The 111,304-nt window shown below is 63.9% G+C and carries 111 protein-coding genes and 1 tRNA gene (2 of these 112 only partly in view); 71 read left to right on the top strand and 41 right to left on the bottom strand.

The genetic code is table 11. The annotated features are described in order from the left end of the window. The 3 genes from C8C98_RS05815 to C8C98_RS05805 form a co-directional block, all read right to left on the bottom strand. Window positions 1-1,409 carry the 5' portion of an ABC transporter ATP-binding protein/permease gene (locus C8C98_RS05815; RefSeq protein WP_121453496.1) on the bottom strand. The gene continues 340 nt to the left of window position 1, outside the view, so only the first 1,409 of its 1,749 coding nucleotides appear in the window; it begins with the start codon at window positions 1,407-1,409; its stop codon lies off the left edge, out of view. A 411-nt stretch (window positions 1,410-1,820) separates the two neighbouring features. Continuing rightward, entirely contained in the window at window positions 1,821-2,660 is an 840-nt protein-coding gene (locus tag C8C98_RS05810; RefSeq protein WP_121453495.1) for a hypothetical protein, read from the bottom strand. A gap of 165 nt (window positions 2,661-2,825) precedes the next feature. Next, entirely contained in the window at window positions 2,826-4,490 is a 1,665-nt protein-coding gene (locus C8C98_RS05805; RefSeq protein ID WP_121453494.1) for an FMN-binding glutamate synthase family protein, read from the bottom strand. Window positions 4,491-4,757: 267 nt separating this feature from the next. Between C8C98_RS05805 and C8C98_RS05800 the strand changes: the two genes are divergently transcribed. Both C8C98_RS05800 and C8C98_RS05795 read left to right on the top strand, forming a co-directional pair. Beyond that, a complete protein-coding gene (locus tag C8C98_RS05800) occupies window positions 4,758-5,612 on the top strand; it encodes a UPF0149 family protein (protein ID WP_121453493.1) in 855 nt (284 codons plus the stop codon). 803 nt (window positions 5,613-6,415) lie between these two features. Further along, complete coding sequence (locus C8C98_RS05795; protein ID WP_121453492.1) at window positions 6,416-6,754, top strand: DUF3658 domain-containing protein; 339 nt, start codon at window positions 6,416-6,418, stop codon at window positions 6,752-6,754. Between the two features lie 697 nt (window positions 6,755-7,451). Here the strand turns inward: C8C98_RS05795 and C8C98_RS05785 are convergent. The 8 genes from C8C98_RS05785 to C8C98_RS05740 form a co-directional block, all read right to left on the bottom strand. After that, the gene (locus C8C98_RS05785; RefSeq protein WP_147436331.1) at window positions 7,452-9,044 is read right to left on the bottom strand and encodes a hypothetical protein; all 1,593 of its coding nucleotides are present in this window, start codon (window positions 9,042-9,044) and stop codon (window positions 7,452-7,454) included. 406 nt (window positions 9,045-9,450) lie between these two features. Further along, on the bottom strand, window positions 9,451-10,179 hold the full coding sequence (locus tag C8C98_RS05780; RefSeq protein WP_147436330.1) for a DUF6882 domain-containing protein: 729 nt from the start codon (window positions 10,177-10,179) through the stop codon (window positions 9,451-9,453). A gap of 966 nt (window positions 10,180-11,145) precedes the next feature. After that, window positions 11,146-11,568, bottom strand: coding sequence for a hypothetical protein (locus tag C8C98_RS05765; protein ID WP_233574466.1), 423 nt, complete (start codon window positions 11,566-11,568; stop codon window positions 11,146-11,148). Window positions 11,569-11,873: 305 nt separating this feature from the next. Next, window positions 11,874-12,362 (bottom strand): nuclear transport factor 2 family protein, encoded by a 489-nt coding sequence (locus tag C8C98_RS05760; RefSeq protein ID WP_121453487.1) that lies wholly within the window; start codon window positions 12,360-12,362, stop codon window positions 11,874-11,876. Window positions 12,363-12,485: 123 nt separating this feature from the next. Further along, on the bottom strand, window positions 12,486-14,750 hold the full coding sequence (locus C8C98_RS05755; protein WP_121453486.1) for an IPTL-CTERM sorting domain-containing protein: 2,265 nt from the start codon (window positions 14,748-14,750) through the stop codon (window positions 12,486-12,488). 120 nt (window positions 14,751-14,870) lie between these two features. After that, on the bottom strand, window positions 14,871-15,437 hold the full coding sequence (locus C8C98_RS05750) for a CinA family protein (RefSeq protein ID WP_121453485.1): 567 nt from the start codon (window positions 15,435-15,437) through the stop codon (window positions 14,871-14,873). Beyond that, window positions 15,434-15,991, bottom strand: a complete 558-nt coding sequence (locus tag C8C98_RS05745) for a phosphatidylglycerophosphatase A (protein ID WP_121453484.1) — start codon at window positions 15,989-15,991, stop codon at window positions 15,434-15,436. The genes C8C98_RS05750 and C8C98_RS05745 overlap by 4 nt, the downstream gene beginning before the upstream one ends. Beyond that, entirely contained in the window at window positions 15,988-17,601 is a 1,614-nt protein-coding gene (locus tag C8C98_RS05740; RefSeq protein ID WP_121456055.1) for a DUF4139 domain-containing protein, read from the bottom strand. Before C8C98_RS05740 ends, C8C98_RS05745 begins: the two co-directional genes overlap by 4 nt. A gap of 243 nt (window positions 17,602-17,844) precedes the next feature. Here C8C98_RS05740 and C8C98_RS05735 point away from each other — a divergent pair, with 243 nt between their 5' ends. Continuing rightward, the gene (locus C8C98_RS05735) at window positions 17,845-19,158 is read left to right on the top strand and encodes a ferric reductase-like transmembrane domain-containing protein (RefSeq protein WP_199726556.1); all 1,314 of its coding nucleotides are present in this window, start codon (window positions 17,845-17,847) and stop codon (window positions 19,156-19,158) included. Window positions 19,159-19,203: 45 nt separating this feature from the next. Here C8C98_RS05735 and C8C98_RS22000 read toward each other — a convergent pair whose 3' ends face one another. Then, window positions 19,204-19,347, bottom strand: coding sequence for a hypothetical protein (locus C8C98_RS22000; RefSeq protein ID WP_233574465.1), 144 nt, complete (start codon window positions 19,345-19,347; stop codon window positions 19,204-19,206). A 319-nt stretch (window positions 19,348-19,666) separates the two neighbouring features. Beyond that, a complete protein-coding gene (locus C8C98_RS21995) occupies window positions 19,667-19,837 on the bottom strand; it encodes a hypothetical protein (protein WP_233574464.1) in 171 nt (56 codons plus the stop codon). A gap of 243 nt (window positions 19,838-20,080) precedes the next feature. Here C8C98_RS21995 and C8C98_RS05725 point away from each other — a divergent pair, with 243 nt between their 5' ends. After that, the gene (locus C8C98_RS05725; RefSeq protein ID WP_370450340.1) at window positions 20,081-21,073 is read left to right on the top strand and encodes a TRAP transporter substrate-binding protein; all 993 of its coding nucleotides are present in this window, start codon (window positions 20,081-20,083) and stop codon (window positions 21,071-21,073) included. Between the two features lie 193 nt (window positions 21,074-21,266). Here C8C98_RS05725 and thiL read toward each other — a convergent pair whose 3' ends face one another. Next, window positions 21,267-22,241 (bottom strand): thiamine-phosphate kinase, encoded by a 975-nt coding sequence (thiL, locus tag C8C98_RS05720; RefSeq protein ID WP_121453483.1) that lies wholly within the window; start codon window positions 22,239-22,241, stop codon window positions 21,267-21,269. 23 nt (window positions 22,242-22,264) lie between these two features. Next, complete coding sequence (locus C8C98_RS05715) at window positions 22,265-23,185, bottom strand: LysR family transcriptional regulator (RefSeq protein ID WP_121453482.1); 921 nt, start codon at window positions 23,183-23,185, stop codon at window positions 22,265-22,267. A gap of 166 nt (window positions 23,186-23,351) precedes the next feature. Between C8C98_RS05715 and C8C98_RS05710 the strand changes: the two genes are divergently transcribed. After that, the gene (locus C8C98_RS05710; protein ID WP_121453481.1) at window positions 23,352-23,570 is read left to right on the top strand and encodes a hypothetical protein; all 219 of its coding nucleotides are present in this window, start codon (window positions 23,352-23,354) and stop codon (window positions 23,568-23,570) included. A 28-nt stretch (window positions 23,571-23,598) separates the two neighbouring features. Next, the gene (locus C8C98_RS05705) at window positions 23,599-24,000 is read left to right on the top strand and encodes a tautomerase family protein (RefSeq protein ID WP_121453480.1); all 402 of its coding nucleotides are present in this window, start codon (window positions 23,599-23,601) and stop codon (window positions 23,998-24,000) included. Between the two features lie 20 nt (window positions 24,001-24,020). On the opposite strand, the gene C8C98_RS05700 is transcribed toward C8C98_RS05705, so the two are convergent. Together C8C98_RS05700 and C8C98_RS05695 are read right to left on the bottom strand one after the other, a co-directional pair. Next, window positions 24,021-25,145 carry a YbdK family carboxylate-amine ligase gene (locus C8C98_RS05700; RefSeq protein WP_121453479.1) on the bottom strand — a complete coding sequence of 375 codons (1,125 nt, stop codon included), beginning with the start codon at window positions 25,143-25,145 and terminating at the stop codon, window positions 24,021-24,023. Further along, window positions 25,135-26,394, bottom strand: a complete 1,260-nt coding sequence (locus C8C98_RS05695; RefSeq protein WP_121453478.1) for a cation:proton antiporter — start codon at window positions 26,392-26,394, stop codon at window positions 25,135-25,137. Before C8C98_RS05695 ends, C8C98_RS05700 begins: the two co-directional genes overlap by 11 nt. 426 nt (window positions 26,395-26,820) lie before the next feature. Between C8C98_RS05695 and C8C98_RS05690 the strand changes: the two genes are divergently transcribed. From C8C98_RS05690 to C8C98_RS05680, 3 genes are read left to right on the top strand one after another with little or no spacing between them, the layout of a single operon-like run. After that, window positions 26,821-27,762 carry an IPTL-CTERM sorting domain-containing protein gene (locus C8C98_RS05690; protein ID WP_158600138.1) on the top strand — a complete coding sequence of 314 codons (942 nt, stop codon included), beginning with the start codon at window positions 26,821-26,823 and terminating at the stop codon, window positions 27,760-27,762. A gap of 36 nt (window positions 27,763-27,798) precedes the next feature. After that, complete coding sequence (locus C8C98_RS21990; protein WP_233574463.1) at window positions 27,799-28,656, top strand: hypothetical protein; 858 nt, start codon at window positions 27,799-27,801, stop codon at window positions 28,654-28,656. Window positions 28,657-28,697: 41 nt separating this feature from the next. Then, window positions 28,698-29,306 carry a tail fiber protein gene (locus tag C8C98_RS05680; protein ID WP_121453476.1) on the top strand — a complete coding sequence of 203 codons (609 nt, stop codon included), beginning with the start codon at window positions 28,698-28,700 and terminating at the stop codon, window positions 29,304-29,306. On the opposite strand, the gene C8C98_RS05675 is transcribed toward C8C98_RS05680, so the two are convergent. After that, window positions 29,295-31,298 (bottom strand): site-specific recombinase, encoded by a 2,004-nt coding sequence (locus tag C8C98_RS05675; protein WP_121453475.1) that lies wholly within the window; start codon window positions 31,296-31,298, stop codon window positions 29,295-29,297. The two genes, C8C98_RS05680 and C8C98_RS05675, sit on opposite strands and share 12 nt — an antisense overlap. Then, entirely contained in the window at window positions 31,295-31,702 is a 408-nt protein-coding gene (gene apaG, locus C8C98_RS05670) for a Co2+/Mg2+ efflux protein ApaG (protein ID WP_099656923.1), read from the bottom strand. Before apaG ends, C8C98_RS05675 begins: the two co-directional genes overlap by 4 nt. Window positions 31,703-31,788: 86 nt before the next feature. Here apaG and rpe point away from each other — a divergent pair, with 86 nt between their 5' ends. Beyond that, the gene (gene rpe, locus C8C98_RS05665) at window positions 31,789-32,472 is read left to right on the top strand and encodes a ribulose-phosphate 3-epimerase (RefSeq protein WP_121453474.1); all 684 of its coding nucleotides are present in this window, start codon (window positions 31,789-31,791) and stop codon (window positions 32,470-32,472) included. 46 nt (window positions 32,473-32,518) lie between these two features. Here rpe and C8C98_RS05660 read toward each other — a convergent pair whose 3' ends face one another. Continuing rightward, on the bottom strand, window positions 32,519-34,708 hold the full coding sequence (locus tag C8C98_RS05660; protein ID WP_121453473.1) for a HAMP domain-containing sensor histidine kinase: 2,190 nt from the start codon (window positions 34,706-34,708) through the stop codon (window positions 32,519-32,521). A gap of 166 nt (window positions 34,709-34,874) precedes the next feature. Continuing rightward, on the bottom strand, window positions 34,875-35,573 hold the full coding sequence (locus tag C8C98_RS05655; RefSeq protein WP_121453472.1) for a response regulator transcription factor: 699 nt from the start codon (window positions 35,571-35,573) through the stop codon (window positions 34,875-34,877). Window positions 35,574-35,800: 227 nt separating this feature from the next. On the opposite strand from C8C98_RS05655, the gene C8C98_RS05650 reads away from it, so the two are divergent. The 3 genes from C8C98_RS05650 to C8C98_RS05640 all read left to right on the top strand — a co-directional run bounded on the left by C8C98_RS05650 (window position 35,801) and on the right by C8C98_RS05640 (window position 39,479). Then, the gene (locus tag C8C98_RS05650) at window positions 35,801-37,150 is read left to right on the top strand and encodes an SPFH domain-containing protein (RefSeq protein ID WP_121456051.1); all 1,350 of its coding nucleotides are present in this window, start codon (window positions 35,801-35,803) and stop codon (window positions 37,148-37,150) included. A gap of 2 nt (window positions 37,151-37,152) precedes the next feature. After that, window positions 37,153-38,688 carry a hypothetical protein gene (locus C8C98_RS05645; RefSeq protein WP_233574462.1) on the top strand — a complete coding sequence of 512 codons (1,536 nt, stop codon included), beginning with the start codon at window positions 37,153-37,155 and terminating at the stop codon, window positions 38,686-38,688. Window positions 38,689-38,765: 77 nt separating this feature from the next. Then, window positions 38,766-39,479: a phosphoglycolate phosphatase gene (locus C8C98_RS05640; RefSeq protein WP_121453471.1), complete on the top strand. Its 714-nt coding sequence runs from the start codon at window positions 38,766-38,768 to the stop codon at window positions 39,477-39,479. Between the two features lie 37 nt (window positions 39,480-39,516). Here the strand turns inward: C8C98_RS05640 and C8C98_RS05635 are convergent, their stop codons facing one another. Beyond that, a complete protein-coding gene (locus C8C98_RS05635; RefSeq protein ID WP_121453470.1) occupies window positions 39,517-40,104 on the bottom strand; it encodes a chalcone isomerase family protein in 588 nt (195 codons plus the stop codon). A 385-nt stretch (window positions 40,105-40,489) separates the two neighbouring features. On the opposite strand from C8C98_RS05635, the gene trpE reads away from it, so the two are divergent. The 9 genes from trpE (at window position 40,490) to C8C98_RS05595 (ending at window position 47,066) form a co-directional block, all read left to right on the top strand. After that, window positions 40,490-41,989, top strand: coding sequence for an anthranilate synthase component I (trpE, locus tag C8C98_RS05630; RefSeq protein ID WP_121456049.1), 1,500 nt, complete (start codon window positions 40,490-40,492; stop codon window positions 41,987-41,989). Next, window positions 41,986-42,321 (top strand): chorismate mutase, encoded by a 336-nt coding sequence (locus tag C8C98_RS05625; RefSeq protein WP_121453469.1) that lies wholly within the window; start codon window positions 41,986-41,988, stop codon window positions 42,319-42,321. The genes trpE and C8C98_RS05625 overlap by 4 nt, the downstream gene beginning before the upstream one ends. After that, the gene (locus tag C8C98_RS05620) at window positions 42,318-42,902 is read left to right on the top strand and encodes an aminodeoxychorismate/anthranilate synthase component II (RefSeq protein WP_121453468.1); all 585 of its coding nucleotides are present in this window, start codon (window positions 42,318-42,320) and stop codon (window positions 42,900-42,902) included. The genes C8C98_RS05625 and C8C98_RS05620 overlap by 4 nt, the downstream gene beginning before the upstream one ends. After that, window positions 42,902-43,567: a LysE family translocator gene (locus C8C98_RS05615; protein ID WP_121453467.1), complete on the top strand. Its 666-nt coding sequence runs from the start codon at window positions 42,902-42,904 to the stop codon at window positions 43,565-43,567. Before C8C98_RS05620 ends, C8C98_RS05615 begins: the two co-directional genes overlap by 1 nt. 18 nt (window positions 43,568-43,585) lie before the next feature. Continuing rightward, window positions 43,586-44,617, top strand: coding sequence for an anthranilate phosphoribosyltransferase (gene trpD / locus C8C98_RS05610; protein ID WP_121453466.1), 1,032 nt, complete (start codon window positions 43,586-43,588; stop codon window positions 44,615-44,617). A gap of 6 nt (window positions 44,618-44,623) precedes the next feature. Next, window positions 44,624-44,776 carry a hypothetical protein gene (locus C8C98_RS21855; protein ID WP_199726555.1) on the top strand — a complete coding sequence of 51 codons (153 nt, stop codon included), beginning with the start codon at window positions 44,624-44,626 and terminating at the stop codon, window positions 44,774-44,776. After that, a complete protein-coding gene (locus C8C98_RS21495) occupies window positions 44,773-45,384 on the top strand; it encodes a hypothetical protein (RefSeq protein WP_147436329.1) in 612 nt (203 codons plus the stop codon). Before C8C98_RS21855 ends, C8C98_RS21495 begins: the two co-directional genes overlap by 4 nt. Window positions 45,385-45,452: 68 nt before the next feature. Then, window positions 45,453-46,253, top strand: a complete 801-nt coding sequence (trpC, locus tag C8C98_RS05600) for an indole-3-glycerol phosphate synthase TrpC (RefSeq protein WP_121453464.1) — start codon at window positions 45,453-45,455, stop codon at window positions 46,251-46,253. Window positions 46,254-46,343: 90 nt separating this feature from the next. Next, window positions 46,344-47,066 carry a uracil-DNA glycosylase gene (locus tag C8C98_RS05595; RefSeq protein ID WP_121453463.1) on the top strand — a complete coding sequence of 241 codons (723 nt, stop codon included), beginning with the start codon at window positions 46,344-46,346 and terminating at the stop codon, window positions 47,064-47,066. A gap of 197 nt (window positions 47,067-47,263) precedes the next feature. Here C8C98_RS05595 and C8C98_RS05590 read toward each other — a convergent pair whose 3' ends face one another. The 5 genes from C8C98_RS05590 to C8C98_RS05570 all read right to left on the bottom strand — a co-directional run bounded on the left by C8C98_RS05590 (window position 47,264) and on the right by C8C98_RS05570 (window position 54,437). Beyond that, window positions 47,264-49,603 carry an Ig-like domain-containing protein gene (locus C8C98_RS05590; RefSeq protein ID WP_121453462.1) on the bottom strand — a complete coding sequence of 780 codons (2,340 nt, stop codon included), beginning with the start codon at window positions 49,601-49,603 and terminating at the stop codon, window positions 47,264-47,266. Window positions 49,604-49,945: 342 nt separating this feature from the next. Further along, window positions 49,946-50,593, bottom strand: a complete 648-nt coding sequence (locus C8C98_RS05585; RefSeq protein WP_233574461.1) for a hypothetical protein — start codon at window positions 50,591-50,593, stop codon at window positions 49,946-49,948. Window positions 50,594-50,821: 228 nt separating this feature from the next. Then, window positions 50,822-51,991: a tRNA preQ1(34) S-adenosylmethionine ribosyltransferase-isomerase QueA gene (gene queA / locus C8C98_RS05580; protein ID WP_121453461.1), complete on the bottom strand. Its 1,170-nt coding sequence runs from the start codon at window positions 51,989-51,991 to the stop codon at window positions 50,822-50,824. Between the two features lie 117 nt (window positions 51,992-52,108). Continuing rightward, window positions 52,109-53,080, bottom strand: a complete 972-nt coding sequence (locus C8C98_RS05575; RefSeq protein WP_121453460.1) for a 1-phosphofructokinase family hexose kinase — start codon at window positions 53,078-53,080, stop codon at window positions 52,109-52,111. Window positions 53,081-53,150: 70 nt separating this feature from the next. Next, window positions 53,151-54,437, bottom strand: a complete 1,287-nt coding sequence (locus tag C8C98_RS05570; RefSeq protein WP_121453459.1) for an HD-GYP domain-containing protein — start codon at window positions 54,435-54,437, stop codon at window positions 53,151-53,153. Between the two features lie 108 nt (window positions 54,438-54,545). Here C8C98_RS05570 and recG point away from each other — a divergent pair, with 108 nt between their 5' ends. The 10 genes from recG to C8C98_RS05520 all read left to right on the top strand — a co-directional run bounded on the left by recG (window position 54,546) and on the right by C8C98_RS05520 (window position 66,424). Next, a complete protein-coding gene (gene recG / locus C8C98_RS05565; RefSeq protein WP_121453458.1) occupies window positions 54,546-56,666 on the top strand; it encodes an ATP-dependent DNA helicase RecG in 2,121 nt (706 codons plus the stop codon). 41 nt (window positions 56,667-56,707) lie between these two features. Further along, window positions 56,708-57,673 carry a LysR substrate-binding domain-containing protein gene (locus tag C8C98_RS05560; protein ID WP_121453457.1) on the top strand — a complete coding sequence of 322 codons (966 nt, stop codon included), beginning with the start codon at window positions 56,708-56,710 and terminating at the stop codon, window positions 57,671-57,673. Between the two features lie 216 nt (window positions 57,674-57,889). After that, complete coding sequence (locus C8C98_RS05555; protein ID WP_121453456.1) at window positions 57,890-59,629, top strand: dipeptidase; 1,740 nt, start codon at window positions 57,890-57,892, stop codon at window positions 59,627-59,629. A gap of 154 nt (window positions 59,630-59,783) precedes the next feature. Further along, window positions 59,784-60,302, top strand: a complete 519-nt coding sequence (locus C8C98_RS05550; RefSeq protein ID WP_121453455.1) for a Dps family protein — start codon at window positions 59,784-59,786, stop codon at window positions 60,300-60,302. A gap of 109 nt (window positions 60,303-60,411) precedes the next feature. After that, the gene (gene ubiA / locus C8C98_RS05545) at window positions 60,412-61,317 is read left to right on the top strand and encodes a 4-hydroxybenzoate octaprenyltransferase (RefSeq protein ID WP_121453454.1); all 906 of its coding nucleotides are present in this window, start codon (window positions 60,412-60,414) and stop codon (window positions 61,315-61,317) included. A gap of 265 nt (window positions 61,318-61,582) precedes the next feature. Further along, complete coding sequence (locus tag C8C98_RS05540; RefSeq protein WP_121453453.1) at window positions 61,583-62,527, top strand: hypothetical protein; 945 nt, start codon at window positions 61,583-61,585, stop codon at window positions 62,525-62,527. An 88-nt stretch (window positions 62,528-62,615) separates the two neighbouring features. Next, complete coding sequence (locus C8C98_RS05535) at window positions 62,616-63,851, top strand: hypothetical protein (protein WP_121453452.1); 1,236 nt, start codon at window positions 62,616-62,618, stop codon at window positions 63,849-63,851. 85 nt (window positions 63,852-63,936) lie between these two features. Continuing rightward, entirely contained in the window at window positions 63,937-64,548 is a 612-nt protein-coding gene (locus C8C98_RS05530) for a TerD family protein (protein WP_121453451.1), read from the top strand. 70 nt (window positions 64,549-64,618) lie between these two features. Then, the gene (locus tag C8C98_RS05525) at window positions 64,619-65,659 is read left to right on the top strand and encodes a hypothetical protein (RefSeq protein ID WP_121453450.1); all 1,041 of its coding nucleotides are present in this window, start codon (window positions 64,619-64,621) and stop codon (window positions 65,657-65,659) included. Between the two features lie 18 nt (window positions 65,660-65,677). After that, window positions 65,678-66,424, top strand: coding sequence for a VWA domain-containing protein (locus C8C98_RS05520; protein WP_121453449.1), 747 nt, complete (start codon window positions 65,678-65,680; stop codon window positions 66,422-66,424). A gap of 107 nt (window positions 66,425-66,531) precedes the next feature. Here the strand turns inward: C8C98_RS05520 and proC are convergent, their stop codons facing one another. The 3 genes from proC to C8C98_RS05505 form a co-directional block, all read right to left on the bottom strand. Then, window positions 66,532-67,377 carry a pyrroline-5-carboxylate reductase gene (proC, locus tag C8C98_RS05515; protein WP_121453448.1) on the bottom strand — a complete coding sequence of 282 codons (846 nt, stop codon included), beginning with the start codon at window positions 67,375-67,377 and terminating at the stop codon, window positions 66,532-66,534. A gap of 202 nt (window positions 67,378-67,579) precedes the next feature. Then, window positions 67,580-69,073 carry a glycerol kinase GlpK gene (glpK, locus tag C8C98_RS05510; RefSeq protein ID WP_121453447.1) on the bottom strand — a complete coding sequence of 498 codons (1,494 nt, stop codon included), beginning with the start codon at window positions 69,071-69,073 and terminating at the stop codon, window positions 67,580-67,582. Between the two features lie 220 nt (window positions 69,074-69,293). Then, on the bottom strand, window positions 69,294-70,058 hold the full coding sequence (locus tag C8C98_RS05505) for a DeoR/GlpR family DNA-binding transcription regulator (protein WP_121453446.1): 765 nt from the start codon (window positions 70,056-70,058) through the stop codon (window positions 69,294-69,296). Between the two features lie 273 nt (window positions 70,059-70,331). Between C8C98_RS05505 and C8C98_RS05500 the strand changes: the two genes are divergently transcribed. From C8C98_RS05500 to C8C98_RS05380, 25 genes are all read left to right on the top strand, one after another. After that, window positions 70,332-71,420, top strand: coding sequence for an ABC transporter ATP-binding protein (locus tag C8C98_RS05500; RefSeq protein WP_121453445.1), 1,089 nt, complete (start codon window positions 70,332-70,334; stop codon window positions 71,418-71,420). Between the two features lies 1 nt (window position 71,421). Continuing rightward, entirely contained in the window at window positions 71,422-72,498 is a 1,077-nt protein-coding gene (locus tag C8C98_RS05495) for an ABC transporter ATP-binding protein (RefSeq protein ID WP_121453444.1), read from the top strand. Then, window positions 72,495-73,391 carry a carbohydrate ABC transporter permease gene (locus C8C98_RS05490; RefSeq protein ID WP_121453443.1) on the top strand — a complete coding sequence of 299 codons (897 nt, stop codon included), beginning with the start codon at window positions 72,495-72,497 and terminating at the stop codon, window positions 73,389-73,391. The genes C8C98_RS05495 and C8C98_RS05490 overlap by 4 nt, the downstream gene beginning before the upstream one ends. Next, window positions 73,384-74,196: a carbohydrate ABC transporter permease gene (locus C8C98_RS05485; RefSeq protein WP_121453442.1), complete on the top strand. Its 813-nt coding sequence runs from the start codon at window positions 73,384-73,386 to the stop codon at window positions 74,194-74,196. Before C8C98_RS05490 ends, C8C98_RS05485 begins: the two co-directional genes overlap by 8 nt. A 156-nt stretch (window positions 74,197-74,352) precedes the next feature. Next, entirely contained in the window at window positions 74,353-74,661 is a 309-nt protein-coding gene (locus C8C98_RS05480) for a DUF2160 domain-containing protein (RefSeq protein WP_121453441.1), read from the top strand. A 182-nt stretch (window positions 74,662-74,843) separates the two neighbouring features. Next, window positions 74,844-76,577 carry an ABC transporter substrate-binding protein gene (locus tag C8C98_RS05475; RefSeq protein WP_121453440.1) on the top strand — a complete coding sequence of 578 codons (1,734 nt, stop codon included), beginning with the start codon at window positions 74,844-74,846 and terminating at the stop codon, window positions 76,575-76,577. A 233-nt stretch (window positions 76,578-76,810) separates the two neighbouring features. After that, the gene (locus tag C8C98_RS05470) at window positions 76,811-78,403 is read left to right on the top strand and encodes a glycerol-3-phosphate dehydrogenase/oxidase (protein ID WP_121453439.1); all 1,593 of its coding nucleotides are present in this window, start codon (window positions 76,811-76,813) and stop codon (window positions 78,401-78,403) included. A 194-nt stretch (window positions 78,404-78,597) separates the two neighbouring features. Continuing rightward, entirely contained in the window at window positions 78,598-78,966 is a 369-nt protein-coding gene (rplN, locus tag C8C98_RS05465; protein ID WP_007861702.1) for a 50S ribosomal protein L14, read from the top strand. A 9-nt stretch (window positions 78,967-78,975) separates the two neighbouring features. Beyond that, a complete protein-coding gene (gene rplX / locus C8C98_RS05460; RefSeq protein ID WP_099656886.1) occupies window positions 78,976-79,296 on the top strand; it encodes a 50S ribosomal protein L24 in 321 nt (106 codons plus the stop codon). 9 nt (window positions 79,297-79,305) lie between these two features. Then, on the top strand, window positions 79,306-79,845 hold the full coding sequence (gene rplE / locus C8C98_RS05455; protein WP_099656885.1) for a 50S ribosomal protein L5: 540 nt from the start codon (window positions 79,306-79,308) through the stop codon (window positions 79,843-79,845). An 8-nt stretch (window positions 79,846-79,853) separates the two neighbouring features. Then, window positions 79,854-80,159, top strand: coding sequence for a 30S ribosomal protein S14 (gene rpsN / locus C8C98_RS05450; RefSeq protein ID WP_099656884.1), 306 nt, complete (start codon window positions 79,854-79,856; stop codon window positions 80,157-80,159). Between the two features lie 20 nt (window positions 80,160-80,179). Continuing rightward, entirely contained in the window at window positions 80,180-80,575 is a 396-nt protein-coding gene (gene rpsH / locus C8C98_RS05445) for a 30S ribosomal protein S8 (protein WP_005793636.1), read from the top strand. 24 nt (window positions 80,576-80,599) lie between these two features. Then, window positions 80,600-81,133, top strand: a complete 534-nt coding sequence (rplF, locus tag C8C98_RS05440) for a 50S ribosomal protein L6 (protein ID WP_099656883.1) — start codon at window positions 80,600-80,602, stop codon at window positions 81,131-81,133. An 11-nt stretch (window positions 81,134-81,144) separates the two neighbouring features. After that, a complete protein-coding gene (gene rplR / locus C8C98_RS05435; RefSeq protein WP_099656882.1) occupies window positions 81,145-81,510 on the top strand; it encodes a 50S ribosomal protein L18 in 366 nt (121 codons plus the stop codon). A 17-nt stretch (window positions 81,511-81,527) separates the two neighbouring features. After that, window positions 81,528-82,046 (top strand): 30S ribosomal protein S5, encoded by a 519-nt coding sequence (gene rpsE / locus C8C98_RS05430; RefSeq protein ID WP_069103887.1) that lies wholly within the window; start codon window positions 81,528-81,530, stop codon window positions 82,044-82,046. Window positions 82,047-82,060: 14 nt separating this feature from the next. After that, the gene (rpmD, locus tag C8C98_RS05425; protein ID WP_044399276.1) at window positions 82,061-82,243 is read left to right on the top strand and encodes a 50S ribosomal protein L30; all 183 of its coding nucleotides are present in this window, start codon (window positions 82,061-82,063) and stop codon (window positions 82,241-82,243) included. Between the two features lie 10 nt (window positions 82,244-82,253). Beyond that, entirely contained in the window at window positions 82,254-82,685 is a 432-nt protein-coding gene (gene rplO / locus C8C98_RS05420) for a 50S ribosomal protein L15 (RefSeq protein ID WP_099656881.1), read from the top strand. Window positions 82,686-82,709: 24 nt separating this feature from the next. Next, window positions 82,710-84,029 carry a preprotein translocase subunit SecY gene (gene secY / locus C8C98_RS05415; protein WP_099656880.1) on the top strand — a complete coding sequence of 440 codons (1,320 nt, stop codon included), beginning with the start codon at window positions 82,710-82,712 and terminating at the stop codon, window positions 84,027-84,029. Between the two features lie 137 nt (window positions 84,030-84,166). After that, window positions 84,167-84,280 (top strand): 50S ribosomal protein L36, encoded by a 114-nt coding sequence (gene rpmJ / locus C8C98_RS05410; protein ID WP_005793651.1) that lies wholly within the window; start codon window positions 84,167-84,169, stop codon window positions 84,278-84,280. 23 nt (window positions 84,281-84,303) lie between these two features. Continuing rightward, window positions 84,304-84,669 (top strand): 30S ribosomal protein S13, encoded by a 366-nt coding sequence (gene rpsM / locus C8C98_RS05405; protein ID WP_099656879.1) that lies wholly within the window; start codon window positions 84,304-84,306, stop codon window positions 84,667-84,669. An 18-nt stretch (window positions 84,670-84,687) separates the two neighbouring features. After that, window positions 84,688-85,092, top strand: coding sequence for a 30S ribosomal protein S11 (rpsK, locus tag C8C98_RS05400; RefSeq protein ID WP_005793662.1), 405 nt, complete (start codon window positions 84,688-84,690; stop codon window positions 85,090-85,092). Between the two features lie 91 nt (window positions 85,093-85,183). Beyond that, window positions 85,184-85,807, top strand: coding sequence for a 30S ribosomal protein S4 (gene rpsD, locus C8C98_RS05395; protein WP_099656878.1), 624 nt, complete (start codon window positions 85,184-85,186; stop codon window positions 85,805-85,807). Window positions 85,808-85,920: 113 nt separating this feature from the next. Further along, on the top strand, window positions 85,921-86,913 hold the full coding sequence (gene rpoA, locus C8C98_RS05390; RefSeq protein WP_099656877.1) for a DNA-directed RNA polymerase subunit alpha: 993 nt from the start codon (window positions 85,921-85,923) through the stop codon (window positions 86,911-86,913). A gap of 93 nt (window positions 86,914-87,006) precedes the next feature. After that, window positions 87,007-87,405, top strand: a complete 399-nt coding sequence (gene rplQ / locus C8C98_RS05385) for a 50S ribosomal protein L17 (RefSeq protein WP_121453438.1) — start codon at window positions 87,007-87,009, stop codon at window positions 87,403-87,405. Window positions 87,406-87,426: 21 nt separating this feature from the next. Then, a tRNA-Met gene (locus C8C98_RS05380) sits at window positions 87,427-87,503 on the top strand. Between the two features lie 256 nt (window positions 87,504-87,759). On the opposite strand, the gene nhaR is transcribed toward C8C98_RS05380, so the two are convergent. Beyond that, on the bottom strand, window positions 87,760-88,656 hold the full coding sequence (gene nhaR / locus C8C98_RS05375) for a transcriptional activator NhaR (RefSeq protein ID WP_099656875.1): 897 nt from the start codon (window positions 88,654-88,656) through the stop codon (window positions 87,760-87,762). A 148-nt stretch (window positions 88,657-88,804) separates the two neighbouring features. Here nhaR and C8C98_RS05370 point away from each other — a divergent pair, with 148 nt between their 5' ends. Further along, window positions 88,805-89,359, top strand: coding sequence for an Rrf2 family transcriptional regulator (locus C8C98_RS05370; protein ID WP_121453437.1), 555 nt, complete (start codon window positions 88,805-88,807; stop codon window positions 89,357-89,359). 118 nt (window positions 89,360-89,477) lie between these two features. Here the strand turns inward: C8C98_RS05370 and C8C98_RS05365 are convergent, their stop codons facing one another. Both C8C98_RS05365 and C8C98_RS05360 read right to left on the bottom strand, forming a co-directional pair. Continuing rightward, a complete protein-coding gene (locus C8C98_RS05365) occupies window positions 89,478-89,852 on the bottom strand; it encodes a hypothetical protein (RefSeq protein WP_121453436.1) in 375 nt (124 codons plus the stop codon). Between the two features lie 76 nt (window positions 89,853-89,928). Continuing rightward, window positions 89,929-90,303 (bottom strand): TraR/DksA family transcriptional regulator, encoded by a 375-nt coding sequence (locus C8C98_RS05360; RefSeq protein WP_121453435.1) that lies wholly within the window; start codon window positions 90,301-90,303, stop codon window positions 89,929-89,931. 176 nt (window positions 90,304-90,479) lie between these two features. Here C8C98_RS05360 and C8C98_RS05355 point away from each other — a divergent pair, with 176 nt between their 5' ends. The 7 genes from C8C98_RS05355 to C8C98_RS05325 all read left to right on the top strand — a co-directional run bounded on the left by C8C98_RS05355 (window position 90,480) and on the right by C8C98_RS05325 (window position 97,800). Next, complete coding sequence (locus tag C8C98_RS05355; RefSeq protein WP_199726554.1) at window positions 90,480-90,836, top strand: DUF2946 family protein; 357 nt, start codon at window positions 90,480-90,482, stop codon at window positions 90,834-90,836. Window positions 90,837-90,916: 80 nt separating this feature from the next. Beyond that, complete coding sequence (locus C8C98_RS05350; RefSeq protein WP_121453433.1) at window positions 90,917-93,247, top strand: TonB-dependent receptor; 2,331 nt, start codon at window positions 90,917-90,919, stop codon at window positions 93,245-93,247. A 136-nt stretch (window positions 93,248-93,383) separates the two neighbouring features. Continuing rightward, on the top strand, window positions 93,384-93,944 hold the full coding sequence (locus tag C8C98_RS05345) for a YcnI family protein (RefSeq protein ID WP_121453432.1): 561 nt from the start codon (window positions 93,384-93,386) through the stop codon (window positions 93,942-93,944). 62 nt (window positions 93,945-94,006) lie between these two features. Continuing rightward, window positions 94,007-94,501 (top strand): copper chaperone PCu(A)C, encoded by a 495-nt coding sequence (locus C8C98_RS05340; RefSeq protein ID WP_121453431.1) that lies wholly within the window; start codon window positions 94,007-94,009, stop codon window positions 94,499-94,501. Window positions 94,502-94,605: 104 nt separating this feature from the next. Next, window positions 94,606-95,487 carry a PhaM family polyhydroxyalkanoate granule multifunctional regulatory protein gene (locus tag C8C98_RS05335; protein WP_121453430.1) on the top strand — a complete coding sequence of 294 codons (882 nt, stop codon included), beginning with the start codon at window positions 94,606-94,608 and terminating at the stop codon, window positions 95,485-95,487. 72 nt (window positions 95,488-95,559) lie between these two features. Further along, on the top strand, window positions 95,560-96,891 hold the full coding sequence (locus C8C98_RS05330; protein WP_121453429.1) for an FIST N-terminal domain-containing protein: 1,332 nt from the start codon (window positions 95,560-95,562) through the stop codon (window positions 96,889-96,891). A 99-nt stretch (window positions 96,892-96,990) separates the two neighbouring features. Next, window positions 96,991-97,800, top strand: coding sequence for a 2-keto-4-pentenoate hydratase (locus C8C98_RS05325; protein WP_121453428.1), 810 nt, complete (start codon window positions 96,991-96,993; stop codon window positions 97,798-97,800). Between the two features lie 105 nt (window positions 97,801-97,905). Here the strand turns inward: C8C98_RS05325 and C8C98_RS05320 are convergent, their stop codons facing one another. The 3 genes from C8C98_RS05320 to C8C98_RS05310 form a co-directional block, all read right to left on the bottom strand. Further along, complete coding sequence (locus C8C98_RS05320; RefSeq protein ID WP_121453427.1) at window positions 97,906-98,400, bottom strand: YXWGXW repeat-containing protein; 495 nt, start codon at window positions 98,398-98,400, stop codon at window positions 97,906-97,908. A 110-nt stretch (window positions 98,401-98,510) separates the two neighbouring features. Continuing rightward, the gene (locus C8C98_RS05315) at window positions 98,511-99,059 is read right to left on the bottom strand and encodes a DUF2867 domain-containing protein (protein WP_121453426.1); all 549 of its coding nucleotides are present in this window, start codon (window positions 99,057-99,059) and stop codon (window positions 98,511-98,513) included. Between the two features lie 86 nt (window positions 99,060-99,145). After that, a complete protein-coding gene (locus C8C98_RS05310) occupies window positions 99,146-99,886 on the bottom strand; it encodes a helix-turn-helix transcriptional regulator (protein WP_121453425.1) in 741 nt (246 codons plus the stop codon). A 151-nt stretch (window positions 99,887-100,037) separates the two neighbouring features. On the opposite strand from C8C98_RS05310, the gene C8C98_RS05305 reads away from it, so the two are divergent. Beyond that, the gene (locus C8C98_RS05305) at window positions 100,038-100,886 is read left to right on the top strand and encodes a hypothetical protein (RefSeq protein ID WP_199726553.1); all 849 of its coding nucleotides are present in this window, start codon (window positions 100,038-100,040) and stop codon (window positions 100,884-100,886) included. Window positions 100,887-100,935: 49 nt separating this feature from the next. Next, on the top strand, window positions 100,936-102,879 hold the full coding sequence (locus C8C98_RS05300; RefSeq protein ID WP_121456047.1) for an MFS transporter: 1,944 nt from the start codon (window positions 100,936-100,938) through the stop codon (window positions 102,877-102,879). Between the two features lie 67 nt (window positions 102,880-102,946). On the opposite strand, the gene C8C98_RS05295 is transcribed toward C8C98_RS05300, so the two are convergent. Then, the gene (locus C8C98_RS05295) at window positions 102,947-103,939 is read right to left on the bottom strand and encodes a tripartite tricarboxylate transporter substrate binding protein (RefSeq protein ID WP_121453424.1); all 993 of its coding nucleotides are present in this window, start codon (window positions 103,937-103,939) and stop codon (window positions 102,947-102,949) included. A gap of 113 nt (window positions 103,940-104,052) precedes the next feature. Next, complete coding sequence (locus C8C98_RS05290) at window positions 104,053-105,069, bottom strand: 1-aminocyclopropane-1-carboxylate deaminase (RefSeq protein WP_121453423.1); 1,017 nt, start codon at window positions 105,067-105,069, stop codon at window positions 104,053-104,055. A gap of 160 nt (window positions 105,070-105,229) precedes the next feature. On the opposite strand from C8C98_RS05290, the gene C8C98_RS05285 reads away from it, so the two are divergent. After that, window positions 105,230-105,745, top strand: a complete 516-nt coding sequence (locus tag C8C98_RS05285; RefSeq protein WP_099656856.1) for an Lrp/AsnC family transcriptional regulator — start codon at window positions 105,230-105,232, stop codon at window positions 105,743-105,745. A gap of 33 nt (window positions 105,746-105,778) precedes the next feature. Here the strand turns inward: C8C98_RS05285 and C8C98_RS05280 are convergent, their stop codons facing one another. From C8C98_RS05280 to C8C98_RS05270, 3 genes are all read right to left on the bottom strand, one after another. After that, window positions 105,779-106,681, bottom strand: coding sequence for an EamA family transporter (locus C8C98_RS05280; RefSeq protein WP_199726640.1), 903 nt, complete (start codon window positions 106,679-106,681; stop codon window positions 105,779-105,781). A gap of 404 nt (window positions 106,682-107,085) precedes the next feature. After that, window positions 107,086-107,706 carry a hypothetical protein gene (locus C8C98_RS05275; protein ID WP_121453421.1) on the bottom strand — a complete coding sequence of 207 codons (621 nt, stop codon included), beginning with the start codon at window positions 107,704-107,706 and terminating at the stop codon, window positions 107,086-107,088. Between the two features lie 442 nt (window positions 107,707-108,148). Next, a complete protein-coding gene (locus C8C98_RS05270; protein WP_121453420.1) occupies window positions 108,149-109,345 on the bottom strand; it encodes a trans-acting enoyl reductase family protein in 1,197 nt (398 codons plus the stop codon). Between the two features lie 435 nt (window positions 109,346-109,780). Here C8C98_RS05270 and C8C98_RS05265 point away from each other — a divergent pair, with 435 nt between their 5' ends. The 3 genes from C8C98_RS05265 to C8C98_RS05255 form a co-directional block, all read left to right on the top strand. Next, window positions 109,781-110,197, top strand: coding sequence for a hypothetical protein (locus tag C8C98_RS05265; RefSeq protein ID WP_121456046.1), 417 nt, complete (start codon window positions 109,781-109,783; stop codon window positions 110,195-110,197). Window positions 110,198-110,240: 43 nt separating this feature from the next. Beyond that, on the top strand, window positions 110,241-111,089 hold the full coding sequence (locus C8C98_RS05260) for a DUF2145 domain-containing protein (RefSeq protein ID WP_233574460.1): 849 nt from the start codon (window positions 110,241-110,243) through the stop codon (window positions 111,087-111,089). A gap of 90 nt (window positions 111,090-111,179) precedes the next feature. After that, window positions 111,180-111,304, top strand: the 5' end (the start) of a protein-coding gene (locus C8C98_RS05255) for a serine endopeptidase (protein WP_233574459.1). Its footprint extends 1,000 nt past the window's final position; only the first 125 of its 1,125 coding nucleotides appear in the window; its start codon is at window positions 111,180-111,182; its stop codon lies beyond the right edge, outside the window.

Raw genomic sequence — 111,304 nt, 5'->3', positions numbered from 1 at the left:
AGTTGCAGCAGCTGGTCGTCAGACAGTCCCGTGGTCTGGCTCGGGTAGATGATCTGGCTGCGCAGGGTGTCGGGCTGCAGATAGGGGCGCTGCGGCAAAAAGAACATGTCTTGCAGGGGCGGGTGCTGCACCGTGCCCTGGCCCGTGCGCCACAGCCCGGCCATCGCGCGCAGCAGCGAGCTTTTGCCGCAGCCGCTGGGGCCAGTGATGAGCAGGGCGTCTGCGGCTGCCAGGGTGAGCGAGAGGTCTTGCACCAGCAGGCGCCCAAACTGCGGCGTGTGCAGCGTCAGCCCCTCAATGGCCAGGGTGTCTCCCTCTCGGATGGTGATCTGGGCCGCGTCACGCGGTGCCTGAGCGGCGGGGGCCGTGGGTGCGGTTGTGGTGGCGGGCCCCGCCGTGGCGGTTGCGGGTGGTTCAGCCCAGGGCGTCGGGGCTGCGGGCGTCTTGAGCACAACCTGCGACAGGGCGTGCAGGCGGTCTATCCCGGCAACGAAGCGGCTGAGGCTCTCGAAGTTGTCCACGATCAGTGACACCGCCGCCAGCACGGCCGCGAAGGCGCCTGCCGCCTGGATGGCGCGCCCCACCTCCAGATCGCCGCTGAGCACGCTGTTGGCCAAAATGATCGCGGGCAGCACCAAGGTGAGCTGGCTGAATGCGCGCTGGTACAGGTTCAGGGAGCGCTGCTTTTTGATCAGCTTGGCAAAGTTGCTGAACACGGCCTCAAACCGGTGGTTGAGCTGGGCCCGCTCTTGGGGCTCGCCCCGGTAAAAAGCGATGGACTCGGCATTTTCGCGCAGACGGATCAGGCCAAAGCGAAAGTCAGCCTCGCGCCGGATTTGCCAGAAATTGAACCGGATGAGCGGCGCCCCGAAGAGGTACAGCGCCCCGAAGGTGCCCAGCAGCGCGTACACCACCAAAAAAGCCACCAGCGTGTGCGAGATGGACCACAGCACTGCGCTGAAGGCGACGAGCTGCATCAGCGAGCCCAGGAAGATGAGCAGAAAGTGCGTGGACCGGCCGGTGAAGGTGTTGATGTCTTCACTGATGCGCTGGTCGGGGTTGTCGATGTCCCGGCTGTTGCCGATCTCGTAGTACTTGCGCTCGCCGAGGTATCCATCCAGAAACCGGTGCGTGAGCCAGCGGCGCCAGTGGTTTGAGAATGCATCGCGCATGTAGTAGTAGAAGGCGTACACCGGCACCGCCACGGCCACCACCATGAGGCTGGCGCGCACCGCGCCCCAGAACCGGTCCACCTGCTTGGCGGCCAGGGCGGAGGTGAGTTCGCCGGTCTTGTCGATCAGCATCACGGCGAGCTGGGTCTCCAGCACCATCAAGCCGATCAGCAAGGCCAGCAGCCCCCAGGCCATGCGTTTTTGGTTGCCCAGCCAGTAGGGGCGGGCCACGCTCATGAACTGCTTCCAGGCGGACCAGGACAGTGTGGGTGGGCGTCGGTGGCGAGGTTTTTGGGCGGGGGGCGGTGCGTACGCGGGGGCAGTGAGCGTGTCTGTGAGGGCCGTCGCAGGAGTGAGGTCAGGCATGTAGCGGTAGAAAAATAGTGCGAAGCAGCTCAAGCGAGGATAGGGGCTGCGGCTGGCTTGCACTGTCAGCCAAAGCCGACTCGACCGTTCAGACCGGCGCGCGATCTGTGCGTGATCGGTGCGCGATTCCACGTGTCCTGACATCCCGGCAAGGGGTGGCGAATGCCGGTGCTGAGTCCTTGCGCCAGCAACCCCCGGTGCGCAGGACGGGGCGACCTGCCGCAGCAATGCGCGGGGCAAGGTGGCGGGGGACGGCTGCGTCGCAGCGGGGCCTTGCTGGTTTCAGGCGCGCAGCAGGTCGTAGGCTGCGCGCACGCGCTGCACATCGCGCCCCAGCTTGCGGCTTTGGGGCAGGTGGCGGGCCAGGCGCAGGCGGCGCACGCTTTGCTCCATCACCGCTTGCAGGGCCGGGCCCCGGGCCGCAATCCACTGCGCCCACAGCGGGCGTGCGTCTTCCAGCGCGCCGCACTGGCGCAGGTAAATGGCGGTGGAATGCGCATAGCACAGCGCATCGCGCCCATGGCACAGCGGCAGGGGCAACACGGCCATGGGGTCATCTTCAAAGTCCACGTAGCCCACCACGCCATCGGGGCAGCGCACCAGGTTGCGGGCAAAGGCCTGGCTCAGGCAGGCGCCTTGGTTGTGCACCAGCTCAATGGCGCGCAGCCCCTGCACCCACAGGCGCAGCACGGCCTCGGGGCCTGCGGGCACGGCCGCCTCGATCTCGTTGCCCAGCGAGGGCGTTTGCTCGGCCGGGCGGCCCAGGTGGCGCATCAGAAAGCCGTTGTCCTGCGCGGCCAGCACCGTGGGCACGCGCAGGCCGCGCGCAGCCAGGTCGCGCAGGCGCTGCACTTCAGTGGCAATGGCGATGTTGCCGCCCAGGTTGGGCACCGGCTGCAACACCGGCAGGCCAAACAGCAGCGCCAGCGCGCCCAGCACGCGGTAGCGCCCCATGCCGTGGGGCGTGTTGGCTTTCTTCACCCACACCTGCTCGTCGCCCAGGCGATAGCAGGCGGCATTGAATTGCTGGGTTTGCAGTTGGCGGGCGAGAAAGGCTGCGTAGTCGATGGGCGCGGCGGCGGCGGGCACGTCAACGTGCTCTGAGAGGCTGGGCAAATTCATGAAAGCGGGGGCAAGGCACGGGCTCTGACAGAGCCCTTCAGGGCAAAACGCAAGGCCGTGAGGTTATTCCATTTCTAAATCACCCCTGACGTTGTTGCTTCGCCTTGCCGTGCTTCAGCACTGTCTGCGGCTTCGCGCCTAGTCAGGAATGATGTGGAAATGGAATTACACCCCCGCACGGGCCTGAAAACTGTGGGCGTCGGCCAGCGGCCAGTATTGGCGGAACACATTGTGCTGCGCATCCAGCGGCCCCAGCAGCGCGCCGGGCTCCACGCGGGCAATCAGGTTGGAGAGCTGGCGCACCTCGGTGTCGCTGATGCGGCGCACGATGTGGTGCGCGGTGATGTCGCTGGGGTGCGTGAGGCCTGCGGCCTGCACCAGCTCTTGCAGCGCATGCAGCGTGCTGCGGTGGAACTGCGCCACGCGCGTGGCCTTGTCGGGAACCACCAGGGCCTGCTGGCGGTGGGGGTCTTGCGTGGCCACGCCCGTGGGGCAGTGGCCGGTGTGGCAGTTCTGTGCCTGGATGCAGCCCAGCGCCATCATGAAACCGCGCCCGGCGTTGCACCAGTCGGCCCCCAGCGCCATCATGCGGGCGATGTCGAAGGCGCTGATCACCTTGCCTGCGCAGCCAATGCGCACCCGCTCGCGCAGGTTCACGCCCACCAGCGTGTTGTGCACCAGCAGTAGGCCCTCTTGCAGCGGGGCGCCCACATGGTCGGTGAATTCGACGGGCGCAGCGCCCGTGCCGCCTTCGGCGCCATCGACCACGATGAAGTCGGGCGTGATGCCGGTCTCCAGCATGGCCTTGACGATGGCAAACCACTCCCAGGGGTGGCCCAGGCAGAACTTGAAGCCCGTGGGCTTGCCGCCCGACAGCTGCCGCAGCCGGGCGATGAACTGCATCATCTCCACCGGCGTGCTGAAAGCGCTGTGCCGTGCGGGCGAGATGCAGGCGTGGCCCTCGGGCACGCCCCGGGCGGCAGCGATCTCGGCCGTCACCTTGGCGCCGGGCAGCACGCCGCCGTGGCCGGGCTTGGCGCCCTGGCTCAGCTTCAGCTCGATCATCTTGACCTGCGGGTCTTGCGCATTGGCCGCAAAGCGCTCGGGGCTGAAGCTGCCGTCGTCGTTGCGGCAGCCAAAGTAGCCCGATCCAATCTCCCAAATCAAATCGCCGCCATGCACGCGGTGGTGCTGGCTGATGCTGCCCTCGCCCGTGTCGTGCGCAAAGCCGCCGTTTTTGGCGCCCAGGTTCAGCGCCTTGATGGCCTGCGCCGACAGCGCGCCAAAGCTCATGGCCGAGATGTTGAACACACTGGCCTGGTAAGGCTGGGTGCAAGGCGCCACCGAGGCCGATGCCGCATCGGGGCTGCCGCCAATCCACACCCGAAAGTCGTGCGACGCCAGCTGCGTGGGCGCCATCGAGTGGTTGACCCACTCATAGCCCTGCGCCCCCACGTCCAGGTGCGTGCCAAAGGGGCGGTTGTCCGGGTCGCCCTTGGCGCGCTGGTACACCAGCGAGCGCTGCGCGCGCGAGAACGGCGCGGCCTCGCTGTCGCTTTCAATGAAATACTGCCGCACCTCGGGCCGGATGTACTCGAGCATGAAGCGCAGGTGCCCGATGACCGGGTAGTTGCGCAAAATGGCATGGCGCGTTTGGCGCAGGTCGTAAATGCCCAGCGCCACCAGGGCTGCCAGCACCAGCAAGGACGCCAGCCACACCAGGGCAGGCCCCCACGCGATCAGGGCGACGGCATTGAGTGCCAGGGCGACAATGCACAGCGCAAGAGCGGTGTAGCGCACCGGGTAAAGCTGGTTGAGTTGGTGGAGCATGGGCGTGGCCTGAGGGGTTGGAGTCCCAGCGGGCTACACTCGCCGCCTCGGCGCGGCATGTGCCAAGCGATTTCGGGGCGGCTTGGCGCCCTCGGGCTGCTGGCATGTGCGGGCCTTGTTTGCTGAGTGCATGCTGTGCGCTGGTGGTGCGCCCGCCGTGTTGGCGCGGTGTGCGCTGGTCCATCTGGCCGGCAGGCGCAACCCATCATAAGAGCTTTGCCGCCACCGCGTGCTGCCGCGCCCTCTGTCCCTACCGGAGCCTTATCCATGAACACCCCCACATCCCCTGCGTCCTCTGCGTCCTCCGCCAGTTCCGAACTGGCCCCCCTGCCCGCAGGCCTGGCCCCCGAAGAGCTGGAAGAACTCGACAACCTGCTGGACGACCTGCGCACGCGCGGCGAAGAAATCCCGCAGTGGGAGTTTTGCGACGGCTTCATGACCGCGCTGATCTGCAGCCGCCGCCCCATCGCCCCGGCCGAATACCTGCCCATGCTGCTGGGCGACGGCGCTGAGCTGGAGGTGGCCGACGGCGAACCCCTGCCCGTGCTGCCCGCCTTTGCCGATGCCGCCCAGCAAGCGCGCTTTATGGAACTGTGGATGCGCCGCTGGAACGAGATCGTGACCCAGCTCGACACCGACGTGAAGACGCTGGACGACGACCGCACCTTCCAGCCCGAAGCCATGGACATGCGCGGCGCCGTGGCCAGCCTGCCCGAAGAAGAACGCGCCGAGATGGACGGGCAAGAGATTCCCTCCTTCGGCCAGGTGTGGGCCCTGGGCTTCATGTTCGCCGTAGAAAACTGGCCCGAAGACTGGGCCGCCCCCCGCGACAAGGAAGCCGCCAAGTGGCTGGACGACGCGCTCGACAGCATCGTCGCCCTGACCGAAGACGACACCGGCAAGCCCGAAGTCTGCATGTACACCGAGGACGGCCCGCCCAGCACCAGCCAGGCGCGCGTGGAAACCTTCGGCGAAGCCATCTGGGCCGTGTACGACCTGCGCCAGCTGTGGAAGAGCATGGGCCCGCGCGTGGAAACCCTGCGCAAAGCCCCCGAGCCCGGCCGCAACGACCCTTGCCACTGCGGCAGCGGCAAGAAGTACAAGAAGTGCCACGGTGCTTAAGAATAGATTTGCTATTTATTTGATAGCTTCCAGCGCTTATAAATTAAGCGCTGGTGCCATTTTTTGCTTCGTATTGGGGCGCGCTGTGCGCCGAAGGTGGAAATGGCGCAGCGGCTGAACTGGAGTTGTAATGGGGCGCTTTGGGCCCTGAGCCGCCGCTCATAAGCGCCACCCGGAAGCCGCCATTGACTTGCTGCAGTGGCTGTTGGAAATCCCGGTGTCTGCTGGCTGGCGAGCTATAGTTTGCCGAGTTGACGCGTGCCGGGTTTTGCAGAATTTTTATACCTGGACGTTTGAACAGGTCGTCCCTTGCAAACCTATGCTGCAAGCCAACTCCAGGAGAAATCAGTGTCCAGAATATCCCGCACGGTCCAATTTATCCCGCAGGTTTTGCGGGGTACATCACGTTAGACAGTGCAATGACGCTATCGCCTTCAGAGAAGCAAACACTGATTGGCCCACTGGTGGTCGGATGTCTTCTGGGCGCTTTCTGCGCTTACGCCGTGATCGCGTTCGCGAGTGAATATAGGCTCCAAAACGGAGATTCCATGGACACGTGGCAAACCGCGGCCGAAGCAGTTTTTGCTTTTTCCGTTGCTGTTGTTTCGACTGCGGGCTTACTTGGCGTCCTACCAATTGCGGTCCACAGATGGCGGGCGAAAGGCGGTGGCAATGTCTAACAGGTTCGTCGATTGGACCCACAACGGCGGCCGACGTGGTCGCTATTCTTCAATGCTGAGTGCGCCGTTGCGGTCCACTCACGGCCAACGTTAAACCTCACTGCCACCCATCGCCATCAAACCATGCCAGATCAAATAGAACCACTTGACGCTGACGACGAAGAGAATGACGACGAACCGACGCCGGAGGAATTGGCGCAGATGCGGCAAGCGACAGCAGCGGACGCTGCAGCGGTTGATGCACTTATCCTGCAAAGTTGCACAGAGCGCTGGCGCAAGGTGGCAATGGTCGTCGGAACTTCATTGAAAGAGTTCGACGCGAAGTTTCCTCATCTTCCGTATGTTTACATGCCGGTCCGCATCATTGAATTGGAACAAAGCGGTGCGCTTGAGGTGCAAGGCGACCCAATGGCAATGCGATTTTCAGAGGTTCGCCTCGCAGAGGTAAAACGTGATGTTTGACCCTTTGCTCGAAGCGGACAGGTAACAAAATGAGGCCGCTAAGCGGCGGGTGTTGCCCGCCGTACAGCGCCGACGTTAAGTCTCACCCACATGCAAAGCGTTAAACAGGAGGGTCATTGGCTCGCCGAATTGCCACATGAGAGCAAAGTACTTTTCCTTGCTGCGTTGGCTCACGAACTCACTGTTGTCGCCCGCAACAGTTATCGACCACAAACCGAAGAACTGGACGAGCCCAGCCAATTGCGCAGCGTCAATGAGATCCAGCACAGAATCTTGGCCTGCTTGGTTCAGTCGCTTGGGGGCGTCTGCGAGCGGAGCTTCCAAGAATCGATCGCTAGCCTTGTGCTTCAACAACCTGACCCGGAGTTGGGTGGGCTCATGGAGTTTGCATGGTGTCGCACTAAGGAGCGTTTGGGATGATGAGACTTAACCCCTTGCTGCATCGGACGGCTTCGCCGCCCGCTGAGCGCCAACGTTGAGCGTCTGCTTCTATTCGCTTCCACAGGCAGCTCCTGGCCGAAAGCCGCCGTTCCAAAGCATTCCGCCCTCCGCATCGGGCCGCCCCCTCAATAGTCTTTGCGCAAAACTTCTTCCAATTCGCTGCCGCTGTGCTTCCCTGTTTGCACTTGAACGAGGGCGGTCAGCCTGTCGGGGAGGAGTCGCCATCGATGGTGCTGCCCACCTTGTGCCCCGCGCGCTACAGCAGCACGGTCAGCAGGTGCTGCTGGTTTGGGGTTTCGCGCCGGTCCACCACGCGGTGCTTAACCAACGTTTCATGGGTTTCCAGTTGCTGCCGGTCGGTGGTGCGCGCGGCGCTGAGGGGCTTGCCTTGGGCGGCGTTGATCAGGGTGGTCACCGTGCTGCGGTCCTGGACCGAATACCGATCGAAATTGCCCGACTGCATGTCGAGCACCCCGTCAAAGCGTGCCTCGGCGTAGCGCGACTGCAGTTGCTCACTTTGCGTTTGCGCGATGTCCACCGTTTTCAGCTTGTGATCTACCTCCACAGCAGTTTTTTGGCTGATGGCGTATTGCGCGTGGCCTTTCTCGTTGGTGCTGCCCCAGCGATTGGGGTGGGCGAAGTCGCCGCTGAAGCTGGCTTCAAAGTCCACCAGCCCGCTGAGCAGGGGCTGCGCCTTTTCGGTCAGGCCAGCTTCCACTGCGCTCGTGGGGTCCAAAGGGGTGTCTGCCGCCTTCGTGGGGGCGGCCCCCTGCAACTGCGCAAAGCTGCTTTTGAACAAAGCCACCAGCGTTTCATCGGCGTGGCTGCGCTCGGCAGCGTCATCGATGAGCTGGAGTTGCTGCGCAATGGCCGCCTGGCGCTGTTCTGTGCTGCCTGCTTGCAGCGGTGGGTTCGCGTCCAGTCGCAGATCCAGCTTGCCTTTGGCCCCTTGGTAAGACAGCGCGTTGCCGCTATCGCCCAGGTGAAAGGCAAATGACCCGAGTGCTGCGCCTGGCGTGGGGTTTTGGATGTCCAGGTCCAACTGCGAAAACACGCTGCGGTCATAGGCCAGCAGGCCTGAGAGATTGATTGCGGGCGCCTTTTCGTCACCGAGCCCGGCCAGCGCTTCTTCCAGGCCTTGAGACAACGCGGCCAGGGCCTGCCGCTCGTTGTCGCTCAGCGGCCCCGAGGTGTTCACGCTCACTTGCAAGCCACGGCTGCTGGCTTGGCCCGGTTGCCCCGGCTGGTTGTTGGCGGCGATTTGCAGGTCCACGGTCTGGCCCGACCGGGTTTTGATTTGCAGGTTGACGGTCGTGGCCCCCCGTTGCAACCCGGCGAACTGCGCCTGCAACGGCTGTGTGGGGTCTGCTGCCATCAGCAGTGTCTGTTGGTACTGCACTGGCCCGGTGGCGGGGGCTGCCGCCAGTGACAGCAGTGCGCCGCCCAGCCCATTCCACTGGCTGGCCAGCTTGCCCCCGTTGTTGCGCAGTTGATTGCTTTCCATCTGGCGGCTGATGGCATCGCCCGCAGGCGCGTTGGCCCAGAGCTGCTCTAGCTTGGGGAGGGTCTCTCTCCAATCTGTTGTGGTCACAGAGGTGAATGTGAGCGAGCCCGTTGCGCTATAGGTGTTGTCCGGTGGCACGGCGCGGTCTGGTGGCAGGGCACTCCAGACGAGCGATGCGGTGGTCGCTGCGTCTTGCAGCGTGATGGTGGATGCGCCCACCACCGCAGGCTGTGAGGGCTGAGGCCGGGCACTGGCCTCTTGCACCCGCTGGCGCAGTGCCTCGCGGTCGATGGGGGCCATGGGCGTGGCAGCGCGCGCACCGGTGAGCGACGAGAGCAGCGTCACAGGCATTCCCTCCCTGGGGTGGTTGACAAATAGTTATCTATTTATCGGCTTGCTAGGGGGAATCTGTAGGGCGGATGGGCGGGCAAGGTGCTGCGCGTGCAAGCTGTCAGCGCCTGTCACGGCGCTAGCGTGGCACTCTGCGCCGCTGAATGATGAATTGCTATCTATTTGGTAGCTGCCAGCGCTTGATTCGAAAGCGCTAGAGGCCTGTTTTGTTTGTATTCGGGCCACTGCGTGCAGCCGCTTTGAATGAGGCCGCTGCGTGGCCAGAGTTGGGATAGGGTGCTTTGGGCCCGAAGCGGTCGCCGGGAGCTATCCCAAGCGGACGCTCGGCTTCGAACAGCCATGAAGATGCACTCACCGTGCGAAGTGGGTCAGCGCGCCGCAGGAGCATCCACACGGGCATCTATTTCCAGAACTGCCATCGCGACCGCTTGGTTTTTTCCTGCGCGCCAAGTGCTGGCACGGCCGGACCTAATGACGTGGCGACATTCGATATGCGGCCGAGCTCGTCGAAGGCAATCTCGACGTGTCCTTCACCCGTTCTCTCGGCACGGATGCTCGCCCCACCGTTGGATTCCGTACGCAACCCTTGCTGCTGAAGAAAGCTTGTAACCATGCGGCGGTGGTCTACATCGAACTGCGATACCACTTCCGTCAGTACCGTGCACACGCGAGGCAGAGACACCGACGCCAGCACCTCTACCGGCACATCGTCAAGTAGAACGAACAGTGCTCCACCTTCGTATGGTGCGCGGTAGTAACAAAGGCCGCCCGCAAGGCCGCTGCAGGTCATGGCGATCATGTGATCGGTAATCTCGCACAACTGCAGGGAAGGTTGGGTGAACGCCTCCACGGTCTGATCCTTCCCCAGCTGCCGAATGCGCAAGGCTGTCTCAATGAGCTGTGGCGGAAGATTGCTCTGCGTATTGGCCCAAACCCAGAGCCATGTGCGAGGTTCAAAGGCATGCGTGCCAAGCAGTTGCACGCCGTATTCCAGGTCATCGCCGAAGCGCAACTGGCCTTTCTGCATGTCGATACCCCAGGGCCTTTCACCGATGATGTCGGCCAACGCCATTTGCCTGGCGAACGAGGAAGCCGCGTGGTCTGCAAAGTAGTCCTGAAATGTGCTCATGCTGATCTATTGTTAATGTCGGCGACAACTTCAGTGCCTCTTCGTCTAGATGCTCTTGAGCATCTAGATGTACCGCTAGCGGCACTCGTTTAGAGCCGGTGCCGAAGTCTGCTCTTGGCCGCATTCTGCCGCACGCGCACTGGCTCCAGCGGGCCCAAAGCATCCGCTCAGATCAAAGCCTTTAAGCCGTTCTTTGATGATGCACGGGACCGATGGCATCGGTACTGCTCGGCGCGTGGGCTACAGTGTTTTTAACGAATGCGCTCACGGACCTGATCCAGTAACCGTGTCGCGCGCAACACAGGAGGGGCGGCGGGGTTCATGGCTGAATTTGGCACTTTGCTCCTACATAGCACAGGTGCTGCAGCGCCAGGCTGTAAGCCCATCGCAGCACTTTTTCCGAGCCAATTTAGACTGTAAGCGCCAGATATGGCCTGCGAATTGGTACGGGTCTTATCCCGATTGAAAGACACTTTGCCGTGATACGCACCGCTATTGCGCTCCTACTCGGCACTCTCACGGCAGTTCCTGTGCATGCTCGTGGTGCGTGCTACGGCGATTGCTCAGGAAACGGAATCGGAGTCCTTGTAGTGGCACCGTTGATCTTCATTTATTTCAAGCTCTGGAACAATCGCAAAGGCGGTCCCAGCTTCGGGGAGTGTCTTGGGTATGTTGCTCTGTCTGCCTTTGTGGCATTCGTTCTCGGCTATGCGTTACTGCAGTTTTTGGCATTGCCATTGTGGGCGGTCTGGATCTTGATGGCATGTATCGTTGTCGGAGTGTTTGCGTTTCTCATCCATCCTAAGCGCCATGAAACTCGCAGGTAACTGTCAGTCGCGGCAAACATGTCAATCGACACGGACCCACAACGACAGAAGACGGCTTCGCCGCGGGGTGTTGTGGGCCGGTCATCTTGTTGGGTCCCTTAGATGAGCGCACCTACCGCCTATCACCAGCTCGGCCGCTTCATAGTCGCATTCCAACATCTCGAAGTGGCCGTGAACGACCTGGCGAAGAGATACGACCCAGGAACATCAACCCCGAACAGACTTCATCCACGCTCTTGGATTTGGCCATGCGCAGGTAGAGGGGCAAAGCCCAGTTAGAGGGGCGAATCAGCAAAGCCTGCTTGGCAGCTTGGGCCACCGCCGTATCGTCATCCAATGTGGCCGCCACCAGCAAGGCAGGAGCGCGGTCGGCCAGCACCAGAAGAGCGTTGTGGGTCAGAGGCAGCTGATGTGCCGGTGCAGAGCGGATGAAACCCGTGATTGCCTCACACGCCACTGTGGGAGATGCACGACAAAGCGCTTCCAGCGCCAAAAACAGATCTACATCCGTCGCAGCAGCCCGCAGATGCTCTGCGAGCGTTTGGCTCAATTTGTCATTCATGTACGGTCGATGGATAGGGTTCGGTTAGCCCGTCTGTCCGCAATCTACAGGGACCGGTGGCTCCAGGCGAAACAGGTAAGGCGCACCTTGAGTCCATCATAGGCAGATTGCGCGGCCCTGCACTGGACGATCTGTCCAGTTGCTTCGACCTCATCTCCGCCGATTTGCAGTTGTTAGAAGCCCATCGGTAATCTTGCGTGGACGACCGGTTCTGGCTGCATTGTGCCGGTGGCGCGACTGCCTGCTCCTGGCCGATAGCCACCGACCCCGTGCATCAACCCCTGCGCTGCATCACGCAGCCCCTATCACCCCTGCGCCAAAAACTTCTTCAAATTCCCCGCCGCCGTGCTGCGCACCTTGCGCTTGAGCGACGGTGACCAGCCCAGCAGCACGCCCGGCAGGCCCAGGGCCTGGCGCGACCAGCGCCAGAAGCTGAAGCGGTCGCGGTGCGTGGCGATGAGCCCGTCGGGCGTGAAGGTGAAGGTGCCGTCGATGATGTTGTGCACCTTGCGCCCGGTGGCGCTGAAGAGGTAGTGCGCCTCCCAGTGCGCGCGGCCGCCGTTGGCGTCGGCTTCGATGCCGCTGAACTCCAGCTTCCAGTGCTCGGCAGCGCCAGGCTTTTGGGTGGCACTGCACAGCATGCGCCACATGCCGCCCACCTGTTCGCGGCCTTTGAGCGAGAAGGCTTCGTCCTCAAACGTGGCATCTGGCGCGTAGCACGCGGACATGGTGGCGTGGTCGAGCTGGCTGAAGGCGGTGTAAAAGCGTTGCAGGGTCTGGGCGTTGGGGTGCATGGGTCTCCTCCTGAATATGGGCGGCCATGCTACACCGCTGCCGGGCGGCACTCGTGGCGCCTGCGTGACGGTCGTTTGCGGACCCGGCTTTGCGCTACTTCTGCGCGACTGTGCTGCCAGGCCTCAGCCAATGGGTTTGCGCCGTGTCCAGAAGGCGGCTCCGCCCATCAGAAATGCCAGTCCCACCAGCCCCAGCGGTGACAACACCGGAATGGCGTGGGTGCTGCTGCCCGCAGGGATGGAGGAGGCGAACACCACGTTCACGGCTGATGCGGTGTACTGCACCGATGCGTTGAGTCCCGGGTAGGTTTGCGCAAAGGTGACGGTGCCAAATTGGCCGTTGATGCTGCCCGCGCGCAGCACGGTGTACGTCTGTCCTGCTGTGGGGGTTCCCGCGAGGTTGCTGATCCGCAGCGTGCCACCCGCCAGCGATGCGGAGCCTGTCACGTCCAGCAAGTCTGAGGTGCTGGTGGCAGCATCGATCTCTGCATCCAGCGTGGAGGCGGTGAGGTCTGCATTGCCCGTGACGCGCAGGGTGCCAATCGAATGGCCAGGCGCCACCGTGCCGCTGCCTTGGACCGCACCCACGTAGCCATGGCCTGCCAATTCGGTGCCTGTGCTCAACGTGACGGGGCCACCCAGATACCCCGGGCCTGCCGCAACGGGGGCCACGATGAGCTTGCCCGCCTCTAGCAGCGTGGGGCCAGTGAAGCTGAAGCTGTTTCCGCTGATGGTGAGTGTGTTGCCACCCAGCTTGCGCAAAGTGCCAGCGCCGCTGAGGGCTGCGCTGTAGGTTTGCGGATCGCTGCGCAGCAGCACCAGCGTGCCAGCCAGGGACACGTCACTGCGCAACTGGCCGCCCGTGCCGCCGTTGCCAATTTGCAAGGTGGCGCCGCTGGCGACGGTGGTGGCGCCGGTGTAGTCGGAGTTCCCAGTGAACAGGGTGGTGCCGCTGCCCACGTGGACGGTGCCCGAGCCGCTCAGGCGACCGCTGTAGGTGTAGTTGCTTTGCCCATGGTTGAAGCGAACCGCGCCGGTGCCGTTGTTGAAAAGGATCTCTCCCACATTCAGGGGGGCCGCGCCCGCAGAAAGTTGCAGAGTCCCGTTGCCGCCGTTGTCCCAGCCCACGTACATGCTGGCGGCCGTGACACTGGCGCCGCTGGCGAGTGTGAGCGTGCCCTGTCCTGCGTTGCCGACATAGACCACCCCGGTGCCCGCGTCCAGTTGGGCGCTGTTGGTGAAGGTGGCCGTGCTGCCCGTGGAGGCAGCGGTATTGCCAATGACGACACCGGAGGACGTAATGCGCGTGCCCACTCCGTCGGCTGTGACCGTTCCTTGGCCCATGCTGCCAATGAGCACCTGCGCACCTGAGAGGGTGCTGCCAGTCTGCAGGCTGATGCTTCCCTGGCCGGTGTTGGCGTTGCCCAGCACCACGTTGCCTGTAGCGGCTACCGCGCTGTTTTGTAGCGTCACACTGCCTTGGCCCCCGTAGCCCACGTCCAGGTTGCTGGCGATGTTCCATGCGCTGTTGTTGAGCGTGGCGGTGTTGCCCGCGCTGGAGGCTGCGTCGTGCCCCAAAAACACGTAGCTGCTGGCCACGGTGGTGGTTTGCGCATTGAAGGTGCCGGTGCCCAAGTTGCCAATGCGCAGCTCTGCCGTTTGCAGTGCCTGTGTGGTGCGTGCGGCCGAGGTCACGGAGAGCGTGCCTGTCACGCCAGCGCTGTTGCCCAGTACCAGTGCTCCAGCGGTCTGTGTGAACGCGCTGCCGCTGTCTAGCTGCAATGTGCCCCCAGCAGCGCCGCCTACAGTGAGTGCATTCGTGTTCGTCCAGCTCCCCCCGCTCAACAGCGTAACTTTGCTGCCACCGCTGCCTGCAAGGTCGCCAATCATCGCGTTGTCGCTGGTCAATACGCCAGCGCTGTTCAGGGTTCCGGTGTTGGCGCGGCCCACGTTCAGCCGGCCTGTAACGCCCAGTTGGCTGCCGGTGTCCACGCTGATGGTGCCCAAGGTGCCTGCGGCGTAAGACAGCGTGGCATCACCATTGATGCTCAGGCTGGCTCCGCCGGTGACGGTGAGCTGTCCATCGTTGGTGTTCGTGCCGTTGATGTTGAAACTCTTGTCGCTGCCCACTACCAAGGTGGTTCCTGACACCACGGTGCCTGCGCCTTGGATGGTCAAGGACGCTGCATCGTCTGTGTTGGCGACCACGACGGCATCGAACGTCTGGGTCGTGTTGATGGTCTCGCTGGCATCGCTGATGTACTTGTCTGCCGCCCAAGCAGAGGGACTCAGCGCAAGGGATGCCAGTCCCAGGCATTGGACGATCCGTGTGGGAGGCGTGCAGAGCAAGGCTGCAGCCCAGGCTGTGGGCTTGAACGAGTCGCGCATGGGGGGAGTGCTTCAGTGAAAGTGCGCATTTCACCGAGGCATCCTGTGTGCGTCAACAAATAATTGACAATTTCCAGGTGGGTGTTCGCTTACTTTTTTTGTAGCGCCACCCGCGTGGGTTCAGGGGGCGCTTTGCAGCAGTGCGTTCAACCGCTCGCAGGCCCAGTGCAGCGTTTGCTGGCGCACGGCGGCGCGGTCGCCGTCGAAGCGGCGGGTGGCGGTGGTCACGGTGCCGTTCACGCTCCAGCCAAACCAGACGGTGCCCACGGGCTTGTCGGCGCTGCCGCCTGTGGGGCCGGCAATGCCGGTGACGGCCACGGCCACCTGGGCGCGGGAGTGGGCCACGGCGCCCTGGGCCATGGCGCGGGCCACGGGCTCGCTCACGGCGCCGTGGGCGGCAATCAGCGTTGCGGGCACGCCCAGCAGTTCGGTCTTGGCTTCGTTGGAATAGGTGACGAAGCCGCGCTCAAACCACTGGCTCGAACCTGCCAGGTCGGTGCAGGCGGCGGCGATCATGCCGCCGGTGCAGCTCTCGGCGGTGGCCAGCATCCAGCCGCGTGCAAGCAGGGTGGCAGATATTTGAGTCAAATCGACCTCTAGCGCTTGATTATTAAGCGCTGGTAGCTCACTTTTTGAGAGTAACTGGGGTGTCGATGCGGGCAGGGCGGTTGGGTCTGTGGGGCTCATGCAAAGAACCTCCACAGCGCAATCACCAGCAGCGTGCAGAAGGCGGCCACGAAGTCGTCAAACAAGATGCCCCAGCCACCGCGCCAGCCAAAGCCTTTGAACAGGCTGTCGGCCCAGCCCACCGGGCCGGGCTTGGCGGCGTCAAAAAAGCGGAACAGGGCGAAGGCCACGATCTGGCCCGTGAGGCCCATGGGCATGGCCAGCCACAGCACCAGCCAGAAGGCCACGATTTCGTCCCACACGATGGCGCCAGGGTCGGCCACGCGCAGGTTGCGGGCGGTGGTGGTGCAGGCCCACCAGCCCACCAGGGCGCCGCCTGCAATCAATGCGCCCATTTGCCAGGCATTGAGCCAGGGCTTGAGCACCAAAAATGACATCCAGCCCCACAGCGTGCCCACGGTGCCGGGCGCGATGGGCGAGAGGCCTGAGCCAAAGCCCAGCGCAATGGCGTGGGCCGGGTGGGCGAGCATGAAGGCGGCGCTGGCGCGGCGCGGGGCGGCCTGGCCGGGGGCTACGGGCGTTGGTGTGGCAGGCGTTTGGGCGTCAAAGGTCATTGGCGTTCCTGCACGTCCAGGTCTTTGGCGTAGCGGATGGTGTGCTCGGCGCTGAACTGCGCGGTGGCCCCTGCGGCCAGGGGCTGCTGCCAGGCCACGGTGCCGGGTGTGCGGTTCCAGGACAGGTCGGTGGGCTGGGGCTGGTAGCGCGATTCGATCTCGATCTTTTCGTTGCGCGACTGGGGGGCTGCGTGCAGCACCTGCAGCGTGACGGGCGTCTTGTGGCGGTTCTCCACCGTGTAGGCGCGGCGGGTGCGGCGCTCGATGCGCGAGCCGGTAAAGCCGGTGCTGCCCGTCAGGTCTTGCACGGGCTCGGCGCGCACGGTGATCAGTTCATCGCGCCCAAAGGCCAGGCTGCTGGCTCCGTTGGCGTTGGCAGCGGCGGCAAAGTCGATGCGGCCAGTGCCCACAAAGGCGCCATCGCGGTACAGGTTGGCTGTGCCCACAGGCCATACGCCGGGGGGCGGTGCCAGCTCGGCCACCAGGTAGGCGGCTTCTTCCACTGCAGGGGCGGCGCGGGTCAGGAGCGTGGCGGGCGCGGTGTAGTTGCCCAGGGCCAGCGTCACACGCTGGCCGTTGGAGGGCACGGTGATGCGCTGCGGCACCGCAAATTCGGTGGCAAAGGCCTTGTCGGTGCTGCTGACTTCAAAGCTGGGCAGGGCGTCTTCGGCACTGGCCCGGCGTGCCACGGGCGATGCCGGGGCGGGTGCTGCCGACATGGCCATTGCCACGGCAGGCATGGCCACCTTGGGGGCGGGCGGCGCGATGTCCAGCGTCCAGGGGCGGGGCAGGCGGCCCTGGGTGGCGCGGCCTGGCTGGCCGGTGGAGAGGGTCAGCTGCACATTGCTCCAGTCCTCGCCACTGTTTTGTGCCACCAGGGCCTGGCGCTCCAGCAGCACGCTGGGTTTTGCGGCGTCGAGCGTGGCGCGGTAGGTGGGCTGCCAGCCGGTGCCGCGCACTTGGTAGGACAGGCTCAACTCGGCCTCGCGGTCGGTGGCCAGCGTCACGGTGACGGAGACCACCTGCGCGCGCTGGCTGGCGGTGCGTTCGCGCTCTGCCGCCAGGGGCTTGAGGGCCAGTTCCAGCGCTTGCTGCTTGCGCTGCAGCTGGTGCGCGCGGGTTTGTGATTCTTGCGCCGACTTGCGCAGCGCGTCGGCGGTGGCGGCGATCTGTGCGGGTGTGGTGGCTTGCAGGCGGCCGCCGGGCGTTTCGGTGCCGGTTCCCCCGGTCGCTACGTTCTTCAGGTAGCCATCCACCAGTTGCAGCGATGCGGTTTCGGCCTTGACGGCGGCGATCTGGTCTTCCAGCTCGCGGATGCGGCCGTCGAGCGGGCTGGCGCAGGCAGCCACCACGTCGCGGTCTTCGGTGCGCACATTGAATTCGCCCACGCGCACGGCGGGGTCGGCGTTGATCTGCAGGCTTTGCGCATCGAGCGACGCAGGCAGGCAGCCCAGCGTGATGCTGCGCGCGCCTGCGGGCACCTTGGCCACGCGCTCTACCGTAGCGCTGCCGGGGTACACGGTGACGCGGGCAATCCGCGAGGCGGTGTCTTGCGCCAGCGCCGGGCTGGCGGCGGCCCACAGGGCGGCCAGTGTGGCCAGGCTGGTCATGGCGGCAGGGGGCAAGGGGCGGGCAGGGGTGGTGTGCTTCACGGCGGGGCTCCTGGGGGCAGAGGGGCAAAACAGCGCCGGCGGTGCGGCGTGCGCTTTGCAGTGGGTGGGATGCTAGCAGTGTGGGGCTCCGGGCCAAGGTTGGGGGCGGCGCGCTTTACGGCTTGTTTATGTTGGGTTAAGGCTGTCTTCATCCCCCAGGGCTATGGTGGAAGGTCCGACAAAACAAAGACAGGGTCGATGATGAAAAAGGTTTTGGGAAGCACGCTGGCATTGGCAGTGCTGTTGTGGGCCATGGCCGTGCCGTGGCCCGACCCAGTGTTGCCAGTGATGCCGGTGATGAACGTCTGGTGGTGGCGCAACCAAGTGCTGCTGCTGACCGGGCTGGGCGCCTGGGCGCTGATGTCGCTGATCATGGTGCTGTCGCTGCGGCCCGTGTGGCTGGAGCGGCCGCTGGGCGGCATGGACAAGGTTTACCGCTTGCACAAGTGGGCAGGCATTGGGGCCATTGTGTTGTCGCTGCTGCACTATGGCACGCAGTTGTCCAAGAGCCTGCTGGTGGCCTGGGTGGGCCGCCCCGTGAAGGCCCCGCGTGCTGACTGGTGGCTCAACACCTTTCGCCATCTGGCGGAAGAAATGGGCGAGTGGTCGGTGTGGTTCCTGGCGGCCATGCTGGTCATCACGCTGTGGCAGCGGTTTCCGTACCACGTATGGCGCTACCTGCACAAACTGCTGGCGGTGGTGTACCTGGTGCTGGCCTTTCATGCCGTGGTGCTGGTGCCGCCCGAATGGTGGGCACAGCCTGCGGGCGCGTTCGTGGCCGTGGCCACGCTGGCGGGCGTGTTGTGCGCGGTGCGCTCGCTGACCGGGCGCATTGGCGGCAGCCGCCGCCATGCGGCCCAGGTGGTGGCGGTGCAGGTGCACCCCAGCGGGGTGGTCGAGCTGGAGTGCCAGGTGCAGGGCGCCTGGAAGCACCAGGCCGGGCAGTTTGTGTTTTTGACGTTGCAGGCGGGCGAGGGGCACCACCCCTTCACGCTGGTCAACGCCGATGCAGGCAATGGCCGAGTGCGCTTTGCCATCAAGGCGCTGGGCGACTACACCGCGCAGCTAGGCCAGCGCGTGGCGGTGGGCCAGCAGGTGTGGGTGGAGGGGCCCTATGGGCGATTCGACTTCCGCCAAGACCGCGCACCCGAGCAGGTGTGGGTGGCGGCGGGCATTGGCGCCACGCCGTTTGTGGCGTGGCTGGAGTCGCTGGTGGCTGACCCGGCCCAGGTCCCGGTGGTGCAGCTGCACTACTGCGTGCGCAATGCGGGCGAGGCCGTGTTTGCCCAGCGCATGCAGCAGCTGTGCGCGCAATTGCCCCGTGTGACGCTGCATGTGCACCACAGCGATGCCACAGGCCCGGTGGCCGCCGATGCGTTGCTGGCCAGCGCCGGGCCGCAGGCCAGCGTGTGGTTCTGCGGGCCGCAGGGCTTTGGCCAGGCATTGCGCAGCGCCATGCAGCGCCTGGGGCGCAGGCCGCGCAGCTTTCACCAAGAGCTGTTCCAGATGCGCTGAGGGCGCGACGCGCCGTGCGGCCCTGTGTAGCGCAGGCCGCTGGCGTCAGGCCTCGGGCGTCAGGTAAGCGATCAGGCGGCCCATGCGGCGGATCCACTCCGAGGTGACGGTGAACTGCGGCTTCTCACGCTTCACGCAGGGCTCGATCTCGGGCGGGTTGTCGGCAGGGTTGGGGGATGTGTCGTACACCTCGCCCACAGGCTTGCTGCGGTAGTCAGTGCCCGTGGAGGCGGTGCTGGGGCCGTCGGCCTTCTAGGGGTTGACGATCTCTGGCACGGGCGAGGTCCAGTCGTTCTTGAGCGACTCTTTGCCCGCGAAGTCACAGATGCCGTGTCACCCGCACGTGCTGTGCTGCGCGCTTGAGGCCTGCCGCTGTCTCGGCCTAGTTGCCGATGGGCTGGATGGGCTCTGCGCCGCCGCTGCCCCGATCTCCCGCGCAGGCTGTCATCTGCAGGGGCGAAAGCGCTGCGGTCAGGGCAAATTCTCTGCGTCTCATGGTTTTGTACCCTCAATGCAGCAGGTGTGTGTCAGCGGTGCGCCGGTGGATGCCCGCCGGATCGGTCGGTGTGCCGAAGCGGTCGTTTGCAGGAGTTGGAAAGGTGACGTCGTACAACATGGCGGGTTGTGAATTTTTCTTTTCCTGAAAGAGATGGCGTTTACCCGGATGGCTGGTGAGCAAATGTTGCTAAAAAATGCATCGCGCGAGCGCGATGCACTGCCTAGTGGCAAAGAGGGCTTGCCGGTGTAACTCTCACGCAATGCGCTCTGGCACAGGGCCGATGGCGTCCTGGTTGTCAGGAAGTGTGTGTTCTGAATGTTGGGGTTCACGGTTTCGCTGCTGGATGAACAAATATGACGTCGTATCAATGCTGGCCTGTGTTGGGCCCAGCATGGCGACCACAACCAAAAAGGAGTCGGGGAGATGAGAAAAACCGTGAAGCGGGGGCTGTGCGCCATGGCGCTGGTGGGGATGGGTTGGGGGTTGGGTGCCACGCAGGCGCTGGCGCAGACCAAGCTCAGGGCCTGGAACATCCACCCCGACGGCTACCCCGTGACCGAGGCGATGAAGAGCTTTGCCGACCAAGTGAACAAGGGCACGCAGGGGCGCTACCAGATCGAGGTGTTTTCCAACGCCACGCTGGGTGACCAGCCCAAAGCCGTGCAGATGCTCAAGAGCGGCGAGATCGACGTGGCCGAGTTCAGCTCCGGCCCACTGTCCGACGCAGTGCCGGGCATCAAGGTGTTGAACCTGCCCTTCCTGTTCACCGACTCGGCCCACATGTTTCGTTACCTGGACGGCAAGCTGGGCGAGCGGTTTGCAGCCAACCTGAAGACCGCAGGCTTTGTGGTGGTGGGCTGGTATGACGGCGGTGCTCGCTCGTTCTATTGCGCCGGCCGCAGTCCGTCCAACGTGCGCGATCTGGCGGGCGCATCCATCCGGGTGCAGCAGTCTGAGATCTATGTCGAGATGGTCAAGCTGCTGGACGCCAAGCCCGTGCCGCTGCCCTTCAAGGAGGTGATGGCCGGTTTTGAAAAAGGCACCATCGACTGCGCTGAGAACAACATGCCGTCGTACGAAGCCACCGGCCACTACAAGTTGGCCAAGAGCGTGTACGTGACCAACCATGTGGTCTCGCCCGAGGCGCTGGTGGTGTCGGCCGCGCTGTGGGGCAAGCTGTCAGAAGCCGACCGTGCGGTTTTTCAAGAGGCCGGGTCCCGCTCGGCCCTGCTGATGCGCGAGCTGTGGAATAAGCGCGTGGCCCAGGCGCAAGAGACCACGGCCAAGCAGGGCGCGCAGTTTGTGCGGGTCAAGGACGTGTCGCCCTTCGTGCGCCGCATGTCGCCGCTGTACGCCAAGTACATGAACGACCCGACCACACGCGAAGAGCTGCTCAGCATCATTGCGAACAAGTGAGATCGCCTGATACGGATGGGTGTTCAGTTCATCAGCGTCCAAACCGTTCAGGCTGAGGTTCTATGGTTCCAGTCAAGCCTGTCGAAGCCTTGCGCAGCGATTCGACAAGCTCAGCGTGAACGGGTGTGTCTTTTTCGAATGCATACCGGTAGGGGGCCCCGCTGTGTATAGGATGTGCACGCTGATACGCGCTTCATGCGAAATGATCGAACGAGGCGAAGCGGTGCTCCACCCGCTGGCCCTGCGCATCCACCAGCCGCAGCCCAGGCTCGGCCTGCACCTGGCCAATGCACGCCACGGGTGTCTGGCTTTGCGTGGCAGCTGCGGCCACGGCGGCACGGTGCGCTGGCGGGGCGGTGAACACCAGTTCGTAGTCGTCTCCACCTGCCAGCGTGCATTGGTGCAGAAGCTGAGGGCTAAATATGCCTGTAGCGCTTGATTTGTAAGCGCTGGCAGCTATCAATTTGATAGTTTCATGGGTGTGGATGCACGCCCCCACGCCCGAGGCCTTGAGGATGTGGGCAAAGTCGCCCAGCAGACCGTCGCTCACGTCCATGGCGCTGCTGGCAACGCCGCGCAGCGCCAGGCCCAGCGCCATGCGGGGCGTGGGGCGCTCCAGCCGCTGGCGGGCCTGGGCCAGCAGGTCGTCAGGCAGTTGGATGTGGCCCAGCAGGGCTTCCAGCGCCAGTCGCGCATCGCCCAGCGTGCCGCTCACGTAGATGTCGTCGCCCGCCCGTGCGCCGCTGCGCAGCAGGGCCTGGCCTGCAGGCACTTCGCCAAACACGGTGATGCAGATATTGAGCGGGCCCTGGGTGGTGTCGCCCCCCACCAGCTCGCAGCCGTGCGCGTCGGCCAGCGCGAGCAGCCCGCGTGAGAAGCCCGCCAGCCACGCTTCGTTCACCCGTGGCAGCGCCAGCGCCAGCGTGAAGGCCAGCGGCTTGGCGCCGCAGGCGGCCAAGTCTGACAGGTTGACGGCCAGCGCTTTGTGGCCCAGGGCCTCGGGGTCCACATCGGCAAAGAAGTGGCGGCCCTGCACCAGCATGTCGCTGCTGATGGCCAGTTGCATGCCGGGGCGCGGGGCCAGCAAGGCACAGTCGTCGCCCACGCCCAGCACGGCGTGGCAAACGGGGCGCGTGAAGTAGCGCGCGATCAAGTCAAATTCACCCATGGGGTTTGGTTCCGATAGAGGACTCAGGCCTTGGTCGGTGCGGCAGGGTCAGTGCGCGCGAACCATTCGGCCCAGTGGTCGATACAAGCCTGCACCTTGGGAAGCCGATGGCGGCGGGTGAGGGTGATGGCGTGGATGGGGCCAGGTTGCAGGTCCACAAACTCGGCCAGCACGGGTAGGAGTCGCCCCTGGCGCACCAGGGGCTCGGCCACCAGGGTGGCCAGGCGCGCAATGCCCAGACCCTGCAGCGCCATGCGGGCGGTGGTGGCGGTGCTGTCAGAGCGCCAATGCCCTTCGGCCACCCGCACGCAGGGCGCGTCGTTCACCACAAAAGGCCAGTGGTTCAAAAAGGCCACCGCGCTGTTGGTGATGAGCCGATGTTGGTGCAATTGGTCGGGATGGGTGGGGGTGCCATGGGCCTGCAGGTAGCTGGGCGTGGCATACAGTGCGCGTGCCAGCGTGCCCAGGGGCCGCGCCACCACGGTGTCTGTCAGGGGCGGCCCGGTGCGGATGGCGATGTCGATGCCGCCTTGCACCATGTCGGCCATGCGGTCGTCCACCACCAGCTCCACACGCAGCAGCGGGTAGCGCTGCTGCAGGCTGTCAAAGCTGGGGATCAGCAAGTGCTCGGCCACCACCGAGCTGCAGGCCACGCGCACGCAGCCGCTGGGTTGGCCGCTGTGGCTGGCGAACTCGCCCTCCAGCTCGTCCAGCGTGCCGGTGATGCGCCGGCAGTAGTCCAAAAAAGTGTGCCCCTCTGCGGTGAGCGTGAGCCCATGCGTGCTGCGGTGGACCAGCCTGGCACCGCTGGACTGCTCGATGCGCACCAGCGTGCGCGAGACCTGGCTGACGGGCACGTTACGCTCGCGGGCCACGGCCGACAGCGAGCCCAGATCGGCCACGCGGGCGAACAGGTGCATGTCTTCAAAGCGGATATCGCGCATGGGGCAATGGTAACGGGGCGCTTGCGCACAGTGGGCGCCACAGCCGGTGCATGGCGGGCTTTGCACGGGGTGCAAAACGCTGTTGCGCGGCGGGTGGTTTCGGCGGCGGTGGCCTTTTTTTACAGTGGCTTCACCGTCCAACCTTCATCCGCCAAAGGAGCCCGCCATGTGGCACACCGCCTTGCCTATCGCCGAGTACGCCCGCCTGCGCGATGCAGCGCTGCAGCAGGCGCACGCCCTGCGCCGCGAAGCCATCCACGCGGCATGGAGCGCCGCCGGGCATGGGTGGCGTACCGGGTTGCGCGCCCTTTGGCGCCAGGCTTTGCGCAGGCCTGACCGCTCTGCGGTGCCAGGCGACGGCGGTGTTTCCAATCCATCCCTTTGAACCGATGCTTACCACCAGGAGCTGAACCATGCCCACCCTTGTACTCAAAGTAGCCCCTTTGCAAAACCCCGAACGCTATCGGCAACTGGCCCGGGCGCTGACCGACCTCACGGTGCAGTGGCTGGGCAAGCGCCGGGAGGTGACCGCTGTGGTCGTCGACGACCTGCCCGCCGCGCGCTGGCACATTGGCGGCGAGCCTGCCGAACATGCCACGGCGCTGCTGGAGATCAGCATCACCGCAGGCACCAATACGGCGCAGGAGAAGGCCGCCTTCATGGGGGCTGCCTATGCCGAACTGCAGCGGCAGCTGGCAGGCGGCGGAGCTCTCGCTGAAGCCAGCTACGTGATCGTGCGAGAGCTGCCTGCCAGCGACTGGGGCTATGGCGGGCGCACGCAACTCGAGCGCAAGCAGGCGCGCTTACCTGCTTGACGTTAGGGGTTTGCGAAGGCTCAGACCGGCGCGCCGCGAAAACGCTGCGCTGCCTGGCGGCTGACCTCGGCCAGCAGCCGCTCCTCGCGCTGGCGCTCGCGCAGCCAGCGGGCGTCGTTCTGGCCAGCTTCGGTCTCGGTGCGCAGCAGGTGCAGCGCGTTGGCGGCGCCTTGCACGGCGGCGTGGCTGGCAATCTGGTTCATCGTCTGCAGGATGTGCTCGCGCAGCGGCATGTGTTCGCCCGTGGCGGGGTCTACATACACCGCGTCCAGCCCAAAGCGGCAGGCCTGGAAGCGGTTGTAGGTGTAGACGAGGTAGTCATCCTCTTGCGGCATGAAGGGCTGGTCGGCCAGGAACCACGAGCCCAGGGCCTGCACGTAGCCTGCCAGCGCGGCGGCGCGCTCAATCGTCAGGGGGGTGTCGAACACGCGGATCTCGATGGTGCCGAATTCGGGCTTGGGGCGAATGTCCCAGTAAAAGTCCTTCATGCTTTTCACGACCCCGGTGCGGGTCATCTTGTCGAAGTACTGGCCAAACGCTTCCCAGGTCAGCACAAACGGTGCGCGACCCGACAGGGGGAACGCGAACACCGAGTTCAGCCGCGCCGAGTCAAACGCCGTGTCTTGCCCCTGCACATAGGGGCTGGACGCAGACAGCGCGATGAAGTGCGGTATATAGCGCGACATGCGGTGCAGCATGAGCAGCGCGGCATTGGCATCGGGGCAGCCAATGTGCACGTGCTGGCCGAAGATGGTGAACTGCTTGGAGAGGTAGCCATACAGCTCAGACAGCTCACGAAAGCGCGGCTTGTCGTAGATGCGGCGCTCATGCCACTGCTGGAAGGGGTGCGTGCCACCGCCCACCACGGCGATGTTGAGCTTGTCGGCGCTCTTGACCAGCGCATCACGGATGGGGGTGAGCTGCCCCACCACCTCGCTGGCCGAGTGGCAGATGCCGGTGGAGATTTCGATCATGCTGTTCGTCATCTCGGGCACCACGCTGCCGGGCAGCGGGGTTTTCTTCATCAGACGCAGCATGTCCTCGGCATAGGGGGCCAGGTCGTAGTCGTTGGTGTTGACGAGCTGCAGCTCCAGCTCAACGCCCAGCGTCAGCGGTTCGGAATGGTGGAAGGCTTCAAGACTCATTCGACTCTCCGTTGCGGCCACCGCGCAGCAGCGGTGCCCAGGGTTTCGAGCTTTCGCCCGCACGGTAAATGGCCACGGTGGCAATCACGGCGCCCAGCACCTCCATCAGCAAGATGGCGGGCAGCGCCACGCTGGCAATCTGGTAGCCGATGGAGGGCGAGGCCACCACAAACTGCGAGGCAATCAGCAGCGCAATCGACGACATTGGCGTCATCGCGCAGCCCACCCACAGCGCCTGGCGCCAACTGGCACCGCTGCCCACATTGCCCACCGCCACGCCCAGTGCCTTGGCCAGCAGGCGCACGGCGATCAGCGCCAGCACCACGCCCGCCACGGGGCCACTCCAATCGGCCTGTGCGGCCACGGTAGAGACCAGCACAAACATCAGCATGGTGAGCAGCGAGGACGCATTGCCCAGCTGCCGTGGCCAGGCCCAGGGCCGGGGGTTGAGCTGCTTGAGCAAAATGCCCGCCAGAAGCGCTGCCAGCGGGGCCGAGCCGCCCATGTGGGCCGCCACCGCCGTGCCTGCGGCAATGAGGGCCAGCAGCAGCATGGAGGTGTTCTCGCTCGTGGGGCTCATGAAGCGCAGTGCCGAGCGCAGCACCAGGGCCAACACCGCCGCCACAATGATCGACACGCCCAGCACCACCACAATGGGGTACACGGTGCTCATCAGCGTAGCGCTGTGGCGGTTCATCTGCTCAGACCAGGCCGAGCCCAGCGTGAGGGCGTACAGCGTGGAGAGCGTGGCCAGCACCACCGCGCGCTCGGTCACCGGGCCGGCTGCGCGGGTGTCTGCCACCACACGGGTCAGCACCGCAGGCGACGCGGCCAGCGCCACCAGGGCCAGGGGCCCGGCCACTTGCGGAGGTTGGTCCAGCCACAGCAGCACGCCATACACCGCAAAGTACGTCAGCGCGGATTCGGCAATGCTTTGCACCAGCACCATGGGGTTGTGCCGGAACCAGCGCAGCGAGATGCGCCCGCCGCACTCGAACAGCACGATGGCAATGCCCAGCTCCAGCAAAAACAGGCCAATGCCCTGCAGCGGCCACACCGCCCCACTGAAGCCCGCCAGCCCTGCGGCCGTGCCGACCAGCGAGTAACCAAGCACCTTGGGCAGGCCCGAGTGGCGATGGACCAGATAGCCCACCATGGCCGCCACGGCCAGCAGCAGCGACCACTGCACGGTGGGCAGCCCCGCTGATGGCCTGAGCCATTGGGCCCAGAAGCTGAGAAGTTCGTTCATATCGATCGCCTTGACAACGGGGTGGCCGCAGCCCGCCCGAGGGGGAAAGGAAGCCCGTTGCTTTGCTGTGCGCCACAGGCTTGGCGCTGGTGCACGCCAGAACTTTGGGGTGTGTGAAGAGGCAACGGGTTCGGAGGGCTTCGAATTTACGGAAAGACACATTCGCGTGGTGTAGGACAGGCCCTGATTCTTGCTGCTTGGCCGTAACGCCATGTGTGCAGCCCGTTCCCCGATGGCCATTGCGGCGCTTGCGCATTTTTTGTTTTGCATTTCAAAAAGCCAGCGATATAAAAGATTTCATGGACAGGCCCGCTCTGTAGGCCCGCTCTGTTCTCTGTGGCACTTCCGTGCTTTGACGTGCTTGGGGGCTGGTCTGGCCGCTTCATCTGCGGTTCCACGGCTTCTGCTTTACCTTTTTGAATGTTCATGACGCTTTTCAATGTCGCTGGCCTCAGGCTGGCTGGGCCTCTTTTGCTCTTTGGGGGGGCGTTTGTGGTGGGCCCTGCGCAAGCCGACTGGGTATTGCCCACAGGGGCTAACGTGCAGCTAGGGGGCGGCTCTGTCCGCTTGGGTTGCACCGATGTGCAATTGGGCGGGGCGCTCTCGTTGTCTGGGGGCTCTGTCGGCGCTGCGCGCAATGTGCAAGTGACTGCAGGCGCACAGCTGGATGTGGGCGCTGGCACGGTCGATTTGGCCCAGCAGTGGAGCAACCAAGGGTCGGTCTCGGTGACCACCGGCGGCGTGACCCGTGTGGCCTCCGCAGGGTGCCCTGTGGTGGGCTCTGCAGGGCCTGTGCAGCTGTCCGCCCCGGTGCCCGTCACCGTGTCGATACCTGGGAGCAGTGGCGGTACGGCCCAGGTGTTGGTCAGTGGCACGGGCAGTTGCACCGTGGTGCCTGGGAGTGTGCAAATTTCCAATAGCGCCCCCGCGCTGCCGGCCAATGCGGCGACTCCGCTGGGTGTGCTGCGCTTCAACGCGGCGGGTTGTACTGGGGCCTCCGTCACCGTGCAAGTCACCTACCCGGTCGGCAGCCTCTCTGGGCTCACGGTGCGCAAATACGGCCCCTTTGGGCCGCAGCCCGCTCCAGCAGGCTGGTTCAGCCCGCCAGGGCTGTCGGTCAGCTCTGGCAGTGGGGGGGATGTAGTGACGTACACCGTGTCCGACAACGGGGATGGCGACAGCAATTCGAACGTTGGGGAGATCAGCGACCCCATGGCGCCCCTGTGGCTGGGCGCAGCTGCGCCCACGCCGGGCAATGTGCAGGCCGTGCCGACCTTGGGCCAATGGGGTGTGTTGATGTTGGTCGGGTTGATGGGGGTGTTGGGTGTGCGACGCCTGCGACCCCTGAGTTCACGCAGGGCTGCATAAGCCGCAGCCCTTTAGGTTTTTTTCTGAGGCTAATTCATGACGTTTGTTTTTTCTCGATCTGTCCAGGTTCTGGCAGTCATTGCCACCTTCGGAGGTGTGACTACCTTGGCGGGCGCTGCAGACATGACCTTGACCCCCTCTGCAGGCAGCGCGACCATCATCCAGTCTGCCGCAGGGGCGGCTGCGGTGCGTGTCCAGCCCAACGGGGATGTGCAGTTGCCGGGCATTGCCGCCACGCCAGCCGCTGGTACCACGGCGGTGTGCCACGACGCCAATGGCACGCTGGGGCGCTGTGACCCAGCGGCTTTGGCGGGCGTGCAGGGCCCTGCGGGGAGCACAGGGCCCACGGGGCCTCAGGGTACTACTGGCGCTACGGGTGCGACCGGTGCGCAGGGGGGTAAAGGGGATGCCTGGTTGGTCAAGGCCACGGCAGAGGCCGCAGGAGCCAACTGCGCCACTGGGGGCCAGCGGCTGGACTTTGGCTTTGACTCCAGTGCCAACGGTGCGCTGGAACCTGGCGAAGTCACTCGCACCAGCTATGTGTGCAATGGCGCCCAGGGCGCACAAGGTGTGCAGGGGCTCAAGGGGGACCCTGGAGTCGGCGGTGTCACCGGTCTGGAGGAGGTGCGGCATGGCTGTTTCAACGCCAGTGCTGGGGTGCAGTCGGGCACGGGCTATGCGGTGGCTTTGTCCGGTAGCTCCTACACCGTGACTTTTTCACCCGTGCCTGGCGCTGGCAACTACACGCTGCTGCTGGACGGTCGCACCAGCACCGGACGGGCGCTGGCGCTGACCTCGGGCGGCACCCTCAACACTGGCGTGACCATCGCTCCAGGCTGGCTGGATGCGGGGGGCGAGACCGTCCAGCGCATTTGTTTCATGGTGGCGCGCTGACTGGGCGGCCACTTCCTTTACGTTTAGTCAGGAATTCAATCATGCGGAATCAGTTTTTACGCGCCACGGCCTTGTCGTTGGCTCTTTGTTCGGCGGTTTGGACCCCAAGTTCTCACGCGCAGTCAGACCCCTTGATGGGGCAGTTGATGCTATTTGCGGGGAATTTTTGCCCCAAATATTGGCTTGAGGCCAACGGCGCGACACTCTCTATCAGCCAAAACTCTGCCTTGTTTAGTCTTTTGGGGACGACATATGGTGGGGATGGTGTGAGCACATTTAAGCTGCCGGATTTGAGAGGGCGATCACCCATCGGAGATGGTCAGGGGCCTGGCTTGACCTACCAATCTTGGGGTGAGGCGGGGGGCGAGGAGAACGTGACTTTGTCGCAAAACAACATGCCAGCGCACACCCATGCCCAGAGCATTGTTGCGACCACGGCCGCAGCCACCGATAGCGCCCCAGGGGGCGGGCGCATGTTGGCTCAAGCGCAAAATGCCGGGATCTATGCGGCATCAAACGGATCAACGACCAGCGTGGCATCAGGATCTACTGGTGTCAGTGGCGCAAATGTCCCGGTTGCCATCCGAAATCCCTATTTGGCCATGCGATGGTGTATCGCCACGCAGGGTATTTACCCTTCACGACCCTGAGTTGGCTTGTATTCCATCCGCAACCTTTCGGGGCGGTCTGAAGAAATCCAGTGGCCGCGACTTCAGCCGCGCTCGGATCGCTGCGTAAATGCGCGAGCGGTCCACCCCGCTCACGCTGCGCGCGCGCATGGCCAGGTTGAAGGCGAGGTAAAAGCTCACGCCCACGTTGAGCGCGCCCAAGAGCGGCAGCGTGGCCACCGCCCACCAGAAGGAGGGCTGGTGCAGCACGGCCAGCCCCAGGGTGGCGCTGGCCGCCGCAATTTGCCCGGCCGACAGCGTGACGTGCCGCACGTCCAGCCCCAGGCCAAAGAAGGTGGCAATCACTGGCACCAGGCCCAGCATGAAGCCCAACGAAATGTTGGCCGCAAAGCCCGAGATGTTTTCGCGCAGGAAGTGCGCCCAGCGACCCGCCCGCTGCACCCCCAGAAAACGGGTGATGCGCGGGTTGTACCGGATGGCAGAGTCCAGCCGCGCCAGCACAAACCAGTTTTCGGCCCAGCCCGCGATGATGCTGGAGGCGAACAGCAGCACGCCAGTGAATGCCGCAAACATCACCGAAGGGCCCAGCAGGTGCAAGGACGCCAGCACATGCTCAGCCTGCTGGGTGTTGATGGGCGCATGGCCCAGGGTGTGCAGCATCAGCAGCGCAATGCCCAGCACCACCGGGTACACCACCAGCACGTTGCCCAGCACGGCGGCCACCTGCGAGCGCACCAGGTGGGTGATCTCGTCCACAAACGACTCAATGGCGTCGCCGGTGCCCAGTTCCTTGAGCTTGGCGGCCATGGCGGGTGCCGTCATGGCGGGCTGTTTGGTGGCCACGGTGAAGTGCAGCAGTTGCACCAGCACAAAGCTCACGGCGTAATTGAACCCGGCCCAAAAGCCCGCCCAAAAGGCCGACAAGGTCAGCGCATACAGTGCAAACTTGGCCAGGGTGGTGAAGGCAATCACCAGCCCGCCGCCTGCCGCCTTCTTGACCATGGAGCGGTATTCGGCCGCTGTGCGGGTGATGTAGTGCTCGCCTGTTTCGGCGCTGCGCTCGGCCACCTTGGCTGCCACCAGCGAAGAGTTGGATGCATACAGCGCACGCAGGCTGCGCCGCTCTTGTCCCACCTGCACCAGCGAGGCCATGAGCTTGGCGGTGGTGGCGGCGGGTTTGGGCGAGAGCAGGCAATCGAGCAGCAGCCGCACGCGCAAAATGCGTTCACGCAGTTGGCGCAGGCGAAACACCAGCCCTACCGAAATGCCGTTGTCTTCAAAGTGGGTGTACACCGTGGCGGCTGCAGCGCGGCAGGCCTCCAGCCGCTCGCGCAGGCGCTGGGCGGCTTCGTTGAGCCGGTCAGGGGTGCGCAGGGCGTGTTGCACTTCCACGCGCAGGCTTTCCACATCGCTGATGAGTGCATGAAACGGCTGCGCATCGCGCGCGGCTTCGCTCATGCGCAGGCGCAGTTCGGGGGCAAAGCCGGTCGAGAGAATCTGGCCTGCGCAGTACGTCATGGCGTTGAGCAGGGCCCGGTGCCACAGGGAGATGCCAGGCCCATCGTCTGGCGCCAGCAGTGCGGCCAGGCGGTTCAGCTGGGCTTCGTCCAGGGCCGACACCCACTGGGCATCGAACTCGTGCGGCAGGGCCAGCACAAACAGCTCGGAAGCGTCGATCGTCTCGGGCGTGCCGGGCAGCCATTTGGTGCGCAGGCGCACCGCCAGCTCGCTGACCAGCGCAGTGCGGGGGGCAAAGCCAAAGTCGGCCAGCAAGGTGGTGATGTCCACGGTGTCGATCAGCCGGGCCCACCAGGCCTGCAGGCGGGCCTGCAGCTCGGGGCGCGCCTGCACGGCGTCCAGAAACAGCTGAAACCGGGCCACCGCACCGGGCACTGAGTCGCGCTTGCCGCGCACCCAGTCGAGCAGGTGGATGAGCCAGAGGTGGCGGTCAGCCAGATCGGCCTGGGGCTGCAGCGCAGCCAGGATGCCGGCCAGATCGTCGGGGCGGCTCAATGCAGCACCCTCGTGCCCAAGGGCTGGCCCGAAGGGCCGTGCTGGATGGCTTCCAGCACAAACAGGGGCACGGGCGTGTCGAAGGGTTCGCCGTCTTCCGCCACGCAGTGGAAGGTGCCGTGCATGGTGCCGCTGGAGGTGCGCAGGCGGCAGCCGCTGGTGTACTGAAAGGCCTCACCGGGTTTGAGCAGGGGCTGCTGCCCCACCACGCCCAGGCCTTTGACTTCTTCGGTGTGACCACGGGCATCGCTGATGATCCAGTGGCGCGAGATCAGCTGACCGGGCGCATCCCCCGTGTTGGTGATGGTGATGGTGTAGGCGAAGCTGAACACCTCGCTGTCTGGCTCCGATTGCTCGGGCAGATACTCGGGCAGGACTTCCACCGCAAACTGGTACTTTGACATGGGCCGGATGGTAACCGTGGCGGCCCATTTGCGGGGGCTTGCACCCCTGTAAAACCCCAGGGATCGAGCTTTGCGACAATCGGGGGATGAGCCGCACCTTCCAAATCGCCCCCTCGATCCTCTCTGCCGACTTTGCCCGCCTGGGCGAAGAAGTGCGCAATGTCATTGCCGCTGGCGCTGACTGGATCCACTTTGACGTGATGGACAACCATTACGTGCCCAACCTCACTTTTGGCCCCATGGTGTGCCAGGCCCTCAAGCCGCATGCCAAGACGCCTGCGGGCGTGGCCGTGCCGATTGATGTGCACCTGATGATCCAGCCCGTGGACGCCCTGGCCGCTGCGTTTGCCGACGCGGGTGCGGACTACATCAGCTTCCACCCCGATGCCTCGGGCCATGTGCACCGCAGCATCCAGGCCATCCGCTCCAAGGGCGTCAAGCCCGGCCTGGTGTTCAACCCTGCCGAGCCGCTCGATGTGCTGGACTGGGTGATTGACGACATTGATCTCATCCTCATCATGAGCGTGAACCCTGGCTTTGGCGGCCAGAGCTTCATCGATTCGGCCCTGCGCAAGATCGAAGCTGTGCGCAAGCGCATCGACGCCTCGGGCAAGGACATCCGCCTGGAAGTGGATGGCGGCATCAAGACCGACAACATCCGCCGCGTGGCCGATGCGGGTGCCGACACCTTTGTGGCGGGCAGCGCGATTTTTGGCAAGCCTGATTACAAGGGTGTGATCGACGCCATGCGCGTGCAGTTGGCTGCTTGAGGGCCGCTTGATGGCGGATGGGGTGTCGCACCGTCCCCGGTGCGGGCTACCCCAGCCGTTGAAACGTCAGTACAAACGCCACGCCACCCTCGGTGTTGCGGGCGTTGATGGTGCCGCCCATCTTGGCCATGTAGGTTTTGGCCACAAACAGGCCCTGGCCCCGGTGCTCGCCCTCACCCAGCGGGGTGGGGCTCCCGGGGTCCGATACACCCAGTTCAAAAATCCGCTCCAGCAGGTCTTCGGCAATGGTCGAGCCCTGGTTGTGCAGCGTGGCGCTGGCGGTGGATTCTGACGCCGCGAGCGTCAGCGTGATGGGGCTGCTTGTGGGGCGGTAGCGGTCAGCGTTGCGAAGGATGTGGGTCACCACGTCTTCCAGCGCAAACTCGTCGGCCCGCACGATGACCGGGCCAGGGTGGCTTGGGCCCAGGTCGTACACCACATCCAGAATCCCTGCAAAGTGCGCGTTGTCGGCCACGTTGCGCAAGAAGGCATCCAGGTCCAGCCGCCCCTCGGGCACATCGGCGGCTTGCAGCGCCTCGGCGGGCGATGCGGTGCCGTACAGCACGTGGATGGCCTGCTGCATGCGCTGCACATAGCGGTGGCCGGGGTCTTGCGGGCCGTTCAGTGCCATCAGCGACTGCAGGGGCGACATGATCTCGTGCCCCACGGCGTGCCACATGTCGCGCTCTTGCTGGGCGCGCAGTTGCTCGCGCTGCAGGTCGTCCTTCACGCGCTGCAGCAGGTCAGCCAGGCCACCGGCCAGAATGCCCAGCTCGTCCGAGCCGCGCAGGTCCGACACATCCAGGTCGCCCAGCCGGGGCCCGGTGTGGCCGGGCTGCACGTTGTACGACACGGCAGCGGCGCGGCGGGTGAGGGCGGTCACGCGGCGGATCAGGCCGACCTCGACCACCAGCCAGGCCAGCGCAATGGCGCCCAGCATGGCGCCCAGGTACCACGACAGGCGCGTGGCCACGGCGGCCAGGCCTTGCTCCACGCCGCGCAGATGACCGGTGAAGTTGACCACGTAGTTGCCAGTGGGCGTGTCCAGAATGTCCAGGGCCGTGGGCGCGGCGGGCGTGGCTGCTGCCGGGCCCACGCCTGCAGCCTCCAGCGGCAGCCAGCGGATCAGGCGCAGCAGCCAGGGGGCTGACGGCTCGGCCTGCACGTCCAAGCCTTTGAGGGTGATGGCGCTGGCCTCGTCACTGCCCAGTTTTCTGATCTGTACACGCTCGCCCGGCAGCAGGCTGCGCGAGAGGTCGCCCAGCGATGCGGCCAGCTGCGCGCCGGGCGCGTCGCTGTCGAATAGGGGTTTGGTGGCCTCGCCCGGCGCCAGCATCTCCACCCGCACGCGCATTTGCCCGAGGTCTTCGGGCGGCCAGACCAGGCGCTCGTCTTTGCGGAACAGGGCTTCGCGGAACAGCTCGACGGGCAGGCGGATGGAGTAGTGGGTGCGGCGCAGGCAGTCTGGGGTGGTGGTGGCCTCGCCAGAAGGCGGGCTGGCCGATGGGGGCGGTAGGTCGCGACACTGACCGCTTTGCCACAGCCAGCCGCGAAAGTCGCGCACCGGCCGGGCTCGGGCATCGAGCTGCGACGTGCCGTTGTCCACGAACCCCGTCAGGCGCCCGCGCACGGCTGTGCTGCCTTGCGCAGGCATGGCCTCGTAGGGCGCAACCCAGCGGTAGGTGGTGCCCCGCATGTCGAGGCTGATGCGCGCACGGTGTGCCTCTGCGGGCACCAATGCGCCACGCTCGCGGGGCGTCAGCTCGCCTGCGTAAAAGCTGCCCACCAGGTAGATGAAGCCGCCTGCGTAGGGGTTGTTGCCAATCGCCGCGCACACCGAGGCCCCGTCGGGGTATTGCACCGAGCAGCCCGCCATCTCCACGGCCTGCTGCGATTTTTGGGGGTCGTCAAAGTCGATGGCGGCGTAGGGCAGCAGCAGCGGCGCCAGCGGCGTCACGCCCTGGCCCAGGTGGCTGGCGTTGAGCAGCGCCAACTGGCCCGAGGGGTGGCGCAACCGCGCCATGACCTCTGCCTGGCTGCGCACAAAGCCGTGCTGGTAGGCCTGCCAAGCGCGCTCCTTTTCGTCCTTGAGCACCACCACGCTCAGCGCCACCGTGGCCAGGGCCAGCAGCACGAACACACTGCGCACAAGGATGCGCAGGCGGAACGCTGGCAGGCCCAGGCGGGGCATTTCCAGACGCGATATTTCAAGTGCGGGGTGCAGTAGGCGTTTCACTCCATTCCTCTCGGGTGAAAGTACTGCGCAGGGCGATCCAAACTGGCGCGGCCCAGGTCAGGGCCGCCGTGCAAGGGCCGCCCCGCCGCGCTGGCGGCGTCCCCCTGCCCGCATTGCGCAGCAAGGCGAGAGCGGGGGGAAGGCCCGCAGGGCCTCAGGGGGGTATTCACCTTCCAGTCCAGCGGAAGCCGCGCATCGGCACGTTCTCAATGCCTTCAAATCCGGGGTCCACTTCGCGCAGCGCCTCGCGGATGGTGCTCACATGCTTGCGCACGTTGTCACGATTGCGCCCGCTTTTCACCACCTCGAACAGTTCGTCATACGACACCACTTCGCCGCTGCGCTGGTGCAGCGTGGCCAGGATGCGCTGGGCCGTCAGTGGCAGGTTGATGCGCTCGCCGCGCCAGGTAGGGGTGCGCTGCCACAGCGGGTCCAGCACCAGGGCGTCGCCCACGGGGGCAGGGGCTGCGCTGGCCGGGGCTTGTGCCTGTGTGGTGCGCAGGATGTCGAGAAAAGTCTCGATGAAATCGGCTTCTTCAAACGTGGTTTTTTGCAGGTAGTCCCACGCATCCAGCGCTTTCATGATGCTGCGGTAAATGGCCGCCGGCATGGCAGACACCACCAGCACCGGCGTGCCTTGGCGCAGCTTGTTGATGGCGTTGATGAGGGCCACGCCCGCATGGCGCTCCCGGCCCAGTTCGATGTCCAGCACCACGGCGTCGTAGTGCTCGCGGGCCAGCGCGGCCTCGGCCTCGTCGCGGGTGAACCACTGGTCGATGACGATGCCGCTCTTGGCGCTGCGTATCCATCCGGCCAACTGGTTGCTGGTGGGCAGGTCGTCTTCGATCACGGCGATGCGGGTCATGGGCAGGGTGGGGCAGTGGAGAGGTGGGCGGATTATCCGGGCCCCCTGCTCTTGGCGGTGTGAGTTTTTCTTCCGGGGGCGGAAGGTTCGCGCGGGCGGTGTGAGCGCATTGGGGGCCGCGCCGCATTGTTGCTTCCGGGGTGGATCCGAACAATCGGTCCTCAATGAGTCAGCCACTTTGGCTGTTCAGAACCAACAACACCGAAATCACCCGAGAGAGAAACACCATGAAAGCCACCTGGAACCGCATCGTGCAGACCCTGAAGGGCCGTCGCTCCACCCCGTTGTCCGAAGCAGGCACGGAGCCCGTGCTGGACGCTGAATCGCAAAGCCCTTTGGCAGCCGATGTACGCGGTGCCGATGCCCCTCGCCTGAACTGGGCCTACCTGTTGCCCACCGCCCGCACCTTGCGCTGGCTGGCTGCTGGCGCCGTGGTAACCGCTGCGGGCCTGATGGTGTATCGCAACCCGCCGGTGCAACACCTGGCGCAAGGCGATCTGGGCGTGCGCCTGAACCAGTTCACCGGCGCGGTGAGCCTGTGGCGTGATGGCAGCGTATGGGTGGTGCCCGGCCTGCACACGGTGCGGGTGTTCTCGCTGCGTGACCAGAGCTACCGCCCCGAAGCCATGCGCCAGGCCACCGGCAGCGCGCCGCTGCAGTCGGTGGAAGGCTTGTCGCTGGGCTTGGATCTGAGCGTGCGCTACGCCTTGGACCCCAACTCGCCCGCCGTCAAGGCGGGCAACCTGCCCGACAACGTGGGCGCCGATATCGTGGAGCCTGCCGTGCAAGGCCTGGTCTACAAGGTGTTTGCCCGCTACACGGTGCGGGAGATTTTCTCGTCCAAGCGCGCCGAGATTTCGCAAATCATTGAAACCGAACTGCGCGCCCGCTTGGCCGCCGATGGCGTCACGCTGCGCAGCCTGCAGATCGGCAAGGTGGACCTGCCCGCCGAGTACCGCCGGGGCATGGACAGCCTGCTGGCCGAAGAGTTGGCGTCAGAAAAAATGCGCTACACGCTGGAGCTGAAAGACAAGCGCGTGCGTGAAACCGAACTGGACGCCAACGCCGACAAGGTGCGCCGCGAAGTGGCCGCCGAAGCCGCTGCGCGGGAGCAAGTCATCGCCGCCAAGGCCCAGGAAGAGGCCATGAAGCATGTGCTGCCCTTCAAGCAGCGCCAGATCGAGCAGCGCCAGCTCGAAGCTGAAGCCGAGCGCGTGGCCCGCGTCAAAGCCGCCGAAGGCAGCGCCCAGGCCCGCCGCATCGAAGCCAACGGCGAGGCCGACGCCCGCCAGAAGCTGGCCGAAGCCGAGGCCTACCGCATGGACCGCGTGGGCAAGGTCAATGCCGAGCAAATGGCCCGCGAAGGCGCACTGGTGACCAAACACCCGCTGCTCATCCAGAAGACGCTGGCCGACAAGCTCTCGGACAAGATCCAGGTCATCATCGCGCCCCCGCCCACCAATGGCGACTTCATCGGTGCCGCGCTGCTGGGCGGCCACCGCAACGCCCAGGCTGGTGCCGCGCAGGCTGCGGCCGTGGCTGAAGACGCCACCACCACCCAAGCCGTGGAGCAGTGAACATGAACGCCACCTTCGCAACTTTGCTCGCAGCCGTGGCCAGCGCTGCAGTGACCGTGGCGGCCGAGGCCGCTCCCCAGCCATCGCCCAGCAGCCAGGGCAGCGCCATCGTGGTGCAAGACCAGGCCAGTCTGCGCGCTGCACCGCGCGATGGTGCCCAGCAGCAGGCCAGCCTGTGGCAGGGCGAAGTGCTCGAAGTGCGCGGCGAGCGCCTCGACTACCTGCAGGTATGGGACCACAAGCGCGAGCGCGGTGGCTTCATCCGTGCCAGCGATGTGCGCCGCGTGGCCCTGACCGAGGCCGAAGGCCCCGCGCTGCTGGCCGTAATGCGCTTTGTGCAGGACACCCCGGGCGCCGAAGCGCTGGGCATTGGCCTCACGGCCGCCTACCTGCAGGCAGCGCCCGCCAAGGCCCTGGCGGGTGTGGAGGGTGCCCAGGCTTTCGATACCCTGGGCACCTTTGCTGACCGGCTGGCCCGACGCGCCTCGGTGGCCGTGCCGGGCAAGGCCTCGGGCGCTACGTTGTCGGCACACCTGGACGTGGCCAATGGCTACGGCGTGCGCTTTGCCACCTACGAGGTCGAAGGCCGCATGCAGGTTTGCTACGAGGGCGAGGCCTTTCGCCGTCTTCTGGCCATGCCCGTGGCCGATGCCGAGCAGCGCGCCCGCGCCGCCTTGGCGCTGACCCGCCCCGAGTGCATCAACCCCGACCTGCCTGCGCACGAGCGTGCCAAGCTCACCACCTGGCAGGCCGAGGTGCTGGAGCGCGTGGACGTGGCCAGCCTGCCCAGTTACCTGCGCAACCGCGTGCAAATGCGCCGTGCCAGCGTGTGGGGTGCCGCCGCCTTTCAGCAGGCGCGCAAGAACGCTGCCGACCCCGCAGTGGCCGCTGCCGCCGCCCGCGCGTTGACCGAACTCAGCGGCGTGAGCAAGGCCGACCTGCCCGACGAAGACCAGAGCGCCTACAACGACGCCGCCATGCGCGTGAGCGCCGTGCGCTGGGCTCTGGTGCCCGCAGCCGTGCCTGCTGCGGCGCCTGTCGCGACCGCCGCCGGAGCCCGCCCCACACTGCTGACCGTACCCGGCGCCCCCGGCGAAACCTGCGTGCTGCTGGTGGACGCGCAGCACAGCGCCAAGGCCCCACTGCTGCGCCGCTGCACCTATGGCGTGGTGTGGATTGCATCGGCCAGCACCAACCGCGAAGGCACAGCCGTGGCCCTGGCCGTGCAGCCGATGGAAGGCTGGCGCGAGCTGTGGGTGTTGCGCAAAACGGAAGGCGGCTGGCTGGCCGATGTACTGCCGCCCGCTGCCACCACCCCCGAGACGGGCGTGGCCGAATGGGCGGGCTGGGTGCCCGGCGGCCAGCAAATGCTGGTGGCCCGCGAGGCCCGGGGCCAGGGCCGCTACCGCAAGAGCTTTGAAGTGGTGCGGCTCGACGGCCTGACCACCGAGCGGGTGACCGGTGATGTGTCGGCCTTGCCCCTGTTCCAGCGCTGGCAAGACCCGGCCTGGAAGCGGCAGACGCTGAGCTTGCGTTGAGGGGAAGCTGTGGCGCACAGATCGGTCGGCGTTGTGGCTCTTTAAACTTGGCGGTCTTTCCCCATAGAGCCAGCCCCATGTCCGATCACGCCACTGCCCTGTCTTCTTTGCTGTCCCGTACCGATGCCGTCATCGTGGACCTGGATGGGACCATGGTGGACACCATGGGCGACTTCAACGAGGCGCTGAACCGCATGCTGCGTGACCTGGGCTTGCCCGCGATAGAAGTAGATCGCATAGAGAGCATGGTCGGCAAAGGGTCAGAGCATTTGCTGCGATCCGTGCTCAATCATGTGTTTGCGCCCATGGATAAAGCGCAGGCAGCTATCAAAACAGAAGCATTATTCCCCCAGGCCTGGGCCAGCTACCAGCGCCATTACCTTGAGATCAACGGCAGCCATTCGGCGGTGTACCCCGGCGTGGTGGAGGGGCTGACAGCCCTGCAAAGTGCGGGCCTGCGCATGGCTTGCCTGACGAACAAGCCGCTGTCGTTTGCGCGGCCTTTGTTGCAGTCCAAGGGGCTGGAGGGGTTTTTCAGCCAGGTGTTTGGGGGGGACAGCTTTGAGCGTAAGAAGCCCGACCCGCTGCCCCTGCTCAAGACCTGTGAGGCGCTGGGCAGCCGGCCCGCGCGCACGCTGATGGTGGGCGACTCCAGCAACGATGCCCAGGCCGCCCGGGCAGCGGGTTGCCTTGTGGTGCTGGTGACCTATGGCTACAACCATGGCCAGCCGGTGCGCGGGGTGGATGCCGATGGGTATGTGGACGCGCTCAACGCGCTGTTGGGGCGTTGACGCCAGAGAGCGCGGCGGCGCGGCTCAGGCGGCCGGATCAGGCCGGCTTGCCCAGCAGCGCGTCTTTGAGCTTGAAGTCGGCGGGCAGGTTGCCCAGCCAGATGCCCAGCAGGGCGTTGAAAAACTCGGGCTCTTTGAACGGCTCGCCCTGGGGCTTCCCTTTGACCGTGATCACCGTGCCGGTGCCCGGAATCCAGTCGATCATGAACTGGTCACCTGGCTGCAGTTTTTTGTGCTCTGAAAAAATTTGGCTCATCCGCAGCACGCCCGGCACGATGCGCGAGAACGCGGCGCGGTCCATGTTGTCTTCCATGCCGCGTGAGAACAGCTTGCCCAGTTCTGTGGAGTCGATCTCGCGCAGCATGGTGATGCTCATGCGCTTGGCGCCACGCAGGGCGGCCACTTCTTGGGGGGTGGATGCTTTCTTTTCCAGGTACAGCCCGGCGGTGTAGACCTTGAACACGGCCTTGTAACGCACCCCGGCGCCGTTGAGTTGCAAGGCCGTGTCGCCCAGCGCACTGGTGGCGTCGTATTTCACATCGGCCACCGTCACGGCCTGGCACCAGGCGCTGCCTGCCAGCAGGCAGGCGCACAAGCCCACCGCCCATCGCTCCATGAGTTTCATCCACAACTCCCTATTGGAAAAGAATGCTAGAAAAAGAACGGTCGTTCGTTTCAAATTGTTGCTGGACTGTGCGGGTGTGACAACAGGGTTTTCGATGGGATGCCCGCTGGTGGTGTTGTGCTGAGGGGTTCTATCAAAAATCAATGACCGTGTTTGCTACACTTTGGCCCATGTTCATTCATCACGTGTTCATCACAGGTTGCAGCGACCGGGGAGCCTGGCCCTGGCGTCAGCCTGTCCTTTTGAACGCCTGAAAGCACCTGGGCAACCGCCCCAGCGTGCACCCGTGGCCTCCACCCCGATGCGGTGAGGCCGATTGAATGGACCGCAGCGCCCCTTTTTCATTGCTAAGGGATACGCGCTGCGACAGCTGGGAGCCCTCCCCGTGATCACAGAACTTGAATTCAAAAGCCTGGCCAGCGAAGGCTACAACCGCATTCCGCTCATGCTCGAGGCCTTTGCGGACCTGGAAACCCCGCTCTCGCTGTACCTGAAGCTGGCGCACACCAAGGACGGCGGCAAGCACAGCTTCTTGCTCGAATCCGTGGTGGGTGGCGAGCGCTTTGGGCGCTACAGCTTCATCGGCCTGCCCGCGCGCACGCTGCTGCGCGCCAGCGGCTTTGGCGATGCGGCGCGCACCGAGGTCGTGACCGACGGCCAGGTGGTCGAGACCGCGCAAGGCAACCCGCTTGATTTCATCGAGGCATACCAAAAGCGGTTCAAGGTGGCGCTGCGCCCCGGCCTGCCGCGCTTTTGCGGTGGCCTGGCTGGCTACTTCGGCTACGACGCGGTGCGCTACATCGAAAAGAAGCTCGAAGCCACTTGCCCGCCCGACACCCTGGGCTGCCCCGACATCCTGCTGCTGCAGTGCGAGGAACTGGCCGTCATCGACAACCTCTCGGGCAAGCTCTACCTCATCGTCTACGCGGACCCGGCCCAGCCCGAGGCGTATGCCAAGGCCAAGAAACGTCTGCGCGACCTGAAGGAGCAGCTGAAATATTCGGTGAGCGCGCCTGTGGTGAAGGCCACCGAAAGCCACCCCGCCCAGCGCGACTTCGCCAAGGCCGACTACCTGGCCGCCGTGGACCGCGCCAAGGAGTTGATCGCCGCCGGCGACTTCATGCAGGTGCAGGTAGGCCAGCGCATCCACAAGCGTTACACCGAAAGCCCGCTAAGCCTTTACCGCGCGCTGCGTTCGCTGAACCCGTCGCCGTACATGTACTTCTACGACTTCGGCGACTTCCATGTGGTGGGCGCCAGCCCCGAAATTTTGGTGCGCCAGGAAAAAACCGACGAAGGCACTAAGGTCACCATCCGCCCCCTGGCCGGCACCCGCCCGCGCGGTGCCACGCCCGAGAAGGACAAGGCCACCGAGGTCGAACTCATCAACGACCCCAAGGAGCGCGCCGAGCACGTGATGCTGATAGACCTGGCGCGCAACGACATCGGTCGCATCGCCAAGACCGGCACCGTGAAGGTGACCGAGGCCTTTGCGGTAGAGCGCTACAGCCACGTGATGCACATCGTTAGCAACGTGGAAGGCATCCTGCACGACGGCATGACCAGCATGGACGTGCTCAAGGCCACCTTCCCTGCGGGCACGCTGACCGGCGCGCCCAAGGTGCATGCGATGGAACTGATTGACCAGCTCGAACCGACCAAGCGTGGCCTGTACGGCGGCGCCTGCGGCTACCTGAGCTACGCAGGCGACATGGATGTGGCCATTGCGATTCGCACCGGCATTATCAAGAACGGCACGCTGTATGTGCAGGCCGCCGCCGGTGTGGTGGCTGACTCAGTGCCAGAGCTGGAGTGGAAAGAAACCGAGCACAAGGCCCGCGCGCTGCTGCGTGCCGCCGAGCTGGTCGAGGAGGGCTTGGAATGACCCGCGCCATTTCCCGAACCAAACACTGCACCACCATGCAGGACGTACGCCGCGAGGTGAATGTGCTGGACGACGTGCTGGTCCCCTTGCTGGTCGAGCGCGTGGGCTACATGACCCAGGCCGCCCGCATCAAGCAAGGTGTGGAACAGGTGCGCGACGAAGCCCGCATCGAAGCCATCGTGGCCCGTGTGCGCGAACGCGCTGGGGCCGAAGGCGGCGACGCCGATGTGATGGAAGCCATCTACCGCAGCCTCATGGAAGCCTGCATTGCCTATGAACACCGCGAGTTCGCCCGTCTGCGCGAGCCCGCCCTTGCCGGGAGCGCCGCATGAAACTCTTGATGGTCGATAACTACGACAGCTTCACCTACAACATCGTCCAGTACTTTGGTGAACTGGGAGCCGAGGTCGAGGTGTTCCGCAACGACGAGATCACCGTGGCCGAGATCGAAGTGCGCCTGAACGCGGGTCAGCTCGACCGCTTGGTTATCTCGCCCGGCCCCTGCTCGCCCGCCGAGGCCGGCATCTCGGTCGCCGCGATCAAGCACTTTGCGGGCAAGCTACCCATCCTGGGCGTGTGCCTGGGCCACCAGGCCATTGGTGCGGCGTTTGGCGGCAACATCATCCGCGCTCAGCAACTGATGCACGGCAAGACCAGCGTCATCACCACTACGCAGAAGGGCGTGTTCGCCGGTTTGCCCGAGCAATTCACCGTCAACCGCTACCACTCCCTGTCCATTGAGCGTGCTACCTGCCCCGACGTGCTGGAAGTAACGGCCTGGACGGAAGATGGCGAAATCATGGGGGTGCGCCACAAGACGCTCGCGATTGAAGGCGTGCAGTTCCACCCCGAAAGCATCTTGACCGAACACGGCCACGCCATGCTCAAGAACTTTCTGGAGCAGCGCGCGTGATGATCGACAGCCACCAACTGGTGATGTTCATCGCCGCAGGCTGGCTGCTGAACCTGACCCCCGGCCCTGATGTGCTTTACATCGTGACCAACGCGCTGCGCTCCGGCACACGGGCGGGCATCGTGGCGGGGCTGGGCATCACGGCTGGGTGTTTTGTGCACATCTTTGCGGCCGCCGTGGGCGTGGGCGCGCTGCTGGCCGCATCGGCCACGGCGTTCACCGTGCTCAAGTGGATCGGTGCGGCGTACCTGATGTGGATGGGCGTGCGCATGTTGCTGTCCAAGCCTGGTGCCGACGGGGGCAACAACGCAGCGCTGGCGGCGGCGCAAGCGGCGCCTGCGCAGCACACGCCGCTCTCCAAGGTGTTCTTGGGCGGTTTCTGGACCAATGTGCTCAACCCCAAGGTCGCCATCTTCTTCCTGGCCTTTGTGCCGCAGTTCATCGCGCCGGGCACCGACAACAAGGCGCTGGCCTTTGTGCTGCTGGGCGTGCTGTTCAACGTGAACGCCATTCCCGTCAACGTGGGGTGGGCGCTGGCTGCGTCGTGGATGGCGCGGCGCGCCACGGCCATCCGGCGCGGTATGCACTGGCTGGACCGCGTGGCAGGTGCCATGTTCATCGGATTCGGGCTCAAGCTGGCCCTCACAGACCAACCCTCAGCCTAAAACGCCGGGAGATATTTCATGCCTATTACCCCCCAGGAAGCGCTGCAGCGCACCATCGAGCACCGCGAAATCTTCCACGACGAGATGCTGCACCTGATGCGGCTCATCATGAACGGCGAACTCTCCCCGGTCATGACCGCATCCATCATCACCGGCCTGCGAGTGAAGAAGGAAACCATCGGCGAGATCACCGCCGCCGCGCAGGTGATGCGCGAGTTCAGCACCAAGGTGCATGTGAAGGACGCGACCCACATGGTGGACATCGTGGGCACAGGCGGCGACGGCGCCAACACCTTCAACATCTCCACCTGCTCGATGTTCGTGGCAGCCGCCGCAGGCGCCAAGGTCAGCAAACATGGCGGACGGGGCGTGTCCAGCAAAAGCGGCAGCGCCGATGTGATGGAGGCTCTGGGCATCCACATCAACCTCAAGCCCGAGCAGATCGCCCAGTGCATCGCTGAAGTCGGCATCGGCTTCATGTTTGCGCCCAACCACCACCCTGCCATGAAGAACGTGGCCCCGGTGCGCAAGGAACTGGGCGTGCGCACCATCTTCAACATCCTGGGCCCGCTGACCAACCCGGCCGGTGCGCCCAACATCTTGATGGGCGTGTTCCACCCAGACCTCGTCGGTATCCAGGTGCGCGCGCTGCAACGCCTGGGTGCCGAGCACGCCATGGTGGTCTACGGCCGCGACGGCATGGACGAAGTGAGCCTGGGCGCCGCCACGCTGGTGGGCGAGCTGAAGAATGGCCAGATCACCGAGTACGAAATCCACCCCGAGGACTTCGGCCTGCCGATGGCCAGCAACCGCGCCCTCAAGGTCGAGACGCCGGAGCAGTCGCGCGAGATGCTGATCGGTGTGCTCAAAGGCGAGCCCGGTGCCGCGCAAGACATTGTCTGCCTGAACGCAGGCGTGGCGCTGTATGCCGCCAATGTGGCCGAATCCATCGCGGATGGCATCGCCAAGGCCCGCGCTGTGATTGCAAGCGGCGCCGCCAAGGCCAAGCTGGAGGCGCTGGTGGTTCGCACCCACGCGCTGGCGGGCTAAGCAGCCATGTGGCATGACCCCGGTCTGTGGATTGCGTTGGGCGTTTCCGCGCTGTTCATTGCCGTGGGGGTGGTGCTGCACCGCGTGTTTGTGCGTGTACTGAAGGGGCCGGAGGGCGACAGCGTGACCCAGCCCCGTGAGGACAAGGTGCAACCGTGAGCGTTGCCCGTCGGCCCTTGATACGGCAGCACGGCCTCAACGGCTTGGCTGCAGCGGTGGAACAACAGCCTCGCCTGTGGTTGCCGCAGCACGCGGGTGGAGGGGCTTGGGTGCTCTGGTTGGAAGTGCTCAATACATGGGCCGCCGCTGCTGGGCTCTTCTTTTCCATCGTTGTATCGTTGCGCCTTGGCGGGCTGGGATGGCTTGTTTGGATGCTGGTGCTGGGCGCCTTGGCGACTTGGGCCACATGGGCCTTGGTGCAAAAGCGCCAACGCAAAAAGCAACAGGGTTGGGAGGTCCATTTCGAGCAGCGCAAGTTGACCCCGGTTGGGCTGCACGGTCACTCTGTCATCACCCTGGGGCCGGACTACAGCCTGGGCTGCTACGTGGGGGGTGACGGCGAAGAGGCCGCTTGGCAGTTGGAGTTGCGCCATGCGCGCCGGGGTCCTGTGGCTGCTTTGGCGCTGATCCATGCCAACTCCGGCAAACCCGAAGAGATGGCAACCCTGGACCATTTTGTCAGCCGCCTCGCGCAGCGGCTGGAGATCCGTCGCTCAGGCGCACCGCTGCCGGGCTTGCCTCGCAGCGCCAAGCCAGACCCTGCGTGAGGCGTACGAGGCGGCCGCGTGTACGCACCTGATGACCTGCCCGATCGTCCATTTTTGAAAGTGAAACCATGTCCGATATCCTGAACAAAATCGTCGCCGTCAAACACGAGGAAGTGGCCGCCGCCAAAAAGCGCCTGCCGTTTGACGTGATTCGCGCTGACGCCGAGAGCCGCGTGCTCACCCGCGACTTTGAAGGCGCACTGCGCGCCAAGATCGCCAAGGGCCAGGCGGCAGTGATTGCAGAGGTCAAGAAGGCCAGTCCATCCAAGGGCGTTCTGCGCGCCAACTTCGAGCCCGCCGACATCGCCCAAAGCTATATGGAAGGCGATGGCAAGGTCAGCGCGGCCTGTTTGTCGGTGCTGACCGACCGGCAGTTCTTTCAGGGCCAGCCTGATTACCTCAAGCAAGCCCGCGCCAGCACTTTGCTGCCCGTGCTGCGCAAGGATTTCATGGTGGATGCCTACCAGATCTATGAATCGCGCGCCATGGGCGCCGATGCCATCTTGCTGATCGCCGCCTGCCTGGATGACGCGCAGATGGCCGACTTTGAGGCTATCGCCCGCAGCCTGGACATGGCTGTGTTGGTGGAGGTGCACGACCGCCCTGAGCTGGAGCGTGCGCTCAAGCTCAAGACTCCGCTGGTCGGTATCAACAACCGCAACCTGCGCACGTTCGAGGTCACGCTGGACACGACGCTGGGCATGTTGAAAGACGTACCGCAAGACCGCCTGCTGGTCACCGAGTCGGGCATCCTCAAGCCCGCCGATGTCAAGACGATGCGCGACGCAGGCGTGCACGCCTTCCTGGTGGGCGAGGCCTTCATGCGCGCGGACGACCCCGGCCTGGCGCTGGCCAAGCTGTTCCAGTAATTGCTGTCGCTGTTGCTTTTGTGGTGGTGATTGCTATTGATTTGATAGCTATTTGCGCTTTCTATTCAAGCGCTAGAGGCCTTTTTGACTATGAATGCTGCACCTGAGGACTTTGCTGCGACCCAATTGCAGACCGTCATCCCTTCGGATTGGCCTGTCGCAGCGGGATGGCAGTCGCTGGTGGATGGGTTCTTGGGCGGCGCCGTGGGGCAAAAGCTGCTCGCCTACCTGCAGGAGCGCATCGACGCGGGGGCGGCCATCTTCCCCCCGCGCCCTCTGCGGGCGCTGGAGCTGACCCCGCCCGAGGCGGTGCGCGTGGTCATCCTGGGGCAGGACCCGTACCACGGGCGCGGCCAAGCCGAGGGGCTGGCATTCTCTGTGGCGTCCGGTGTGCGCTTGCCGCCTTCGCTGCAAAACATCTTCAAGGAAATGCAGCGCGACCTGGGCACGCCTTTCCCCCCCTTCCCGAACCCTGGCGGCAGTTTGGTGAAGTGGGCACAGAACGGCGTGCTATTGCTCAACACCTGCCTCACGGTGGAAGAGGGCCAGGCCGCCAGCCACTCTGGCAAAGGCTGGGAGCTGCTGACCGACGCGGTGATCCGCCATGTGGCCGAGGGGGACCGCCCGGTCGTCTTCATGCTGTGGGGCGCACACGCCCAGTCCAAGCGCGCCTTCATTCCGCAGGATCGCGGCCACTTGCTGCTCACCTCCAACCACCCCTCGCCACTGTCCGCCTTGCGGCCCCCGGTGCCATTCATCGGCAATGGACATTTTGGGCAGGCGCGTGAGTTTCGGGAGCGGCATCGGGGGTGATGCAGCCGTTCTGCAGCGCCGATCGGATCTACTCCGCTGGGTGTGTTGCTGGACGCGGCGGACACTGCCGGCAGGCATGGCTCCCGTGCGGTCCTGTCTTGATAGGTCCCGACTCCTGCCGTTGTGAATGACAAAGGGCGCATGAAGCGCCCTTTGTCATTGTGGGATGCACAGCCGCTGTGGCCATGCTCCGCGCCTCACGGATCAATCAGCTTCACCATCGCGGTGGATTGGCCACCTTTGCCGTCACTGATGGTATAGGTGAAGGTGTCTGAAGGGAAAGGAGCCTTGGGTGTGAACAGAATTTGCGTACCTATGATTTGAACCGAGCCTGTTTGACCGGCAGGCTGAGTCACCGAAACGATGGAGAGTGCGTCGCCATCTGGGTCGGAGTCGTTGCCCAACACCGTCAGGATGGACGGTGACAGACCGCTGACCCAATAGGTGTCAGCCACAGCGACAGGTGGATGGTTGTTGTTGGTGATTGCCGTCACGGTCACCACCACTCGTGCTGTCGTGCTCAGCCCTTGGCGGTCTTTCACTGTGTAGGTGAACTGTTCCGTGCCGGCGTAATTGGAGGGTGCTGTGTACATCAGCTGTTGACCTTCCAAGCGGACCGATCCTTTGGTGGGCTGGGTTACCGAGGCCAGCGTGAGCGTATCTCCTTCGTCGGGATCCGTATCATTTGACAGCACGGGCATAGCGGCGCTGGCGCCGGATGCTACTTGGTAGCTGTCATCAGCGGCAACTGGAGCTCGGTTCGTGGGTGTTGTGGTACCCGCCACGGTCACTGCGACTTGCCCGGTGGATGTCAATCCCTGCTGGTCTCTGATGGAGTACGTGAAACTGTCTTTGCCTACGTAGTTGGCAGGGGCGATGTAGACAACCTGTGAGCCTTCCATGCGCACCCGGCCCTGGGCGGGTTGCCCCACGGAGACCAGCGTCAGTGTGTCGCCTTGGTCAGGATCTGTGTCATTCGCCAAAATGGGGAACGTCGTGCTGCTGCTCTGAGTGACCTGGTAAGCGTCATCGGCGGCCGTTGGAGCGCGGTTGACCCAGGCGCGCGTGCGGCTTTCCGTTTGGGTTTCTTCCTTGGTGCGGTACACATCCACCGTGCGCTTGTGCAGCGCGGGGGTGCGCAGTGCTTGGCGAACCCAGGCAGGCGGTTGGTCGACCAGCTCACGCTCGTAGGTGACCGCAGGCTGTTGGGGGGCAGAGACAGCGGTTGTCGCGGGCGCAGGGGTGGGCTGCACCTTTTGCTCCTCGTCCACAAAGCTGTAGAACTCCAATTCCACGCGGCGGTTCTTCTCGCGGGTGGCGGGCTCTGCGGGGTACTTGGGGTCGCGCTTGCCGCGCCCTTCTGCCAGGGACTCGGTCGCGCCAAATGCGCCGGCTGCAACCAGGTAGTCACGCACCGCAGTGGCGCGCTGCAGCGACAGCTTGTCGTTGGCAGCGTCGCTGCCCAGGTCGCAGGTGTGGCCAATGATGAGTACGTTGCCCTCGTGCCCTTGGGTTTTGAGTTGCTGGGCAACGCGGTCCAGCTCTGCCTTGGCCGAAGGGGTCAGGCGTGCGCTGTTGAATGCGAAAAACGCCTCGGCCGTCATGCTGGCCTTGGTTTTCACCCACTGTTTGACAGGCTCTTGAGGTGCTTGGATCTGGGCTGCAGTCGGCTCTGCAGAGGGTGCTGTGACTGGCGCCGCGACAGGCGTGACGCGGAACAGACGCTCTGGTTGGCTGTTGTTGCCTCCCAGTGCATAGCGGTACACCACCATCGCACGGGTTTCATTGCGGGTGGTGTCCAGGTCGCCGCTCTTGAAGACGCGGTCTACTTGCAGTGCGACGCTGTGCGGTGTTCCCACAAACGCCTTTTCCGCCATCAGCGACACCGTGTGCTGGTGGGCATTGCTGCGGCCCCATTCGTAGTCGTACCCAGCAGTGATACGGACTTGGCGGTTGTCAAATGTGCGACCAGCCCGCACGCCAATACCGTAGTCGTAGGCCTTTTCGTAGAACCGGGTGCTTTGGGTACGGGTGATGGTGTCGATATAGGGGCGACCATCTGCAACGCCAGTTTCGTCCAATGTCGTTGTGCTGGACGTCGTGCCCATGAGGCGGCGCCCGGTGATAGCCCGGCTCAAATTCAGGTTGCCAAACCAGTCGCTTTCTTCGCGGCCATAGCCCAAGGTGATCTTGCGATCCCGGGTGGGGTTCTGGTCATGTGCCAGAAAGTATTTGTGCACTGTGGCACCCTGCAACTGGTGGTAGCTGAGCTTGAGGCCACCAGAAGACTGGGCCACCCAGCCTTCGCCCAGCCAGGCGCTGTTGGCCTGTTCGTGCAGCACGCCTGAAAGCTCTCCCTGGAATTTGCCGCCTTTGGAATAGCCAATGGAGAAACGCGCTGCGTCACCGGAGTACAGCAAGCTGCCATCGGGTTGGAGGGTGACGGAGCCTTGGGCCTGCGCGGGCTGAACACAGAATGGTGCGATCAGAGACAGCAAGAGCAAGGGGAGTCGGGATGGGCGATGCTTGCGGGGCATAGATCAGCTCAAAGGGTAGAGGGGGCAACCACCAAGGAACCCTGGGTTGCTCGGACAGCTTCGCTTGCGCAGCCAATGCAGGCGGTGGGTGGCTCGCTCAGCAAACCAAGCAGGACACAGCCTGACTCCATCCAATCTTGGACGGGCTTTGTTTCTGGGTGGGCTGGGGTTGGATTCTAAAAGCGTATCGCCCAAACCCCATGGGCAGGCTGCAAGTGTTGTGAATGCGCCATAGGAGGCAGGCACATGGCCGGGGCAGACCCAGGGCTGATTTCACCGAAACGCCTGCCGTTGGCCTGTTTCACAGAGGTGGAAGGTCGCACCGAATCCGGTGCCTTGGGCTTACTCCGCCACCGGCGCCCGTGGTGCCGCTGGTGCTTCACAGCCAGCGGCTTGGCCCAGGCCTTTGAGGTAGCTGCGGCGGATGGTGCCTGCGGTGATGGATGCTTCGACCTCTCGGGCGTACTTCTCTGCCCCGGTGAGTTTGCGCACCCAGCTGCGCATGGGCACGATGCCTTCTGCAGCACCTTTGACGGCACCGATCGCGCCCTTCTTGGCGGCGCCTGCGCCGCGTTCGATCAGGCTGGGGTTGCGGTCGGTGGAGGGGGTGTCCAGGTCGGCGCCCAGCACGGCATCCAGTGCCTGGATATGTCCGGCCAGTGCCGCGCAGCTGCGGTCGGTGGGGACGGCGTAGGGGGCTTGCCGTGCAGCGGCCAGCACGGCCGGGATGTCGGCTTTGACCAGGTTCAGATCCCCCAGGGGCGAGGTGATGGCCTGGCCGACTTCTGTGGCGGTCTGGCTGCCCGATGAGGCAGATGAGGCAGATGAGGCAGATGAGGCAGATGAGGCAGATGAGGCTGTACTGGCCGCAGAGGTTTCAGGCGCAGCGGAGGGCGCCTGCTGGGCTGGGGCAGATGCGCAGCCGCCCAGAACCAGTGCAGCAGACAAAGTGCAGGGGATGACCGCAAAGCGCGAAACCAAAGAGTTCATGAGGGCTGGTCCGAGAGAGGTGACGCATGCCCTGAGAAGGCATGCCTGTGGGTAGGGCAATCAGGCTCCCGCACGGAGTGGCCAGATCGCCTGAGCGCGGGGGCTGGCCACCCGTGTGCAGGGCTGGCTGAGTGTAGGTGGCCTGTGTGCCAGCCACGCGCCGGCGTTGTGTCGGCAAACCCACACTCTGTGCAGTTTTGCCGAGTTTGCGGGGCTGGATGGGGCGGCTCAGCGGGCTGTTGGGGGTGCTTGGGGCGCCTCTTTGGGGGCCTGGGCGCTGCGCTCCAGCAGCATGGCGTCGCCATAGCTGAAAAAGCGGTAGCCCTGGGCGATGGCGTGGCGGTACAGACCCATCACATGGGCATAGCCCGCAAACGCACTCACCAGCATCATCAGCGTGCTTTTAGGCAGGTGGAAGTTGGTGATGAGCACATCCACCACCTGGAAGCTGAAGCCCGGGGTGATGAAAATATTCGTGTCGCCCGTCGCCAGGCCAGTGCGCGCCCAGGATTCGAGCGTGCGCACCGTGGTGGTGCCCACCGCAACCACGCGCCCGCCGCGCTGGCGGCAGCGCTCGAGCGCGGCCAGCGTGGCCAGGGGCACTTCGTACCACTCGCTGTGCATCTGGTGCTCGGCCAGGTTTTCTGTCTTGCAGGGCTGGAAGGTGCCTGCGCCCACATGCAGCGTGACGCTGGCGCGTTCAATGCCGCGCGCGGCCAGGTCGGTCAGCACGCCTTCGTCAAAGTGCAGCGCGGCGGTGGGGGCGGCCACGGCGCCGGGTGCGCGCGCAAACACGGTCTGGTAGCGCTGGCTGTCTTCGGCCTCGTCGGGGTCGTGGTCGGTGTTCTGGTGGCGCTCGATGTAGGGTGGCAGCGGCAGGTGGCCGTGGCGGTCCATCAGCTCCCAGGGCGACTCGCCCGCAGGGCCCCGCAGCGCAAAGCGGAACAGCGGGCCGTCCTCCGTGGGCCAGCGGCCCAGCAGCAGGGCGTCAAACCCACCGCCTTTGCGACCACCGGCCATGTGCACCAGGCTACCGGGCAGGGGCTTTTTGCTGACCTTCATGTGGGCCACGACTTCGTTGCCCTGGTTTCCGGCCTCGGCGGGCAAAACGCGTTCAATCAGCAGCTCCAGCTTGCCGCCGCTGGCCTTCTCGCCAAAGATGCGCGCCTTGACCACGCGGGTGTCGTTGAACACCAGCAGGTCGCCCTCGCGCAGTTGGCTGGGCAGTTCGCGAAAGATGCGGTCCACCGGCTGCATGGCCCGGCCGTCCAGCAGGCGCGAGGCACTGCGTTCGGGGGCGGGGTGCTGGGCAATCAGTTCGGGGGGCAGCGCAAAGTCAAAGTCGCTGAGGGTGTAGGCGCGGGGCGCGCCAGGGGCTGCGGGCGTGAAGTCTGTCATGTGCTTGAGGGCCGAACGGGCCCGTGCCAAGAAGGAAGAGGAAAAGACGGGAGAAAAGTGACCGTCAAAACGGGGCGTTATTGTCCCACGGGGGCGTACGGCAACTGCGGTCTGTAGTCAGCCAGGGCTTGCCACGGCTTGCGGCGCGGGGACTGCGGCAAGCAGCCGGAGGATCTCTTCGCGCTGGGCCAATGCCGTGCCGGGTGCCAGCAAAGCCGCAGCCCCTGCGGCCACCCCCCAGCGCAATGCGTCGGGGGGCGCGTCACCCTGCGCCAGCGCCCAGACCAGAGCGGCCAAAAAGCAATCGCCTGCCCCCGTTGTCCCGGTGGCTGCGGGCACATTCAGCGCTGGGGCCTGCCACACACCATGGCGGGTGGCCAGCAGGGCTCCGTCTTCGCCCATCGATAGCGCCACCATGTCGGCTGAGCCGCGCAACACCAGCGACTGCGCTGCCTGGCTTTGCTCCCGCAGGCTGGCCAGGGGCTGCTGCAGCAATTCGCGCAACTCCCGCAGGCTGGGTTTGACGAGGGTGACGCCCCCCTGCAGGGCGGCGGCCAGGGGCGGGCCCGAGGTGTCCAGCACCACGTGCCTGCCCTGGGCCTTGGCCAGGCGGGCGGCCTGGGCGTAAAAGTCATCGGGCACGCCCGGCGGCAGGCTGCCGCTGGCGATGACCCAGTGGGGTGCTGCAGGCAGGGTGATTGACGTGGGTGTGCGAAGCACCTCCAGGCCTGCCTGCCAGTCGGCGGGCCCTACCGTGGGGCCCGGCAGCACAAAACGGAATTCGCGTCCCGTACAGGTCTCCAGCACCGACAGGTTTTCGCGGGTGTCGCCGCTGATTGGGTGTGGCAGGGTCGGCACGCCTTCGCGCGCCAGCAACTGCTGCAGCTGGGCGCCCGCAGGGCCGCCCGCAAGGGCCCAGGCTTGCACAGGGGCGCCCAGACGGTGCAGCACCCGGGCCACATTGATGCCACCACCGCCGGGGTAGCGTTGCATGCCTGCGCAACGCAGTTTGTGGGTGGCCTGCACTTGCTCGGTGCTGGTGGCAATGTCCAGCGCCGGATTGAGCGTGAGCGTCAAAAAATGGGTCATCGCGGGCTGTGGGTCGAGCTGTGGAGCGGCTGGGAATCCGAGGGGCGCTTGGGGCCGCTGCTGCGTTGCTCTACCAGGGGCGCTCGGGCATGCCGGACCACAGCTCGTTGAGGTCCGGAAAGCGCCATTTGTCCGGGTCTTCCCGCGCCACCACCTTTTCATTGCAGCCGGGCTCTGCCAGGTCCACCACCTCGGGCGGGATGCGCAGGTCGGATTTGGTGGAGAAAAACACCTTGACGCGGGGGGATGTGAGCGATTTTTCGCCCTGCTCCATCACGACCCCAATGCGCCCGGACGTCAGCCGCACCAGCGAGCCTACGGGGTAGATGCCGATGCTTTTGACGAAAGCCTGGAACAGGCGCGGGTCAAAGTGGCCCTTGGTCCATTCGGCCATGCGGCGCAGCGATTCAGAGGGGTCCCAGCCGCGCTTGTAGGGGCGATCGGAGGTGATGGCGTCGTACACGTCGCAAATCGCCGTCATGCGGGCAATCAGGGTGATTTCGTCGCCCTTGAGCTTGTCGGGGTAGCCCGACCCGTCGATTTTTTCATGGTGGTGCAGGCAGGCGTCCAGCACAGAGTCTTCGACACTGCCCCCCTCTTTGAGCATGTTGTAGCCCTCGACAGGGTGGCTTTTGATCACCTCAAATTCATCGTCGGTGAGCTTGCCTGGCTTGTTCAGCACCGCCAGCGGGATGGCGGCCTTGCCCAGGTCGTGCAGCAAGCCCGCCATGCCCGCACTGCGGGTGTGTTCCTCGCTCAGCCCCACCTGCTTGGCCAGCGCCACCATCATGGCGCACACGGCCACAGAATGCATGTAGGTGTAGTCGTCTGCCGTCTTCAGGCGCGCCAGGCTGATCAGCGCACCGGGGTTGCGGGTGACTGAGTCTGAGATCTCTTCCACCAGATTCTGGGCGCTGACCGAGTCCACCGCCTTGCCCAGACGGGCTTCGTTGAACATAGACACCACGGCGCGCTTGGATTCACTGCAAATCGACGCTGCCACCTTGAGCTCGTTTTGCATCGTGGCGGGCAGCCGGCCCCGTGGGGCGACGGGCGCCGGAGGCGGGGGCGGCGGTGCGATGACGATGGCGGGCATGTCTTCTAGCAGCGCAAACTCTGAGTCGATCTGAAGATCCGCCTCTTCGCGAGATACAGAGGTCACGCCAGCGGCCACGTCCAGCCCCTTAGAGGTGTCAATCCATACCTCATCAATGGCCGTCGCCTGGATGCGGGCCAGATCCTTGGGGTCTTTGAGCACGAATTTGGCGCGCCAGAAGGGGTGATCCATCCAGGAGCCGCAGAACTCGTGCAGATACATGCCCAGGGTGAGATGTTGAATACGGATTCGCTTGAGCATGACAACTATTCAGAACGCAGACTGCCGGAAACGCTAGGAACAAACAGTAACCATGTTAGCCTTTTTGCCCGACGAAGCCATCGCCATTTGCCATCCCCTTTGAAGAAAATGCCCGCAGCCCCTAGGGCCCCAGCCCCGGCAGCCCAGAGCGCCGCCCAAAAAGCCATGCAGAAGCTGGGTCTTCGGCGCGACATCGACCTGGCCCTGCATCTGCCGCTGCGCTACGAGGATGAAACGCGCATCACTCCGCTGGGCAGCGCGCGCGATGGGCAAACCGTGCAGATCGAAGCCACGGTGACTGCCAGCGAGGTGCAACTGCGCCCGCGCCGCCAGCTGCTGGTGCAGGTGGAAGACGCCACGGGCACTTGCGAGTTGCGCTTTTTCAGCTTCTACCCCTCGCACCAGAAGACGCTGGCCGTGGGCAATCGGCTGCGTATCCGGGGCGAGGTCAAGGGCGGGTTTTGGGGGCGGCAGATGCTGCACCCGGCGTTTCGCCAGGCGGGTGGCGAGCTGCCCGCCGCGCTCACTCCCGTGTACCCCACCACCGCAGGGCTGGCGCAGCCCTATCTGCGCCGTGCGGTCGTGAATGCCCTGGCGCGGGTGGACTTGTCAGATACCTTGCCGCCCGGCGTCGAGCCGCCTTTTGCCGTTTTTAGGCATCAAAATGGCCGCCAAGGCGCGTGGAGCTTGCGCGAGGCGCTCATCTTTTTGCACCACCCCACGCCCGATGTGGCGTTGTCCACCCTGGAAGACCAAAGCCACCCCGCCTGGCAGCGCCTGAAGGCCGAGGAGCTGCTGGCCCAGCAGCTGTCCCAATACCAATCGCGCCGTGAGCGCGACCGCCTGCGCGCCCCGGTGTTGCGCCCGCAGCCAGCCCACAACGGGGCATTGCCGCTGCATGAACAGCTCATGGCCGTTCTGCCGTTCGACCTGACGGCTGCCCAGCGCCGCGTGGGCGAAGAAATTGCGGCCGACCTGGCGCGCAAGGTGCCCATGCACCGCTTGTTGCAGGGTGATGTGGGCTCGGGCAAGACCATCGTGTCTGCCTTGGCTGCCTGCCTGGCCATGGACGCGGGCTGGCAGTGCGCGCTGATGGCGCCCACCGAAATCCTGGCCGAGCAGCATTTCGCCAAGATGATCGGCTGGCTCGAACCGCTGCTGGCCGCGCGCGGCCGCAAGGTGGCCTGGCTGGTGGGCGGGCAAAAGAAGAAGGACCGCACCGCCATGCTCGCGCTGGTCGAGAGCGGCGAGGCCGCGCTGGTGGTGGGCACCCACGCCGTGATCCAGGATCAGGTGCGGTTCAAGAACCTGGCGCTGGCCATCATCGACGAGCAGCACCGCTTTGGCGTCGCGCAGCGGCTGGCGCTGCGGCAAAAGCTGGCCGAGCACGGCATGGAGCCGCACATGCTCATGATGAGCGCCACACCCATCCCGCGCACGCTGGCGATGAGCTACTACGCCGACCTGGATGTCTCGGTCATCGACGAGCTGCCCCCGGGCCGCACCCCCATCGTCACCAAACTCATTGCGGACAGCCGCAAAGACGAGGTGATTGCCCGCATTGGCGCGCAGGTGGAGGCCGGGCGGCAGGTGTACTGGGTGTGCCCGCTGATCGAAGAAAGCGAGGCGCTGGATCTGTCCAACGCCACCGCCACCCACGCCGATCTGAGCGAGGCCTTACCGGGCGTCATGGTGGGCCTGCTGCACTCGCGCATGCCCACGGCCGAGAAAAAAGCCGTGATGGCGCTGTTCACCAGCGGCCAGATGGGTGTGCTGGTCAGCACCACCGTCATCGAAGTGGGTGTGGACGTGCCCAATGCCTCGCTCATGGTCATCGAGCATGCCGAGCGCTTTGGGCTGAGCCAGCTGCACCAGCTGCGCGGCCGGGTAGGGCGGGGCGCGGCGGCATCGGCCTGCGTGCTGCTGTACGCCACCAACGACAGTGGCCGTGTGGGTGAAACCGCCAAGGAACGCCTGCGCGCCATGGCCGAGACCAACGACGGCTTCGAAATCGCCCGGCGCGACCTGGACATCCGGGGCCCCGGCGAGTTTTTGGGCGCGCGCCAGTCGGGCGATGCATTGCTGCGGTTTGCCGACCTGGCCACGGACACCCATCTGCTGGAATGGGCGCGCGAACTGGCCCCGCAGATGCTGGACCGCCACCCAGAATTGGCCGCAAAGCACGTGGCCCGCTGGTTGGGTGGAAAATCCGACTACCTCAAAGCATGAGACGCTGCCATCAACATTGATGCGGCCCGCAGGAACACACCATGACCCTCACCGAACTCAAGTACATCGTTGCGGTGGCCCGCGAGAAGCACTTTGGCCACGCGGCCGATGCCTGCTATGTGTCGCAACCCACGCTCTCGGTGGCCATCAAGAAGCTGGAAGAAGAGCTGGACGTGAAGCTTTTCGAGCGCAGCGCGGGCGAGGTCACGGTGACTCCGCTGGGCGAGGACATCGTGCGCCAGGCGCAAAGCGTGCTGGAGCAGGCGGCGGCCATCAAGGAAATCGCCAAGCGCGGCAAGGACCCGCTGGCCGGGCCGCTCACGCTGGGCGTGATCTACACCATCGGGCCCTATCTGCTGCCCGAGCTGGTGCGCCAGTCCATCACGCGCACGCCACAAATGCCGCTGATGCTGCAGGAGAACTTCACCGTCAAGCTGCTGGAGATGCTGCGCACGGGCGAGATCGATTGCGCCATCCTGGCTGAGCCCTTCCCCGACACCGGCCTGGCCATGGCGCCGCTGTACGACGAGCCCTTCATGGCCGCCGTGCCCAGCACGCACGAGCTGGCGGCCAAAAAGTCGGTCACGGCGGCCGAACTCAAGAACGAAACCATGTTGCTGCTGGGCGCGGGCCACTGCTTTCGCGACCATGTGCTGGAGGTGTGCCCCGAGTTTGCTCGCTTTGCCAGCAATGCCGAGGGCATCCGCAAGTCGTTTGAAGGCTCGTCGCTAGAGACCATCAAGCACATGGTGGCCGCCGGCATGGGCGTGACGCTGGTGCCCCGCCTGTCGGTCCCGCGCGATGCGCTGCTCACAGTGTCGCGCCGCCGCAAGAGCGACGAGAGCTACATCCGCTACCTTCCCATCCAGGAAAAAGACGGCGGCCCGCCACCCATGCGCCGCGTGGTGCTGGCTTGGCGGCGCAGTTTCACGCGCTACGAAGCCATTGCCTCGCTGCGCAACGCCATCTACGCTTGCGAACTGCCGGGTGTGACGCGCCTGTCCTGACGTTGGCTGGCCGGGATGCCGGGCCTGCTGGCCCGTCGCAGTGGGCGATGTGGCGTAACTTTTTGTTACCCCCGGTCCGTCGCTGGGCGGGGCTACACTCGCGCCGCGCTGGCACCGCGTGCCCGGCGTTTGCATTGTGTTTGCATTCCCCTGACCCGCAATGTTGCCGACCACATGGCAACGGCGGCTTATGACTCCAAGAAGAGAGAGGTTCTCATGAAGAAGCTTTGGCTCACCGCCACGCTGGTGGCTGCCCTGTCCGCCTGTTCCACTGTGCCCCAGGCCAGCGGCCCCCTCAAAAAGGCCGAGATGGACCGCATTGCCGCAGCGCCCGCCGCCATGTCGGCCACCGCTGCGTCTGGCAGCTTCAGCCAGTTCCTGGCGTTGTCGGCCCAAATGCAGCCCGAGCTGGCCCCCGCCGTGGCAGCCTACGGCAGCAAGGCCACGCTGCTGGGCGATGACCTCGTCAACATCAGCCGCCTGCTGGGCCTGTACAACCGCCTGAAGAACCAGACCGCCGTGATCGACGCCACGGCGCGCATGGTGGCCATTCCCACGGTGCGATCCGACAAGGTGCCGCCGCATGAGGACAAGCACATCATTGCTTTTGGCACCCTGGTGGAAGGCATGGCCAAAGAGTTTGGCCTGCAATACCGCAACGTGGACAACCGCATTTTTGAAGTGAAGCTGCCCGGCAGCGGCCCCGAAGAGTTTGGCATCCTGACCCACGCCGACGTGGTGCCTGTGGTGGCTGATGAATGGGTGCTGGACGACGGCACCAAGCTCGACCCCTTCAAGCTGACCCGCGTGGGTGGCAACCTGTACGGCCGGGGCTCCATTGACGACAAGGGCTCCATCGCCACCGTGCTGTATGCCATGAAGGCGGTGAAGGAAAGCGGTCTGCCGCTGGCCCGCACCATCCGCCTCATGATCGAAACCACCGAAGAAACCGGTGGTGACGCGATGAAGTACTACCGTGCCAAGACCGCGCTGCCCGAGTACAACATCGTGCTCGACAGCAAGTACCCCGCTGTGGTGGCGGAAAAGGGGTCGGGCGCGCTGCGCACCACCTTTGCGCTGGGCGGCGCTGCAGGCAGTCAGCCCACCATCGTGGCCATGGCCGGCGCCGCGTCGGCCAACGCAGTGCCCCAGACGGCCACCGCCCGCCTGCGTGGCGGCAATGCCGACGCCATTGCACGTCAGCTCAGCGCTGGCAAAGACGCCTTTATCGGCAAATACACCGGCCAGGGCGGCCAATTCAGCATCGACGTGGCGCGTGACGGCGCAGATGTGCTGGTCAAGGTCACGGGTGTCTCGGCCCACGGCTCGCGCCCCGAAGAAGGCGTGAACCCGCTGCCGCGCCTGGCGCTGTTCCTGCAGCAATCGGGCCTGGCGGTGGCGGCCAATGGCTATGCCCACGCCGTGAAATACATCGCGGACCTTTATGGCGTGGACTACCTTGGTCGCACCCTGGGCCTGGCTTACAGCGACGACTTCATGGGCCCGCTGACCATGTCGCCCAACCTGATCCGTGAGAAAGACGGCAAGGTCGATGTGCTGGTGAACGTGCGCATGCCCCGTGGCAACACGCCCGAAGCGTTGGCGAAGGCCACCACCGAGCGCATCAAGGCCTGGGGCAACCAGGCCGGTGTGGCGGTCGAGGTGGACCACAACCAAGGCAACTGGATGGCCCGTGACCCCAAGGGCGCCTGGCTGGCCACGCTGCTCAACACCTTTGGCGACACCACGGGCCTGCCTGCGCAGCCTGTGCCCACCGCTGGCAGCACCACGGCCAAGCTGATGCCCAACGCCATCAACTTTGGCCCCGCCATGCCGGGCAAGAAGTACACGGCCCACAACGCCAAGGAGTTCAAGGAAGTGGTGGACCTGGACGCGGACATGCAGATGTTCACCGAAATGCTGGTGCGCATCGGCAATCTGCCGCAGATGCAGTGAGTCTGCGGATAGGATCCGCCTGCGTGTTTTCTTGACCCAGGTGCAAGGCATCGGCATTGGCTGACACGGTGGACCGGTGCCTTGCGCTACAGTGTTTGAGGACCCCGCGCAACGCGGGGTGTTTCATGTTCTCCGCACGGAAGGAACCTCACCCATGGCCAAAGCTTCTGGCAAAGCCGCACCCGGCAAGACCTCTGCCCCCAGCATCAACATCGGCATCAGCGACAAAGACCGCGCTGCCATCGCCCAGGGTCTGTCGCGCCTGCTGGCCGACACCTACACCCTGTACCTCACCACCCACAACTTCCACTGGAACGTGACGGGCCCCATGTTCAACACGCTGCACACCATGTTCATGGCGCAGTACACCGAACTGTGGAACGCGGTGGACCCGATTGCCGAGCGCATCCGCTCGCTGGGCCATGTGGCTCCGGGCTCGTACGCCGAGTTTGGCAAGCTGGCCACCGTGCCCGACGCCCCTGCCAAACCCCCCAAGGCGCTGGACATGGTGCGCGTGCTGGTCGAAGGCCACGAAGCCGTGGCCCGCACCGCACGCAGCCTGTTCCCCCTGGCCGACAAGGCCAGCGACGAGCCCACGGCCGACTTGCTGACCCAGCGCTTGACGGTGCACGAACAGACGGCGTGGATGCTGCGCTCGCTGCTCGAAGAATAAGAAATCAGAAGCGCAAACACCTCACTGCTTGGTGACGCTCACGCCCGGTGGCCGAAAGGCCCCGGGCGTTTTTCATGTCCGCGCCGGGCATGGGTGAAAATCCCGCCCCATGACCGCCACCACCACACCCGACGCCCCCCGCAGCCGCTTCTCGCTCTATCTCGACCTCATCCGCTGGGACCGCCCCGCAGGCTGGTTGGTGTGCCTGTGGCCCACGCTCGGCGCGCTGTGGATTGCGGCGGACGGCTTCCCCGGCTGGCACCTGCTGATTGTGTTTGTGCTGGGCACCCTCCTCATGCGTAGCGCCGGTTGTTGCGTGAACGACGTGGCCGACCGCGACTTTGACAAGCACGTCAAGCGCACCGCGCAGCGGCCCGTGACCACTGGGCAGGTTTCCGTCAAGGAGGCCCTGGGCCTGGGGGCTGTCCTGGCGCTGGTGTCGTTTGGCCTGGTGCTCACCACCAACACCGCCGCCATCCTCTGGTCCGTGCCCGCCGTGCTGGTGGCCATTGCCTACCCGTTCACCAAGCGCATCATTTCCATGCCGCAGGCAGTGCTGGGTATTGCGTTCAACTTTGGCATCGTCATCGCCTTTGCGGCGGTGCAGGGCAGCGTGCCTGCCGTGGCGTGGTGGATGTGGCTGGGCAATATGTTCTGGGTGCTGGCCTACGACACCGAGTACGCCATGGTGGACCGCGATGACGACCTCAAGATCGGCATCAAGACCTCGGCCATCACCCTGGGGCGGTTCGATGTGGCGGGTATTGTGCTGTTCTATCTGCTTTTCATAGGAATTTGGGCTGTAGCGCTTGCTCCTTATGCGCTAGGCGCTATTTTTTATATAGCGCTTGCTGCGGCGCTGGCTCAGGCCGTGTGGCACTTCACGCTGATCCGCACGCGCACCCGCGAGGGCTGCTTCAAGGCGTTCCGCATCAACCACTGGCTGGGCGCCACGGTGTTTGCGGGCATTGCGGGCAGCTACCTGCTGCGGTGGATGGGGTTTGTTGGCGCTTGAGGCTGCACGGCGCTAGCGCAGCCCGCAGCCTGACGATCGCTCGGAGGCCTCTTGGGCGGAGTGCGTCAAAGTGGCCCCAGTTTCTAGGCCCGTGGTGTGGGTGGTTGCAAGGTGTAAGGATTGTTGGGAGGTGTGTGGTTGGCGCTCTGTGGCGCTTTCCTGGGCAGGGGGCTCGATAAGATCGTGCGCCCTGTGCAGCCTCGGTCGGCCGAGCGATGGGTGCTGGTTTCCCCCTTCCTTGTCCCCTTTTCCTCGTCTGGCTTGCATGAAATCACCCACCTTCCCTCGTGCTGCACGTTGCCTGTTCACCGGGGCTGCGCTGCTGAGCCTGGCGGCCCCCGCACTGTCTGGCGACTACAGCCCTTACCCCAAGGCCGGTGTGTATGACGCCAGCGACAGCCGGTTCGAGCGCGTGTTGACCGTCAAGCCCAATGGCAAGTTCACGCTGGAAGTCTCAGAGATCGGCAAGCCGGGCCAGTTGCGCAGCGGCGCTGGCGAAGGCCGTTTGTCCGACGCGCCCGGCGGCTGGAGCTTCAGCGAAGGCCGTTGCAGCATGACCTTGAAGCGTGCGGCAGGCGGCATGCAGCTGCATGTCGAGACCTGTGCCAGTGCCTGGGGCGATGTGCCGTTTGATGGCAAGTACCAATTCAAGGGCGAAGCGGCCTCCATGCCTGTGGCCAAGGCGGCGCCCTCACCAGCGGCTGCCGCGCCGTCCGCTGCGCCCGCGCCCCTTTCAGCGCCGCAGCCCTCCGTTGGGCCCTTGCCATCGCGCAAAGAACTGCGCCAGCAATGGTCCAACCTGTCGTCTGACACCGTGGCGGGCAAGAGCGCGGGCTTTTGGGCAAAGTCGACCGCAGGCAGCACCGCAGGTAACGCCCCAGGCAATGGACTGGAGCAATTCTCCCGGGCCGGCTTTGTGGTGGACGTGACAAGCGCCTACGACAGCCTGCCCCCCGCAGAAATGGCCAAGTCCCCGCTGAAACTGGTGGAGGTTCTCCTGCCTGTGGTCTCCGTCAAAGAGGGGCTGGAGTTTGAGATTGATTGCAGCTTTGGCAAGTTCAACAAGGTGGTCGCCATCAATGTGAGCAGCCTGGGCAAGGGCAACCAGATCACGCGCAAGCGCGCCAGTGCGTGGGCCTTGGATGACCGGTGGCAACCCGTAGAGATCAAGCCCGCCCACAAGGCCAAGTGCCCTCAAGGGGTGTATTGAAGAGGGTGCGCGCAGCCTTGGCGCTAGCCGCAGCGCCATGGGTTCGCCATTAAACTCCGCCGCTGTTGATGAACTCCCAGAGAAGCCCATGACCCGCAATCCACTGGCCGCGACTGTGATTGGCGGCAACGCCTTGGTGACGCAGCCCCCCGCTCAGGAGGCGGTGTCCATGGCGGCGGTTTCGGCCGCTCCTGTGGCGTTGCCTGCGCACTTTCCCGTCACGCTCCACGCCGATCAGCAGCAGCTGGTGCAGCAAAACCTGTCGCAGGTGGACTTTCTGACTCTGCCCACGCGCGAGGTCGTCACCCTGGGGGGCGACGTGGAAACGGCCCTGCACCGCACGCTCGACGGCTTTCTCTCGCGCATCGATCAGGGCAACGATCCCAAGATTTTCAAGCTGATCGCCAGCCTCAAAGAGGCCGTCGACAAGGAAGACTTGCCCGCGCTGGCGCAGCGCATCCTGAACCCCGAACCCACTTTGCTCTCGCGCATTGGTGGCCTGTTCAACAAGGCGGCTGCAGCCAAGGCGCTGGCCGCCGTGTGGGAAGAAACCCGCCGCCTCGCCCTGGGCAAGACCAAGACGCTGGTCGATGTGGTGCAAAAGATGGACGGCGAGCTGCGCCAAGAGCAGCACAAGCTCGACACCGAAATCCGTGCGCTGGAGCAGCTCAAGGATTCGTACCGCGACCGCTACAGCGACTTTGTCGTGGTGGTGGCCTTTTTGTCGCTGTTTTTGGCGCGTGCCCGCGAGCAGGTGGCCCAGGCCGAGCAAAGCGCCCAGCCCGGCAACCCGCAAGACACGGCCCACGTTACCGAACTCAAAGACAAGCTGCAGGCGCTGGAATCGCGCGCGCTGGCGCTCGAAGGCACGCTCAGCCGCCTGCCGGCCGACCAGCTGGTAATCCGGCAACTGCAAAACGCCGCCATTGCCACGCTGCAAGAAACCACCACCACCGCATCGAGCCGCTTTGCCAGCATCAAGATGACCCTGCTGACCTTGCACGGCGCGCTGGTCACCCAGTCGGTGCAGCAACTGGCCGACCAGGGCGCGGCGCTGGACCAGAACCTGGCGGGTGTGCGCTCGGCGCTGATGAAAGACGTGGTGACCAAGGCCGCCAACGCACCGGGCGATAACCGCCTGGCCCAGGCGCAGCAGCTGCAGGCCATCGTGGCCGACACCGCGCAGCTGGTGGGCGTGGTGGAGCAAGCCCGTGCCGACAACCAGCAAAAGTTTGCCCAGGCGCGCGAGATGTTTGCCCAGGCCCGCCAGGACATGCTGGCCGTGGGCCAGCAGCTGCGCCCCGACCAGGCCCTGAAATACTGACCCTGGCCCCCGGCCCGCCCCGCGCAATGCGCTGTGAGGGCGGGGCGCCCAGACACCCCCTGATGTTGCCCCGAAGGAAACCGACATGGCCCTTGAACTGAAGCTCTCCAAGCCCGGCGATACCGCCCCCAAACTGTCTCTGAACCTGGCCAAGCCCGCGCGCTTTACGGTGGAGCTGTCGTGGGATTCGGCGCACGACCTGGACACCCATGCGCTGCTGGCCAGCAATGGCGGCGGTGGCGCCAAGGTCACCAGCTTTGACCAGGTGCTGAGCACCTACAACGCCAAGAAGACCAACCCGCAAGGCGTGTTGACCACCAACGCCGATGGCTCGTTCTCCACGCCCGAAGGCGGCATCACCCACTCGGGCGATGCACGCACCGGCGTGAACCTGGACGTGGACGAAACCCTGTCGATTGACGGCAGCAAGATCCCTGCGGGCGTGAACGAGATCCCGATCTTCGTGACCATCCACGCCGCATCCGGCGCCAACTTCTCGTCCGTGAAAAACGCGGGCATCCGCATCAAGAACGACCAGGGCCTGGTGCTGGGCGAGTACCTGCTGTCCAACGAATTCGGTCCTTTCAACGCGGTGCAGATGGGCAGCCTGCTGCTGGACGGCAGCGGCTGGCATTACCTGGCCGCAGGCAGCGGGTTCAACGGCGATTTCAACTTCATCCTGTCGCACTTTTCGTGAGCGGCGAGGCGGGGGCGCAGTCCGTGTTCTTGTTCTGTAACGCCCCCTTTGAATCCATGCCCCTTGCCGGATGAAGCCCAAAGTCATCACCCACACCCCTGCCAGCCCGCAGGCGCAAGCAGCCGCCACGCCGGGGCCTGACGCCGCAGTTGGCCCGGGATTGCGGGCCACGGTCATAGCGCCGGGTGGGGTGCCTGCCACGGTGCAGGGGGCATCGCGCCCCGCGCCCACCACGGTGGCGCCGCAGCCGGGTGTTGCACCCATTGCATTGCCCAGTGCTTCACCCGGGGCGCAAAAGGCCCCGCCCTCGGTGGTGCCGGGCACGATTCGCCGGGGTGTGGAGGTCAGCCTGCCGGAGCTGGTCCAGCGCTTTCCAGCCGCGATGCCCGAGGCGCTGCAGCAAGCCCAGCGCCTGCTGCAGGCCACCATCGTCAATACCCTGAGCGCGACCCAGGCCGCCCGCTGGGGCGAAGAGGCCCAGCAGCGCTATGGCGCGCTGGTCGATGCCTCGTTGCAGATCACCCAGGCCACCACGCTGCAGACCAGCCTGCGCCATGTGGCACGTTTGCATGCGCTGCTGCAAGGCATTGCCGACGAATGGCTGGCCCCCGCCAAGTCGCCGCTGCTGTTCTGGAAGAGCAGTGCCGGGCCCGCCGCGCTGTTGCAGGCCAGCCAGGGCGAGCTGGCGCAACTGCGCCAGCACCTGGCCGAGGCCTTGCCCGCCCTGCGCAGCCTGCAGGCCGAGCTGCAAGGCATTGGCAGCGAACTGGCTCCGCTGGCCGTGCGGCTGGAGGCGCAAAGCCTGGCCGCGCACTACCTGGCCGATCTGCTGGACTCTGGCGCCGATCCACGCGCCCATGCCTTGCTGCAACGCGCCAGCGCGCTGGCGCAGACCGTGCTGCACATCCATGGGGGCCTGCAGCTGCGCCAAGGCAGCCAGCACAGCCTGGATGGGCTGATCCACCGCATCCAGGACACCGTGCTGATGGCCCTGCCTGCGTGGACAGAAAAAGTGGCCCTGGCCACCCAGGCGCGGCAGTTGAATGACACCGAACGCTACGCCCTGGCGCAGCAACTGCAAGGCCTGCTGGGCCTGCTCCACCTCTCTTAACTTGACGGACGACCGAACATGGCGCTCACCCTGGACCTGAACAAATCGCAACAAGCTCTGGTGCTCAACCTGGCCAAGGCGGGCGTGAGCGAACCGCCCAAAGTGGACGTGGCGTTTGTGATGGATGTCTCCGGCTCGTTTGACGACGAGCACCGCCAGGGCGTGACCAACGACCTGCTCACACGCCTGATCCCCTGGGCCGCGCTGTTCGACCCGGACCAAAAGATGGAGGTCTATACCTTCTCCAATGGAGCCCGCAACGTGCACCACGCCGCCGATGTGAGCGCCAAGAACTACGAGGGCTACGTGAAACGCGAAATCATTGGCTGCCCCGGCTATATGGGCGCCACCGACTATTCGTATGTGCTGGAGCGCGTTCTGTCCGATTTTGGCTGGGGTCCAGAGAAGCCCAAGGGCTTCCTGAGCCGCTTGTTTGGGGGCGGTGCTGCCCCTGCCCCCGCAGCCAAACCCCGCCAGACGCTGATCTTTTTTGTGACCGATGGTGAAAGCGCCGATGAGGCCAGAACGACCGAACTGTTGACCGCCTCTCAAACACGCGGCGACGGCGTGTACTTTCACTTTTTAGGGGTCAGCAACCAGTCGGCCAAGTTTCCGTACATCCAGCGCTTAGGCAAACAGTTTGACAACGTGGGCTTCACGGCGGTGAACCGGGTGCGCCAATGGGTGCAGCAGCCGGACGATGCCATCAACCAGGCCCTCATCAGCGATGAGTTGGTGGCCTGGCTAAAGAAAATGCGAAGCTGAGGGGCGTATTCCCCATACTGCATACTGGGTGAAAGTGCTATAAAAAATATAGCTGCTAGCGCTTATTTAATAAGCGCTAGCAGCTAATTTGCTTGATGTTTTAGGCGTCAGCCGCCGAACTCGTTGCCCAGCTCGTTCGCTCGCTGGCGGGCAGCTTCCATGGCGCGCTCAAACGCCGGGCCGACGCCTGCTGCCTCCATGGACTGCAGCGCCGCATAAGTGGTGCCGCCCTTGGACGTGACGCGCTGGCGCAGCACGGCGGGGGGCTCGTCAGAGCGACGGGCCAATTCAGAGGCCCCCACAAACGTGCCCACGGCCAGTTGGTGCGCCTGCTGCTCGCTCAGGCCCATGTCCACGCCCGCGCGGGTCATGGCTTCGAGGAAGTAGAAAACATAGGCAGGGCCTGAGCCGGAGAGTGCTGTGACGGCGTCCAGCTGCTTCTCCTCTTCGACCCACAGGAACTCGCCGGTGGATGCCATGATTGCTTCTACGCTCTGGCGCTCTGCCGCAGTGACGGCGGGGCGGGCGTAGATGGCGCTCATGCCCTTGCCCACCAGCGCGGGCGTGTTGGGCATGGTGCGCACGATGCGCTCGGTGCCGAGCCACTGCGCGATGCTGTCAGAGCGGATACCGGCAGCCACGCTCAGGTGCAGCGCAGCTTGCGTGTGGGCCTGGGCCTGTGCGGCGGCGTCCTTGAAGGTTTGCGGCTTGACGGCCCAGACCACAATGCCTGCGCGCTGCAGGGCCGCGCTCGCCTCGGCCTGGGCTTCAATGCCGTAGTTCTTGCGCAGCGCCTCGCGTGCTTCGGCCCAGGGTTCCACCACCTCGATCTGGCTGGCAGGCAGGCCCTGGTGGATCAGCCCGCCAATGATGGCGCTGGCCATGTTGCCGCCGCCGATGAAGGCGATGATGGGCAGGGTGGAGGCAGAAGCGGGGGCAGAGGTGGTGCTCATGGTTCAGGCAATAGATGATGGTCAACGCAGGCATGCGATGGTATCCGCGTTGCATGGTGGGCATGGGAGTTGATGGCAAGCAGATCAGCACCAGAATCGCGCCGATCCACTCTATCCCCCCTCAGTTCGGTGAGGTAGCCCGCCTGCGATCTGGGCGCGGCCCATGCCAGTGCTCCCGCGCAGCGCCTCAGGGGGATGCACTCTATACAGCCGTGGTTTGCTGCACCGCATGCTCCCAGTTCGCCATCAACTCCTGTGCGCGGGCTTTGCTCAGCGTGGGGACAAAGCGGCGGTCAGCGCGCCATAGCTGGGACAGCTCGTCGGTGCTGGCGTACACGCCGCTCGACAGGCCCGCCAGGTAGGCCGCGCCCAGGGCGGTGGTCTCGATCACGGCGGGGCGCACCACCGGAATGCCCAGCAGGTCGGCCTGGAACTGCATCAGCAGGTCGTTCACGCACGCGCCACCGTCCACGCGCAACTCGCTCACCGGGGCGCCACCGGCGGCCACGGCGTCGCGGCTCATGGCGAGCAGCAGGGCGGCGCTTTGGTAGGCAATGCTCTCCAGCGCCGCGCGGGCAATGTGGGCAATGGTGCTGCCGCGTGTGAGGCCCGTGATGGTGCCGCGTGCGTCGGGCTTCCAGTACGGGGCTCCCAGGCCGGTGAAGGCGGGCACCATCATCACGCCGCCCGAATCGGGCACGCTTTGCGCCAGCGACTCGACTTCGCTGCTGTGGGTGATGGCGCGCAGGCCATCGCGCAACCACTGCACCACCGCGCCGCCCACAAACACGCTGCCTTCCATGGCGAACTCAGGCTGGGTCGATGCCTGTGCGGCGCTGGTGGTCAGCAGGCCGTTCTGGCTGGTCTGGAAGGTTGTGCCCGTGTGCATCAGCATGAAGCAGCCCGTGCCATAGGTGTTCTTGGCCATGCCCGCCGTGAAGCAGGCCTGGCCGAACAGCGCGCTTTGCTGGTCGCCCGCCACGCCGCCGATGCGGATGGGGTGGCCCAGCAGGTCGGCCGCCGTGTCGCCAAAGTGGGCGGCCGAGGGCAGCACCTCGGGCAGCAGCGCCTTGGGGATGCGCAGCAGCGCCAGCAGTTCGTCGTCCCACTGGTTGGTGTGCACATTGAACAGCATGGTGCGCGAGGCGTTGCTCACATCCGTCACATGCACCTGGCCATGGGTGAGCTTCCACATCAGCCAGCTGTCCACCGTGCCAAAGGCCAGCTCACCGCGCTCTGCGGCTTCACGCGCGCCGGGCACGTGGTCTAGCAGCCATTGCAGCTTGGTGCCCGAGAAGTATGCGTCGATCAGCAGCCCCGTCTTGGCCTGGATGGTGGCTGCGTGGCCTTGTTCACGCAGTTGGGCGCAAGCGGGTTCAGCGCGCCGGTCCTGCCACACGATGGCGTGGTGCACGGGCTGGCCCGTCTTGCGGTTCCACAGCACCGTGGTTTCGCGCTGGTTGGTGATGCCCACGGCGCGCACGGCGTTGGCCGCAATGCCCGCCTTGGCCAGCGCATCGCGCGCGGTGGCCAGCTGGGTGCGCCAGATCTCCAGCGGGTCGTGCTCCACCCAGCCGGGCTGGGGGTAGATCTGCGGCAATTCGAGCTGCGCCTGCGCCACGATGTGGCCGCGTTCGTCAAAGACGATGCTGCGGGAGCTGGAGGTGCCTTGGTCGAGTGCGAGCAGGTAGGTCATAGAAGAATAGGTTTGTTAGGCATGTAGTTCGGCCCCAACTTGGAGAGCTGGCCCTTGAAAGCGCGCAGCCGATGCCAGCGACCGCCGCGCAAGGGCCGCCAAGCTGCAGAGGCGGCGCTTCGCTTGTGGGCGCTGGCGGTGTCCCCCTTCTCTCGAATTGCAATGCAATTCGAGAGAAGGGGGAAGGCGCGAAGCGGCTCAGGGGGATGCACTCCATCTTTCAGGCTGCCACGGTGCAGATCACACCGGCATCTTGCAGCAGGGCAGGGAAGGGCTCAGGCGGCGGCGCATCGGTGAACAGTCGCCCGATTTGATTGAGCGTGGCCAGCTGCACCATGGCTGGGCGATTGAACTTGCTCTGGTCGGCGGCCAGCCACACCTCGCGGGCCTGGCCGATGATGGTTTGCGCCACCTTCACCTCGCGGTAGTCAAAGTCGCGCAGCGAGCCATCGGGCTCGATGCCCGAGATGCCGATGAGGGCGATGTCCACCTTGAACTGGCGAATGAAATCCACCGCCGCTTCGCCCACGATGCCCCGGTCGCGCGGGCGTACCACGCCGCCAGCCACGATGACTTCGCACTCGGGGTTGCTGCACAGGATGGCGGCCACGTTCAGGTTGTTGGTGATGACGCGCAGACCTCGGTGGTGCAGCAGCGCCTTGGCAATGGCCTCGGTGGTGGTGCCGATGTTCAGGATCAGTGAGCAGTTGTGCGGCACCTGCTCGGCCACGGCGCGGGCAATGCGGGCCTTGCCTTCGGCGTGCAGGGTTTCGCGCTGGGTGTGGGCCAGGTTCTCCACCGTGGAGCTGGGCACGCGCACACCGCCATGAAAACGCGTGAGCAGGCCCGACTCGGCCAGGCGCTGCACGTCGCGCCGTACGGTCTGCAGGGTCACGCCCAGGGTGTCGGCCAATTGTTCCACGGTGGCGGACTTGCGGGTGCGCACTTCTTCAAGCAGTTGCAGTTGGCGGGGGTTGGTGTTCACGGGCAGACGGATGGTTTTTGCGTTCGGGGTGCCTGTTGTGCTGGTGTAGGCGGTGTTTTGTCATCGAATCGTAACGAAACTGAAATGAACAGAAAGCGAACGCCGTACGCTTTGTTGGACTTTAAATCGAACGAAAACGAAATGATTAAGGGTAAACCTGGATTCAATTCGAATCAAAAAGAACAAAAATGAAAAATATCGAAAATCATGGGCGGCTGGCATCTATGCGGGTCGTCTTGTCACACAGGCCGTTGGGCCGGAAGAGGATGCTTCATGCAGCTGGCACTGGACAGCATCAGCAAAAGGGTAGGTGCGCAGACCTGGCTTTATGACATGAGCCTGGCATTGCAAAGCAATGCCGTGACGGTGCTGCTGGGCGCCACCCAGGCGGGCAAGACGAGCCTGATGCGCATCATGGCGGGACTGGATACGCCGACCGCAGGCAAGGTGACGGTGGATGGCGTGGACGTGACGGGCATGCCCGTGCGCGAGCGCAACGTGGCCATGGTCTACCAGCAGTTCATCAACTACCCCTCGATGAAAGTGTTTGACAACATCGCCTCGCCGCTGAAGCTGCGCGGCGACAAGAACATTGAAGTCCGGGTGCGCGAGCTGGCCAGCCGTTTGCATATCGACATGTTTTTGGACCGCTACCCGGCAGAGCTGTCGGGCGGGCAACAGCAGCGCGTGGCGCTGGCGCGGGCCCTGGCCAAGGGCGCGCCACTGATGCTGCTGGACGAACCCCTGGTGAATCTGGACTACAAGCTGCGCGAGGAACTGCGTGAAGAGCTGACCCAGCTGTTTGCCGCAGGCCAATCCACCGTGGTGTATGCCACCACCGAGCCGGGCGAGGCGCTGCTGCTAGGCGGCTACACCGCCGTGCTCGACCAAGGGCGGCTGCTGCAATACGGCCCTACGGCCGAGGTGTTCCACACGCCCAATTCACTGAGCGTGGCGCGCGCCTTCAGCGACCCGCCGATGAACCTGATCCCTGCTACGCCCTTGTCGCAAGGCGTGCGGTTGCAAGGCGGTTGCGATCTGGCCATCCCGCTGCCCGCGGGCAGCGCCGCTGGCGCCCTGACGGTGGGCGTGCGCGCCAGTGCCCTGCGCGTGCATGCGCGCCCCGGCGATGTGAGCGTGAGCGGCGTGGTCGAGCTGGCCGAAATCTCAGGCTCAGACACCTTTGTGCATGCCCACACGCCCTGGGGCGAGTTGGTGGCACAGCTCACCGGCGTGCACTACTTTGAACTGGGCACGGGCATCACCTTGCACCTGGACCCGGCGCAGGCCTATGTGTTTGGCGCTGACGAGCGCCTGGTGTGGGCGCCCGCCCGCCACCTGGCCGTACAAGGAGGTCGCTGAGATGGCGCGTATCAGTCTGGACTTGGCGCATTCGTACAAGCCCCACCCGCAGCAGGACAGCGACTATGCGCTGCTGCCCCTGAAGATGGAATTTGAAGACGGCGGCGCCTATGCGCTGCTGGGCCCCTCGGGCTGTGGCAAGACCACCATGCTCAACATCATGTCGGGCCTGCTTGTGCCATCGCACGGCAAGGTGCTGTTTGATGGCCGCGATGTGACCCGCGCCAGCCCGCAGGAGCGCAACATTGCGCAGGTGTTCCAGTTCCCGGTGATCTACGACACCATGACGGTGGCCGAGAACCTGGCCTTCCCGCTCAAGAACCGCAAGGTGCCCGAAGCCCAGATCAAAGAGCGCGTGGGCGCGATTGCCGAGATGCTGGAGATGAGCCACCAGCTCAACATGCGCGCGGCGGGCCTGTCGGCCGACCAGAAGCAAAAAATATCGCTGGGCCGTGGTCTGGTGCGATCGGACGTGGCGGCCGTGCTGTTCGACGAGCCGCTCACGGTGATCGACCCGCACCTCAAGTGGCAGCTGCGTCGCAAGCTCAAGCAGATCCACCACGAGCTCAAGCTCACGCTGATCTACGTCACGCACGACCAGGTGGAGGCGCTGACCTTTGCCGACCAGGTGGTGGTGATGACACGCGGCAAAGCGGTGCAGGTGGGCTCGGCCGATGCGCTGTTCGAGCGGCCCCAGCATGTGTTCGTGGGGCACTTCATTGGCTCGCCGGGCATGAACTTTCTGCCTGCGCAGTCGGATGGTGCCGAGCTGGCCGTGGCGGGCCATCGCCTGGCGGCCCCCGCAGGGCGCGCGCTGCCCGCTGGTTCGCTGCAGGTGGGCATTCGCCCCGAATACCTCGCACTGGCCGCTGCGCAGCAGCCCGGCGCATTGGCGTGCAGCGTGGCGCAGGTGCAAGACATCGGCACCTATTTGATGCTGACCGCGAAGGTGGGCGAGCACACGCTCAAGGCCCGCTTCAGCCCCGAGACGCGCTTGCCATCGGCAGGCGACACGGTGTGGCTGCAGGTGCTGGGCGAGCACACCTGCTATTACCAAAACGAGGAGCTTTTGGCATGAGCACGACGACCAAGCCCGTGAACCAGAAGGCCTGGTTCCTGATCCTGCCGGTCATCATCTGCGTGGCCTTCTCGGCCATCTTGCCGCTGATGACGGTGGTGAATTATTCGGTGCAAGACATCATCAGCCCCGAGCGCCGCGTGTTTGTGGGCACCGAGTGGTTTGCCGCCGTGATGCGCGACGAGGAACTGCACTCGGCCCTATGGCGGCAGATCACCTTCTCGCTGGCCGTGCTGGCGGTGGAGATTCCGCTGGGCATCTTGCTGGCGCTGTCCATGCCCGCGCAGGGCTGGAAGTCGTCCGCCGTGCTGGTGGTGGTGGCGCTGTCGCTGCTGATTCCCTGGAACGTGGTGGGCACCATCTGGCAGATCTATGGCCGGGCCGACATTGGCCTGATGGGCCGGATGCTGCAGGAGATGGGCATTGAATACAGCTACACCGGCAACGCCACGCAGGCGTGGCTGACGGTGCTGCTGATGGACGTGTGGCACTGGACGCCGCTGGTGGCGCTGCTGGCCTTTGCGGGGCTGCGGTCCATTCCGGATGCCTACTACCAGGCGGCCCGTATTGACGGTGCCAGCAAGTTGGCGGTGTTCCGCTACATCCAGCTGCCCAAGATGCGCGGCGTGCTGATGATTGCGGTGCTGCTGCGCTTCATGGACAGTTTCATGATCTACACCGAGCCCTTTGTGCTGACGGGTGGCGGGCCGGGCAATGCGACCACGTTCCTGAGCCAATACCTCACGACCAAGGCCGTGGGGCAGTTCGACCTGGGGCCTGCCGCAGCGTTCTCGCTGATTTATTTCTTCATCATCTTGCTGCTGTGCTTCATCCTCTACAACTGGATGCAGCGCGTGGGCACCGCCAGCGACGAAGGAGCCGGCCATGCATGAAAGACGCTTCCAAAAGCGCACGCTGTTCCTGATCGCGTACCTGCTGTTTGCGCTGTTGCCCATCTACTGGATGGTCAACATGAGCTTCAAGACGAACGAAGAGATCCTGTCGAGCTTCTCGTTCTTTCCGCAGCACTTCACCTGGGCCAACTACAAGACCATCTTCACCGATGCGTCGTGGTACTCGGGCTACATCAACAGCCTGATCTACGTCAGCATCAACATGGTGATCACGCTCACCGTGGCTTTGCCTGCGGCTTATGCGTTTTCGCGATACAGCTTCTTGGGCGACAAGCATGTGTTCTTCTGGCTGCTGACCAACCGCATGACGCCACCCGCCGTGTTCCTGCTGCCGTTCTTTCAGCTCTACACCACCGTGGGGCTGATGGACACGCACATCGCTGTGGCGCTGGCGCACCTGCTGTTCAGCGTGCCGCTGGCGGTGTGGATTTTGGAAGGCTTTATGAGTGGTATCCCGCGCGAGATCGACGAGACGGCGTACATCGACGGCTACAGCTTTCCGCGCTTCTTCCTCACCATCTTCCTGCCGCTCATCAAGGCGGGTGTGGGTGTGGCGGCGTTCTTCTGCTTCATGTTCAGCTGGGTCGAGCTGCTGCTGGCCCGCACGCTGACCAGCGTGAACGCCAAGCCCATCGTGGCGACGATGACGCGCACGGTGAGCGCCAGCGGCATGGACTGGGCCACGCTGGCGGCGGCGGGTGTGCTGACCATCGTGCCGGGTGCCATCGTGATCTGGTTTGTGCGCCACTACATCGCAAAAGGCTTTGCGATGGGCCGGGTGTGATGCACCCCCTGAGTCGCCTGCGGCGCCTTCCCCCTCTAGGGGGACGACACCCTCGCTGCGGGGCGGCCCTGGCTCGGCGTCCCTGGCCTGGGGCGTGCCAGTGGGGACGTGCTTTGGCGGTATCTGACGCCACGCTATTGGAAAGGAATGCTTCAAATGTTTGATTGGATGGCCTGGACGCTGCCCGTGGCGGTGTTCTTCATTTGCATCGTGCTCATGCTGATCGGTATGACGGTGTGGGAAGTGAAATCGCCCACCACGGTGCGCAAGGGTTTTTTGCCGCTGGAGACCACGCGGGGTGATCGGCTGTTTATCGGGCTGCTGTCGGCGGCCTATGTGAACCTGATTTTTGTCGGCATCAGCGGCAAGCTGGCCCAGTGGTTCAGTCTGGATGGCGATCCGTCCATCTGGATCAGCTTTGTGCTGTCGATGGCGCTGCTGGCGCTGGTGATGCGCAAGGGGTGATGGCTGCTATTAAAAAGTGAGCTGCCTGCGCAATATTTTGAATGCTTGCAGGCATAAAAGTATCTGAAACATAGACGCTACCAGCGCTGGCAGCTATTGTTTTTGATGATGACAAGCCCCGGCCCGATTCCCCCCAGGGCCGGTGTTCATCCACCATGGGGGTTCCATCTGAGGAGACAACAATGAAGATGCAGTTCACGGCGATCGCGTTCGCCGCCGCTACCCTGGCCCTGGGGCAAGCCGCCTGGGCCGGCGAGGCCGAGGCCAAGAAGTGGATCGACAGTGAGTTCCAGCCATCCACGCTGAGCAAAGACCAGCAGATGGCCGAGATGAAGTGGTTCATCGACGCCGCCAAGAAGCTCCAGGGCAAGGGCGTCAAGGAAATCTCGGTGGTGTCCGAGACCATCACCACCCATGAATACGAATCCAAGACGCTGGCCAAGGCGTTTGAGGAAATCACTGGCATCAAGGTCAAGCACGACCTGATCCAGGAAGGCGACGTGGTCGAGAAGCTGCAGACCTCCATGCAGTCGGGCAAGTCGATTTACGACGGCTGGATCTCTGATTCGGACCTGATCGGTACGCACTACCGCTACGGCAAGATCATGAGCCTGACCGACTACATGAGCGGCACGGGCAAAGAGTGGACCAACCCCGGCATCGACATCAAGGACTACATCGGCACCAAGTTCACCACCGGGCCCGACGGCAAGATGTACCAGTTGCCCGACCAGCAGTTCGCCAACCTGTACTGGTTCCGCGCTGACCTGTTCGAGCGCAAGGACATCAAGGACAAGTTCAAGGCCAAGTACGGCTACGACCTGGGCGTGCCACTGAACTGGTCTGCCTACGAAGACATCGCCGAGTTCTTCACCAACGACGTCAAGCAGATCGACGGCAAGGCCATTTACGGTCACATGGACTACGGCAAGAAGGACCCATCGCTGGGCTGGCGCTTCACCGATGCCTGGCTGTCGATGGCTGGCACGGCCGACATCGGCGCGCCCAACGGCCTGCCGATCGACGAGTGGGGCATTCGCGTGGCCGACGACAAGTGCACCCCCGTGGGCGCCTCGGTATCCCGTGGCGGCGCGACCAACTCGCCTGCTGCCGTCTATGCGCTGACCAAGTATGTGGACTGGATGAAGAAGTACGCGCCCAAGGAAGCCACGGGCATGACCTTTGGCGAAGCCGGCCCCGTGCCTGCTCAAGGCCAGATCGCCCAGCAGATCTTCTGGTACACCGCCTTCACGGCCGACATGACCAAGCCCGGCCTGCCCGTGGTGAACGCCGACGGCACCCCCAAGTGGCGCATGGCCCCCGGCCCCAATGGCCCGTACTGGAAGCAAGGCATGCAAAACGGCTACCAGGACGTGGGCAGCTGGACCTTCTTCAAGGACCACGACGCTAACAAGACGGCAGCCGCCTGGCTCTATGCCCAGTTCGTGACCGCCAAGACCACGTCGCTGAAAAAGACCCTGGTGGGCCTGACGCCGATCCGCGAAAGCGACATCCAGTCCAAGGCCATGACCGACGCCGCGCCCAAGCTGGGCGGTTTGGTCGAGTTCTACCGCAGCCCCGCCCGCGTGGCATGGTCGCCCACCGGCACCAACGTGCCCGACTACCCCAAGCTGGCCCAGCTGTGGTGGAAGAACGTAGCCCAGGCTGTGACGGGTGAAAAGACCCCGCAAGGCGCCATGGACACCCTGGCCGACGAAATGGACCAGGTGATGGCCCGCCTGGAGCGCGCTGGCATGGCCCATTGCGCGCCCAAGCTCAACAAGAAGGAAGACGCCAACAAGTGGCTGAGCGACAAGCAAGCCCCCTGGAAGAAGCTGGCCAACGAAAAGCCGAAGGGCGAAACCATCGCCTACCAAACCCTGCTGGACGCCTGGAAGGCTGGCAAGGTGCGCTGATGCGCGGGTAGTTTGATGGCAGCGCACGGCACAGCAAGGTGTGCCGTGCCTGCCGCCCTCCCTGGGGCGATGGTGGTGGTCGGCCCCAGGGTGGTTGTGTCTTTTTTGTTTCCTCTCTGACCTTGCGCCCGCCTGGAGCTGGCGCAAGGTTTGTCACCGAAGTCCTCCACTGGCGTTACAAAATCAAGGGTTAACCCTTAAAAACTGTGGCCTCCCATGGACAATCAGCACCCATGACCAATGTTTCAGCCCCCCTTCCTACCCCGCGTGCCGAACTTCTGGACTGCTTGGCCCAGCCGCACTTGTATGACCTGGCCGTGATTGGCGGGGGCGCCACGGGCCTGGGAGTGGCCTTGGATGCGGCGGCGCGTGGTTTCAGTGTGGTGCTGGTGGATTCGCACGATTTTGCCAAGGGCACGTCATCGCGTGCCACCAAGCTGGTGCACGGTGGTGTGCGCTACCTGGCGCAAGGCAATATCTCCCTGGTGCGCGAGGCCTTGCACGAGCGCACCACACTGCTGAGCAACGCACCCCACTTGGCGCAGCCCCTGCCGTTTGTGATGCCGTCCTACCGCTTTTGGGAGACGCCCTTCTACGGCATCGGCCTAATGATGTACGACGCCCTGGCGGGCAAGGCCGGGCTGGGTGCCACGCAATTCCTTGGGCGTGCACGTACCTTGCAGCTCCTGCCAACAGCCCTCAAGGATGGGCTCAAAGGCGGCGTGAAGTATTGGGATGGACAGTTTGATGACGCCCGACTGGCCCTGGCGCTGGCGCGCACTGCTGCCAGCCGGGGGGCGCTGCTGGTGAACTATTGCCCTGCCAAGAAGTTGATCCACGAAGAAGGGCGCGTGGCGGGATTCGAATGCGAAGACGCAGAAACTGGCCGTGCTTTCACGGTCAAGGCGCGTTGCGTGGTGAATGCCACGGGCGTGTGGGTGGACGGCCTGCGCCAAATGGACGGCGAGGCCATTGGCAAGCCCGTCAAGCCCATCGTGGCGCCCAGCCAGGGCGTTCACATCGTGGTGGACAAAGAATTTTTGCCGTCAGACCATGCGCTGATGGTGCCCAAGACGGCGGACGGGCGGGTGCTTTTTGCCGTTCCTTGGCTGGGCAAGCTCATTTTGGGCACCACGGACAGTCCCCGCCAGGATGTGGTGCGCGAGCCTTTGCCGTTCAAGGAAGAGGTCGCTTTCATTCTGAACGAGTCTGCCCGCTACCTGACCCGGGCGCCCAAGCCTGAGGACATCCGCAGCATTTGGGTGGGGTTGCGCCCATTGGTCAAGCCCCAGGACGATGACGGTGGCAACACCAAGAGCATCAGCCGGGAGCACACCGTACTGGCCAGCCGCAGCGGCTTGGTGACCGTGACGGGCGGCAAATGGACCACTTACCGTGCCATGGCCGAAGACGTCTTGCAAAAATGCTTCGAAACCGGGGCTCTTGAGCCCAAGGCTGCGGGCGTGACCAATCAGCTGCAACTGGTAGGAACGCCCACCGAAGTGGTGCGCCACCGCATCAGCGATGCGCCCGGTATGCATTCCTACGGGGCAGATGCAGCGCAGGTGGCGGGGTTGCCTGGGGCTGCCCGCGCCCTGGGCGGTGGTCTGACCGAAGCCATGGTGCGGTTCGCTGCGCGCTTTGAATACGCCCGAACCGTTGAGGACGTTCTGGCCCGCCGCTCGCGCATGCTGTTTCTGGACGCACGCCTGGCCCAGGAGGTTGCCCCTGCCGTTGCAGAGATCCTGCGAGAAGAATTGGGCTGTGACCCGCAGTTGCCTGCTTTTTTGGCATTGGCACAACAATATTTGCGTCCGGAAATGTGATAGGCGCTTGACTTGGCGCTTTAGGTTTGCAATAATCAAAGGCTTCGCGTTTAAAGCGTGAAGTTTCTGCCCAGCGGGAAGTGCTGCAAATGGTTTGCGGTGCGGACGACGGGCCCAAGACTGACTGGCTGATTTGCAGCCCTTGAGAAGTTCTCTGGGGCTGTTGTCTTCTGGTGCAAGTTGGGAATATTGAAATGATCCAGACAGAATCTCGGTTAGAGGTTGCCGACAACACCGGCGCTAAGTCCGTCCTTTGCATTAAGGTGCTGGGTGGCTCTAAGCGTCGCTATGCAAGCGTTGGCGACATCATCAAGGTGAGCATCAAAGAAGCCGCTCCACGTGGCCGCGTCAAAAAAGGCGAGGTTTACAGTGCAGTGGTGGTTCGCACGGCGAAGGGTATTCGTCGCGGCGATGGTTCGCTCGTCAAATTCGATGGCAACGCTGCGGTGTTGCTGAATGCAAAGTTGGAGCCTATCGGCACCCGCATCTTTGGACCCGTGACGCGCGAGCTGCGTACCGAAAAGTTCATGAAGATCGTGTCCCTGGCTCCTGAAGTTCTCTAAGGACGCGCCATGAACAAGATTCGCAAAGGCGACGAAGTCATCGTGCTGACAGGGCGCGACAAGGGCAAGCGCGGCACAGTGTCGCTGCGCAAAGATGACTCTTATGTGGTCATCGACGGCATTAACCTGGTCAAGAAGCACGCCAAGCCAAACCCCATGAAGGGCACAACTGGCGGCATCGTTGAAAAGGCTATGCCTATCCATCAGTCCAACGTGGCCATCTTCAATGCGGCTACCGGCAAGGCTGATCGCGTGGGTATCAAGGTGCAGGCTGATGGTTCGCGCATTCGCGTGTTCAAGTCCAGCGGCGCTGAAATCAAGGCGGCCTAAGGGGTAAACATGGCACGACTGCAAGAAATTTACCGCGACAAAGTCGCCCCCGAGCTGACCAAGCAGTTCGGTTACACCTCGCCCATGCAGGTTCCACGTCTGACCAAAATCACCCTGAACATGGGTGTGAGCGAAGCCGTGTCGGACAAGAAGGTGATGGACAACGCCGTGGCTGACCTGACCAAGATTGCTGGTCAAAAGCCCGTGGTGACCAAGGCCAAGAAAGCTATCGCTGGTTTCAAGATCCGCGAAGGCCAAGCCATTGGTTGCATGGTTACGCTGCGTGGCGTGCAAATGTATGAGTTCCTGGACCGTTTCGTGACCGTGGCTCTGCCCCGCGTTCGTGACTTCCGTGGTATCTCTGGCCGTGCCTTTGATGGCCGTGGCAACTACAACATCGGTGTCAAGGAACAGATCATTTTCCCTGAAATCGAGTACGACAAGGTTGACGCTCTGCGTGGCCTGAACATCAGCATCACCACAACGGCCAAGACCGACGAAGAAGCCAAGGCTCTTCTGGCTGGTTTCCGTTTCCCGTTCAAGAACTGAGGCGAAGCATGGCTAAAGTAGCTTTGATCCAGCGCGAACTGAAGCGCGAAAAACTGGCTGCCAAGTACGCAACCAAGTATGCGGAACTGAAGGCAATTGCTGGCGATGCCAAGCGTAGCGACGAAGAGCGTGAAGCTGCTCGTCTGGGCTTGCAAAAGCTGCCACGCAACGCCAACCCAACGCGTCAGCGCAACCGTTGCGAAATCACCGGCCGCCCTCGCGGTACCTTCCGTCAATTCGGTCTGGCCCGCGCCAAGATCCGTGAACTGGCTTTTGCAGGCGACATCCCCGGTGTCACCAAAGCCAGCTGGTAAGCAGGCAGGAGAGATTAAACATGAGCATGAGTGATCCCATCGCTGACTTGCTGACCCGCATCCGTAATGCACAGATGGTCTCCAAGGCCACGGTTCTGGTGCCTTCTTCCAAAGTGAAGATCGCCATCGCCCAAGTGCTGAAGGACGAAGGTTATATCGACGGCTTCCAAGTGAAAACTGAAGCTGGCAAGTCCGAACTCGAAATCGCCCTGAAGTACTACGCAGGCCGTCCAGTGATTGAGCGCATCGAGCGCGTCAGCCGCCCTGGTCTGCGTGTCTACAAAGGCCGTGATTCCATTCCACAAGTTATGAACGGTCTGGGTGTGGCAATTGTCACGACTCCTAAGGGCGTGATGACTGATCGCAAAGCGCGCGCTACCGGTGTCGGTGGCGAAGTGCTGTGCTACGTGGCCTAACCGCGGCATTGAGGAGTAACTGAAATGTCCCGAGTAGGAAAAATGCCCGTGACCATCCCCGCTGGTGTGGATGTGTCGATCAAAGATGACCAGATCTCTGTCAAGGGTTCTGGTGGCGCACTGACGCTGGCACAAAACGTGTTGGTCAAAGTGTCCAGCAATGATGGCAAGTTGAGCTTCGAGCCTGTGAATGACTCGCGTGAAGCCAACGCCATGAGCGGTACGCTGCGTCAGCTGGTCAACAACATGGTTGTTGGCGTGAGCAAAGGCTTTGAGAAGAAGCTGAGCTTGGTTGGTGTGGGCTACAAAGCCGCTGCATCCGGTTCCAAGTTGAACCTGGCTGTGGGTTATTCCCATCCTGTCAATTTCGAAATGCCTGCTGGCATTACTGTCGCAACACCTACCCCTACCGAAGTGGTAGTGAAGGGTGCCGACCGTCAGCGCGTGGGTCAAATTGCCGCTGAGATTCGTGCTGTTCGTCCTCCCGAGCCTTACAAGGGCAAGGGCATCCGCTACGCGGATGAGAAGATCACGATCAAAGAGACCAAGAAGAAATAAGGAGCTGCAACATGTTGACAAAGAAAGAGCAGCGTCTTCGTCGTGCCCGTCAAACACGCATCCGCATTGCCCAGCAAGGCGTGGCCCGTTTGACTGTGAATCGTACGAACCTCCATATCTACGCCAGTGTGATTTCCGGCGACGGCAGCCAGGTGCTGGCCAGCGCTTCCACGGCAGAAGCCGATGTGCGCAAGTCCTTGGGCGGTTCGGGCAAGGGTGGCAATGCCGCTGCAGCCCAACTGATCGGCAAGCGCATCGCTGAAAAGGCGAAGGCAGCAGGCGTTGAGAAGGTTGCATTTGATCGTGCAGGTTTCGCTTATCACGGTCGCGTCAAGGCTTTGGCCGATGCAGCCCGCGAAGCTGGTCTGCAGTTCTAAGCGGAGCGGAATAAAAAATGGCTAAATTTCAACCCAAAGTGCAGAGCGAAGGTCAAGACGACGGTCTGCGCGAAAAAATGATCGCGGTGAACCGCGTGACCAAAGTCGTGAAGGGCGGCCGTATTCTCGGCTTCGCTGCACTGACTGTGGTCGGCGACGGTGATGGCCGCGTTGGCATGGGCAAGGGCAAGTCCAAGGAAGTGCCTGCTGCTGTGCAAAAGGCGATGGAAGAAGCCCGTCGCAACATGGTCAAGGTTTCGCTGAAGAACGGCACCATTTTCCACAATGTGACTGGCCACCATGGCGCTGCTGTTGTGATGATGGCTCCCGCTCCTAAGGGTACCGGCATCATTGCTGGCGGTCCTATGCGCGCAGTCTTCGAAGTGTTGGGTGTGACGGATATCGTGGCAAAGAGCCATGGTTCTTCCAATCCTTACAACATGGTTCGTGCAACGTTTGACGCGCTCGTCAATTCGACCACCCCGTCGAATGTGGCAGCCAAGCGCGGCAAGACAGTCGAAGACATCTTCGCCTGAACCGGAGCCTGAATATGACAACGCAACAAACCGTCAAGATTCAACTGGTGCGCAGCCCGATTGGCACCAAAGAGTCGCACCGCGCCACTGTCCGTGGTCTGGGTCTGCGCAAGCTGAACAGCATCAGCGAATTGCAAGACACGCCCGAAGTGCGCGGCATGATTAACAAGATCAGCTATCTGGTCAAAATCGTCTGAGAGATCGATCATGGAACTCAATAGCATCAAGCCCGCAGACGGCGCCAAGCATGCCAAGCGCCGTGTAGGCCGTGGCATCGGCTCCGGTTTGGGCAAGACCGCTGGCCGTGGTCACAAAGGTCAGAAGTCCCGTTCGGGTGGCTATCACAAAGTGGGTTTTGAAGGCGGTCAAATGCCTTTGCAACGCCGTCTGCCCAAGCGCGGTTTCAAGTCCCATTTGCTGAAGTTCAACGCAGAAGTCACGCTGTCTGCTCTGGACCAACTGGGTCTGCCTGAAGTCGACGTTTTGGCTCTGAAGCAAGCCGGTCTGATTGGTGAACTGGCCAAGGTGGTCAAGGTCATCAAGAGCGGTTCTTTGACCAAGGCTGTCAAGCTGACGGGTGTGGGCGCAACGGCTGGTGCCAAGGCAGCGATTGAAGCTGCTGGTGGCTCTGTAGCCTGATAGCGTTCCTCAAGGAAGGCATCTGTGGCAACTAGCGCAGCTCAAATTGCAAAGACCGGCAAGTTCGGCGATCTCCGTCGCCGTCTGGTTTTTCTGTTGCTTGCGCTGGTCGTGTATCGCATCGGGGCCCATATCCCTGTGCCAGGCATCGATCCAGCCCAACTTCAGCAATTGTTCAGCGGACAACAGGGCGGCATCCTGAACCTGTTCAACATGTTCTCGGGTGGTGCTCTGTCTCGTTTCACGGTCTTCGCGCTGGGGATCATGCCGTACATTTCGGCATCGATCATCCTGCAATTGATGACCTACGTCATTCCTACCTTTGAGCAATTGAAGAAGGAAGGCGAAGCGGGCCGCCGGAAAATCACCCAATATACCCGTGCGGGTACCTTGGGGCTGGCTCTGTTTCAGTCGTTCGGTATTGCTGTGGCATTGGAAAGCTCTGCTGGTCTTGTTCTCAGTCCTGGCTTTGGTTTCCGCATGACAGCCGTGGTCAGCTTGACTGCAGGCACCATGTTTTTGATGTGGTTGGGTGAACAAATTACCGAGCGCGGTTTGGGGAACGGTATCTCGATACTGATCTTCGCAGGCATCGCTGCAGGGCTTCCCAGCTCTATCGGTGGTTTGCTGGAACTGGTTGGTACTGGTGCAATGTCCGCCCCTGCTGCGATTTTTATCGTGTTGGTGGTTGGTCTGGTAACATACTTTGTTGTGTTCGTGGAGCGAGGGCAGCGCAAGATCCTCGTGAACTATGCCCGCCGGCAGGTTGGGAATAAGGTTTACGGTGGTCAGGCTTCGCATTTGCCTCTGAAGTTGAACATGGCTGGTGTGATTCCGCCGATCTTTGCATCGTCGATCATTCTGTTGCCTGCGACAGTGGTGAACTGGTTCAGTGCTGGTGATTCAATGCGCTGGCTGAAGGATATCTCTGGTGCTTTGACCCCTGGTCAACCCATCTATGTGATGTTCTACGCAGCTGCCATTGTTTTCTTCTGCTTCTTTTATACGGCGCTGGTTTTCAACAGCCGTGAAACTGCAGACAACCTGAAAAAGAGCGGTGCCTTTATTCCTGGCATCCGCCCTGGTGAGCAGACTGCCCGCTACATTGACAAGATTCTCGTTCGCTTGACTCTTGCCGGTGCCGTCTACATCACCTTTGTGTGTTTGCTGCCGGAGTTTTTGATTCTTAAGTACAACGTGCCGTTTTATTTCGGTGGTACTTCTCTGCTGATCATTGTGGTTGTGACCATGGACTTCATGGCCCAGGTTCAAAACTACATGATGTCGCAGCAGTATGAGTCTCTGCTCAAGAAGGCAAACTTCAAGGGTGGCAGTGGTGGTTAAGGTGCTGCAATGACCGCTACCCAGTGGTCATTGATTGGCACGAATAAGTTAAGTGAGCGCCCCACGAATTTTCGCGGGCACGCATTGTGTTCCGTGCAGAATAGCCGGGACGGATGGAAAAGTTTTAGGAGAATGCAATGAGAGTTTCGGCTTCGGTCAAAAAAATCTGCCGCAACTGCAAGATCATCCGCCGCAAAGGTGTGGTGCGCGTGATCTGCACGGATCTGCGTCACAAGCAGCGCCAGGGTTGATTGGAAAGTATTAGAGGACGCATATGGCACGTATCGCTGGCATCAATATTCCGCCCCACAAGCATGCGGAAATCGGTCTGACCTCCATTTTTGGTATTGGTCGCACCCGCGCTCGCAAGATTTGCGAAGCAACTGGCATCGCTTATTCCAAAAAGATCAAAGATCTGACGGACGGCGACCTGGAAAAAATTCGCGAGCAAATCGAGCAGTTCACCATTGAAGGTGATCTGCGCCGCGAAACCACCATGAACATCAAGCGCTTGATGGACATTGGCTGCTACCGTGGTTTCCGCCATCGTCGTGGTTTGCCGATGCGTGGTCAGCGTACGCGTACCAACGCCCGTACTCGCAAGGGTCCGCGCAAGGGTGCAGCTGCACTGAAGAAATAAAGAGATTGAAAGATCATTATGGCTAAGTCTCCTGCCAATAACGCAGCTCAACGCGTTCGCAAGAAGGTTCGTAAGAACGTTTCGGATGGCATCGCTCACGTGCATGCATCCTTCAACAACACGATCATCACCATCACCGATCGCCAAGGCAATGCATTGTCTTGGGCCTCGTCCGGTGGTCAAGGTTTCAAGGGCTCCCGCAAGTCCACTCCGTTTGCTGCTCAGGTAGCTTCCGAAGTGGCAGGTCGTGCAGCCATTGACCAAGGCATCAAGAACCTGGATGTTGAAATCAAGGGTCCTGGTCCTGGCCGTGAATCCTCTGTGCGCGCTCTGGGCGCCCTGGGTATTCGCATCACATCGATTTCCGATGTGACGCCTGTGCCGCACAATGGCTGCCGCCCTCAAAAGCGCCGCCGTATCTAATTTTCCCAAGCCCACCGCCACCTGTAGACGCGAAAGCGCTCCAGGTGGCTCCCGCAATTGTTTGCGGTAGATGACATAAAAGGAAGCTCAAGTGGCACGTTACCTCGGCCCCAAGGCCAAACTCTCCCGCCGTGAAGGCACTGACCTGTTTCTGAAGAGCGCTCGCCGCTCGATCGCTGACAAGTCCAAGTTCGACTCCAAGCCTGGTCAGCACGGCCGCACTTCCGGTGCCCGTACTTCCGACTACGGTCTGCAACTGCGCGAAAAGCAAAAAGTCAAGCGCATGTACGGCATCCTGGAAAAGCAATTCCGCCGCTACTTTGAAGCTGCTGACGGCAAGAAGGGCAACACTGGCGCGAACCTGCTGTTCCTGTTGGAGTCCCGTCTGGACAACGTCGTGTACCGCATGGGCTTCGGCTCCACGCGTGCAGAAGCCCGTCAGCTGGTTTCACACAAGGCGATCACTGTGAACGGCCAATCGGTCAACATCCCTTCGTACCTTGTGAAGGTGGGTGATGTGGTTGCTGTGCGTGAAAAGTCCAAGAAGCAATCCCGTATCACTGAAGCTCTGCAACTGGCAGCCCAGGTAGGCATGCCAGCGTGGGTCGATGTGAATGCCGACAAGGCAGAAGGCGTCTTCAAGAAGGTGCCTGATCGTGATGAGTTCGGTGCAGACATCAACGAATCGCTGATCGTTGAGTTGTACTCGCGCTAATCACTCGAACTAATTTTTCGAGTAAACCGTTCCTAAACCGCGAGGCATCGCGGTTTAGGCGCTTCACCAGCCTTACCGGTGTAACGAGCTGGGGGTATTGAGAGGAAGTTTGAATGCAAACCAATTTGCTGAAACCCAAGGCGATCAATGTTGAGCAGCTTGGCCACAATCGTGCCAAGGTGGCTTTGGAGCCGTTCGAGCGTGGCTATGGCCATACGCTGGGCAATGCCATTCGACGCGTTCTGCTTTCGTCTATGGTGGGTTACGCAGCGACTGAAGTGACCATTGCTGGCGTGCTTCACGAGTACTCGTCGATCGACGGTGTGCAAGAAGATGTGGTGAACATTCTCTTGAACCTGAAGGGCGTGGTCTTCAAGCTCCACAACCGCGATGAAGTCACACTGAGCCTGCGCAAGGATGGTGAAGGCGTAGTGACTGCCCGTGACATTCAGACGCCCCATGACGTGGAAATCGTCAACCCTGATCATGTGATTGCACACCTGTCGCAAGGCGGCAAGCTGGACATGCAGATCAAGGTGGAAAAAGGCCGTGGTTATGTGCCCGGCAGCATGCGTCGTTATGCCGATGAAGCCACCAAATCCATCGGCCGTATTGTTCTGGATGCGTCTTTCTCTCCAGTCAAGCGCGTCAGCTACACCGTGGAAAGCGCTCGTGTAGAGCAGCGTACCGATCTGGACAAGCTGGTGGTTGAAATTGAAACCAACGGCGCCATCACTGCGGAAGATGCGGTGCGTGCATCTGCCAAGATTCTGGTGGAACAACTGGCAGTGTTTGCACAGTTGGAAGGCGGCGAGTTGACCGCTTTTGAAACACCTTCGGGCCCACGTGGTGGCGCGACGTTCGATCCTATCCTGCTGCGCCCTGTGGACGAGCTGGAATTGACCGTGCGTTCTGCCAACTGCCTCAAGGCTGAGAACATCTATTACATCGGTGATCTGATTCAGCGCACCGAAAATGAGTTGCTCAAGACGCCTAACCTGGGCCGCAAGTCGCTCAACGAAATCAAGGAAGTCTTGGCTTCCCGTGGTCTCACCCTGGGTATGAAGCTTGAAAACTGGCCGCCTGCTGGCCTGGACAAGCGTTAAGTTATAATTTTCGGTTCCCCGATTGGGGGAACAGTGCATTGGGCAGTACCTGATACGGCTGCCTGATTTAATCAAAGTAAAAAGGAAAGCACCATGCGTCACGGACACGGACTTCGTAAACTCAATCGCACCAGCTCGCACCGTCTGGCGATGCTGCAGAACATGATGAACTCGCTCATCGAGCACGAGGCCATCAAGACCACAGTGCCCAAGGCTAAGGAACTGCGCCGTGTGATCGAACCCATGATCACTTTGGCCAAGGTCGACACTGTCGCTAACCGCCGTCTGGCATTCAACCGTTTGCGTGACCGCGACAGCGTGACAAAGCTGTTCAACGACCTGGGCCCTCGCTTCAATGCGCGTCCTGGTGGTTACACCCGTATTCTGAAGATGGGTTTCCGCGTGGGCGACAACGCACCTATGGCTCTGGTGGAGTTGGTTGACCGCGGAAATACTGCAGAAACTGAAAATTCTTCGGCAGCAGCTGAATAATAGGGTATAATTTAAATCTACCGCGCGATGGAGCAGTCTGGTAGCTCGTTGGGCTCATAACCCAAAGGTCGGAGGTTCAAATCCTTCTCGCGCAACCAAACATGGCGAAAGCCGTATCAAAAAGCCCACTTTTAGTGGGCTTTTTTTTGCCCGTTTGCAAAGGCGTGGGCCGTGGACCTGTTTCTATGGGTTGCTGTCGCTGTACAGAGAGGCCGTGTGCCGCAGCCCAAAATGGTTTGCTGCTGACTTCCCTACCGATTTGTCTTTTGCAGGGCTTTGAATGGGGCGCCAGGACCCGCATCAGGGTGGCCTCTTGGAGTACCGAATTCCGAGCAACGGGGTGTTTGCCAGCATTCAGTGACCAAACAAGTCTGACCTGGCCGACTCCGTGATGGCCACGACACAGGGGTGGCTGATGCGGCGCTCCACGGAGATCGCAAAAAATTCCTCCACCAATTCGCTGGAGCGGCCAATGGCCTCCACGCCAAATTGGGTCTGGGTCTCTTGTTCGAGCACCGTGGGTGACGTGAAGATGCCCCGTCCTTCTCTCCCAAAAGCATTCATGAGCGCACTATCGTCAAATTCGCCCACGATGCGTGGCTGCAGGTGGTGCTTGTTCAGCCAATGATCCAACTGTTGCCGCACTGAAGATTGCGGCCCTTGGATAAGCATGGGGGCGCCATGCAGGCACTGCGGAAATGGCCCCTGCAGCTCGTTTTTGAGTGCTGGTGCGCAGAAGAAACTCATGCTGGACGACCCCAGTGCATGGTTGAAGGCCTTGACCCCAATTTTCTTGGAGGCTGGTTCATCGGCCAGCAGCAGGTCCAGCCGATGGATGCTGAGCTGGGCGAGCAGCTCGGGGAATTTGCCTTCGTGGCAGGTCATGTGCACCTGCTCCTTCATGCCCAGCGCGGGCTCCAGCAGGTGGTAAGCGACGGATTTTGCGACCGAATCTGCCACACCCACCTTGAACTCCAGAGGTTTAGAGTGCCCCCGGGGCAGGCGAATGGACTTTTCCAACTCATCGCTCAGCGCAAAAATCTGTTCCGCATAGCCCAAGGCAATGCGCCCCTCGTTGGTCAGCTCCAAGCCCCGGCCGCGTTTGCGAAACAGCTCATGTCCCAGCCATTCTTCCAGTTGATTGATCTGCCCGGACAGCGTTTGGGGGGTGGTGTGCAATTGTTCGCCAGCGCGCATGACGCCCCCGGCCTTGGCGGCGGTCCAGAAGTATCGGAGGTGTTTGAAGTTCATGGTATCGCTTTATTGATCGTAAAAATCGAAGTGTTTTTATCAATAAAACGAATATACGCGAAGTGTTGAACGCACTACAGTGGGTGTCTGGCAGGGCGATGAGAGCCTTGCCAGTCGTTTCACAGATGGGTGTTCACAAGGAGTTGCCATGCGTATTACGACCCGAGGAAAAGTCGCTGTATCGGCCATGACGGATCTGGCCTTGCATCAGAGAATGAAGCCGGTGTCGCTGACAACGATCAGCCAGCGTCAAGGCACGTCGCTGTCGTACCTAGAGCAATTGTTCAGTGCGCTGCGCCGTGCGGGCCTGGTGGAAAGCACCCGTGGCCCAGGCGGCGGCTATGCCCTGGCGCGCCGCGCTGAGCAGATCGCCGTGGCCGAGATCATTTTGGCGGTGGAGAACATGGAAGTGGACGACTACCAGCCGCTCACCGCCCCCCAGGTGGCGCAGCTCAAGGCCATGACGGGCGAGCTGTGGGTGTCGTTCAATGCCCGCGTGCTGGAGTACCTGCAATCGGTTTCGCTCAAGGACCTGATGGAACAAGCACAAGCCCAAGGCGTGGTGACTGCGCCTGAGCCTGAGGCCAAGACCTCGCGCAAGAATTCGGGCATTGGCCCCGTGGCCCGTCCTTTGATGGCCCGGTTGCAAATCCCTAACTCGGTGTTTGCCTTGGGGGCGTTGCCGCTGGTCTCCCGCCGCTGAGCGCAAAGCCCAGTGCCCGGGCGGGAGTCTGCCGTGGACGCTGGGTGACGTGGCGGTGACCAGTGGCCGTGCGCCCCCAGGTCCTACCTGCGGGGTTACGCCACCCAGCGCGTACCGATCAGGCCATGGACGGGTCTGCGGCCATGTTGTCAAACTTCTTGAAGTACTGGCGTGCCATGGCGACCAGTTGGGCGTCGCTGGGGTGATCGGCGGCCACGGAATCGACCACTGTGGCTGCCACGGCGGTGCTGTGCTTGCCGCACCACTCGCGGAACTGGTTGCGCGCCAGGCCTGGGCCGCACAGCAAGACTTCGTGCGAGCCATGCAGGGCTTGTGCTACATCGGCAAACAGCGCAGTGGCGTCATCAGCCTTGCCCTGGTGCTTGTGGTGGCTGCGGGACTTGATGCGTTGCGCTTGAACGTGTTCGCGGTCAAACATGACGACATGGGCTTCGGAATGGTCCATCCAGACAACAGCGTGAAAAGTGCTCATGGGTTGACTTTCTTGAAGTGAAGAAAAACGGGAAAGGCGTCATCGAACAACGCCTGCGTGGTGGATTTGTTGCAGCCTAGTGGGCCGGCCTGTGGTGGGTTTCGATGGACTCTTGGCAATGCACGCAGCGTGCAACTTCCGGGGTGGCTTTCAGGCGGGCTGTGGCTATGTCTTGGCTGCAGTCGGTGCACTCCCCATAGGTGCCAGCGTCAATGCGGGTGAGGGCTGCGGCGATAGCGTTGAGGTGCTCGGTCTCGCGGTCTTCCAGTGCAAACTCCAGCGTACGCTCTGAGGCGACCTGCGCGCGGGAGTCCTCTGCGTGCGCAAAATGTGCGGCGGCGGCCTCCACCCTGCCTGTGGCCTCGCCGCGTTGCTGTGCCAACTGGGCCCGAAGACCCGCTTGCTGCTCCTGCAGTTGTTGTCGATACGAAGCGGCCTGTGTCTTGTCCATGGGGTCAACTCCTGGAAGTGATGGAACGCTTTCATGGTGCGCTTGTCTGATAGGCTTTGCGTTGACAGAGGTCAAGCTCTGAACAGGCGGCGGTCCAGGGTGGATGTGGCGCTGGTCGGGCGGGCTTGCTTGATGCCGATCAAGGGTCGCGAGGGATGCGCTTCTACAATGGCGCCATGCAAACCATCCGCCACCTCCGTTGGCTCGCCCGCCTTGTGCTGGCGTGGTTTGTCCTGTCGATTGGTGTGGCAGGGGCGTCGCCGCTGGTCCATCCACAGGCCATGGAGCTGATTTGCTCCGGCGCTGGCGCCATCAAGATGCTGGTCAAAACCGACGATGGCGCCAAGGAAATGCCCAGCCACACGTTGGATTGCCCCCTGTGTGCGCATGTCGGCGCACCGCCGCCCACCTCGCAGGCCCAGCTGCCGGTGGTCCATCCCCTGGCGCATGCACTGCGCCCCATCCCTGCCGCGCACATTGCTGCACGCACCGCCGCGCCGCTGCCGCCGCGCGGGCCCCCTGCATTCTCCTGAAATAGCTATTCATTTGATAGCTGCTTGCGCTGTTTGAATAAGCGCTGGCGGCCTATTTGGCTTGAAATTCAGGAGTTCCCATGCGCAAAAGCCGCATGGCGCTGGCCGTGGCCAGTGCCTTTCCCCTCGTCTTCACCTTCACGGTCACCGGGGCCGTGCCCGCATTCGCCCAGACTGCTGACAGCACCGGCGTTGGCTCCAACGCCCCCGTCAAGGAACTGGGCGTGGTCACCATCACCGGCGGCCAGCCCACCTCGCTGCCCACGCAAATCCCCACCACCATCGAGGGCGTGACGCGCGAGCAGATCGAGCATGCGATCAACGCCACCGACAGCGAAGACGCCCTCAAGTACCTGCCCAGCCTGCTGGTGCGCAAGCGCTACATCGGCGACTACAACCACGCAGTGTTGTCCACCCGCGCCTCGGGCACGGGCAACCCGGCGCGGTCCATGGTGTTTGCTGACGGCATTTTGCTCAGCAACTACCTGGGCAACGGCCCCACCAATGCACCGCGCTGGATGCTGGTCACGCCCGAAGAGATCGAGCGCGTGGACGTGCTCTACGGCCCGTTCTCGGCCGCGTACGCAGGCAACTCGGTGGGCGCAGTGGTGGACTACGTCACGCGCATGCCGACAAAATTTGAGGCGCACGGCAAGGTCAGTACCCAGCACCAACCGTTTGACCTGTATGGCACCAGTACCAGCTACGCGGGCAAACAGGTGAGCGCCTCGGTGGGTAACAAGAATGGCGACTGGTCCTGGTTTCTCAACTTCAACAAGACCGACAGCGAAGGCCAGCCGCTCACCTTCCCCACGCGCCTCGTGTCCGCTGGTACCGTGGGCAATGCGGGTACGCCCGTGACGGGCGCGGTGCTGGGCAATAACCGCAGCAACCAGCCCTGGTACCTGCTGGGCACCGCCACGCAATACCACACGCAGCAAGATCACATCAAGGCCAAGATCGCCTACGACTTCTCGCCCACCGTGCGGGCTGCCTACACCTTTGGCTGGTGGCACAACGAATCCGAAGGGCGGCCCACCAGCTACCTGCGCGATGCCAACGGCAATGCGGTCTACAGCGGCACGGTCAACATCAATGGCCGCTCGTTTGCGCTCACACCCACCGACTTCAATGTGTCCAACGAAGACCTCACGCATCTCATGCACGGCCTGTCGGTCAAGAGCCACACCCAGGGCACGTTCGACTGGGAGGTGGCCGCCAGCCTGTACGACTACCAGACCGACACCCTGCGCGCCGCCACTGTGGCGCTGCCTGCCGCTTTGAGCGGCGGCGCGGGCCGCATCGTCAACAGCAAGGGCACCGGCTGGAACACCCTGGCGGCCAAGGGCACCTGGCGGCCCGACGGCGTGCAGGGCGCGCACATCGTGGACTTTGGCCTGCAGCGCGACAGCTATCAGCTGCGCACCGTGGAGAACGCCACCAGCAACTGGATCAACGGTGGCACGGGCGCCCGCAACCAGGCCTTTAACGGCGACACCCAGCTCATCGGCCTGTGGGCGCAAGACACCTGGAAGATCGCGCCGAAGTGGAAGGCCGTGCTGGGCGCCCGCGCCGAGCGCTGGAGCGCCAGCAACGGCCAGACCGGCAACGCCACCACCACCGTGGGCCACCCCGAGCGCAACGAGACCTACTTCTCGCCCAAGGCTGCAGTGGCCTACCAGGCCAATGATCTGTGGGTGCTCAAGGCCTCTACCGGCCGCGCCGTGCGCATGCCCACGGTGTCCGAGCTGTACCAGGGCGGCATCAACGGCAGCGGCACGCTGATCAACAACGACCCCAATCTGAAGCCTGAAAAAAGCTGGACCACCGAGCTGACGGCGGAGCGCGACATGGGCAATGGTCTCTTGCGCCTGACAGCGTTCTTTGAGCGCACCAAAGACGCGCTGTACTCGCAGACCAATGTGCTCGTCACGCCCAACGTCACCAACGTGCAGAACGTGGATGCGATCCAGACCAAGGGCATTGAGCTGTCGTACCAGGCCGCCAACGTCTTCGTGCGCGGGCTGGAGCTGGGCAGCAGCCTGACCTGGACGGATTCCAAGATCAAGCGCAACGACAAGTTCCCGGCCAGCGTTGGTAAATGGCAGCCGCGCATCCCCGAGTGGCGTGCCACTGCCGTGGCCACGTACCGGCCCGACGACACCTGGTCGTACACCCTGGGCGCGCGCTACAGCGGCAAACAGTACAGCACGCTCGACAACACCGACGTGAACGGCTTTGCCTACCAGGGCGCGAGCCGCTACTTCACCACCGACGTGCGCGTGCGCTACCAGATCACCAAGCAGGTCAGCGCCGCCGTGGGTATCGACAACCTGAACAACTACCAGTTCTGGAACTTCCACCCCTACCCGCAGCGCACCTACATGGCGGAGCTGAAGGTGGATCTGTAAACCCCCTGAGCGGCTTCGCCGCATCCTCCAAGGGGGACGCCTCCAGCGGCCCGGCAAAGCCGGTTCCGCGGTGGCACTGGCCTTGGCGCGTGCCAGTTGTTAAGGCAATGAATCGTTTCAACGAAAAGGTCGAAATATGAAAAAGAATACTATGAAAAAGATAGCTGCTTGCGCTTGCTTGATAAGCGCTGCAGCCATTTTTGGCACTGCATCGGCCCATGTGGTGCTCGAATACCAGGTGGCCCCGGCGGGGGCCAGCTACAAAGCCACGTTCAAAGTGGGGCACGGCTGCGGCGCATCGCCCACGCGGCAGGTGGTGGTGGACATTCCCGAGGGCTTCAAGGGCGCGCGCCCACAGCCCAAGCCGGGGTGGGCGCTGGAGGTGCAGCGCAGCAAGCTGGCCACGCCCTACACCAGCCATGGCCGCAGCGTGACGGAAGACACCACACGCATCACCTGGACAGCCAAGACCCCCGAAGACGCGCTGCCCAGCGCCCACTATGATGAATTTGTGCTGGTGGGCCAGACCCCCGACCAAGCCGGTCCGCTGTACTGGCCCGTGCGCCAAGTGTGTGCCGAAGGCCGCAACGACTGGACCGAAGTGCCCAAGCCCGGACAGAAGCTGCACGACCTCAAGTCCCCCGCTGCGCTGCTGGAAGTGCTGCCCCAGGCGGGCGGCGCGGCCCACCAGCATTGATGGCACCACCACCCTCTTTGCTTTCTATCGTCTCTGTGTCTTTTGTTTTTAGGAGTGATTCCATGTCTTTGATCCGTACCACTGTGGCCCTGGCCTGCCTGTTGACTGGCGCCGCCTTTGCCCAAACCGCCAGCGTCAAGGTCGAAGGGGCCTGGGCCCGTGCCACCGTGCAAGGCCAAAAAGGCACCGGCGCGTTCATGAAGCTCACGGCCCCCGAAGGCGCCAAACTGGTGGGCGCCTCATCCCCCGCCGCAGGCGTGACCGAAGTCCACGAAATGAAAATGGAAGGCGACGTGATGAAGATGCGTGCCATCCCAGCGTTGGACTTGCCCGCAGGCAAAACGGTGGAACTCAAGCCCGGCGGCTACCACGTCATGCTGCTGGACCTGAAGGCCCCGCTGGCCAAAGACACCACCGTGCCCGTCACGCTCACCTTCAAGGACGCCAAGGGCACCGAAAGCAAGCAGGAGCTGAACCTGCCCGTGGCGACGACGGCCCCCGGTGCGGCAGCGGCGCCTGCAGCGGCCGACCACCAGCACGGCGCCCACAAGCACTGAGCGCCCTCGCCACCGGCCCTGCAAGCTTGGGGGCGGCACGCATCGCCATGCGCCGCCGGGTGGAGTAAGCTGCCGAGCATCCTCCACCAGAAAGCGCAGCGGCCATGAGCGATTCCTCCCACTTTGGTTTTGGCAAATTTGTCCCCGGCTTTGATTTTTTGCAAAGCCTGGCCAAAGGCGCGTCCAGCGGCATTCCGCAAATGCCCCAGCTCTCCAACTGGGTGGCCCCCACCCTCAGCGTGGAAGAGCTGGAGAAGCGCATCGACGAGCTCAAGGCCGTGCAGTTCTGGCTGGAGCAAAACAGCCGCGCACTCACCGCCACCATCCAGGCACTGGAAGTGCAAAAGATGACGCTGGCCACCCTGCAGGGCATGAACATGAGCATGGGCGACGTGGCCAATGCGTTCAAGTTCCAAGGGGCTGACTCGGTGATGCAGGGCATGCAAAAAGCGGCAGAGACCTTCAGCGGCGCAGCCCGCGCAGCGGCCGCCAGTCCCGTCCCGCAAGCCGCCGCGCCTGCGCCGGTACCCCCCGCACCACCGCCGCCTGCAGCCCCCAGCCCCGCTGCGGAGGCTGCATCAGCCGATTCAGAGCCCGACGCCCCCAAGCCTGGGGTGGTGGACCCCTTGCACTGGTGGAGCGCGCTGACCACCCAGTTCCAGGAGATCGCCTCCAACGCATTGAAGGACGCGGCCCAGCACAGCAGCTCCCTCGACAGCACCCAGCACTTTGCCAAAGACGCGCTGAAAAAAGCCACCGACATGGCCAGCCACCTGGCCGCGCAGGGCGTGCACAGCCTGCAAGAAGCGGCCCGTGCGGCGCAGGCCCCGGCTGCCAAGAAAGCCGCAGCCAAGAAACCCACAGCTCCCAAAGCGGCAGCCAAGCCCACCCGCCGCGCAGCGGCTGCTGCCCCCAAAGCAGCTGCGAAGAAGCCTGCCGCCAAAAAGCCAGCCGCCGCCAAGAAGGCTGCTCGCGGCCGAGGCTGAACTCCCGAGCAGCGCGTGGGCAAGTGCTGCGCCTGGGCGCAGGCGCCGCTGTCGCGCTAAAGTCGTTGCACTATGACCCTCTTTCCTACAGGCCACGCCACCCATCCCCAGTGGCGCATGGCGGCAGCGCTGGTGCTGGCGCAGTTGCGTGCACAAATGGCGCTGCCCGCTTACGCCGCCGCGCCCACCCTGGGGCTGCTGTACATCACCGACCATTACGCCAACGAGGCACGCGCGCTGCTCGACTACCTGGCCAGCGAGCTGCCCGAGGTGACCGACTGGAGCGGCACCGTGGGCGTCGGCGTGTCGGCCCACAACGCCGAGTACTTTGACGAGCCTGCGCTGTCGGTCATGCTGCTCGATGTGCCTGCAGACCAATACCGCGTGTTCTCGGGCGTGGCGCCGCTGCCGCGCCACCCGGCCAGCGGCTTTGTGGCCCAGACGGCGCTGGTGCACGCTGACGGGCATACGCCCGAGCTGGCCGAGCTGCTGCACGAAATGGCGGGCCGCACCGAAACGGGTTACCTCTTTGGCGGCTTGAGCGCTAGCCGCGCAGCCAGCGTGCAATTTGCTGTGGCGGGCAATGGCAACATGGCCGGGCAGGGGGCGGCCAGCGGGGTGTTTGATGGGGGCCTTTCGGGCGTGGCCTTTGGCCCCCGCGTGCCCTTGCTCTCGCGCGTGACCCAAGGCTGTCAGCCCGTGGGCGCCCTGCGCACCATCACCGCAGCCAACGACAACGTGGTGCTGGAGCTGGACCACGAGCCCGCACTGGACGTGCTGCTGGACACCCTGCAAGTGACGCTGGACGGTGGCGACCCGCAGCCCGCGCTGCGGCGGGTGCGCGCTACGCTGGCCGGGCTGGTCGATGCGGGCGCCCAGCCCATGGGGCGCCAGCGCACCGGCCACTTTGGCACCGACACGCGGGTGCGCCACATCGTGGGGCTCGATGGCGGCCGCCGTGGCGTGGCCCTGGCCGAGCCGGTGCAGGCGGGCATGCACCTGGCGTTTTGCCAGCGCAATGTGGCGGCGGCGCGGGCCGATTTGATGCGCATCTGCGCCGAAATCCGCGAAGAACTATCGCCCGAGGAACTAGAGCATGTACCGCTGGCAGAGGGGGGCGTCCGTAATGCCGATGCCGATGCCGCTGGCACAGCGGCCCCCGCCCCCGGCACGAATGGGCTGGCAGACACGCCGTCGCTGGCGGGGCGCTCCATCCGGGGCGCCATTTACGTGAGCTGCTCTGGCCGGGGCGGCCCGCACTTTGGCGGCCCCAGTGCCGAGCTGCACATCGTGCGCCACGCGCTGGGCGATGTGCCCCTGGTCGGCTTTTTTGCGGGCGGCGAAATTGCGCACCACCACCTGTATGGCTACACCGGTGTGCTCACGGTGTTCACCGACGCTTGAGTGGGGCCACAACCCGGTGCCTGGCGATGTCCAGACAATCCCCGCGCCAAGCCCCTGACCGTAGCCCACTGCGCAATCCACTGTTGAAAGATTTTTGCAATGACCTCTGAATCTGCCGTGCTCGCCCCCTTTGATGCCCAGGCCAGTGCCGCCGTGATTACGCAGGCGCGCCTGGGCCAAGGCCCCCGGCCGCTGGACTTGCCCGCTGCGCTCCAGCCCCAAAACGCCGCGCAGGCCTACGCGGTGCAAGACGCTGTGGTGCAAGCGCGGGGTGCCGTGGTGGGCTGGAAGGTGGGCGCCTCCTCGCCTGATTCACAGCCCTCGCGGGGCGCGCTCACGCAAGACTCGGTGTGGGTCTGCGCGCAGGGGCAAGCGCAGGCGCTGCCTTGCGGTGGCAACGTGGTCATTGGGGTGGAGGCCGAACTGGTCTATGAGCTGGGCACCGACCTGCCCCCGCGTGCACAGCCTTACTCGCGTGCCGAGGTGCTTGCGGCCATGTGCTCTGCCCGCGCCGCCATTGAAGTGTGCGACACCCGCTACGCCGCCTGGGGCGTGCAAAGCGCCTGGAGCCGCCTGGCCGACCAGGGCAGCCACGGCGCGCTGGTGGTGGGCAGCGGCCTCACCAGCCCGGCAGACCTGGCGGCCCTGGACCCGCTGACACTGCCCGTGGGCCTGTGGGTGAATGGCGCCCTGGCTGTGCAGCGCGCCGCCTGGGGCAACCCGGCGGGCGACCCGCTGCGCCTGCTGGTGTGGCTGGCCAACGAGGGCGCCCACAGCCTGGGAGGCCTGCGCGCAGGCCAGTGGGTGACTACGGGTTCGTGCACCGGCAACCTGCTGGTGGCCCCGGGGGCCGTGGTGGTGGCCGAGCTGGGCGGGGTGGGGCGCGCAGAGCTGCGTTGCATTGCGTAGTTCGGTGGGGCTGAACTGACCAAGCAACGGGCTGCGAGGGCCTATGGGGCGCCTCTGTTGTGACCCGGTGAGGCGCCCTGCCAAGGCCGGGCGCAAGGCCTACTCTCAATAACGGTGCCCATTGTCTGGGCGGCGGTCATGCCGGTTGGGCACTCCGTCACCGTCCCGGTCGCGGTCATGGCGGTTGCCAATGCCGTCGCCATCCTTGTCTTTGTCGTAGCGGTTGGGGATGCCATCGCCATCACGGTCCCAACCGCCGGGCTGCATGTGCCAGCGGCCATCGCGCTCTTGCCATTGCACCGGGCGGTAGTGGTAGCCCGGGCGGGCTTTGACCCAGTGTCCACCCATCCACACATGGCGGTGGCCGCGCCATTCCCAGTGCCCTGGCACCCAGGCCATGCCGCTCCGGGGGCGGGGTGTGGCTTCGTGCCGGGGCGGCGGCGGTGCCTGGGTGTACTGCACCTGTACGTTGCCTGCTTGAACCACCACGGCTGTGCTCTGCGCGTGTGCGGGGGCCAGGGTGCACAGGCTGAGCAGGGCCAGCGCTGCGGCCGTGAGTGCATTGAGGGCATTGCGCGGGTTGCGGGCTGTGTGTGCCATGGTGTTTGCTCCTTCAGAACAGGTTCTCAGAACCGGAGCCTTCATGGTGCCGCTGGTACGTCAAGCGTTTGTAGGCGCAGTGCGAAGTGTTGTGACGGAATGTGCCGCGCCTACTGCAGCCGCCCCAGCATGGCCCGCACGATGCGCCGGTGAAAAGGCTTGACCACCGCCATGTAGGCATGCCCCAGCGCGTTGTGTATGTGCACCACCGAGCTGACCACCACCATGGGGGCTTGCCCGGCGGGGGCGTATTTGTGCAGGGACACCTGCACGTCCAGGTGCTTGTCGTCCTGGCCCATCACCACCTCGGTGTCACTGAGGTGGCGGATGAGGAAGATGCCCACCCGATCCCCCACTTGGTAATCGCTGGCGTTCCGCGAGAGTTGGCCTGTTGCGGTGGGGTGCCTGTCGTGCAACTGCCCCAGGTCCTTGAGTCCGACCATGCGTACCAGCCGGTTGCGTGCCGCCATCAGGTGCTGTGTCCAGCGCGGTGTTTGGGCGACCAGGTCCAGCCAGGTCTGCAAGGCGCTGCGGGCTGGGGCCGGGTCGGCCACCTGATAGGCGTCGTAAAACTGTGCGGCGGGCAGGCTGGCATGGATGGCCGTGCCAGGTGGCACCTGCGTTGTCTGAACGGGCGGGCGTGGCTGTGTAGCGGGCATATTTGAGATATTTTGGGTTGTAGCGCTTATGAATAAAGCGCTGGCAGCTATCAAATTAATAGTGATTGTGTAGAGGCATCAGGCCATCAGCCCGCCATGCGGCGCATGCTGGCAAACACATCAAACTCCCAGCTGCGCATGGCCAGTAGCACCGTGTAGCCCTCCAGCTCGCGGCTGGGCAGTTTTTGGTCGGCCAGGTGCTGCTGTGCAAAGTCCTGCGCCACGCGCTGCATGCGCTCCATAAAGGCGGGGGCCAGCGCCCGGCTGATGGAGCCGTGCACCAGCAGCACGCCTTCGCCAGGGCCGTCAAAGCCCCCGGCAAAGTAGTTGAGCAGCGCATGGTCGCGAAAGTAATGCATCACCGGCCCATGGGGGCGCCAGCGGAAGGTCTTGGCCAGCTTCAGGCGGTAGCGGTTCAGCGGCCGCAGCTCGATGATGCCGATGCGGTCAAGCTGCGCCAGGTACTTGATGCCCTCGGCCTCGGTGAGCCGGTAGGTGGCCACCACCTGCTCAAGCGTCCATTGGCTGAGCACGCAAATCGCCATCAGCAGCAGCTTCTTGTCGCCCACCACGGCGGCTTCCTGCTCTTGCGTCAGCTCTTTGAGCAGCGGCTGCTCATCGGCCACGCGCCGGGCCAGGTCGGCAAAGTCCAGCGCCAGGGCACGGCAGATGGCGTCAATGCGCGACAGCGGCATGTCCCCCTTGGCCAGCATGCGCTTGACGCTGGACTCGGCCATGCCCAAGGCCTGCGCCAGGTCGGCATAGGTCATCTGCGCGTTCTTCAACTCTTTTTTCAGCGCGGCAACAAGATCGGCGGTCGTGCTCATGGGCGGCTCTTTGGTTGTGGCGATTGGGTATCGATTATGGATACCCGAAGTGCTTTGGGTAGCCCTGCGCGCGACTTTTTGAGGGGAAAACCCGTGGGCCTTTGCACACTGCGTTCCATCTTGTGTTGCCGCCCTGGGAGGGCCTCTTGCCATGAACGCTGTCCATTCCTTGCCTTTATCCACCCGCCGCTGGCCTGCACTGCAGCGTGCCGAGTGGGGATGTCTCATCGCCGCCATCGCGCTGCTGGCCGTGGCGGTGTGGGGGCCGCATCTGCCCGCCAGTGCCCATCAGCACGACTTTGCCGACCAGCGCGCCTGGTGGGGCCTGCCCTGCGCGCTGGATGTGCTCAGCAACCTGCCGTTTGCCGTGGCGGGCGTGTGGGGGCTGGTGTGGCTGCGCCGCCTGGGTGCCCTGCGGTTGTGCCTGGCCACCCGCGCCACGGCGGCGCTGTTCTTTGTGGGGCTGGTGTTGACCACCGCAGGCTCTGCTTGGTACCACTGGCAGCCCGACGATGCGGGCCTGCTGTGGGACCGCCTGGGCATGTCGGTGGCGTTTGCCGGGCTGCTGGGGCTGGCCGTCGTGGGGCGCATCAGCCCCCGCGCCGGGCTGGCCACGGCGCTGGGCCTGCTGGTGGCCGCACCGGCTGCCGTGCTGGTGTGGGCGCACACGGGCAACCTGCTGCCTTGGGCGGTGGTGCAAATTGGCGGCATGCTGGTGGTACTGGCCCTGGCGTGCCTGCCACACCGCCATGGCGCGCTGGCGTTGCAACTGGGTGCCGTGATCGCCTGGTATGCCGCCGCCAAGGCGATGGAACTGGCCGACCATTCCGTGTACGAAGCCACGGCCGGGTGGGTGTCGGGCCACACCCTCAAGCACCTGCTGGCCGCTGGCGCTGCCTTGCCCGTGCTGTTTGCCATGGCGCGTCTGCACCACAGCCGCTACATCGCTATGCCCGTGCCACGCCGCGCCATGCAGAATGGCGGGCAACGTGGGCAGTGACACCGTGCGCACTGCACACCACCCCACAAAAAGCCTCGAGGAGAACCGCATGACCCCCCAACATGGGCAGCCCACCGCGCACCCTGCGCCCCCGGCCCACGAAGAGCCCAACCAGTTTGCCCTGCTGCGCCAGCGCCGGTTTGCCCCGTTTTTCTGGACGCAGTTTTCGGGTGCCGCCAACGACAACCTGTTCAAGTTCGCATTCACCGTGATGGTGACCTACCAGCTCAGCGTGTCGTGGCTGCCGCCAACCATGGCGGGGCTGGTGATCGGTGCGCTGTTCATCCTGCCATTTTTGCTGTTCTCGGCCACCTCGGGCCAGCTCACCGACAAGTTCGACAAGACGCGGATGATCCGCTTCGTGAAGAACCTGGAGATCGCCATCATGGCGCTGGCGGCCGTGGGCTTTGTGGCCAACAACGTGCCGGTGCTGCTGTTGTGCACCTTCCTCATGGGGCTGCATTCCACGCTGTTCGGGCCGGTCAAGTTTGCCTACATGCCCCAGGTGCTGAGCGAGCGCGAGCTGACGGGCGGCAACGGCATGGTCGAGATGGGCACCTTCGTGGCCATCTTGCTGGGCCAGGTGGCAGGCGGCTTGCTGGTGGCCATCCCTGGCATTGGCCACACTGCGGTGGCCGTGGGCTGCGTGGCCCTGGCCCTGGTAGGGCGGTTGGTAGCGCAGTTCATTCCCTCTGCCCCGGCCACCGACCCCAGCTTGGTTATCAACTGGAACCCCTTCACCGAAACCTGGCGCAACCTCAAGCTGGCGCACGGCAACGTGGTGGTGTTCCGCTCGTTGTTGGGTATCAGCTGGATGTGGTTCTTCGGTGCCGTGTTCCTGTCGCAGTTTCCGGCCCTGGCCAAAGAGGTGCTGCACGGCAACGAGCAAGTGGCCTCGCTGCTGCTGGTGGTGTTCTCGGTGGGCATTGGCGTGGGCTCGCTGCTGTGCGAGGTGCTCAGCCGCCGCCACGTTGAAATCGGCCTGGTGCCGCTGGGTGCCATCGGCATGAGCGTGTTTGCGGTGGATTTGTACTTTGCCACCCGCAGCCTGCCTGCGGCCGAGATGATGGGCGCTGCCGCCTTTCTTGCGCAACACCAACACTGGCGCGTGCTGCTGGACCTGGCGCTGCTGAGCCTGTTTGCCGGGCTGTACAGCGTGCCCATGTACGCCCTGATCCAAATGCGCAGCCAGCCCACGCACCGCGCCCGCATCATCGCGGCCAACAACATCCTGAATGCGCTGTTCATGATTGGCAGCTCCGTCATCGCAGGGGCCTTGCTGGGCGCGGGCTTCACCGTGCCGCAAGTCTTCCTGTTCACCGGCATTGCCAATGCCGTGGTAGCCGCCTACATCTTTTTGCTGGTGCCCGAATACCTGCTGCGTTTTGTGGCTTGGGTGCTGTCGCGCTTTGTGTACCGCTTCAAGGTGCGGGGTGACGAGCACATTCCCACCACGGGCGCGGCCATCCTGGCATGCAACCACGTGAGCTTTGTCGATGCCGTGCTGCTCATGGCCGCTAGCCCCCGGCCTATCTACTTCCTGATGGACCACCGCATCTTCCGCGTGCCGGTGCTGGGCTGGCTGTTCCGCCTGGCCAAGGCCATCCCGGTGGCGTCACAAAAGGACGACCCCGCCACCTACCAGGCGGCGTTTGACCGCGCTGCGCAGGTGCTGCGCGAGGGCGACTTGCTGGCCATCTTCCCCGAAGGCGGCATCACCAAGGATGGTGAGCTGCAAGAGTTCAAAGGCGGCATCATGAAGATCATCGAGCGCGCCCAGGCTGACGGTGTGGACGCCCCCGTGGTGCCCATGGCGCTGACCAACCTGTGGGGCTCGTTCTTCAGCCGCGTGGAGCGCGGCACCGCCATGGCCAAGCCCTTCCGCCGGGGCCTGTTCAACCGGGTGGGCTTGAATGTGGGGCCTGCGATGGCGGCCGCTGAGGTGCAGCCCGCAGGGCTGCGCGAACGGGTGGCTGGGTTGCTGCAGGCCTGAGCTGCCCGAAATAGGGAGGAGGGCACAGGGGCGTTCCCCCGTGCTCCGTGTTCAGGCAGTGCCCGCCTTATTCAGCGCGGATGTTGGCGCTCTGGGCTATGGCCCGCATGCGCGGCAGTTCTTCGTCAATCCGCGCAGCCACGGTGGCCGCGGGTGCATAAGCGGGCTCCAGGCCACTGGCGCCCAGCTTGCTGCGCACTTCAGCGTCTGCCATGGTTTCCGACAGGGCTTTTTGCAGCTTGGCCCTCGCAGGGGCAGGCAGGCCGCGCGGTGCCACGATGGCCAGCCAGGAGTCTGCCGAGAAGCCTGGATGCCCGGCCTCTGCCACGGTGGGCACGTCGGGCAACTGTGTGGCACGGGTGGCACCGGTCACGGCAATGGCCTTGATCTTTCCGCTTTTGATCTGCGGTAGCGCTGCGGCCACGGTGTCGATGGAAAACGGAATCTGCCCACCGATCAGGTCGCTCATGGCCGGGGCACTGCCTTTGTAGGGCACATGCGTCAGCTTGATGCCCAGGGCCCGCCACACCAGCTCTGCGGCAAAGTGCCCGGTGGTGCCGTTGCCAAATGAGCCATACACATACTTGTCGGGGTTGGCACGCACGGCGGCATTGAGCTGCTGCAGGGTGTGGATCGGAACATCCTTGTGCGCCAGCAGCACCAGGGGCACTCGCGCAGTCATGCCAATGGGTTCGTAGCTCTTGACCGGGTCGTAGGGCAGCTTGGGGTTGAGCGCCGGGTTGGCGGTAAAGGTGGAGCCCGAGCTGATCAGCAGCGTGTAGCCGTCGGCAGGCGCATTGGCCACAAATGAGGCCCCCACAATGGTGCCTGCGCCGCCTTTGTTCTCGATCACGATGGGCTGGCCCAAATGCTCCCCCAGCCGCTTGTTGATAAGCCGGGCCACCATGTCCACCGCACCGCCGGGTGGGAAGGGAACCACCAGCTGCACAGGCTTGTCCGGGTAGCTTTGGGCGTATGCTGCGGGATATGTGAGGCAGCCTGCCAGTGCCGTTGCCGCTATCACTGCACAGGTGCCCCTGCGCGTTATTGCCTTTGCCATGTCACTACTCCCATTCAAGTGTTGGAATGCGATGGCCGCTCCCGTCGGGGCGGTGCTGTGGGTCGCTGTGAAACAGGCACGCGCAAGGCGTGCCTGTTCAGCCCGCGGCAGGCTCAGCCGTTGCGGAACAGGAAGCTGTACGCATTGAGCGCAGGCACCCCGCCCAGGTGGGCATACAGCACGCGCGAGCCTTCGGGAAACTCGCCCTTGCGCACCATGTCGATCATGCCGTGCATGGACTTGCCTTCGTACACCGGGTCTGTCAGCATGCCCTCCTGGCGGGCGCACAGGCGAATGGCTTCGAGCGTGCCCTCGTTGGGCAGGCCGTACTCGGGGCCGCCGTAGCGGGTGTCCAGCACCACGTCCTCGGCCGTGATCTCCTGGCCCAGCTCCACGAGCTTGGCGGTGTTCTGTGCGATGCGCAGGATCTGTGCGTGCGTTTGTTCTGGCTTGGCCGATGCGTCAATGCCGATCACCTTGCGCGCGCGGCCATCGGCTGCAAAGCCCACCACCATGCCGGCTTGCGTGCTGCCGGTCACCGAGCAAACCACGATGTAGTCAAACTGGAAGCCCAGCTCTTTTTCTTGCTGGCGCACTTCTTCGGCAAAGCCTACAAAGCCCAGGCCTCCGTACGGGTGCTCTGAGCAGCCTGCGGGAATCGGGAAGGGTTTGCCCCCGGCCTTGCGCACATCTTCCATCGCCTGCTCCCAGCTGGGGCGGATGCCAATGTCAAAGCCCGCTGCGTCCAGGCGCACATCGGCGCCCATGATGCGGCTCATCTCGATGTTGCCCACGCGGTCGTACACCGCGTCGGAGTAGTTCACCCAGTTCTCTTGCACCAGCACGCACTTCATGCCCAGGTGGGCGGCCACGGCGGCCACCTGGCGCGTCTGGTTGGATTGGATACCGCCAATCGACACCAGCGTGTCGTAGCCGCCATCGATCGCCTCGGGGATCAGGTATTCGAGCTTGCGCGTCTTGTTGCCGCCAAAGGCCAGGCCCGAGTTGCAGTCCTCGCGCTTGGCATACAGGTGCACCTTGCCGCCCAGGTGGGCCGACAGGCGCGACAGTGGCGTGATGGGCGAGGGGCCGAAGGTGAGCGGGTGGCGGGGGAATTTTTGCAAGTTCATGGCGTTTCCGGTCGATGGAAGGAGGGGGTATGCAAGCGGGCTTGCAGTGCCTTCATCGTAGAAAAATGCCTGAATCAATGGGTTGTGAATTTGTTCCAAATTTCGGTGTTTTGGTTTTTCATATGAAAATTAGTCATTACTAAATTTCTTGAAAACAGCCATGTGCGCAACAAAAGTTCGTGCCAAGAATGTGCAACAGGCCGATGTGTCCGCCGAGCTGGACCGCACCGACAAAGCCATCCTGCGCCAGCTGCAGCGCGATGCGTCCTTGTCCAACGTGGCCCTGGCCGAGAAAGTGCACCTGAGCGCCCCCGCCTGCCTGCGCCGGGTGGAGCGGCTCAAGCGCCTGGGGCTCATCGATGGGGTGGTGGCGCTGCTCAACCCCAAGGCCGTGGGTGCGGGCATGCTGGTGATGATTGGTGTGGTGCTGGACCGGTCCACGCCCGAGTCGTTCGCAGAGTTCGAGAAAGCCGCCATCAAGATCTCGGGCTGCATGGAGTGCCATGTGGTCACCGGCGAGTTCGACTACTTCATGCTGGTGCGCACGCGCGACAGCGAGAGCTTCAACCGCCTGCACGCAGAGCAACTCATCTACCTGCCGGGCGTGCGGCAGGTGCGCTCGTTCATGGTGCTGCGCAATGTGTTGTCCTCCACCGAGCTGCCGTTGGCGCTTTAACGCCCCTGCGGCCAACCCTCCCAAGTGGCGCCGTCAGGGCGCAGCGCGCAGGCGCCCCTTCAGCGCGGCCCAGGCGGGGCCTCCAAACACATTCACCAGCAACCCGGCCATCAGCAGCCCAGCACCCGCAAAGTGCACGTGCAGCAGTTGCTCGCCAAACACCCACCAGCCCGTGGTCAGGCCCACCACGGGCACCAGCAGCGTGAAGGGGGCCACGCGGTTGACCGGGTAGCGGGACATGAGGAAAGTCCACAGCCCAAACCCGAGCAAGGTCGAGACCCAGGCGATGTAGCCCACCGCTGCCAGCGAGGTGAGCGAGAGGTTTTGCACAGCGGCCAGCACGGCGCTGGCCCCGTCCATCCACACCGCCAGCGCCAAAAAAGGCAGCGGCGCCACCAGGCTGGACCACACGATGAACGCAAACTGGTTCATCGGCCCATAGCGCCCCACCGCCCGCGTGGCGATGTTGCCGCACCCCCACAGCGCCGCTGCAGCCACGGTGAGCGCAAACCCCGCCAGCGGCATCGAGGCCCCGTGCGCGCTGCCAATCAGCACCAGCCCGGCCCCGGCCAGCGCCAGTCCAGCCATCTGGTTGCCTTGCCAACTCTCCCGCAGCCACCAGGCTGCCAGCAGCAGGGTAAAGAACGACTGCGACTGCAGTACCAGCGATGCCAACCCCGAAGGCATTCCGATGTGGATGGCCGTGAACAGCAGCGCAAACTGGCCTACCGCCATCGTCATGCCGTACAGCAGGTACAGGCGCAGCGGCACCTTGGGTGGCCGCACAAACAGCAGCGCCGGAAACGCCGCCAGCAGGTAACGCAGCGCGCCCAGCAGCATGGGCGGCACGCCGTTCAAGCCCACTTTGATGACCGCAAAGTTCAGCCCCCACACCACGATGACGAGCAGGGCCAGGCAAAGATCACGGGGGCGCATAGGGAGGTTCATGGGGCGGTGGTGGTCGCAAGGGCAGGTTGGCCATTGTGTACGTGGGCGCAGGGCTGAGCGATGCCGCTGACGGCCAAGTTTCAGTCAGAACAGGACAAGTTGCTGGTCGGTCAGCAGGGCGCAGGTCTTGCGGCTTGACCTGTCAAGACAGAGGTTGAAAGCAATATATGGGAAAAATGGCTGTAGATGCCGTATTTAAAGCGCAAGCAGCTATTAATTGCATAGCGAATTTTGTGGGGCTTGCGGGTCTTGCATTGGGGCCGATGACCTCAGCCCTGTGATGGTGAGGGGCACAAGGCAAGCCTTGACGCTCTACTTTTCTCAGGGGGAATGAAGGACTGAACTCGCGCCAATGCCAGCCTGCTGAAGCGGCAAAGCGCACCTCCAGCCCCTCACCCGTTGTAGGAATAGATGAGTATTCCCAGCGCAGGAACCACTACCAGATCCTGCTCATGTCCGGTGGTGAAGAAGGCGCCTTTCTTGTCAGCGGCTTGCTGTGCTTGCTGGAGCAAAGCGGGCGGCGCGTCGGTGCAGCTCTCACCACGAAACAGGTGTTCATTTTTTGGCGCGGGTGTGGCGCTCCAGGGCTTGTACTGGTGGTAGGGGTCGCCATCCCGGCCCAGGCGGGCGGTTTCAAGATGCGCCAGGCCATGGTTGCGTAGGCGCGCCAGGTCTTTGTCGGACAGCCTGAAAATCGCAAATCCACAGCCTTCTCTGAAGCTGCTGATCTCATCGTGGTGCAGTAACTCCAGCGGCCCGAACTGGGGTGGAATCGCCTGGCGATACAACGAGGCCTGCCAATGGCTGCACCCCTTCATGGGCACCAGGATCAACACGAGCAGGGCGCAGGCCCAGGAGGCAACACGCAGTGCGGGAACGGGTGGTGTGTATGCAAGGAACCGGCGGGACACGGCGGCCAACGCACGGGCCAGGCCCTTGGCCAGGAAGAAGGCGGCCGTCCCAAAGAGGGCCAAGCAGAGCAGACTGAACCCTATCCCGAGGGCGAGAATCATGGTGACCTTTCAAGATGTCGAAGCGTGAAGTTCGGCAAGTCTTGAGGCGCTGCGTGAGGTCAGCATGAAGTTTGTGAGCTGCAGGTGATCTTCTGAAAGAGACGCTCACTTCTATCGCAGACGACAAGGACAAAAAGGGGGGCTGGACTCGGGCTTGTCTTTCAATTTTCCAGTGTCTGTTCCCAAAAAATCGAACTATTGAGCAGGCCTCTTTGAACTTGAGGTATCCGTTCGGGTTGAGCTTGTCGAAACCTTGCGCGGCGCTTCGACTGCGCTCAGTGAACGGTTCAAGTAGGTTCGTGCCGGATCAATAAAAGCGGATTCAGCCAGAGATAATCAAGCGCAAGAAGCTATTGGTTTGATAGCGCTTTGTAGGCCGTCCTCGGGCCATTGATACGGGGCAACCCCGTTTCGGTTTGAACCAGCTGCCCCCCTCACTTCGTCAGGCCGCCCCCTCCACCCCAAAACTCAACCCCGCATTCGCCTGCAGCCGCGCGATCAGCGCATCGCCCATCGCGGGCGCCGTGGTCCAGATGCCGCCGGGTGTGGCGGTGGCGTTTTGCAGCAGGCAGACGGCCGATTCGGCAATCATCTTGGAAGTGGAGCCGTAGCCGGGGTCGCGGTCGCCCTTCACGCCCACGCGCAGGGTGTGGCCTGCGGTGTCGGTGCCCAAAAAGAGCAGGTCGTAGAAGCCGCTTTCGCGCTCTTCGCGCGAGGGGCCTTCGCCCGGTTGGGGGCCTTGGTCGGAGCCCATCGATTTGTCGCCCGCCACCGCGTTGGCAATGGCTTCGCCCTTTTCGCCGGGGCCGGTGATGAGCATTTCGTCGTAGACAAAGTCCTGGCCCCAGGCGTGTTGCAGCAGCAGGTTGGAGCGGTGCACGTTGCGCGTGTTGATGGCCGCCATCACAAACGGGGCCACCCAGATGCCCGCGCCGTTCACCGTGCCCAGGGCCTCGTCCACCATGGGCTTGTGGCCCGAGGGCTGGCGTGGGCCCTCGAACCCTGGGGTCAGCGAGAACGGGTTTTTCAGCAACTCCAGCACGCCGGGCTGGCTGGCGGCTGCGGCCATGGTGGCTTTGAGGCTGGCGGCAGTGCCGCCTGAGAAGGTGCCCTTCATCTTGCGCACGCGGCCTCGCACACGCGGTGCGGCATGGCCAAAGCGCTGGGCAAATTCCTTTTGCAGCAGGAACACGCCCAGGTCGAACGGGATGGAGTCAAACCCGCACGAGAACACGATGCGCGCGCCGCTGGCCTGGGCGGTGGCTTCGTGGGCGTCGATCATCTGGCGCATCCAGGCGGGCTCGCCGCACAGGTCCACGTAGTCCACGCCGCTGGCGGCGCAGGCGGCCACCAGTTCGTTGCCATAGAGCTGGTAGGGGCCCACGGTGGTCAACACTAGGCGTGTGGCCTGCATCAGCGCTTGCAGGCTGGCGGGGTTGGCGGTGTCGGTCACGACCAGTGGGGTGTCGGCGGGGGCTCCCAGCTCGTCGCGCACGGCAGCGAGCTTGTCGGCATTGCGCCCGCCCATGGCCCAGCGCAGGCCGTTGCCTGCGGGGTAGCGTTGCAGCAGGTATTCGACCACCAGGCGGCCTGTGAAGCCGGTGGCGCCGTGGACGATGAGGTCAAAGGTTTTGGTCATGGCGATGGGGTTCAAAAATAGGGCTGCGATGCCTGGACGGGAGGTGGGTGCGTGGGGCGCACTGGGTTCGCGGGCATTGTCTGGGCAGCCCGGTTGCCAGGCTGTCGCGTAGGTGTATTGCCGACAGCGAAGCGCTTTTGTGTAGCTCAAATGGGCAGATTTGATGAAAAAGTACTAAAAAACGGTACTTTTTGGCCAGCTGGCCGGCACTGTTACGTTCGAATGCAGACACGCAAGTTACGAGTTGGCACTATTCGCACCGTGTTCAACCCAGGCTCCTTCATGGAGCACCCCCATCCCATGCGACTCTTTCGCCGCCATGTTGTCTCTCAGGCCATCCCTGTGGCCCTGCCCCGCCAGGCGCTGACAAGCCCATCCTTGGCCGCCCCCCGGTGGAAGCAGGCACTGGCGCGTGTGCTGTTGGCCGCCGGGGCGATGGGCGCACTGGCTTTAACGGCCGTGGCGCCAGCCCACGCGAACAGCGAGGCGTCAGCGGTGCTTTCGCTGCTGCCAGTGGCCTCGGTGGTGGCGGTGGCTGGGGGGGCTTCGGCAGCGGCCGGGGCCGTGGTGGCCGTGCCTGCGGCCCTGTCGGTGACGGGCGCCGTGCTGGTGGTGAAGTCGGTGGAGGCGTCTGCCGCTGGCACGCTGTATGTGCTGGAGCGGGCCTCTGACGGCGCCCGGGTCAGCGTGGAGGTGGTCGGGCGCGGGGTGGGGGCCTCGGCCCAGGCGGTGGGCACCACCGTGACCTGCAGTGTGATCGGCACTGGTGTGGTGCTATCGGTGGCGGGCGAGGCACTGGCCTTTGTGCCCAATGCCATCGGCCGTGCCCTGTTGCACAACGAGCGGATGTAAGGCACCCCACACCATGATCCCGATGATTACTTCTTGCGTTCCCATGCCTGCCCCCGCGCAGCGCAACCCCTTGCCTGGTCTCCTCACTGTGTGGGGCGTGGCGGTGCTGGCCGGTGCTGCCCTGCTGGGCGCCGCCCCAGCCCACGCAGGCCGCGCTTGTGACGAGCGCAAGCCCGTCACCGCCCAGGTGATCGAGCGCGGCATGGCGCTGGCGGCGCAAACCTCGCAGGCGCTGGACGCTGAGAACGAGCGCAGCGGCGCCACGGTGGTGCTGGTGGGCCGGGCTGGGCAAGACCTGGGCAAGTACGGCCTGCGCTACTCGCACTTTGGCTGGGCCTACAAAACGGCCGAAGGCCCCTGGCGCGTGGCGCACAAGCTCAACGAATGCGGTACGGCCGTGGGCCATGTGTACCGCCAGGGCCTGGGCGAGTTCTTTTTGGACGACCTGTGGCGCTATGAGGCCGTGCTGGCCGTGCCCAGCCCTGCCGTGCAGGCCCAGTTGCTGCCGGTGCTGAGCGACAACGGCCGCGCCACCATGCTGCACGCCCAGCCGTACAGCATGGTCAGCTACGCGTGGGGCACCAAGTACCAGCAGTCCAACCAGTGGGCGCTGGAGACCCTGGCCTTCGCCATGGAGCCCGCCACCGTGCGCACCCGCGAGCAGGCCCAGGCGTGGCTGCGCTTCAAGGGCTATGAGCCCACGGCGCTGAAGCTGGGGCCGCTGACCCGGCTGGGCGGGCGCGTGGGCTCGGCCAACATCGCGTTTGACGACCATCCGAGCGACAAACGGTATGCGGGCCGCATCGAGACGGTGACGGTGGATTCGGTGCTGTCGTGGATGCAGCGCACACAGCTGGCGGCAGCGCCTGTGGGTGTGCAGGCCAAGCGCTGACGCCATGCAGTTGAAGTGAAAATGGCTGCCAGCTCTTATGAATAAAGCGCTGAAAGCTATTAAATAAATAGCAAAAAGAGTGAGGGTGCCATGAGCAAGTCTTTGCGGTTGTCAGAGAAGTGGTTTCGGCGCGGGCTGTGGCTGGTGGCCGTGGTGTTTGCCAGCTTTCTGATCGGGCTGGGGGGCACCGTGGTGGGCGATTTGCCCAAGGTGGA

This window comes from Acidovorax sp. 106 (assembly GCF_003663825.1).
GTDB lineage: Bacteria > Pseudomonadota > Gammaproteobacteria > Burkholderiales > Burkholderiaceae_C > Acidovorax.
This window is presented reverse-complemented; position numbering and strand designations above follow the sequence as displayed.

Coding starts and splice junctions, on each gene's coding strand:
- C8C98_RS05810 (WP_121453495.1), bottom strand. CDS start 2,660: ATGAATTTGCCCAGCCTCTCAGAGCACGTTGACGTGCCCGCCGCCGCC.
- C8C98_RS05805 (WP_121453494.1), bottom strand. CDS start 4,490: ATGCTCCACCAACTCAACCAGCTTTACCCGGTGCGCTACACCGCTCTT.
- C8C98_RS05800 (WP_121453493.1), top strand. CDS start 4,758: ATGAACACCCCCACATCCCCTGCGTCCTCTGCGTCCTCCGCCAGTTCC.
- C8C98_RS05795 (WP_121453492.1), top strand. CDS start 6,416: ATGCCAGATCAAATAGAACCACTTGACGCTGACGACGAAGAGAATGAC.
- C8C98_RS05780 (WP_147436330.1), bottom strand. CDS start 10,179: ATGAGCACATTTCAGGACTACTTTGCAGACCACGCGGCTTCCTCGTTC.
- C8C98_RS05765 (WP_233574466.1), bottom strand. CDS start 11,568: ATGAATGACAAATTGAGCCAAACGCTCGCAGAGCATCTGCGGGCTGCT.
- C8C98_RS05760 (WP_121453487.1), bottom strand. CDS start 12,362: ATGCACCCCAACGCCCAGACCCTGCAACGCTTTTACACCGCCTTCAGC.
- C8C98_RS05755 (WP_121453486.1), bottom strand. CDS start 14,750: ATGCGCGACTCGTTCAAGCCCACAGCCTGGGCTGCAGCCTTGCTCTGC.
- C8C98_RS05750 (WP_121453485.1), bottom strand. CDS start 15,437: ATGAGCCCCACAGACCCAACCGCCCTGCCCGCATCGACACCCCAGTTA.
- C8C98_RS05745 (WP_121453484.1), bottom strand. CDS start 15,991: ATGACCTTTGACGCCCAAACGCCTGCCACACCAACGCCCGTAGCCCCC.
- C8C98_RS05740 (WP_121456055.1), bottom strand. CDS start 17,601: ATGACCAGCCTGGCCACACTGGCCGCCCTGTGGGCCGCCGCCAGCCCG.
- C8C98_RS05735 (WP_199726556.1), top strand. CDS start 17,845: ATGAAAAAGGTTTTGGGAAGCACGCTGGCATTGGCAGTGCTGTTGTGG.
- C8C98_RS05725 (WP_370450340.1), top strand. CDS start 20,081: ATGAGAAAAACCGTGAAGCGGGGGCTGTGCGCCATGGCGCTGGTGGGG.
- thiL (WP_121453483.1), bottom strand. CDS start 22,241: ATGGGTGAATTTGACTTGATCGCGCGCTACTTCACGCGCCCCGTTTGC.
- C8C98_RS05715 (WP_121453482.1), bottom strand. CDS start 23,185: ATGCGCGATATCCGCTTTGAAGACATGCACCTGTTCGCCCGCGTGGCC.
- C8C98_RS05710 (WP_121453481.1), top strand. CDS start 23,352: ATGTGGCACACCGCCTTGCCTATCGCCGAGTACGCCCGCCTGCGCGAT.
- C8C98_RS05705 (WP_121453480.1), top strand. CDS start 23,599: ATGCCCACCCTTGTACTCAAAGTAGCCCCTTTGCAAAACCCCGAACGC.
- C8C98_RS05700 (WP_121453479.1), bottom strand. CDS start 25,145: ATGAGTCTTGAAGCCTTCCACCATTCCGAACCGCTGACGCTGGGCGTT.
- C8C98_RS05695 (WP_121453478.1), bottom strand. CDS start 26,394: ATGAACGAACTTCTCAGCTTCTGGGCCCAATGGCTCAGGCCATCAGCG.
- C8C98_RS05690 (WP_158600138.1), top strand. CDS start 26,821: ATGACGCTTTTCAATGTCGCTGGCCTCAGGCTGGCTGGGCCTCTTTTG.
- C8C98_RS21990 (WP_233574463.1), top strand. CDS start 27,799: ATGACGTTTGTTTTTTCTCGATCTGTCCAGGTTCTGGCAGTCATTGCC.
- C8C98_RS05680 (WP_121453476.1), top strand. CDS start 28,698: ATGCGGAATCAGTTTTTACGCGCCACGGCCTTGTCGTTGGCTCTTTGT.
- apaG (WP_099656923.1), bottom strand. CDS start 31,702: ATGTCAAAGTACCAGTTTGCGGTGGAAGTCCTGCCCGAGTATCTGCCC.
- rpe (WP_121453474.1), top strand. CDS start 31,789: ATGAGCCGCACCTTCCAAATCGCCCCCTCGATCCTCTCTGCCGACTTT.
- C8C98_RS05655 (WP_121453472.1), bottom strand. CDS start 35,573: ATGACCCGCATCGCCGTGATCGAAGACGACCTGCCCACCAGCAACCAG.
- C8C98_RS05650 (WP_121456051.1), top strand. CDS start 35,801: ATGAAAGCCACCTGGAACCGCATCGTGCAGACCCTGAAGGGCCGTCGC.
- C8C98_RS05645 (WP_233574462.1), top strand. CDS start 37,153: ATGAACGCCACCTTCGCAACTTTGCTCGCAGCCGTGGCCAGCGCTGCA.
- C8C98_RS05640 (WP_121453471.1), top strand. CDS start 38,766: ATGTCCGATCACGCCACTGCCCTGTCTTCTTTGCTGTCCCGTACCGAT.
- C8C98_RS05635 (WP_121453470.1), bottom strand. CDS start 40,104: ATGAAACTCATGGAGCGATGGGCGGTGGGCTTGTGCGCCTGCCTGCTG.
- C8C98_RS05625 (WP_121453469.1), top strand. CDS start 41,986: ATGACCCGCGCCATTTCCCGAACCAAACACTGCACCACCATGCAGGAC.
- C8C98_RS05620 (WP_121453468.1), top strand. CDS start 42,318: ATGAAACTCTTGATGGTCGATAACTACGACAGCTTCACCTACAACATC.
- C8C98_RS05615 (WP_121453467.1), top strand. CDS start 42,902: ATGATCGACAGCCACCAACTGGTGATGTTCATCGCCGCAGGCTGGCTG.
- trpD (WP_121453466.1), top strand. CDS start 43,586: ATGCCTATTACCCCCCAGGAAGCGCTGCAGCGCACCATCGAGCACCGC.
- C8C98_RS21855 (WP_199726555.1), top strand. CDS start 44,624: ATGTGGCATGACCCCGGTCTGTGGATTGCGTTGGGCGTTTCCGCGCTG.
- trpC (WP_121453464.1), top strand. CDS start 45,453: ATGTCCGATATCCTGAACAAAATCGTCGCCGTCAAACACGAGGAAGTG.
- C8C98_RS05595 (WP_121453463.1), top strand. CDS start 46,344: ATGAATGCTGCACCTGAGGACTTTGCTGCGACCCAATTGCAGACCGTC.
- C8C98_RS05590 (WP_121453462.1), bottom strand. CDS start 49,603: ATGCCCCGCAAGCATCGCCCATCCCGACTCCCCTTGCTCTTGCTGTCT.
- C8C98_RS05585 (WP_233574461.1), bottom strand. CDS start 50,593: ATGAACTCTTTGGTTTCGCGCTTTGCGGTCATCCCCTGCACTTTGTCT.
- queA (WP_121453461.1), bottom strand. CDS start 51,991: ATGACAGACTTCACGCCCGCAGCCCCTGGCGCGCCCCGCGCCTACACC.
- C8C98_RS05575 (WP_121453460.1), bottom strand. CDS start 53,080: ATGACCCATTTTTTGACGCTCACGCTCAATCCGGCGCTGGACATTGCC.
- C8C98_RS05570 (WP_121453459.1), bottom strand. CDS start 54,437: ATGCTCAAGCGAATCCGTATTCAACATCTCACCCTGGGCATGTATCTG.
- recG (WP_121453458.1), top strand. CDS start 54,546: ATGCCCGCAGCCCCTAGGGCCCCAGCCCCGGCAGCCCAGAGCGCCGCC.
- C8C98_RS05560 (WP_121453457.1), top strand. CDS start 56,708: ATGACCCTCACCGAACTCAAGTACATCGTTGCGGTGGCCCGCGAGAAG.
- C8C98_RS05555 (WP_121453456.1), top strand. CDS start 57,890: ATGAAGAAGCTTTGGCTCACCGCCACGCTGGTGGCTGCCCTGTCCGCC.
- C8C98_RS05550 (WP_121453455.1), top strand. CDS start 59,784: ATGGCCAAAGCTTCTGGCAAAGCCGCACCCGGCAAGACCTCTGCCCCC.
- ubiA (WP_121453454.1), top strand. CDS start 60,412: ATGACCGCCACCACCACACCCGACGCCCCCCGCAGCCGCTTCTCGCTC.
- C8C98_RS05540 (WP_121453453.1), top strand. CDS start 61,583: ATGAAATCACCCACCTTCCCTCGTGCTGCACGTTGCCTGTTCACCGGG.
- C8C98_RS05535 (WP_121453452.1), top strand. CDS start 62,616: ATGACCCGCAATCCACTGGCCGCGACTGTGATTGGCGGCAACGCCTTG.
- C8C98_RS05530 (WP_121453451.1), top strand. CDS start 63,937: ATGGCCCTTGAACTGAAGCTCTCCAAGCCCGGCGATACCGCCCCCAAA.
- C8C98_RS05525 (WP_121453450.1), top strand. CDS start 64,619: ATGAAGCCCAAAGTCATCACCCACACCCCTGCCAGCCCGCAGGCGCAA.
- C8C98_RS05520 (WP_121453449.1), top strand. CDS start 65,678: ATGGCGCTCACCCTGGACCTGAACAAATCGCAACAAGCTCTGGTGCTC.
- proC (WP_121453448.1), bottom strand. CDS start 67,377: ATGAGCACCACCTCTGCCCCCGCTTCTGCCTCCACCCTGCCCATCATC.
- glpK (WP_121453447.1), bottom strand. CDS start 69,073: ATGACCTACCTGCTCGCACTCGACCAAGGCACCTCCAGCTCCCGCAGC.
- C8C98_RS05500 (WP_121453445.1), top strand. CDS start 70,332: ATGCAGCTGGCACTGGACAGCATCAGCAAAAGGGTAGGTGCGCAGACC.
- C8C98_RS05495 (WP_121453444.1), top strand. CDS start 71,422: ATGGCGCGTATCAGTCTGGACTTGGCGCATTCGTACAAGCCCCACCCG.
- C8C98_RS05490 (WP_121453443.1), top strand. CDS start 72,495: ATGAGCACGACGACCAAGCCCGTGAACCAGAAGGCCTGGTTCCTGATC.
- C8C98_RS05485 (WP_121453442.1), top strand. CDS start 73,384: ATGCATGAAAGACGCTTCCAAAAGCGCACGCTGTTCCTGATCGCGTAC.
- C8C98_RS05480 (WP_121453441.1), top strand. CDS start 74,353: ATGTTTGATTGGATGGCCTGGACGCTGCCCGTGGCGGTGTTCTTCATT.
- C8C98_RS05475 (WP_121453440.1), top strand. CDS start 74,844: ATGAAGATGCAGTTCACGGCGATCGCGTTCGCCGCCGCTACCCTGGCC.
- C8C98_RS05470 (WP_121453439.1), top strand. CDS start 76,811: ATGACCAATGTTTCAGCCCCCCTTCCTACCCCGCGTGCCGAACTTCTG.
- rplN (WP_007861702.1), top strand. CDS start 78,598: ATGATCCAGACAGAATCTCGGTTAGAGGTTGCCGACAACACCGGCGCT.
- rplX (WP_099656886.1), top strand. CDS start 78,976: ATGAACAAGATTCGCAAAGGCGACGAAGTCATCGTGCTGACAGGGCGC.
- rplE (WP_099656885.1), top strand. CDS start 79,306: ATGGCACGACTGCAAGAAATTTACCGCGACAAAGTCGCCCCCGAGCTG.
- rpsN (WP_099656884.1), top strand. CDS start 79,854: ATGGCTAAAGTAGCTTTGATCCAGCGCGAACTGAAGCGCGAAAAACTG.
- rpsH (WP_005793636.1), top strand. CDS start 80,180: ATGAGCATGAGTGATCCCATCGCTGACTTGCTGACCCGCATCCGTAAT.
- rplF (WP_099656883.1), top strand. CDS start 80,600: ATGTCCCGAGTAGGAAAAATGCCCGTGACCATCCCCGCTGGTGTGGAT.
- rplR (WP_099656882.1), top strand. CDS start 81,145: ATGTTGACAAAGAAAGAGCAGCGTCTTCGTCGTGCCCGTCAAACACGC.
- rpsE (WP_069103887.1), top strand. CDS start 81,528: ATGGCTAAATTTCAACCCAAAGTGCAGAGCGAAGGTCAAGACGACGGT.
- rpmD (WP_044399276.1), top strand. CDS start 82,061: ATGACAACGCAACAAACCGTCAAGATTCAACTGGTGCGCAGCCCGATT.
- rplO (WP_099656881.1), top strand. CDS start 82,254: ATGGAACTCAATAGCATCAAGCCCGCAGACGGCGCCAAGCATGCCAAG.
- rpmJ (WP_005793651.1), top strand. CDS start 84,167: ATGAGAGTTTCGGCTTCGGTCAAAAAAATCTGCCGCAACTGCAAGATC.
- rpsM (WP_099656879.1), top strand. CDS start 84,304: ATGGCACGTATCGCTGGCATCAATATTCCGCCCCACAAGCATGCGGAA.
- rpsK (WP_005793662.1), top strand. CDS start 84,688: ATGGCTAAGTCTCCTGCCAATAACGCAGCTCAACGCGTTCGCAAGAAG.
- rpoA (WP_099656877.1), top strand. CDS start 85,921: ATGCAAACCAATTTGCTGAAACCCAAGGCGATCAATGTTGAGCAGCTT.
- rplQ (WP_121453438.1), top strand. CDS start 87,007: ATGCGTCACGGACACGGACTTCGTAAACTCAATCGCACCAGCTCGCAC.
- nhaR (WP_099656875.1), bottom strand. CDS start 88,656: ATGAACTTCAAACACCTCCGATACTTCTGGACCGCCGCCAAGGCCGGG.
- C8C98_RS05370 (WP_121453437.1), top strand. CDS start 88,805: ATGCGTATTACGACCCGAGGAAAAGTCGCTGTATCGGCCATGACGGAT.
- C8C98_RS05365 (WP_121453436.1), bottom strand. CDS start 89,852: ATGAGCACTTTTCACGCTGTTGTCTGGATGGACCATTCCGAAGCCCAT.
- C8C98_RS05360 (WP_121453435.1), bottom strand. CDS start 90,303: ATGGACAAGACACAGGCCGCTTCGTATCGACAACAACTGCAGGAGCAG.
- C8C98_RS05355 (WP_199726554.1), top strand. CDS start 90,480: ATGCAAACCATCCGCCACCTCCGTTGGCTCGCCCGCCTTGTGCTGGCG.
- C8C98_RS05350 (WP_121453433.1), top strand. CDS start 90,917: ATGCGCAAAAGCCGCATGGCGCTGGCCGTGGCCAGTGCCTTTCCCCTC.
- C8C98_RS05345 (WP_121453432.1), top strand. CDS start 93,384: ATGAAAAAGAATACTATGAAAAAGATAGCTGCTTGCGCTTGCTTGATA.
- C8C98_RS05340 (WP_121453431.1), top strand. CDS start 94,007: ATGTCTTTGATCCGTACCACTGTGGCCCTGGCCTGCCTGTTGACTGGC.
- C8C98_RS05335 (WP_121453430.1), top strand. CDS start 94,606: ATGAGCGATTCCTCCCACTTTGGTTTTGGCAAATTTGTCCCCGGCTTT.
- C8C98_RS05330 (WP_121453429.1), top strand. CDS start 95,560: ATGACCCTCTTTCCTACAGGCCACGCCACCCATCCCCAGTGGCGCATG.
- C8C98_RS05325 (WP_121453428.1), top strand. CDS start 96,991: ATGACCTCTGAATCTGCCGTGCTCGCCCCCTTTGATGCCCAGGCCAGT.
- C8C98_RS05320 (WP_121453427.1), bottom strand. CDS start 98,400: ATGGCACACACAGCCCGCAACCCGCGCAATGCCCTCAATGCACTCACG.
- C8C98_RS05315 (WP_121453426.1), bottom strand. CDS start 99,059: ATGCCCGCTACACAGCCACGCCCGCCCGTTCAGACAACGCAGGTGCCA.
- C8C98_RS05310 (WP_121453425.1), bottom strand. CDS start 99,886: ATGAGCACGACCGCCGATCTTGTTGCCGCGCTGAAAAAAGAGTTGAAG.
- C8C98_RS05305 (WP_199726553.1), top strand. CDS start 100,038: ATGAACGCTGTCCATTCCTTGCCTTTATCCACCCGCCGCTGGCCTGCA.
- C8C98_RS05300 (WP_121456047.1), top strand. CDS start 100,936: ATGACCCCCCAACATGGGCAGCCCACCGCGCACCCTGCGCCCCCGGCC.
- C8C98_RS05295 (WP_121453424.1), bottom strand. CDS start 103,939: ATGGCAAAGGCAATAACGCGCAGGGGCACCTGTGCAGTGATAGCGGCA.
- C8C98_RS05290 (WP_121453423.1), bottom strand. CDS start 105,069: ATGAACTTGCAAAAATTCCCCCGCCACCCGCTCACCTTCGGCCCCTCG.
- C8C98_RS05285 (WP_099656856.1), top strand. CDS start 105,230: ATGTGCGCAACAAAAGTTCGTGCCAAGAATGTGCAACAGGCCGATGTG.
- C8C98_RS05280 (WP_199726640.1), bottom strand. CDS start 106,681: ATGCGCCCCCGTGATCTTTGCCTGGCCCTGCTCGTCATCGTGGTGTGG.
- C8C98_RS05275 (WP_121453421.1), bottom strand. CDS start 107,706: ATGATTCTCGCCCTCGGGATAGGGTTCAGTCTGCTCTGCTTGGCCCTC.
- C8C98_RS05270 (WP_121453420.1), bottom strand. CDS start 109,345: ATGACCAAAACCTTTGACCTCATCGTCCACGGCGCCACCGGCTTCACA.
- C8C98_RS05265 (WP_121456046.1), top strand. CDS start 109,781: ATGGGCGCACTGGCTTTAACGGCCGTGGCGCCAGCCCACGCGAACAGC.
- C8C98_RS05260 (WP_233574460.1), top strand. CDS start 110,241: ATGCCTGCCCCCGCGCAGCGCAACCCCTTGCCTGGTCTCCTCACTGTG.